The organism is Azospirillum halopraeferens DSM 3675, assembly GCF_000429625.1.
Classification (GTDB): Bacteria; Pseudomonadota; Alphaproteobacteria; order Azospirillales; family Azospirillaceae; genus Azospirillum; species Azospirillum halopraeferens.
The window spans coordinates 1-115,343 of sequence record NZ_AUCF01000006.1 but is presented as its reverse complement, the minus strand read 5'-3'; the positions used below and the strand labels follow the sequence as shown (position 1 = coordinate 115,343).

100 protein-coding genes, 2 tRNA genes and 1 pseudogene (1 of these 103 running past the window's edge) are annotated in these 115,343 nt (G+C 69.4%); 39 read left to right on the top strand and 64 right to left on the bottom strand.

Features of this window, described 5'->3' with window-relative positions:
• Positions 1-798, top strand: partial view of a bacteriohemerythrin gene (locus G472_RS36910; RefSeq protein ID WP_051340583.1) — the final stretch only. The gene continues 1,185 nt to the left of window position 1, outside the view; only the last 798 of its 1,983 coding nucleotides appear in the window; its start codon lies off the left edge, out of view; its stop codon occupies positions 796-798.
• 165 nt (positions 799-963) lie between these two features.
• On the opposite strand, the gene G472_RS36905 is transcribed toward G472_RS36910, so the two are convergent.
• Positions 964-5,022, bottom strand: a complete 4,059-nt coding sequence (locus G472_RS36905) for a calcium-binding protein (RefSeq protein WP_156927044.1) — start codon at positions 5,020-5,022, stop codon at positions 964-966.
• Positions 5,023-5,871: 849 nt separating this feature from the next.
• On the opposite strand from G472_RS36905, the gene G472_RS32015 reads away from it, so the two are divergent.
• A complete protein-coding gene (locus tag G472_RS32015) occupies positions 5,872-8,433 on the top strand; it encodes an EAL domain-containing protein (protein WP_051340616.1) in 2,562 nt (853 codons plus the stop codon).
• A gap of 8 nt (positions 8,434-8,441) precedes the next feature.
• The gene (locus G472_RS0108375; RefSeq protein ID WP_245593431.1) at positions 8,442-8,741 is read left to right on the top strand and encodes a DUF1488 family protein; all 300 of its coding nucleotides are present in this window, start codon (positions 8,442-8,444) and stop codon (positions 8,739-8,741) included.
• Between the two features lie 44 nt (positions 8,742-8,785).
• Here G472_RS0108375 and G472_RS0108370 read toward each other — a convergent pair.
• Both G472_RS0108370 and G472_RS0108365 read right to left on the bottom strand, forming a co-directional pair.
• A tRNA-Asp gene (locus G472_RS0108370) sits at positions 8,786-8,862 on the bottom strand.
• Positions 8,863-8,864: 2 nt separating this feature from the next.
• Positions 8,865-8,939: transfer RNA gene (locus G472_RS0108365), tRNA-Asn, on the bottom strand.
• 113 nt (positions 8,940-9,052) lie between these two features.
• On the opposite strand from G472_RS0108365, the gene G472_RS0108360 reads away from it, so the two are divergent.
• On the top strand, positions 9,053-10,405 hold the full coding sequence (locus G472_RS0108360) for an amidase (protein ID WP_035691629.1): 1,353 nt from the start codon (positions 9,053-9,055) through the stop codon (positions 10,403-10,405).
• Between the two features lie 18 nt (positions 10,406-10,423).
• Here G472_RS0108360 and G472_RS32010 read toward each other — a convergent pair whose 3' ends face one another.
• The 6 genes from G472_RS32010 to G472_RS0108330 form a co-directional block, all read right to left on the bottom strand.
• A complete protein-coding gene (locus G472_RS32010) occupies positions 10,424-11,782 on the bottom strand; it encodes a globin-coupled sensor protein (RefSeq protein WP_035691627.1) in 1,359 nt (452 codons plus the stop codon).
• Positions 11,783-11,937: 155 nt separating this feature from the next.
• Positions 11,938-12,354 (bottom strand): hypothetical protein, encoded by a 417-nt coding sequence (locus G472_RS0108350; RefSeq protein ID WP_029008015.1) that lies wholly within the window; start codon positions 12,352-12,354, stop codon positions 11,938-11,940.
• Between the two features lie 12 nt (positions 12,355-12,366).
• Positions 12,367-13,218, bottom strand: a complete 852-nt coding sequence (locus G472_RS0108345) for a TIGR02587 family membrane protein (RefSeq protein WP_029008014.1) — start codon at positions 13,216-13,218, stop codon at positions 12,367-12,369.
• Between the two features lie 70 nt (positions 13,219-13,288).
• Entirely contained in the window at positions 13,289-13,972 is a 684-nt protein-coding gene (locus G472_RS0108340) for an RluA family pseudouridine synthase (RefSeq protein ID WP_029008013.1), read from the bottom strand.
• 10 nt (positions 13,973-13,982) lie between these two features.
• Positions 13,983-14,141: a hypothetical protein gene (locus tag G472_RS38765; protein ID WP_156927043.1), complete on the bottom strand. Its 159-nt coding sequence runs from the start codon at positions 14,139-14,141 to the stop codon at positions 13,983-13,985.
• A gap of 74 nt (positions 14,142-14,215) precedes the next feature.
• Entirely contained in the window at positions 14,216-15,850 is a 1,635-nt protein-coding gene (locus G472_RS0108330; protein ID WP_029008012.1) for a fumarate hydratase, read from the bottom strand.
• A gap of 244 nt (positions 15,851-16,094) precedes the next feature.
• Here G472_RS0108330 and G472_RS39435 point away from each other — a divergent pair, with 244 nt between their 5' ends.
• On the top strand, positions 16,095-16,262 hold the full coding sequence (locus G472_RS39435) for a hypothetical protein (protein ID WP_169732793.1): 168 nt from the start codon (positions 16,095-16,097) through the stop codon (positions 16,260-16,262).
• A gap of 1 nt (position 16,263) precedes the next feature.
• Positions 16,264-17,295 (top strand): ferrochelatase, encoded by a 1,032-nt coding sequence (gene hemH, locus G472_RS0108320; RefSeq protein ID WP_029008011.1) that lies wholly within the window; start codon positions 16,264-16,266, stop codon positions 17,293-17,295.
• Here the strand turns inward: hemH and G472_RS32005 are convergent.
• From G472_RS32005 to G472_RS40525, 3 genes are all read right to left on the bottom strand, one after another.
• On the bottom strand, positions 17,255-17,674 hold the full coding sequence (locus G472_RS32005; protein ID WP_051340581.1) for a YbaN family protein: 420 nt from the start codon (positions 17,672-17,674) through the stop codon (positions 17,255-17,257). The genes hemH and G472_RS32005 overlap by 41 nt on opposite strands.
• 62 nt (positions 17,675-17,736) lie before the next feature.
• Positions 17,737-19,197: a catalase gene (locus G472_RS0108310; RefSeq protein ID WP_035691716.1), complete on the bottom strand. Its 1,461-nt coding sequence runs from the start codon at positions 19,195-19,197 to the stop codon at positions 17,737-17,739.
• A gap of 118 nt (positions 19,198-19,315) precedes the next feature.
• Positions 19,316-20,179, bottom strand: a complete 864-nt coding sequence (locus tag G472_RS40525; protein WP_029008009.1) for an SPOR domain-containing protein — start codon at positions 20,177-20,179, stop codon at positions 19,316-19,318.
• A gap of 201 nt (positions 20,180-20,380) precedes the next feature.
• Between G472_RS40525 and G472_RS0108300 the strand changes: the two genes are divergently transcribed.
• Both G472_RS0108300 and G472_RS0108295 read left to right on the top strand, forming a co-directional pair.
• Complete coding sequence (locus G472_RS0108300; protein ID WP_029008008.1) at positions 20,381-20,992, top strand: SRPBCC family protein; 612 nt, start codon at positions 20,381-20,383, stop codon at positions 20,990-20,992.
• A gap of 186 nt (positions 20,993-21,178) precedes the next feature.
• Complete coding sequence (locus G472_RS0108295; RefSeq protein WP_029008007.1) at positions 21,179-21,589, top strand: c-type cytochrome; 411 nt, start codon at positions 21,179-21,181, stop codon at positions 21,587-21,589.
• Between the two features lie 70 nt (positions 21,590-21,659).
• Here G472_RS0108295 and pepN read toward each other — a convergent pair whose 3' ends face one another.
• Positions 21,660-24,320 (bottom strand): aminopeptidase N, encoded by a 2,661-nt coding sequence (gene pepN / locus G472_RS0108290; RefSeq protein ID WP_029008006.1) that lies wholly within the window; start codon positions 24,318-24,320, stop codon positions 21,660-21,662.
• A gap of 130 nt (positions 24,321-24,450) precedes the next feature.
• On the bottom strand, positions 24,451-24,771 hold the full coding sequence (locus tag G472_RS0108285) for a hypothetical protein (RefSeq protein WP_029008005.1): 321 nt from the start codon (positions 24,769-24,771) through the stop codon (positions 24,451-24,453).
• Positions 24,772-25,047: 276 nt separating this feature from the next.
• Between G472_RS0108285 and G472_RS0108280 the strand changes: the two genes are divergently transcribed.
• Complete coding sequence (locus G472_RS0108280; RefSeq protein WP_029008004.1) at positions 25,048-25,674, top strand: MarC family protein; 627 nt, start codon at positions 25,048-25,050, stop codon at positions 25,672-25,674.
• A gap of 100 nt (positions 25,675-25,774) precedes the next feature.
• On the top strand, positions 25,775-26,992 hold the full coding sequence (locus tag G472_RS0108275; protein WP_029008003.1) for a diguanylate cyclase: 1,218 nt from the start codon (positions 25,775-25,777) through the stop codon (positions 26,990-26,992).
• A gap of 14 nt (positions 26,993-27,006) precedes the next feature.
• On the opposite strand, the gene G472_RS0108270 is transcribed toward G472_RS0108275, so the two are convergent.
• The 11 genes from G472_RS0108270 to G472_RS39730 form a co-directional block, all read right to left on the bottom strand.
• Positions 27,007-27,357, bottom strand: coding sequence for a HesB/IscA family protein (locus G472_RS0108270; RefSeq protein ID WP_029008002.1), 351 nt, complete (start codon positions 27,355-27,357; stop codon positions 27,007-27,009).
• Positions 27,358-27,378: 21 nt separating this feature from the next.
• A complete protein-coding gene (locus tag G472_RS0108265; RefSeq protein WP_029008001.1) occupies positions 27,379-27,762 on the bottom strand; it encodes an SUF system Fe-S cluster assembly protein in 384 nt (127 codons plus the stop codon).
• The gene (gene sufU / locus G472_RS0108260; RefSeq protein WP_029008000.1) at positions 27,759-28,229 is read right to left on the bottom strand and encodes a Fe-S cluster assembly sulfur transfer protein SufU; all 471 of its coding nucleotides are present in this window, start codon (positions 28,227-28,229) and stop codon (positions 27,759-27,761) included. The genes G472_RS0108265 and sufU overlap by 4 nt, the downstream gene beginning before the upstream one ends.
• The gene (locus G472_RS0108255; RefSeq protein ID WP_051340580.1) at positions 28,226-29,503 is read right to left on the bottom strand and encodes a cysteine desulfurase; all 1,278 of its coding nucleotides are present in this window, start codon (positions 29,501-29,503) and stop codon (positions 28,226-28,228) included. Before G472_RS0108255 ends, sufU begins: the two co-directional genes overlap by 4 nt.
• A complete protein-coding gene (sufD, locus tag G472_RS32000) occupies positions 29,500-30,864 on the bottom strand; it encodes a Fe-S cluster assembly protein SufD (protein WP_035691624.1) in 1,365 nt (454 codons plus the stop codon). Before sufD ends, G472_RS0108255 begins: the two co-directional genes overlap by 4 nt.
• A 3-nt stretch (positions 30,865-30,867) precedes the next feature.
• The gene (sufC, locus tag G472_RS0108245; protein ID WP_029007998.1) at positions 30,868-31,620 is read right to left on the bottom strand and encodes a Fe-S cluster assembly ATPase SufC; all 753 of its coding nucleotides are present in this window, start codon (positions 31,618-31,620) and stop codon (positions 30,868-30,870) included.
• Positions 31,621-31,669: 49 nt separating this feature from the next.
• The gene (gene sufB / locus G472_RS0108240) at positions 31,670-33,154 is read right to left on the bottom strand and encodes a Fe-S cluster assembly protein SufB (RefSeq protein WP_029007997.1); all 1,485 of its coding nucleotides are present in this window, start codon (positions 33,152-33,154) and stop codon (positions 31,670-31,672) included.
• Positions 33,155-33,215: 61 nt separating this feature from the next.
• On the bottom strand, positions 33,216-33,689 hold the full coding sequence (locus G472_RS31995) for an SUF system Fe-S cluster assembly regulator (RefSeq protein ID WP_035691621.1): 474 nt from the start codon (positions 33,687-33,689) through the stop codon (positions 33,216-33,218).
• A gap of 214 nt (positions 33,690-33,903) precedes the next feature.
• Entirely contained in the window at positions 33,904-34,638 is a 735-nt protein-coding gene (locus G472_RS31990) for a hypothetical protein (protein WP_051340579.1), read from the bottom strand.
• A 58-nt stretch (positions 34,639-34,696) separates the two neighbouring features.
• Positions 34,697-35,119, bottom strand: coding sequence for a phage holin family protein (locus G472_RS0108225; RefSeq protein ID WP_029007996.1), 423 nt, complete (start codon positions 35,117-35,119; stop codon positions 34,697-34,699).
• Entirely contained in the window at positions 35,116-35,835 is a 720-nt protein-coding gene (locus tag G472_RS39730; RefSeq protein WP_211100160.1) for a hypothetical protein, read from the bottom strand. Before G472_RS39730 ends, G472_RS0108225 begins: the two co-directional genes overlap by 4 nt.
• Positions 35,836-36,070: 235 nt before the next feature.
• Here G472_RS39730 and G472_RS0108215 point away from each other — a divergent pair, with 235 nt between their 5' ends.
• Both G472_RS0108215 and G472_RS0108210 read left to right on the top strand, forming a co-directional pair.
• Complete coding sequence (locus G472_RS0108215; RefSeq protein WP_156927042.1) at positions 36,071-37,108, top strand: hypothetical protein; 1,038 nt, start codon at positions 36,071-36,073, stop codon at positions 37,106-37,108.
• Positions 37,109-37,176: 68 nt separating this feature from the next.
• Positions 37,177-38,334, top strand: a complete 1,158-nt coding sequence (locus G472_RS0108210; RefSeq protein ID WP_029007994.1) for a hypothetical protein — start codon at positions 37,177-37,179, stop codon at positions 38,332-38,334.
• Here G472_RS0108210 and ychF read toward each other — a convergent pair.
• The 11 genes from ychF to rfaD form a co-directional block, all read right to left on the bottom strand.
• A complete protein-coding gene (ychF, locus tag G472_RS0108205; RefSeq protein WP_029007993.1) occupies positions 38,324-39,424 on the bottom strand; it encodes a redox-regulated ATPase YchF in 1,101 nt (366 codons plus the stop codon). The two genes, G472_RS0108210 and ychF, sit on opposite strands and share 11 nt — an antisense overlap.
• Before the next feature lie 102 nt (positions 39,425-39,526).
• The gene (locus G472_RS31980) at positions 39,527-40,666 is read right to left on the bottom strand and encodes a GGDEF domain-containing protein (protein ID WP_051340577.1); all 1,140 of its coding nucleotides are present in this window, start codon (positions 40,664-40,666) and stop codon (positions 39,527-39,529) included.
• 135 nt (positions 40,667-40,801) lie between these two features.
• Entirely contained in the window at positions 40,802-41,377 is a 576-nt protein-coding gene (gene pth, locus G472_RS0108195) for an aminoacyl-tRNA hydrolase (protein ID WP_029007992.1), read from the bottom strand.
• 170 nt (positions 41,378-41,547) lie between these two features.
• Positions 41,548-42,150: a 50S ribosomal protein L25/general stress protein Ctc gene (locus tag G472_RS0108190; RefSeq protein ID WP_029007991.1), complete on the bottom strand. Its 603-nt coding sequence runs from the start codon at positions 42,148-42,150 to the stop codon at positions 41,548-41,550.
• Between the two features lie 112 nt (positions 42,151-42,262).
• Complete coding sequence (locus G472_RS0108185; protein ID WP_029007990.1) at positions 42,263-43,198, bottom strand: ribose-phosphate pyrophosphokinase; 936 nt, start codon at positions 43,196-43,198, stop codon at positions 42,263-42,265.
• 180 nt (positions 43,199-43,378) lie between these two features.
• Positions 43,379-43,795, bottom strand: coding sequence for a bacteriohemerythrin (locus G472_RS0108180; protein ID WP_169732792.1), 417 nt, complete (start codon positions 43,793-43,795; stop codon positions 43,379-43,381).
• A gap of 120 nt (positions 43,796-43,915) precedes the next feature.
• On the bottom strand, positions 43,916-44,356 hold the full coding sequence (locus G472_RS31975) for an acyl-CoA thioesterase (protein ID WP_051340576.1): 441 nt from the start codon (positions 44,354-44,356) through the stop codon (positions 43,916-43,918).
• 3 nt (positions 44,357-44,359) lie between these two features.
• A complete protein-coding gene (pgeF, locus tag G472_RS0108170) occupies positions 44,360-45,127 on the bottom strand; it encodes a peptidoglycan editing factor PgeF (RefSeq protein WP_029007988.1) in 768 nt (255 codons plus the stop codon).
• A 22-nt stretch (positions 45,128-45,149) separates the two neighbouring features.
• On the bottom strand, positions 45,150-46,262 hold the full coding sequence (locus tag G472_RS0108165; RefSeq protein WP_029007987.1) for a class I SAM-dependent methyltransferase: 1,113 nt from the start codon (positions 46,260-46,262) through the stop codon (positions 45,150-45,152).
• Complete coding sequence (gene lgt, locus G472_RS0108160; protein ID WP_029007986.1) at positions 46,259-47,068, bottom strand: prolipoprotein diacylglyceryl transferase; 810 nt, start codon at positions 47,066-47,068, stop codon at positions 46,259-46,261. Before lgt ends, G472_RS0108165 begins: the two co-directional genes overlap by 4 nt.
• A gap of 10 nt (positions 47,069-47,078) precedes the next feature.
• Positions 47,079-48,065 (bottom strand): ADP-glyceromanno-heptose 6-epimerase, encoded by a 987-nt coding sequence (gene rfaD / locus G472_RS0108155; RefSeq protein WP_029007985.1) that lies wholly within the window; start codon positions 48,063-48,065, stop codon positions 47,079-47,081.
• 208 nt (positions 48,066-48,273) lie between these two features.
• On the opposite strand from rfaD, the gene G472_RS0108150 reads away from it, so the two are divergent.
• From G472_RS0108150 to G472_RS31970, 6 genes and pseudogenes are all read left to right on the top strand, one after another.
• Positions 48,274-48,618 carry an accessory factor UbiK family protein gene (locus tag G472_RS0108150; RefSeq protein ID WP_029007984.1) on the top strand — a complete coding sequence of 115 codons (345 nt, stop codon included), beginning with the start codon at positions 48,274-48,276 and terminating at the stop codon, positions 48,616-48,618.
• A gap of 231 nt (positions 48,619-48,849) precedes the next feature.
• The gene (locus tag G472_RS0108145; protein WP_029007983.1) at positions 48,850-49,353 is read left to right on the top strand and encodes a type III secretion system chaperone family protein; all 504 of its coding nucleotides are present in this window, start codon (positions 48,850-48,852) and stop codon (positions 49,351-49,353) included.
• A gap of 5 nt (positions 49,354-49,358) precedes the next feature.
• Positions 49,359-50,168 carry a pyrroline-5-carboxylate reductase gene (gene proC, locus G472_RS0108140; RefSeq protein WP_029007982.1) on the top strand — a complete coding sequence of 270 codons (810 nt, stop codon included), beginning with the start codon at positions 49,359-49,361 and terminating at the stop codon, positions 50,166-50,168.
• Positions 50,169-50,187: 19 nt separating this feature from the next.
• Entirely contained in the window at positions 50,188-50,670 is a 483-nt protein-coding gene (locus G472_RS0108135) for a YbaK/EbsC family protein (protein WP_029007981.1), read from the top strand.
• A 233-nt stretch (positions 50,671-50,903) separates the two neighbouring features.
• A complete protein-coding gene (locus tag G472_RS36895) occupies positions 50,904-51,221 on the top strand; it encodes a hypothetical protein (RefSeq protein WP_051340575.1) in 318 nt (105 codons plus the stop codon).
• 33 nt (positions 51,222-51,254) lie between these two features.
• A pseudogene (locus tag G472_RS31970) lies at positions 51,255-52,772 on the top strand (carboxylesterase family protein); the annotation flags it as partial.
• Positions 52,773-52,846: 74 nt separating this feature from the next.
• Here the strand turns inward: G472_RS31970 and glpX are convergent.
• The 3 genes from glpX to G472_RS0108115 form a co-directional block, all read right to left on the bottom strand.
• Positions 52,847-53,815, bottom strand: a complete 969-nt coding sequence (gene glpX, locus G472_RS0108125) for a class II fructose-bisphosphatase (protein WP_035691708.1) — start codon at positions 53,813-53,815, stop codon at positions 52,847-52,849.
• Positions 53,816-53,906: 91 nt separating this feature from the next.
• Positions 53,907-55,205, bottom strand: coding sequence for a homoserine dehydrogenase (locus G472_RS0108120; protein WP_029007979.1), 1,299 nt, complete (start codon positions 55,203-55,205; stop codon positions 53,907-53,909).
• A complete protein-coding gene (locus tag G472_RS0108115; RefSeq protein WP_029007978.1) occupies positions 55,202-56,479 on the bottom strand; it encodes an LL-diaminopimelate aminotransferase in 1,278 nt (425 codons plus the stop codon). Before G472_RS0108115 ends, G472_RS0108120 begins: the two co-directional genes overlap by 4 nt.
• 223 nt (positions 56,480-56,702) lie before the next feature.
• On the opposite strand from G472_RS0108115, the gene G472_RS0108110 reads away from it, so the two are divergent.
• Entirely contained in the window at positions 56,703-57,407 is a 705-nt protein-coding gene (locus G472_RS0108110) for an ABC transporter ATP-binding protein (protein WP_029007977.1), read from the top strand.
• Here G472_RS0108110 and G472_RS0108105 read toward each other — a convergent pair.
• The 7 genes from G472_RS0108105 to G472_RS0108075 form a co-directional block, all read right to left on the bottom strand.
• Positions 57,382-57,957 (bottom strand): hypothetical protein, encoded by a 576-nt coding sequence (locus G472_RS0108105; protein WP_029007976.1) that lies wholly within the window; start codon positions 57,955-57,957, stop codon positions 57,382-57,384. The genes G472_RS0108110 and G472_RS0108105 overlap by 26 nt on opposite strands.
• A 42-nt stretch (positions 57,958-57,999) precedes the next feature.
• Positions 58,000-58,488: a DUF6691 family protein gene (locus G472_RS31965; RefSeq protein WP_035691617.1), complete on the bottom strand. Its 489-nt coding sequence runs from the start codon at positions 58,486-58,488 to the stop codon at positions 58,000-58,002.
• 4 nt (positions 58,489-58,492) lie between these two features.
• Positions 58,493-58,948: a YeeE/YedE family protein gene (locus G472_RS0108095; protein WP_281173329.1), complete on the bottom strand. Its 456-nt coding sequence runs from the start codon at positions 58,946-58,948 to the stop codon at positions 58,493-58,495.
• A gap of 65 nt (positions 58,949-59,013) precedes the next feature.
• Complete coding sequence (locus G472_RS0108090) at positions 59,014-59,913, bottom strand: universal stress protein (protein ID WP_029007974.1); 900 nt, start codon at positions 59,911-59,913, stop codon at positions 59,014-59,016.
• Positions 59,910-62,450 carry a cation:proton antiporter gene (locus tag G472_RS31960; protein WP_084536523.1) on the bottom strand — a complete coding sequence of 847 codons (2,541 nt, stop codon included), beginning with the start codon at positions 62,448-62,450 and terminating at the stop codon, positions 59,910-59,912. The genes G472_RS0108090 and G472_RS31960 overlap by 4 nt, the downstream gene beginning before the upstream one ends.
• Before the next feature lie 8 nt (positions 62,451-62,458).
• The gene (secD, locus tag G472_RS31955) at positions 62,459-64,972 is read right to left on the bottom strand and encodes a protein translocase subunit SecD (RefSeq protein WP_035691616.1); all 2,514 of its coding nucleotides are present in this window, start codon (positions 64,970-64,972) and stop codon (positions 62,459-62,461) included.
• 134 nt (positions 64,973-65,106) lie between these two features.
• Complete coding sequence (locus G472_RS0108075; protein ID WP_156927040.1) at positions 65,107-65,469, bottom strand: hypothetical protein; 363 nt, start codon at positions 65,467-65,469, stop codon at positions 65,107-65,109.
• A 197-nt stretch (positions 65,470-65,666) separates the two neighbouring features.
• Here G472_RS0108075 and G472_RS0108070 point away from each other — a divergent pair, with 197 nt between their 5' ends.
• From G472_RS0108070 to G472_RS40070, 12 genes are all read left to right on the top strand, one after another.
• Positions 65,667-67,169, top strand: a complete 1,503-nt coding sequence (locus G472_RS0108070; protein WP_029007972.1) for a thymidine phosphorylase family protein — start codon at positions 65,667-65,669, stop codon at positions 67,167-67,169.
• A complete protein-coding gene (locus G472_RS0108065) occupies positions 67,166-68,053 on the top strand; it encodes a ribose-phosphate diphosphokinase (protein WP_029007971.1) in 888 nt (295 codons plus the stop codon). Before G472_RS0108070 ends, G472_RS0108065 begins: the two co-directional genes overlap by 4 nt.
• A complete protein-coding gene (locus G472_RS0108060; RefSeq protein ID WP_029007970.1) occupies positions 68,050-69,645 on the top strand; it encodes an MBL fold metallo-hydrolase in 1,596 nt (531 codons plus the stop codon). The genes G472_RS0108065 and G472_RS0108060 overlap by 4 nt, the downstream gene beginning before the upstream one ends.
• A gap of 90 nt (positions 69,646-69,735) precedes the next feature.
• Entirely contained in the window at positions 69,736-70,266 is a 531-nt protein-coding gene (locus G472_RS0108055) for a hypothetical protein (protein ID WP_051340573.1), read from the top strand.
• A gap of 234 nt (positions 70,267-70,500) precedes the next feature.
• Positions 70,501-71,520: an aspartate-semialdehyde dehydrogenase gene (locus tag G472_RS0108050; RefSeq protein ID WP_029007968.1), complete on the top strand. Its 1,020-nt coding sequence runs from the start codon at positions 70,501-70,503 to the stop codon at positions 71,518-71,520.
• A gap of 218 nt (positions 71,521-71,738) precedes the next feature.
• The gene (gene thrS / locus G472_RS31950; protein ID WP_051340572.1) at positions 71,739-72,929 is read left to right on the top strand and encodes a threonine--tRNA ligase; all 1,191 of its coding nucleotides are present in this window, start codon (positions 71,739-71,741) and stop codon (positions 72,927-72,929) included.
• 140 nt (positions 72,930-73,069) lie between these two features.
• Complete coding sequence (locus G472_RS0108035) at positions 73,070-74,677, top strand: peptide chain release factor 3 (RefSeq protein WP_029007967.1); 1,608 nt, start codon at positions 73,070-73,072, stop codon at positions 74,675-74,677.
• Positions 74,678-74,807: 130 nt separating this feature from the next.
• A complete protein-coding gene (locus G472_RS0108030) occupies positions 74,808-75,392 on the top strand; it encodes a hypothetical protein (protein WP_029007966.1) in 585 nt (194 codons plus the stop codon).
• A 125-nt stretch (positions 75,393-75,517) separates the two neighbouring features.
• Positions 75,518-77,089 (top strand): sensor histidine kinase, encoded by a 1,572-nt coding sequence (locus G472_RS0108025; RefSeq protein WP_029007965.1) that lies wholly within the window; start codon positions 75,518-75,520, stop codon positions 77,087-77,089.
• The gene (locus tag G472_RS0108020; RefSeq protein WP_029007964.1) at positions 77,082-77,468 is read left to right on the top strand and encodes a response regulator; all 387 of its coding nucleotides are present in this window, start codon (positions 77,082-77,084) and stop codon (positions 77,466-77,468) included. Before G472_RS0108025 ends, G472_RS0108020 begins: the two co-directional genes overlap by 8 nt.
• A 68-nt stretch (positions 77,469-77,536) precedes the next feature.
• Entirely contained in the window at positions 77,537-77,965 is a 429-nt protein-coding gene (locus tag G472_RS0108015; protein ID WP_029007963.1) for a nucleoside deaminase, read from the top strand.
• Positions 77,966-78,136: 171 nt separating this feature from the next.
• Positions 78,137-81,841 carry a GAF domain-containing protein gene (locus G472_RS40070; RefSeq protein ID WP_051340571.1) on the top strand — a complete coding sequence of 1,235 codons (3,705 nt, stop codon included), beginning with the start codon at positions 78,137-78,139 and terminating at the stop codon, positions 81,839-81,841.
• Here the strand turns inward: G472_RS40070 and G472_RS0108005 are convergent.
• The 3 genes from G472_RS0108005 to G472_RS0107995 all read right to left on the bottom strand — a co-directional run bounded on the left by G472_RS0108005 (position 81,748) and on the right by G472_RS0107995 (position 88,651).
• Positions 81,748-82,680 carry a transglutaminase family protein gene (locus tag G472_RS0108005; protein ID WP_029007962.1) on the bottom strand — a complete coding sequence of 311 codons (933 nt, stop codon included), beginning with the start codon at positions 82,678-82,680 and terminating at the stop codon, positions 81,748-81,750. The two genes, G472_RS40070 and G472_RS0108005, sit on opposite strands and share 94 nt — an antisense overlap.
• Complete coding sequence (locus tag G472_RS0108000; RefSeq protein ID WP_245593430.1) at positions 82,658-85,234, bottom strand: circularly permuted type 2 ATP-grasp protein; 2,577 nt, start codon at positions 85,232-85,234, stop codon at positions 82,658-82,660. The genes G472_RS0108005 and G472_RS0108000 overlap by 23 nt, the downstream gene beginning before the upstream one ends.
• Before the next feature lie 87 nt (positions 85,235-85,321).
• A complete protein-coding gene (locus G472_RS0107995) occupies positions 85,322-88,651 on the bottom strand; it encodes a transglutaminase family protein (RefSeq protein WP_029007960.1) in 3,330 nt (1,109 codons plus the stop codon).
• Between the two features lie 329 nt (positions 88,652-88,980).
• On the opposite strand from G472_RS0107995, the gene G472_RS0107990 reads away from it, so the two are divergent.
• From G472_RS0107990 to G472_RS0107975, 4 genes are all read left to right on the top strand, one after another.
• A complete protein-coding gene (locus G472_RS0107990; RefSeq protein WP_245593429.1) occupies positions 88,981-89,829 on the top strand; it encodes a hypothetical protein in 849 nt (282 codons plus the stop codon).
• A gap of 88 nt (positions 89,830-89,917) precedes the next feature.
• Entirely contained in the window at positions 89,918-91,045 is a 1,128-nt protein-coding gene (lptF, locus tag G472_RS0107985) for an LPS export ABC transporter permease LptF (RefSeq protein ID WP_029007958.1), read from the top strand.
• An 11-nt stretch (positions 91,046-91,056) separates the two neighbouring features.
• Positions 91,057-92,067 (top strand): glycosyltransferase family 9 protein, encoded by a 1,011-nt coding sequence (locus G472_RS0107980; RefSeq protein ID WP_029007957.1) that lies wholly within the window; start codon positions 91,057-91,059, stop codon positions 92,065-92,067.
• 137 nt (positions 92,068-92,204) lie between these two features.
• Complete coding sequence (locus tag G472_RS0107975; RefSeq protein WP_029007956.1) at positions 92,205-92,711, top strand: flagellar biosynthesis regulator FlaF; 507 nt, start codon at positions 92,205-92,207, stop codon at positions 92,709-92,711.
• A gap of 176 nt (positions 92,712-92,887) precedes the next feature.
• Here G472_RS0107975 and G472_RS0107970 read toward each other — a convergent pair whose 3' ends face one another.
• The 5 genes from G472_RS0107970 to G472_RS0107950 form a co-directional block, all read right to left on the bottom strand.
• Positions 92,888-93,577, bottom strand: coding sequence for a DUF305 domain-containing protein (locus G472_RS0107970; protein WP_245593428.1), 690 nt, complete (start codon positions 93,575-93,577; stop codon positions 92,888-92,890).
• 298 nt (positions 93,578-93,875) lie between these two features.
• Complete coding sequence (locus G472_RS0107965) at positions 93,876-95,918, bottom strand: hypothetical protein (RefSeq protein WP_029007954.1); 2,043 nt, start codon at positions 95,916-95,918, stop codon at positions 93,876-93,878.
• Positions 95,915-97,324, bottom strand: a complete 1,410-nt coding sequence (gene flgK, locus G472_RS0107960; protein WP_029007953.1) for a flagellar hook-associated protein FlgK — start codon at positions 97,322-97,324, stop codon at positions 95,915-95,917. Before flgK ends, G472_RS0107965 begins: the two co-directional genes overlap by 4 nt.
• A 77-nt stretch (positions 97,325-97,401) precedes the next feature.
• Positions 97,402-99,789 (bottom strand): flagellar hook-basal body complex protein, encoded by a 2,388-nt coding sequence (locus tag G472_RS0107955; protein WP_029007952.1) that lies wholly within the window; start codon positions 99,787-99,789, stop codon positions 97,402-97,404.
• Between the two features lie 161 nt (positions 99,790-99,950).
• Entirely contained in the window at positions 99,951-101,450 is a 1,500-nt protein-coding gene (locus G472_RS0107950) for a tetratricopeptide repeat protein (RefSeq protein ID WP_029007951.1), read from the bottom strand.
• 58 nt (positions 101,451-101,508) lie between these two features.
• On the opposite strand from G472_RS0107950, the gene G472_RS0107945 reads away from it, so the two are divergent.
• Positions 101,509-101,841 carry a DUF1491 family protein gene (locus tag G472_RS0107945; RefSeq protein ID WP_029007950.1) on the top strand — a complete coding sequence of 111 codons (333 nt, stop codon included), beginning with the start codon at positions 101,509-101,511 and terminating at the stop codon, positions 101,839-101,841.
• 79 nt (positions 101,842-101,920) lie between these two features.
• Here G472_RS0107945 and G472_RS36885 read toward each other — a convergent pair whose 3' ends face one another.
• On the bottom strand, positions 101,921-102,715 hold the full coding sequence (locus tag G472_RS36885) for a hypothetical protein (RefSeq protein ID WP_156927039.1): 795 nt from the start codon (positions 102,713-102,715) through the stop codon (positions 101,921-101,923).
• Positions 102,712-103,890: an OpgC family protein gene (locus G472_RS31935; protein ID WP_051340569.1), complete on the bottom strand. Its 1,179-nt coding sequence runs from the start codon at positions 103,888-103,890 to the stop codon at positions 102,712-102,714. The genes G472_RS36885 and G472_RS31935 overlap by 4 nt, the downstream gene beginning before the upstream one ends.
• Positions 103,891-104,111: 221 nt before the next feature.
• Between G472_RS31935 and mazG the strand changes: the two genes are divergently transcribed.
• The gene (gene mazG, locus G472_RS0107930) at positions 104,112-104,921 is read left to right on the top strand and encodes a nucleoside triphosphate pyrophosphohydrolase (protein ID WP_029007949.1); all 810 of its coding nucleotides are present in this window, start codon (positions 104,112-104,114) and stop codon (positions 104,919-104,921) included.
• A gap of 6 nt (positions 104,922-104,927) precedes the next feature.
• On the opposite strand, the gene G472_RS0107925 is transcribed toward mazG, so the two are convergent.
• From G472_RS0107925 to trkA, 8 genes are all read right to left on the bottom strand, one after another.
• Positions 104,928-105,740 carry an inositol monophosphatase family protein gene (locus tag G472_RS0107925; protein WP_029007948.1) on the bottom strand — a complete coding sequence of 271 codons (813 nt, stop codon included), beginning with the start codon at positions 105,738-105,740 and terminating at the stop codon, positions 104,928-104,930.
• Positions 105,737-106,285, bottom strand: coding sequence for a hypothetical protein (locus tag G472_RS39430; RefSeq protein ID WP_051340568.1), 549 nt, complete (start codon positions 106,283-106,285; stop codon positions 105,737-105,739). Before G472_RS39430 ends, G472_RS0107925 begins: the two co-directional genes overlap by 4 nt.
• Positions 106,286-106,414: 129 nt before the next feature.
• The gene (locus G472_RS0107915; protein ID WP_245593427.1) at positions 106,415-106,699 is read right to left on the bottom strand and encodes a hypothetical protein; all 285 of its coding nucleotides are present in this window, start codon (positions 106,697-106,699) and stop codon (positions 106,415-106,417) included.
• Between the two features lie 89 nt (positions 106,700-106,788).
• Positions 106,789-108,045 carry a GTPase HflX gene (hflX, locus tag G472_RS0107910; RefSeq protein WP_029007946.1) on the bottom strand — a complete coding sequence of 419 codons (1,257 nt, stop codon included), beginning with the start codon at positions 108,043-108,045 and terminating at the stop codon, positions 106,789-106,791.
• Between the two features lie 52 nt (positions 108,046-108,097).
• Positions 108,098-108,346 carry an RNA chaperone Hfq gene (hfq, locus tag G472_RS0107905; RefSeq protein ID WP_029007945.1) on the bottom strand — a complete coding sequence of 83 codons (249 nt, stop codon included), beginning with the start codon at positions 108,344-108,346 and terminating at the stop codon, positions 108,098-108,100.
• Between the two features lie 64 nt (positions 108,347-108,410).
• Positions 108,411-109,121: an HAD family hydrolase gene (locus tag G472_RS0107900; RefSeq protein ID WP_029007944.1), complete on the bottom strand. Its 711-nt coding sequence runs from the start codon at positions 109,119-109,121 to the stop codon at positions 108,411-108,413.
• Positions 109,118-109,981 (bottom strand): D-amino-acid transaminase, encoded by an 864-nt coding sequence (locus G472_RS0107895; protein WP_029007943.1) that lies wholly within the window; start codon positions 109,979-109,981, stop codon positions 109,118-109,120. Before G472_RS0107895 ends, G472_RS0107900 begins: the two co-directional genes overlap by 4 nt.
• A gap of 41 nt (positions 109,982-110,022) precedes the next feature.
• Complete coding sequence (gene trkA / locus G472_RS0107890) at positions 110,023-111,399, bottom strand: Trk system potassium transporter TrkA (RefSeq protein ID WP_029007942.1); 1,377 nt, start codon at positions 111,397-111,399, stop codon at positions 110,023-110,025.
• A 552-nt stretch (positions 111,400-111,951) separates the two neighbouring features.
• On the opposite strand from trkA, the gene G472_RS40065 reads away from it, so the two are divergent.
• Together G472_RS40065 and G472_RS36875 are read left to right on the top strand one after the other, a co-directional pair.
• Positions 111,952-113,601, top strand: coding sequence for a heparin lyase I family protein (locus G472_RS40065; RefSeq protein WP_051340566.1), 1,650 nt, complete (start codon positions 111,952-111,954; stop codon positions 113,599-113,601).
• Between the two features lie 386 nt (positions 113,602-113,987).
• Positions 113,988-115,343: heparin lyase I family protein (locus G472_RS36875; protein WP_051340565.1), on the top strand; the 1,356-nt coding region annotated here is incomplete at its 3' end.

The following is a 115,343-nucleotide window of genomic DNA, read 5'->3' as shown; positions in this document are numbered from 1 at the left end:
CAGACCAACCTGCTGGCGCTGAACGCGACCATCGAGGCGGCGCGGGCCGGCGAGGCCGGCAAGGGCTTCGCCGTGGTGGCGAACGAGGTGAAGAACCTGGCCAACCAGACCGGGAAGGCCACCGAGGACATCACCCGGCAGATCGCCGCGATTCAGCAGGTGGTGGCGGACGCGGTCGGCGCCATCGGCGGCATCGGCACCACCATCGGGCAGATCCACCGCATCGCCGGCACGGTGAGCGACGCCGTCGCCACCCAGAAGGCGGCCACCGGCGCCATTGCCGAGCGGGCGCAGGTGGCGGCGTCGGGCACCTCGCGCGTGCTGGACAGCATCGGCGTGGTGTCGTCCACCTCGCGCGAGGCCGGAAGCATGTCGGCGCAGGTGCTCAACGACGCAAACCAGGTGGCGGACGAGATCGAGCGGCTGCGCACCCGCCTGATCGAGACGCTGCGCAACTCCTCCGCCGGCGACCGGCGCGAACACCAGCGCGTGGCGGCCGGTCTCGCCACCGTCGTCGACGACCAGGGCCGCCGCGTCTCCACCCACCTGAAGGACGTTAGCATGGGCGGCGCCCTTCTCGAGGTGAAGCTGGACGTGCCGCGGGGCGAACGGCTCACCCTGACCCTGGAGAACGAGCCGGGGACCTTCCCCGGTGAGGTGGTGGCGGTCAGCCCCAAGGGAACGCACATCAAGTTCCTGCTGGACGCCGCGGCGCGGGCCCGCCTGCGCGGCCTGGTCGAACGGCTGGTCCGGGGCTCCGTCCATCAGGCCGCGTCGGGGCTGGGGGGATTGCACTAGATCGAAATAAAAGAGCAACATTCGTTTCAATCGGAACGCATGTTGCTCTAATGCGGCCGGAAAATGATTACTTCCATCATTTTCCGGCCGTGAAACCCGGCAGATCAATGCCTTGGCATTGATCGAGAGGGTGATCCTTGCACCTCCCCGCAGCGGCCGCGCTTTTCAGCTCGCAAGCACCAGGATGTCGGTGGCGCGGAGCGTGGTGACGTTCAGCGAGGCGATCAACACCGCCGCGCCGGCGCCGGAGCCGTCGGCGTCAAAGTACAGACCACCGGTGGACGTGTTGAAGATGAACAGGTCGTTGGCGTCCGCCGGGTTGTTCAGCGCGAAGTTCGATGCCGACAACGTACCCGGTGCCAGATTGCCGAAGTTCGTGCTGACCACCGCGATCTTGTCGACCCCCGCCTGGAAATCGACGATCACGTCGCCGCCTTCGGACGGGGCATTGAAGAGGAACACGTCCGCCCCTTCGCCGCCGGCCAGCGTGTCGTTGCCCAGGTTGCCGACGACGACATCATCGCCCTGGCCACCGAACACGACATCTTGACCCTGTCCGCCGAACATCGTGTCGTTTCCCTGCCCGCCGTACAAGGTGTCGTTGCCCAGGTTGCCGTACATCAGGTCGCCGCCGAGATTGCCGTAGATCCAGTCACCGTCCTGACCGCCAAAGATCGTGTCGGCTCCCTGGCCGCCAAAGATGGTGTCATCGCCCTGGTTGCCGTACAGCAGGTCGTTCTGCTGATTGCCGTACAAAACATCGTTGCCGATGCCGCCGGTGAGCGTGTCGAAGCCCTCGTCGCCCCACAACTCGTCGTCGCCGCCTTTGGACCCGACGAAATCGTTGCCGCCACCGCCGCGCAGCGTGTCGTCGTCCTCCCCCAACACCATGGTCTGGCCGGCGTCGTCGCCTACGGCGTACTGTGCGCCGGCGCCGCCGATAACGTTGACATCGCCGACCAGGGCCAGAAAGCCGATGTTGTCGACCTGGACCACGGCGCTGTCAGGCAGGTTGCGGACGTCCAGGATAACAGCTTCTTCGGAACCGCTTCCCGCGATGGCGAGCGGAGCACCCGCCGGAGGGAAACTCGGCGCCACCGGGGTTATGGTGCGAACCATGACGTTTGCGTAGGTTGGCAGCCTCGACATGTACGTGTTGATCGCCGAACCGATCCTGCCCTGTTCATTGACATTCGTGGTGAGCGAGAGCACCGACGACATCAGCGCGCCACGGGCACCCTCGGGCTGCAGCACCGTCTCCGGTCCCGTGGCACTCAGCCCCATGCCACCGGGTATGGCCGCGCGCAACGATGTCCCCGCGATCGGCACGTCGACCGGGTTTGCCGTATTGCCCGGCGTCTGACCGATCTGCACCGCGACCGTGGACAGCCCCCCGCCGCGGCTTGTGATCGTCTCCACCGGCACGCCGCCGATCATCTCGGTGGTCCTCTCGATCACGGGTGCCGTGACGATGATCGGCGGGGGAGGCGTATAGTGCGGAGTGGGGTCGAAGTCGATCACCAAGCCGCCGGTATCATCGTTGCGGATGGTGCCGCTTGCCGTCGCCGTGGTGATCGTTGCGCCCGAGGCGTTGGAGAGGGTGACGGTAAAGCCCTCGTCCGGTTCGACCGTGGCATCACCGGCAACGGCGACGGTGATCAGCTTGGAGGTCTCGCCGGCCGCGAAGGTCACGGTGCCCGAGGGCAGGGTGCCGCCGCCGAAGTCGCTGTCGGTGGCCGCATCCGTGCCGCTGCCCGTCACCGCGTACGCCACACTGCTCGCCCCCGTCGTGTCGCCGGAGCGGGTGACGGTGAAGGTGAAAGCGTTCGTGCCGCTGTTGCCTTCCGTCTTGTCGGCGTCAGTGGCGGCGATCGCCAGTGTGGCGCCGGTCTGGGCCGTGTCGTCATTGCGGATGGTGCCGCTTGCCGTCGCCGTGGTGATCGTTGCGCCCGAGGCGTTGGAGAGGGTGACGGTAAAGCCCTCGTCCGGTTCGACCGTGGCATCACCGGCAACGGCGACGGTGATCAGCTTGGAGGTCTCGCCGGCCGCGAAGGTCACGGTGCCCGAGGGCAGGGTGCCGCCGCCGAAGTCGCTGTCGGTGGCCGCATCCGTGCCGCTGCCCGTCACCGCGTACGCCACACTGCTCGCCCCCGTCGTGTCGCCGGAGCGGGTGACGGTGAAGGTGAAGGCGTTCGTGCCGCTGTTGCCTTCCGTCTTGTCGGCGTCGGTGGCGGCGATCGCCAGTGTGGCGCCGGTCTGGAAGTTCGACAGGAGAATGGGAGACCCGGCACCGAATCGGATGTACTCGACATCCGTGATGGTGTCCACGCCGTCGGTGCCGGTGACCCGATAAGCGCCGTTCGATTCTTGCGTGATGCTGTAGTCCGAGAGAGCGCCGTCGAAGCTGACCGTGTCCGTTCCCTCGCCTCCCGCCAGAGTATCGTTTCCTTGCCCACCCGACAGCAGATCGTTGCCGGTTCCACCGGACAGCAGGTCGTTGCCTTCTCCGCCGTCCAGCGTGTCGTTGCCGGTCCAGCCGAACAGCTGGTCGTCGCCGGCATCGCCGGTCAGCCCGTCATCGTCGGCGCCGCCGTCCAGGATGTCGTTGCCCGCACCGCCGAACAGCAGGTCCGCGCCCGCGTCGCCGGACAGGGTGTCGTCGCCCTCGCCGCCCACCAGCGTGTCGTTGCCGGTTCCACCGGACAGCAGGTCGTTGCCCTCTCCGCCGTCCAGCGTGTCGTTGCCGGTCCAGCCGAACAGCTGGTCGTCGCCGGCATCGCCGGTCAGCCCGTCATCGTCGGCGCCGCCGTCCAGGATGTCGTTGCCCGCACCGCCGAACAGCAGGTCCGCGCCCGCGTCGCCGGACAGGGTGTCGTCGCCCTCGCCGCCCACCAGCGTGTCGTTGCCGGTTCCACCGGACAGCAGGTCGTTGCCTTCTCCGCCGTCCAGCGTGTCGTTGCCGGTCCAGCCGAACAGCTGGTCGTCACCGGCATCACCGGTCAGCCCGTCATCATCGGTGCCGCCGTGCAGGATGTCGTTGCCCGCACCGCCGAACAGCAGGTCCGTGCCCGCGTCGCCGGACAGGGTGTCATCGCCCTCGCCGCCCACCAGCGTGTCGTTGCCGTCGTCGCCGAAGAGTTGATCGTCGCCTTCGTCTCCGAACAGCCGGTCGTTTCCGAACCAGCCGGCCAGCAGGTCGTTGTCGGTGCCACCGAAAAGGTCGTCATTGCCTTCCTGGCCGAACAGGTAATCGGCACCGGCCAAGCCGTACACCGTGTCATCACCGTTCAGGGCATAGATGACGTCGGAGCCGGTCGTCCCGAACAAAAGATCGCTGTCCGGGGTTGGTTGCAGCGAGATCCCCATGGTGGACACGAGAACCGGCGGGTCGTTCGCAAATTGGATGTACTCGACGTCCGTCAGAGTGTCCGCACCATCCGGTCCGTAGACCACGTAGTTGTTGCTGGAAATCCTGATAACGACGTACGACGTCCAGGGCCCATCGAATACGGCAAGATCAACGCCACTCCCGCCCAGAAGCGTATCGCTGCCGGACCCGCCATCCAGGGTGTCATCACCCTCACCGCCATCAAGCAGATCATTGTCGAATCCACCCCGGAGCAGGTCGTTGCCATCCCCGCCCAGAAGCGTATCGCTGGCAATGCCGCCATCCAGAACGTCATCGCCCGCACCACCGTCGAGCAGATCCTGGCCGGCACCGCCGTACAGGGTGTCGTTCCCCCCTCGACCCAACAGAAGATCGTGGCCTGTTCCACCCGTCCGGACATCATTGCCGGGGCCACCGAAAAAATCGGGCGTGAAAAAAACATCCCAATAACGAATCGTTTGCGGACCGACATACTGTTTGTCGGTCAGGAGAATACGGTATTCCTCCAGCGGATATGGCGGCAACGGGTGCTGCCACACCACTTTGAGAACTATGCCATCATCGTAGTATCCTGAAAAGAAAGCTGTGACATAGTCCAGAGAATTGGCCGCAGTTTCAAATATCGACAACTGCTCGCCCGGACTGAACACGCCGTCATTCGTCGCTCCGGATCGTTCAACTACCCGTTGCCCACCCTGCGCTGGGCTGTACAGATCATTGATGATGTACTGCCCGTTCCAAACATTGATCGTATAGGCGTACATTCCCGTAAATTCGGCGGGCATTAGCTGTTCTCCAAAAGATCGTTCCGGAAAATCGCCCTGATCGACCTGCACGTCCCGTTCTTCAGAGGCGCAGCATCCTGCGACGGTCGACCAGGGATCGGGTCAGAGTGAACGGAGCGTCTCTCCGCATCCCTTTTGCAGGGGTGGTGCCGGCCGGCTTCCCGGGAAGGAACGCCGGGGGCGACGGACTCCGCGCAGACGCCGCACAATTTCCGCATGCGCCCGTTTGCCGGGGATACGGTTGCCATGAGAGTTTCCGGCAAACTGACATGATAGCATGCCATTAGCCATGGCGATCATCGACCGTGTTCTTGGTGATTATTACTAATCAAAAGTAACAAAGCATCCGAACGCCGATCCATAAGTAAATTTCTACGAATTGTAACTATGCTTCCCGACTCCGGTATAACCTTGCACGCCTCAGCGTAAGCGCCCGGCTGAACGAACCCCCGGGTGTGGTGTCTGATCTGATACCGTCGGTAATTGATGGAAGTGATCAATTGCCGACCGTATGAGACGGATATTGTGCTATTGGATGGGCCGGTGCGGCCCGTTCGGGGGGAGGGCGCCGAAAGGAAAGGTACGGTGGAAAGTCACCGGAGAATCTGAGTCCATTCGCGAATCCGTGTGCTCGACGTCGCTTTCACCGACGACCGGTCCCGCCTGTGCATAGGACACGGCGCCCCTCCGGCCTGCGGTGCGCCATCGAAGGTCGGCTGCGCCCGAACCGAACCGCGATGCCATCAGGGCCCAAATCTCCGTCAGCCCGGACTCGGAGCCCTGTACGCCCGGCCGTCCGCAGCTTGACGCATACGTTCGGCCGGGCGTACGATTCCCTGCCGACCGAGGGTGCTTACGCCTGCCGTCCGGCATCCGGTGGCGGCGAGGGACCGCGTGATGATGCAATCGCTTCCAGCCGTTCCCGAGGCACCGGCCACCGCGCCGGCCCGCACGGTCGGCGCCATTGCCACTCTGGCCCTGTTATCCTGCGATCCGGACACGCCGGTGTGCGAGGCGGCGCGCACCATGGCCGAACAGCACCACAGTTCCATCATCGTGATCGAGAACGGCCGCGCGGTCGGCATCTGGACCGAACGGGATGCGTTGCGCATCGATTTCTCGCGCACGGAGAGTTTCGATCGGCCCATCCGCGACGTCATGACCAGCCCGGTGCGCAGCATCGCCGCGTCAGCGTCGGTCGGCGAAGCGGGGCTGCTGTTCCGCAACGAACGGGTCCGGCATCTGCTGGTGGTGGATGGGGAAGGCGCGCCCGTCGGCATGCTCAGCCAGACCGACGTGGTGGTGAACCACGGTGTGGAACAGTACCTGACTTTGCGCGACGTGCGCTCGGTCATGTCGGGGACGCCGGTCCTGCTGGAGCCGTGGCTGTCGTTCGAAGAGGCTGCGGCGCGCATGCGCGACGGCGGCGCGGAGGCGGCCATCGTCCTGGCCGGTGCGGGGACCGGAGCCGACTCCGACCGGGCCCCCGGTCCCGGCATGCTGACCGAGCGGGATCTGGTGCGCCTGGCGGGTCAGCGGCGGTCGGACGGCACCGTCGGCGCCGTGGCCAGCCGGCCGCTCGTCGCCGTTCCCGCGACCGCGCCGCTGCTGATGGCGCGCAACCTGTTTGCGGCGCACGGCATCCGCCACCTGGCGGTGACCGGGGAGGGCGGGGTCTTCGTCGGCCTGCTGTCGTTCTCCGACATTCTGGCGACGCTGCAGTACGAGTACATCAACCAGCTCAACGCGACGCTGCGCGAACGGGACGAGGCGCTGCTGAACTCGCGCCGGGACCTGACGCTCGCTCGCCAGGTGATCGAGGCGTCGGTGGAAGGCGTGATGATTGCCGACGCCGACGGGCGGATCGAATACGTCAACGCCGCCTTCACGCGTCTGACCGGCTACGCGCCGGCCGAGGTGCGCGGGCACAACCCGCGCTTCCTGCAATCGGGGCGCCACGGACCGGAGTTCTACGCCCAGATGTGGGCGGACCTGAAGGTCCGGGGGCACTGGCGCGGTGAGATCTGGAATCGCCGCAAGAACGGTGAGGTCTACGCCCAGTGGCTCAGCATCAACGCCATCCGCGACGACGGGACGGTGCGCTACGCCGCCATTTTTTCCGATATCACCGAGCGCAAACGCCATGAGGAGGAGGTGCGCAACCTCGCCTATTTCGACGCGCTGACCGGGCTGCCGAACCGCCGGCTGCTGCTCGACCGGCTGGGCATCGGCATCGCCGCGGCGCACCGGCACGGCACGGGGCTGGCGGTGATGTTCCTCGACCTGGATTTGTTCAAGCGCATCAACGACACGCTGGGCCACGACGCCGGCGACCGGGTGCTGGAGGAGACGGCGCGGCGCCTGTCCGCCTGCGTGGGCGAGGGGGATACGGTGTCGCGCATGGGGGGCGACGAGTTCGTCATCGTGCTCCCCGATCTCACCGACCCGGCCGACGCGGCCAAGCTGGCCGGACGGGCCATCGCCGCCATCCGCGAGCCCATTGACGTCGACGGCCGCCCGGTGTTCGTCACCACCAGCGTCGGCATTGCCGTCTATCCCGACGACGGCACCGACGCCGACACGCTGATCAAGCGGGCCGACGTGGCCATGTACCAGGCCAAGCAGATCGGCCGGAACTGCTTCCAGATCCATTCGCCGGCCCTGAACGCCCGCAGCCGCGAGATCCTGACGGTGGAGAACCGCCTGCGCCGGGCCATGGAGGACCGGGAGTTCTCGCTGGCCTACCAGGTCAAGGTGGACATGACCACGGGCCGCATGGCCGGGGCCGAAGCGCTGATCCGCTGGAACCACCCGGACGCCGGCGTCATCCTTCCCGGCGACTTCCTGCCGGCGGTGGAGCGCATGGGCATGATGCCGGAGCTGGGCGCCTGGGTGCTGCGCGAAGCCTGTCTTCAGAACCGCCGCTGGCAGGACCGCGGGCTGCCCGCCGTGCGCATGTCGGTCAACGTGTCCGCCTTCCAGATGGCGGTGGCGGATTGGCCGGACATGGTCGCCGCGGTGCTGGCCGACACCCGCCTGGCGCCTTGCTGGCTGGAGGTGGAACTGGGCGAGCAGGCATTGTCCGACCATCCGGAGCCGGTGGCCGCGGCCATCACCGCCCTGAATCGTCTGGGGGTGGCGATCGCCATCGACGATTTCGGTACCCGTCAGTCTTGCCTGGGCAGCCTGCGCACGCTGCCGGTGCACGCCCTGAAGATCGACCGCACCTTCATCGCCGGGCTGGAGGCCACGCCGCGCGACGCCGACCTGGTCCGCGCCATCATCGGCCTGTGCCACGCGCTGGGAATGCGGGCGATCGCCGAAGGCGTCGAGACGCCCGAACAGGTCGCACTCCTTCAGCAGGCCGGCTGTGACGAGATCCAGGGCTATCTGGTCAGCCGCGCCGTCTCCCCCGACGATCTGGAAAGCCTGTTCAACCGCGATCTGCTGCCGCGGGCCTGATGAAAAGGATGACCGACAGGATGCCGCTGTTCCGATTCCCCGACGACCCCGTGTGGAACGAGGAGGCCGATGCCGTGGAGTTCGCGGTGGAGGTGGGGGAGTATCAGGGCCGTGTGTTCGTGACGCGCCGGGCGCTGCACACGATGGCCGGGCACAGGCCCAGGCCGGAGGAGGCGGTGGAACTGGTCTGCATCAACCGGCCGGTGTTCGAACGGGCGGTGGAGATCCGGATCATCGACCGCAACCTGGATGCGGACGCCAACATCCGCCTGACGGCCCGCGATCTGCAACGGGCCGCCCCCGACTGATCGCCCCCGTCCGGGGGCGCCCCGGGGAGGGGGCGGAAGGAAAATGGCGCGAGTGACGGGACTTGAACCCGCGGCCTCCGGCGTGACAGGCCGGCGCTCTAACCAACTGAGCTACACCCGCGCTGGCTCCGGCGGTAGGATTCGAACCTACGACCAACGGATTAACAGTCCGCTGCGCTACCGCTGCGCCACGCCGGAAGAGGCGCGCTGTATAAGCCGGATCTCGGGGGGTGCGCAAGAGGAAAGTTTGCGGGCAGACGCGAAATCGCCGGTGTAGGATGGCCGCCCCTCACCTTCCGCCCGATGCACTCATGACCGCCGATCCCGCCCAGCCGATCGATACCCTGCTCGCCGCCCTGGACGCGGGCCGCACGACCGCCCGCGCTCTGGCCGACGCCGCTCTGGCCGCCATCGCGGCGGCGGGAGAGACGGAGCGTCCGGCGTTCACTGCGGTGCACACCGACACCGCCCCCCTGGAGGCGGACGCGCAGGACCTGTTGCGCCGTGCCGGGCGGCGGGGGCCGCTGTCGGGCATCCCCGTATCGGTGAAGGACCTGTTCGACGAGGCCGGGCGGGTGACGACGGCGGGGTCGCGCGTCCCGGCGGGCGAGCCACCGGCGGCGCGCGACGCCGCCGCGGTGGCGCGGCTGCGGGCCGCCGGCGCCGTGGTGGTGGGGCGCACGGCGATGACCGAGTTCGCCTTCTCCGGCCTGGGGCTCAACCCGCACACGGGGACACCGGGCAATCCCGCCGATCCCGCGCGCATTCCCGGCGGCTCGTCCTCCGGGGCGGCGGTGTCGGTGGCGGCGGGCATGGTGCCGCTGGCGCTGGGCACCGACACCGGCGGTTCGGTGCGCATCCCCGCGGCCCTGTGCGGGCTGGTCGGCTTCAAGCCGACGCAGGCCCGCGTGCCGCGGGACGGCACGGTGCCCCTGTCGCCGACGCTCGACACGGTGGGACCCCTGGCGCGCACGGTCGCGTGCTGCACCCTGGCCGACGCCGTGCTGGCGGGGGAGGCGGCGGAGGGGATGCCGGCGCCGGTCGCGCTGACCGGCCTGCGCCTCGCGGTGCCGCGCACCCTCGTGCTGGACGATCTGGAGCCGGCGGTGGCCGCCGCCTTCGATGCCGCCTGCCGCCGCCTCAGCCGCGCCGGTGCGCAGGTGAGCGAGGTCACGCTGGCCGAGTTGGGAGAGATCCCGGTGGTCAACGCCGCCGGCGGCTTTCCGGCGGCGGAAGCCTACGCCCGGCATCGCCGCCGGCTGGACGCGACGGGCGACCGCTACGATCCGCGCGTGCGCGGTCGCATCCTGCGCGGGGCCGGCCTGTCGGCAGCCGACTACATCGACCTGCTGCACGCCCGGGCAGACCTGATGCGGCGCGTCGATGCGGTTGCCCGCGCCTATGACGCGCTGCTGCTGCCCACGGTGCCCTGCGTCGCCCCGCGTTTCGCCGACATCGCCGATGACGACGCCTTCACCCGCTTGAACACGCTGGTGCTGCGCAATCCGTCGCTGGCCAACTTCCTCGACCGCTGTGCCATCACCCTGCCCATGCAGGCGCCGGGCGACCTGCCCTGCGGCCTGTCGCTGATGGGGGCGGCCGGCGACGACCGCCGCCTGCTGGCCATGGCAGCGGCGGCCGAACCGGTGGTCCGGCCCCGCTGATCCGGCCCAGCACCGCCGTCATGCGGTGTTGCGGATCCGCTCCAGAAAGGTGCGGACGTTGGTGCTCAGCGCGCCGGCGTGATGGTGCAGCGTGCGCGCGGACTCCAGGACATGATCGGCCAGACCGCCGGTCTCGGACGCTGCCGCATTCACCTGGCCGATGGTGCCCGTGACGCTTTGGGTGCCTTCCGCGGCCTGCTGGACGTTGCGGGCGATCTCCCGGGTCGCGGCCGCCTGCTGCTCGACGGCCGCCGCGATGGTGGTCGCAATCTCGTTGATGTGGTTGATCGTCGCGCCGACCCCCTTGATCGCGTCGGCGGAGCCGCGCGCCGCATCCTGCATGCCGGCGATCTGGCGGGCGATGTCCTCGGTGGCCTTGGCTGTCTGGTTGGCCAGGTTCTTGACCTCCGAGGCCACGACGGCGAATCCCTTGCCGGCTTCGCCGGCCCGCGCCGCCTCGATGGTGGCGTTCAGCGCCAGAAGGTTCGTCTGCCCGGCGATGGAGTTGATGAGCTGCACCACGTCGCCGATCTTCTGCGCCGCGTCGACGAGGCCGGAGACGGTGGTGTTGGTGCGCTCCGCTTCCGCCACTGCATCCCCGGCGATCTTCGCCGAACGGCTGACCTGCTGGCCGATTTCTCCGATGGATGCGGTCAGCTCCTCCGAGGCGGAGGCCACGGTCTGCACGTTGGCCGACGCCTGCCCGGCCGCCGTCGCCACCTCCATCGAGCGGTGGCGGGTCGCCGCGGCGAGGTCGGACATGCGCTGGGCGTTGCCCCGCATGGTGTCGGAGGCGGACACGGTGTCCTCGACGATGCCCTTCACGCTCGATTCGAAGCTGTCCGCAAAGCCGTTCAGCAGCGTCCGCTTGGCGTCGCGTTCAGCCTCGGCGTAGGTTTCCAGCAGGACCTCCAGATCCAGCCAGGTCACCTTCTCCAGCGCCCGGCGCAGGGCGGCCTTGTCGGCTTTGGCCCGTCCGCCGAACAAGGAAAAACCACCACCGTCGTCATCGAGGCCGAGCTCGCGGGCGATGCCGCCGCAGACCGTATGGTGGCAGATGGCGACGGCATAGCCGGGGACGCCATGTGCACAAAAGGCGCGGGCCAAACGCCGGGCCGACTCGATGAACCCGTCGTCGATGCGTCCGGCCACCACCCGCGTCCAGTGGGCGACGCGGACGGCGTGGACCTCCGGGTCGCGCAAAGCCGACTGGATCTCCGGCCACAACGCGAAGGCGGCGTGCAAGTCTTCCAGAAGGGCGGGCAGACGGTTTTCGGCGAAGGCACCGTTGGCGCGCAACGCCGCGAGGTCCCGCTCCGTGATGGCGAATGCGGCCAGGCGCTTGCGCTGGCTGTCGGCAGAATCGATAGCGGCCATGGCCTTCCGGCCCCCTTCGCGTTTCGTTATCGCAGTGGAGCACCGCGGTGGGCGATGCGATCGGATGTACGAAGGAGACTTTATCGCGGATTGGTCCAACTTTCATCATATCCATGTATGTAAATCCGGGCCTGACCGGGACTGTGGCGGCACGGTTACGGCGTACGGAAGCCGACCGTCCGCACGTCCAGTTCATGGGTGCGGGGATCACGGCGGAAGGTCAGGCTGACCGTCCGTTCGGAACCCGGCGGCACGAAGTCGATGGTGGCATCCCCGGTTTCCACCGGCTGTCCCCGGTGTGACAGCGTGCCTTCGACCTTCACTTCGGCGGCGGTGGTGCCGCCCATGTTCACGGTACGGATATCGATCCGGTAGCCGGTTCGGGTGTCCGCCACACGCTGGACGGATGCGACGATGTCCGGCGGTTCGTCGGGGACGAAGACCGCGAGGTAGAAGAGATAGCCGATCACGCCGGCGACAAGCAGGCAGCCCAGGCCCGCGACCGCCCATTCCAACCGGGAGATCGGGCCGGTGGCGGCGGTGATGCCGGGGCGGAGGGTCGGATCATCCATGGCCGTCGCCCGTCACAGGATCAGGCGGGCGGCGGCGGCGCCCATGGCGGACGGAAAGCCCAGCACCACCGTCGCCATCACCGCCGGTTCCGGCCCCATCCCGTCCAGTCGGCCGAACGACCACAGGGCGTAGAGGCTCATCGCCAGAGCCACGGCGTAGCCCGCCACGGTGTAGCGCAGGAACAGGCTCCACCACGGGCCGTCCGCCGGGCGGCGCGCCTCCTGGCCGCTGAACCGGACGGCGTAGACGAAGGCGTGCATCAGCACCAGCGACAACCCGGCCAGCGCCAGCGCCTGCCACTCGGCCATCTGGTAGGCGATCAGCACCATCTCTTCGGTCGGTGCGACGTTGAAGGCGAGAAACAGACTGCCCACGGCCATGATGAACAGCTCGCCGCGATAGCTGCTGATGCGGCGACGGGCCGGTGGGGCGTCGGTCGATTGGCCGAACTGGTTCTGCGCCAGCAAGGCGCCGAGTGCACCGGCCAGCGCCTGTAAGGCGACCTTGCCGACGATCTCCGCCAGGGCCATGTCGGGCCGGATGACGCCGAACAGCAGCAGGATCGTGCCGCCGGCCGCAAACCCCACGGCGTAGGCGACAAAGGCATCCACCAGGTCGTCGACCCAGCCGAAGGTTTCCTCGAAACCGATGTAATGGGACAGGCCGACCAGCATCGGCAACCCCAGCAGCAGCATCAGCGCCAGCCGCCCCTGGTCCATGGTGAACCCCAGCCACCACATCTCCATGGTCATGAACATGGGCAGGGAGAACAGGATGGCCCCGCCGAACGCGCGGGCCAGCCCGATGCGGAACAGGCGCCCCGGATCGGGGGAGGGCGGGGGGGTTCGGTCGGCGGTGGCCATGGGGCGTGTCATCCATCCCGGTCACGGTGGAGGATGAAACGCCGCCGGGCTCCCGGCGGTCCCGGGTGTCTTAAGAGGCGTCGCCCGTCCAGCCGCAGCGCCGCAGGGCCGCGTCCAGATGGGGCGGCACCGGCGCCACGGCCTCGACCGGCGGCTTGGAGGACTGCAGGGGCAGCATCAGCGCGCGGGCGTGCAGGTGCAACGGCAGCCCCGCCGGCCCGCCGTATTGCGGATCGCCCAGCAGCGGGCAGCCGAGATGGGCGGCATGGACACGGATCTGGTGGGTCCGCCCGGTGCGCGGGCGGCACTCCAGCCAGGTCCAGCCCTCGCCGCGGCCGAGCACGCGGTAGTCGGTGACGGCGCGCTGCCCCGCGGGGTCGATGACGATGCGCCAGCCGCCGCCGCGGTTGGCCACCTTGGCCAGCGGCGCCTCGACGCGCCCCTCCTCGTCGGGCGGCCCGCCCGCCACCACCGCCCAATAGGTCTTTTCGGCCAGGCCATCGGAGAACAGCTTGCCCAGCTTGCGCAACGCCTTGGGATGTCGGCCGAGCGCCAGGCAGCCCGATGTGTCGCGGTCCAGCCGGTGCGCCAGCCCCGGCGGTCGCGGCAGGCCGAAGCGCAGGGCGTCGAAGTACCGTTCCAGGTTCGGCCCGCCCCCCGGCCCGGCGTGCACCGGTAGCCCCGCGGGCTTGTCGAGGATCAGCACCAGCCCGTCGCGGTGCAGCACGCGGGCCTGGATCTCTTCCGGTGTCATGTGCGCTCGCTCAACCCCACGCTCGGGTGATCAACCGGTCGTCGGCCGGCGGCATGTCCACCCGTTCCGACAGGTTGCCGGTGCGTTCGCGGGCCCGGCGCACCGGATCCCCGTTCAGGGAATGGTTCACCGCGTGCCTGGGCGCACGCACCTCGCAACCGAAGGCCATGGCCGTTTCCGCGCCCGCATCCTGCGCAGGATATGCGCAGAATGCGGGCGCAAACAAGCGGCCGGACCGCCCCGTCAGCCCAGCTTCAATTCCTGGAAGAAGTCGTTCCCCTTGTCGTCGACGATGACGAAGGCGGGGAAGTCCTCCACCTCGATGCGCCAGATGGCTTCCATACCGAGTTCGGGATACTCGATGCACTCCACTTTCTTGATGCAGTCCTGCGCCAGGCGCGCGGCGGCGCCGCCGATGGACCCGAGATAGAAGCCGCCGTGTTTCTTGCAGGCTTCGGTGACCTCGCGCGAGCGGTTGCCCTTGGCCAGCATGACCATGGAGCCGCCGGCCGCCTGGAACTGGTCGACGAAGCTGTCCATGCGCCCGGCCGTCGTCGGGCCGAAGGAACCGGACGGCATGCCTTCCGGTGTCTTGGCCGGACCGGCGTAGTAGACCGGGTGATTCCTGAAATAGTCGGGCAGCCCCTCACCCGCATCCAGGCGCTGGCGCAGCTTGGCGTGGGCCAGGTCGCGGGCGACGATCAGCGGGCCGGTCAGGGAGACGCGGGTGCGGATCGGGTGCTGCGACAGGACGGCGCGGATCTCGTCCATCGGCCGGGTGAGGTCGATCTTAACCACCTCGCCGGAAAGCTGGCCGTCGTCGATCTCCGGCAGGTAGCGGGCGGGATCGGTTTCGAGCTGTTCCAGGAAGATGCCGTCGCGGGTGATCTTGCCCACCGCCTGGCGGTCGGCCGAGCAGGAGACGCCGATGCCGATGGGCAGCGACGCGCCGTGGCGCGGCAGGCGGATGACGCGCACGTCGTGGCAGAAGTACTTGCCGCCGAACTGCGCGCCGATGCCCATGTGCTGGGTCATCTTGTGGATCTCCGCCTCCATGGCGAGATCGCGGAAGGCGTGCGCGTCCTCCCCGCCCTCGGTGGGCAGGGCGTCGAGGTAGCGGGCGGAGGCCAGCTTCACCGTCTTCAGGTTCTGCTCGGCGCTCAGGCCGCCGATGACCACGGCAAGGTGGTAGGGCGGGCAGGCGGCGGTGCCGAGGTAGCGGATCTTGTCCTCGAGGAACTTCAGCAGCCGGTCCGGGGCCAGCACCGACGGGGTGGCCTGGTGCAGGAAGGTCTTGTTGGCCGAACCGCCGCCCTTGGCCATGAACAGGAACTTGTAGGCGTCTTCGCCCTCGGCGTAGATGTCCACCTGCGCCGGCAGGTTGGTGCGCGTGTTGCGCTCCTCGTACATCGAGATCGGGGCGAGCTGGCTGTAGCGAAGGTTGCGCTTGAGATAGGCGTCCTTGACCCCTTCGCCCAGCGCCGCCTCGTCACCGCCCCTGGTCCACACCCGACGGCCCTTCTTGCCCATGATGATGGCGGTGCCGGTGTCCTGGCACATGGGCAGCGTGCCGCCGGCCGCGATGTTGGCGTTCTTCAGCAGATCCAGTGCCACGAAGCGGTCGTTGGCCGACGCCTCGGGATCGTCGAGGATGGCGCGGAGCTGGCGCAGGTGGCCCGGACGCAGCAGGTGGTTGATGTCGGCGAACGCCGCCTCGGCCAGCAGGCGCAGCCCTTCCGGCTCGACCTTCAGGATTTCGTCGCCCTCGAACGTGACGACGGACACGTGATCGGAGGTCAGCTTGCGGTAGGGCGTGTCGTCCTTACCGAGGGGAAAGAGGGTGGGCGTTCCCCGGGACGGGCTCGAATCGTCGGGCATGGATGGCTTCCTTCGTGTTTGCGTCCGCGGTCCTCGTTCGCCCCACGGCGGGGGGCGTTGCGGCCCCGTTATACACCGCCCGCCGCCGGGAACAACGGTCCGCGCGGGTTCCCGCCAAGCTGCCGCCCATGGAGGGGCGCGGATCGGGAGTGCCTATCACTGTGATCGGGTGTATCGATTTTGTCTCTGGATCCGAACGGGCTATATCCTCGTACCAAACCATCGGGATCGGACGGAGGCTGGCATGAGCAGATCGGTGCGGAGCTTGTTGAGCGCGCTGGAGCAGCACGGCGTGCGAGTGCTGGAGGGGGGGCGGTTGCAGGTCACCGGCGACGTGCCGCCGGCGCTGCTGCTGCGCGCCCACGGCAACCGGCGCGCCCTCGGGGCGGCGGTGGGACAGCGGCGCGCCTGAGATGGTCCCCGCCAAGCCCGCCGGGCACCCGGCCGTTCCGCCCCGCCGCATCGGGGTCCTGCTCATCAACCTCGGCACGCCGGACGCCACCGACTATTGGTCGATGCGCCGCTACCTGAAGGAATTCCTGTCGGACCCCCGGGTGATCGAGGTGCCGAAGGCCGTGTGGTGGCCGGTGCTGAACGGCATCATCCTGACCTTCCGCCCATCCAGGAGCGGCCACGCCTACCGCAGCATCTGGAACACCGAACGCAATGAAAGCCCGCTGGCCACCATCACCCGCGCCCAGGCGCAGGCGGTGGCCGCCGCGCTGGACGCCCGCCACGGCGGCCGGGTGGTGACGGATTGGGCCATGCGCTACGGCCGGCCCGCCATCGGGCCGGTGATCGACCGGCTGAAGGCCGAGGGCTGCGACCGCATCCTGCTGTTCCCGCTCTATCCCCAATACTCCGCCACCACCACGGCCACCGCCAACGACCAGGCGTTCCGTCATTTGATGACGCTGCGCTGGCAGCCGGCCGTGCGCACGGTGCCCGCCTACCACGATGATCCCGGCTACATCGACGCGCTGGCCCGCTCCGTCGAACGGCACCTGGAGACGCTGGATTTCAGACCCGACGTGCTGCTGGCGAGCTTCCACGGCCTGCCGCAGGCGTATCTGGACCGCGGCGACCCCTACCATTGCTTCTGCGTCAAGACGGCGCGTCTGCTGGCGGAGAGGCTGGGCTGGCCGGACGGCACGGTGCGCCACAGCTTCCAGTCCCGCTTCGGCAAGGCGGAATGGCTGAAGCCCTACACCGACCGCACGGTGGAGGAGCTGGCGCGGGCCGGCAAGACCAAGCTCGCCATCATCGCCCCCGGCTTCGCCGCCGATTGCGTCGAGACGCTGGAAGAAATCCAGAGCGAGGTGAAGGACGCCTTCATGGCCGCGGGCGGGGAACGGTTCACCTACGTCCCCTGCCTGAACGACCACCCCGACCACGTGGATTTTCTCACCGGCGTGGTAGAGCGGGAGCTGGGGGGCTGGCTGTAGCGCCGGCCCGAACCGCGGCGGGCGCCGGCTCCGGCCGGGTGGCCACGCAGAGCGCCGACAGGATCAGGACGGCCCAGCCGGACGCCGCCGCCGCGGGCAGGGCCGGAGCAACGGGCATCAGGAGAACGGCCCCCAGCCCCATGCCGCCCAGGGACGCCAGCTTGGCCGGGCGGGTCATGGCGCCATGCTCCAGGAACAGGCGGATGCCCGGTCCGAAGCGCGGGTGCTCCAGGATGCGGGCCGCCCGCGGGTCGCCCGCCCTGACCAGGCACAGCACGGCGAGAATCCAGAAGATCGTGGTGGGCAGCACCGGCACCACGATGCCGATGGCGCCCACGGCGAACAGGGCGGCGCCGGCGGCTTTCAGCAGGACGGGCATGGACGTCTCCGTACGAGGTCGGCGCCCCTTCCACCGCGGGAAGGGGCGCCGGGTTGCCGGGCTTACTCGGACAGGATCAGCGTCGGGGCGCCGCTTCCCGCCGCGGCGCGGGCGGCACGGACGCCGGCGCCGTAGTCGGGGTGCACCCGGTCGAACAGGGCGAGCTGCCGCTCGGCGATGTGGTCGGGTATGCCCTGCATCGCCGCGGCGATGTTGGCGAACAGCCGCTGCTTCTGGCCGTCATCGAACAGGTTGAACAGGGCGCGGGGCTGGCTGAAGTCGTCGTTGCCCTCGCGGTGGTCGTAGCGGTCGGCATCGGCCGCGATGCGCAGCGGCGGCTCCTTCACCGACGGGTCCTGGGACGGGCCGCCGAAGCTGTTGGGCTCGTAGTAGGCATCGGGGTTGCCGGTGTCGTTGCGGAAGAAGCGCATCGCCCCGTCCTTGTGGTAGTGGTGCACCGGGCAGCGCGGCGTGTTGACCGGCAGCGCCTCATAATGGGTGCCGAGCCGGTAGCGGTGAGCGTCGGCATAGGAGAAGATGCGGGCCTGGAGCATCTTGTCCGGGCTGAAGCCGATGCCGGGCACGGTGTTGGACGGACTGAAGGCCGCCTGCTCGATCTCAGCGAAATAATTGTCCGGATTGCGATTCAGTTCCACCACGCCGACCTCGATGAGGGGGTAGTCGCCGTGCGGCCACACCTTGGTCAGGTCGAAGGGGTTGTAGGGGGTCTTCTCGGCGTCCAGTTCGGGCATGACCTGGACGAAGAGGGTCCACTGCGGATAATCGCCGCGCTCGATGGCGCCGAACAGGTCCTCCTGGTAGCTTTCGCGGCTGTTGCCGATGACCACCGCGGATTCGGCGTTGGTCATGGTCCGGTGGCCCTGGCGGGTCTTGAAGTGGAACTTGACCCAGAACCGTTCGCCGTCAGCGTTCCAGAAGCTGTAGGTATGGCTGCCGTAGCCGTTCATGAAGCGCGGGCTGACGGGGATGCCACGGTCGCTGAACAGCGTGGTGATCTGGTGCAGGCTTTCCGGCGACAGGCTCCAGAAATCCCACATGGCGGTCGGCGAGCGCAGGTTGGTGCGCGGGTGCCGCTTCTGGGTGTGGATGAAGTCCGGGAACTTCAGCGGGTCGCGGATGAAGAACACCGGTGTGTTGTTGCCGACCAGGTCCCAGTTGCCCTCCTCGGTGTAGAACTTCACCGCGAAGCCGCGCACGTCGCGTTCGGCATCGGCGGCACCCATCTCCCCGGCGACGGTGGAGAAGCGGATGAGCAGGTCGGTCTTCTTGCCGATGCCGTCGAACAGCCGGGCGCGGGTGTAGGGGGTGACGTCATTGGTGACCGTCAGGGTGCCGAATGCCCCCCAGCCCTTGGCATGGACCACCCGCTCCGGAATGCGCTCCCGGTTCTGGTGAGCAAGCTTTTCGATGAGCTGCCAGTCCTGCAACAGCACCGGACCCCGCGGGCCCGCGGTGAGGGAGTTCTGGTTGTCGGCGACGGGGGCGCCGCCGGTGGTGGTCATGCGGTGGGTCACGGCGTTTCTCCTCTTCTGCGATGGTTTGGGATCGTCTGAAGGGAAAGCTAGACCATAAACGATGTTCGATAAAATCGATTGTACGTATTGTAGCGATCGTTCTTTCCTATCGACGATCGGTGTCGGAGCCGCGGGCGATGCAGCCGGTGCCGCCGGCTGTGACGTGGCCGCAGAAGGTGCGGGCGTCGTCGCGGCCGGCGAAACCGCTGACGATCACCCGCCAGGCGGTGCGTCCGTCGCTCAACTGCGCCTGGCGGACGGTCAGAGTCCGGCCCTCCATCAGCGGTGGCGGAATCAGGCCGCGCAGGCGTCTCACCTCGGACTGCGCCGCCTCCTCGCTGAACAGCGTGGCGAGCTGGGCATAAGCCGGCGACGGAAGATCGGTCGGGGCCGGCGCCGCGGGTGATTCCGGCTCCGGCCCCGGAGCCGGTGGAGTCACGGGAGCAACCGGGGTCTCCTCCGGCGGGGCTGCCGGTTCCGGAACAGGGGGCGGCGGAGCCACGGTCACCGCTTCCGGCTGCGGTTCGGGCTCCCCGGCGGCTTCGGCGGGGGCCGGCGGCATGTCCAGAGCCAGGCGGAGCTGGCGCACCGCCTCCTCCAGCGGCCCGAACGCGGCGGGATCGGCCCGAGCCAACAGGGCGCGGGCGCGCTCGGGGTCGGCGCGAACGCCGATGCCCTCGGCGTGGATGCGCGCGGCGGCGTAGATGCCGGCGGGATGGCCGCTGTCGGCGGCCCGTTCCAGCCAGGCGGCGGCGGCGACGGGATCCACCTCGATACGGCCGCCGCGCAGGTACAGCACGCCCAGCAGGGCTTCGGCCTGGCCGGGACCGGCGTTCTCCACCATGAGGCCGAGCGCCTCGCGGGCCAGCCGGTCGCGGTCGGTGGGCGGCGCTTCCGCGGCTCCGGCGGCGGCGGTCAACGCCGCGGCCATCATCATGGTGGACACAATGGTCGGCAGTCCCCGGATCATGCGGCAGTCCCCTTTAGGTGCTCGTCCCCCTGTGGTGCAGTATGCCAGCTTGAACGGGACAGGGCGACCCGCGTCGCGGGTCCGATTCCGGCAGGCCACCGGCCGATGGGTTGGCCGGCGCCGACCTTCGGCCTATTTTCGGACCGGACCCGCGACGCTACGGTTGCGCAGCAAAAAGAGACCGGAAGGGGAGAGCACGACATGGAAATGACCGGGCAGTACCGCATCGCCGCGCCGCGCGAGCGCGTCTGGGAGGCGCTGAACGATCCCGAGGTGCTGCGTCGCTGCATCCCCGGATGCGAGGAGATCGATAAGCGGTCGGACACGGAGTACACGGCCCGCGTCCAGGCGAAGGTGGGCCCGGTGAGCGCCCGCTTTTCCGGTAAGGTCACCCTGTCCGACCTCGACCCGCCGAACGGCTGCACCATGACCGGGGAGGGCACCGGCGGCGCTGCCGGCTTCGCCAGGGGCAGCGCCCGGGTGCGGCTGGCCGAAGAGGGCGACGCGACGGTCCTGTCCTACACGGCCGACGCCAAGGTGGGCGGCAAATTGGCGCAGGTGGGGTCCCGCCTCATCCAATCGGCGTCGCGCAAGATGGCCGACGACTTCTTCGCCCGCTTCGCCGAGGTGGTCGGGGACGGGGCTCCGGCGGCGGATCCGGCCGGTTCGGAGGTGGTTGCCGGTCGTGCGGAGCCGCCGCCGGAGCTTCCGGTGCCCGTACCGGCCGCGAGCGGGGCGATCGCCACCTACCTGCCCTGGGGCGTGGCCGGGATCGGGGTGCTGCTGCTGTTCCTGCTGTGGCTTGCCGCGTAGCGGACCCCCGGATGATTTCGCCTTCGGCGGGTGTTTGTCCCCATGTTCACAGGGGTTGGCCTTTTGTCGAATCCGTGTATGCTGCCGGCCAAGTGCCGGTATCCCGGCACCGGTCGAACACCAGGACAAACCCGACATCCAAATGCCGGCCTGCGGCCGGTGCATAAGCAAAGGGAAACACCATCAATGAACAAGACGCTGTTGATCGGCACCACGCTCGCTCTTGGCCTCGGCCTCGCTTCGACCGGCGCCATGGCGGGTGATGCCGCCACCGGCAAGGAGGTCTTCAAGGAGTGCCTGGCCTGCCACACCGTTGAAGCGGGCAAGAACAAGGTGGGCCCGACGCTGCACGGCGTCGTCGGCCGTAAGGCCGGCGCCGTCGACGGGTTCCGCTACTCCAAGCCGATGCAGGAGAAGGCGTCCGGCGGCTTCACCTGGACGCCGGAGAACCTGACCGCCTATCTGCTGGCCCCGAAGGAGGTCGTCCCCGGCGGCACCATGGCCTATGCCGGCCTGTCCAAGTCGCCGAAGTGGAAGAGCGCGCCCGAAGAGGCGGCCGCCAACCTGATCGCCTACATGGAAGAGCAGAGCAAGTAACGTCTGCGCCCGTCACTGCGACGGAATGCGGGCCGGAGGATCATTCCTCCGGCCCGTTTTGCTTGAGCGGCTACCCGAGGCTCTTGCTTGCCACCTCATAGACGTCCGGCGACAGGCCGGACTGCGCGACGATGCGCCGCAACTGCGCCCGCATGAGGTCCTGCCGGCCGGTGTCGAACCGCCGCAGGCGCGAAAACGGACCCATCAGCCGCGCTGCGACCTGCGGGTTGATCGGGTCGATGCGCAGAACCTGGTCGGCCAGGAAGGCGTAGCCGGCACCGTCGGCAGCGTGGAAACGCACGGGGTTGCCGCCGGCGAAGGCGCCGATCAGCGCATAGACCTTGTTGGGATTGCGGATCTCGAAGGCGGGATGGGCCAGCAGGCGGGTCACGTCAGCCAGGGCGTCGGCGCGTTTGGACGTGGCCCGGACCATGAACCACTTGTCCATCACCAGCGGCTCGTCCTTCCAGCGGTCATGGAACGCGCCAAGCGCCGCCTCGCGCTCCGGCGTGTCGGTGTCGGCCAGGAACTGCAGGGCGGCGATCGCGTCGGTCATGGCGTGGGCGCCGTGGAACTGGCCAACGCACAACCCCAGCGCCTCGTCGTCCCCGAGGGCCATGAGGTAGGCGAGGCTGAGATTCTTCAGCGCCCGCCGGCCGATGGCGGCGGCGTCCACCGCGAAGGGTTCATTGCCGGCGTTGGCGCGGTAGGTGGCCAGCCAGCGCGGGCGCAGCGCCGTCGCAAGGGCCCGCCGCGCCGCCTCGCGTGCCTCGTGGATGGCCACGGGGTCGACCACCTCCATCTGGGTGGCCAGATACGCCTCGCCGGGCAGCACCAATGCCTGTGCGGCGAAGGCCGGATCGGCGGCGGCATCTTCCAGCAGCGCCTCCATGGCCCGGACATAGGCGTCCGGCAGCGTGCCATTGCCGCCCCCGGCGATCATCCCCAGCAGGATGCGCGTGCCCAGCGTCTGGCCGGCCTCCCACCGGTTGAAGGCGTCGCTGTCATGGGCCATCAGGAAGGCGAGGTCGGCGTCCGACAGGTCGGTCTTCAGCCGCACCGGAGCGGAGAATCCCCGCAGCAGCGACGGCACCGGCCGGGCCGGCACGTCCACGAACTCGAACACCTCTTCGGCGCGGCGGATCTCCAGCACCCGGCCGGTGCCGGCTGCCGCGTCCTCGCCCGCCAGGCGCAGCGGCAGGTCCCGCCCGTCGGGGCCGGTCAGGCCCATGGCCAGCGGGATGTGCATGGGCTGCTTGGCCGGCTGGCCGGGCGTCGGCGGCACCGACTGGCGCACGGTCAACCGGTAGGTCCGCGCCGCGGCGTCATAGGCGCCGGCCACGTCCAGCACCGGCGTCCCCGCCTGACGGTACCACAGGGAGAACTGCGCGAGGTCGACACCGCTGGCATCGGCCATGGCGGCGACGAAGTCGTCGCAGGTCACGGCCTGGCCGTCGTGCCGGGCGAAGTAGAGATCCATCCCCTTGCGGAACCGCTCCCGGCCCAGCAGGGTGTGGATCATGCGGATGACCTCGGCCCCCTTGTCGTACACGGTGGGTGTGTAGAAGTTGTTGATTTCCACATAGGAATCCGGGCGGACGGGGTGCGCCATGGCGCTGGCGTCCTCGGGGAACTGGACGGTGCGCAGGCGCTGCACCTCGGCGATGCGCTTGACCGGGCGAGAGTGCATATCCGCGCTGAACTCCTGGTCGCGGAACACCGTCAGCCCTTCCTTCAGAGAGAGCTGGAACCAATCGCGGCAGGTGACCCGGTTTCCGGTCCAGTTGTGGAAATACTCGTGCGCCACCACGGCTTCGATATTGAGGAAATCCTGATCGGTGGCGGTTTCCGGCTTGGCAAGGACATACTTTGTGTTGAAGACGTTCAGCGACTTGTTTTCCATTGCCCCCATGTTGAAGTCGCTCACGGCGACGATGTTGAAGATGTCCAGATCGTACTCCAGACCGAACACCTCCTCGTCCCACGCCATGGACCTCTTCAGCGAGGCCATGGCATGGTCGACCTTGTCCTCGTTGCCGGGCTCGACATAGATGCGCAGGGCGACGTCGCGGCCGGAGCGGGTGCGGAACCGATCCTCGACACAGCGCAGGTTGCCGGCCACCAGGGCGAACAGATAGCAGGGTTTGGGAAACGGATCCTCCCAGCGGGCCCAGTGCCGCCCGTCGGGGCAATCGCCGCTGTCCACGGGGTTGCCGTTGGACAGCAGCACGGGATACCGCGCCTTGTCCGCTTCGATCCGCGTGGAGTAGCGGGCCATCACGTCGGGCCGGTCCGGGAAGTAGGTGATCTTTCGGAACCCTTCCGCCTCGCACTGGGTGCAGTAATTGCCCGACGAGGTGTAGAGCCCCTCCAGCGCCGTGTTCTCCTGCGGCTTGATGCGGACCACCGTCTCCAGGGTGAAGGCGTCCGGCACATGGGGAATGGTCAGCCGGTCGGCGTCGACGGTGTAGCAGTCGGGCGTCAGCGCCCGGCCGTCGAGCGCCACCGACACCAGTTCCAGCCGCTGGCCGTCAAGCACCAGGGGCGGATGCTCCACCGTGTCCGCCGCGTCCTGTGCCTCTGCACAGGCGGGATTACGCCGCACCGTCAGGGTGGCCCGCACCGTGGTGACATCGTCGCGCAGATCGAAGCGCAGATCGACCGTTTCGATCAGGTGGGCGGGCGGGCGGTAATCCTTGAGCAGGATGGCTCCGGGGGTGCCTTTGTCCATGGCTGGCGTCTCTGGTCGTCGGTCGGAAGGCTTCCCCCGGACGGGGGAACGCGGGCGTGTCCCGGTAAGGTGTGTCCCGCCCGCCACCGTTCAACCCGGACCTTCGCCCGACCGGCCACCACCGCCGGCATCAGCCCGCCAGGGTCAGCACCAGCAGGCTGATCGAGGACACCGCGAGCGCGCCGAGCGAGCGCCGGCCGACGCGCACCGCCGCCTCCGTGTTACCCTGTTCATCCAGGCGCAGGGCCATGATGTTGGAGAAGATGGCGCCGAACAGCGTCATGATGTGGACCAGCGACAGCGCACCGTAGAGCGGCATGCCGAGGATCAGGGCGATCAGCGCCAGCACACCGCCCTGGGCCATGGCGCTGCGCGCAATGGGCTCCCAGTGCTCGCGGGCAACCAGCGTCTCAAATCCACCGGGTGGGCTGCGATCGATGTCCATGCTCATACTGGGTCCTCCGTTGCAGGGCCGGATTCCGGCGATGCCGGTGCAGGGCAACGCCGGCGCCCGGACCGGGGCGCAAACGCGAGAGTCCGACGAGGCAGCCCCCGGGCTGCCGGAAGGGGCCCGGACCCTGCCTCATAGGTGGGGTGCCGTCCCGTTCCGGCCAAGATCCGGCTGGCGGATGGCGGCGCTGCGGCGACGCTTCCGCTTTCCGGTTGACGGGGACGGGCATCGGCGCTCCCTTGATGGACAAGAACGGCAAAGGGCGGAGGGCGTTCCGTGGATTCGCTCGTCAGTGCGTTGGTGGTGTTCTTCGTGGTGATCGATCCGGTGGGTCTGGTGCCGATATTCTTAGGCCTGACGCAGGGGTTCGACGCCCGGCGCAAGCGGATGATCGCCTTGCGGGGAACCGTCATCAGCCTGGCGATCATCGTCTTCTTTGCCTATCTCGGCCGCACCGTCCTCGATGCGCTGGGGATCGACATGGCGGCGTTCCGCATCGCCGGCGGTGCCCTGCTGTTCTGGATCGCCTTCGAAATGCTGTTCGAGCGGCGCAACGACCGCAAGGAGCGGACGGCCGACGACGCCCGCACCGACGAGGAGGCGCACGATCTGGCCGTCTTCCCGCTGGCCATCCCGCTGATCGCCGGTCCGGGCGCTATAACTTCGGTCATGCTGCTGATGGACCGTTACGGCGGGGAGGCCGGCGGGCAGGCGATCGTGCTGGGGGCGGCGGCACTGGTGATCGCCGCCACCGCCGCCGTTCTCGCCGGCGCCGACGCGGTGGGCCGGCTGCTCGGCCGCACGGTGATCCACACGGTCAGCCGCATCCTGGGAATCGTCCTGGCGGCTCTGGCGACGCAGACGGTGATGTCCGGCATCACCGCGATCTATCCGCCGGGGTGAGGAAGGGGAGGGCACGGCGCTTTCCAAACGCCCATTGCTCGGCTAACGTCCCGCAGAAACATACGATCTTATGCGGACCGGCGAGGGGAATGATCGGCCGATGATGGATGATCCGGCGTCTCTTTTTTCTCTGCCCCTCGACCCGCGCACCATCGCCCTCGTGATCGCCGTCAGTTCGCTGAGCATTGCGATGGCCGTCCTGTTCTCGGCGCGCACTTATCGGCCGCCGACCTCCCGTTCCATGATGGCGTTCGGCATCGGCAAGCTGCTGGGGGCGGCCGGGTTCACGCTGATCACCCTGCGCGGCTATGCCCATCCGGCCCTCTCGGTGGTCCTCGGCAACGGGTTGGCCATGGCCGCGTTCTGCCTGAACCTGACGGCGGTGCGCATCCTCCAGGGGCGCTCGGCGGCCTATGGTTTCGCCGCCGCGATGACGGGAATCATGGCCGCATCCTCGGCCTTCTTCACGATGGCGGCACCGAGTCTGCAAGGGTTGCGGCTGGCCACCAGTGCCGTCAGTTTGATCGTCTGCGCCGTGCTGGGCTACGAACTGCTGGTGCGATACCGCGGGCCCGGGCGGGCGCACCGGCTGGCCGGCGCCATCGTCCTGCTGATGGGCTCGATCCTCGTGCTGCGGTTCGGCGACGCGCTGATCACGGACACCTCGCCGGCCATTGTCCTGTCGTCCGGCGCAGCGGAAAAGGTGTTTCTGCTGGGCGCGTATCTCGCCATCACCGTGGCGAGCCTGAACTTCATCCTGATGTACAACGACGCCTTCAACGAGGAACTGCGCCGGCTGGCCCGGGTCGACCCGTTGACCGGCGTCGCCAACCGCCGCTCCCTGTTCGAGCGTGCCGACGAGGAGGTGCGCCGCGCCGACCGCTTCGGCCATGCCCTGACGGTGCTGGTCCTCGACATCGACCACTTCAAGCGCATCAACGACGGCTGGGGCCACGGCATCGGCGACCGGGCGCTGGAGGCGGTGGCTGCCTGCTGTCGCGATGGCGTGCGGGACGTCGACACGGTCGCGCGCCTGGGCGGCGAGGAGTTCGTCATCCTGCTGCCGCAAACCACCGCGGCGGCGGGACGCGCGGTCGCCGAACGCCTGCGCGCCGCGGTCGACACGCTCGCCGTGGCTGCGCAACCCCCGCTGCGCCTGACCGCCAGCATCGGTGTGGCCGAACGGGTAGCGCAGGAGGGGTTCGATTCCGTCCTCAGCCGTGCCGACGCCGCCCTCTACGCGGCAAAAGCCGCCGGCCGGGACCGGGTCGCGACGGCGGAGACGGCGGCGTCGAGTGCGGACCTGAGCGTCGCCTAGGTCCGCCGGCCGCATCACACGTGGAAGCTCTCACCGCAGCCGCAGCGGCCCTTTTCGTTGGGGTTGCGGAACTTGAAGCCGGTTTCGAACTTGTCGTCCACGTAGTCCATCTCGCTGCCGATCAGGAACATGACGGCGTCGGGGGCGATCATGACGGTGACGCCCTTGTCCTCCACCACCTCGTCGAATGGCAGCTTCTCCTTGGCGTACTGGATGTCGTAGCTGAGGCCGGAGCAGCCGCGGGCCTTGACGCCGATGCGCAGGCCGATCATGTCGTCCGGCGCCTTCGCCATCAACGCCTTCACGCGCGTCACCGCCGCGTCGGTCAGGGTGATCGCCTTCGGCAGGGCCTTCGTTGCAGCCATGGGTGTCCTCGCTCCGAACGGTCAGAACATATCGAGTTGGATCTTGGCGACGTCGGACATCATGTCGGGCCGCCAGGGCGGTTCCCACACCAGCTCGACCTTGCACTCCTCCACGCCCTCGACACAGGAAATGGCGCGCTGGACCTGCTCGGGCAACTCCCCGGCCACCGGGCACATGGGGCTGGTCAGCGTCATGTCCACCGCCACCGCGCCGCCGTCGTTCACGTCGATGCGGTAGATGAGGCCGAGCTCCCAGATGTCCACGGGGATCTCGGGGTCGTAGCAGGTCTTCACCGCGGCGACGATGTCGTCCATAAGCTGCTGCTTGGGATCGACCGCCGCGTCTTCGGGCCGGCTGTTCGCGATCGCGTCGTGGGGCATCGCGGTCTCCATGGTCTCGCTCATTCGCTGGACGCCTTCGCCTCGCCGGCGATGGCGGCGTTCATCGCATGCCACGCCAGGGTGGCGCATTTGACCCGCACCGGGAACTGGCGCACGCCCGACAGCACCATCAGCTTCTCCATGGTGTCCTCGTCGACGGGGCCATGGTCGTGGTGATGCTCCTCGTCCTTGGTGCACAGGTCGTGGAAGGTGTGGAAGAGGGTGCGGGCCTCGTCCTGCGTCTTCCCGCGCACCAGCTCGGTCATCATCGAGGCGCTGGCGGTGGAGATGGCGCAGCCGCGCCCCTCGAAGGCGCAGTCCTCCACGAGACCGGCGTCGTTCACCGTCAGATAGACGGTGAACTTGTCGCCGCACATGGGGTTCTCGCCCCGCGCCTCGCGGTTGGCATCCGCCGGGTGGCGCAGGTTGCGCGGGTTCTTGCCGTGGTCCAGGATCACTTCCTGGTAGAGTTCACGCAGCTCGTCCATCATGCCCCGAAGAACTCCTTGACCGCCCGGACGGAATCGACAAGGGCGTCGACCTCGGCGCGGGTGTTGTAGAGGGCGAAGGAGGCCCGCGCGGTGGACCCGATCCCGAACCGGTCCATCAGCGGCTCCGCGCAATGCTGACCGACGCGCACGGCGACGCCGTACTGGTCGACCACGGTGCCGAGGTCGTGGGGATGCACGCCCTCCACCGTGAAGGAGATGATGGCGGCCTTGCCCGGCGCGGTGCCGATGATGCGCAGCCCGTCGATCTGCGAAAGCTGCTGCGTGGCGTAGTTCAGCAGGTCGTGCTCGTGCAGCGCGATGGCGTCGCGCCCCAGCGCCTCCACATAGTCGATGGCAGCCCCCAGCCCGATGCCCTCGACGATGGGCGGGGTGCCCGCCTCGAAGCGCATGGGCGGCTCCTTGAAGGTGGTGCCGCTGAAGCTGACGGACTGGATCATGTCGCCGCCGCCGCGGTAGGGCGGCATCCTCTTCAGGTGCTCGTACTTGGCGTAGAGCACGCCGAGTCCCGTCGGACCGTAAAGCTTGTGGGCGGTGAAGACGTAGAAGTCCACGTCCAGGTCCTGCACGTCGACCCGGCCGTGCACCACCGCCTGACTGCCGTCCAGCAGCACGGGGATGCCGCGCTCGCGGGCCAGGCGCACGATCTGCCGGGCCGGCGTGACGGTGCCCAGCACGTTGGAGCAATGGGTCATCGCCACCAGCTTCGTGCGCGGACCCAGCAGGGCGGCGTAGGCGTCCATGTCGAGCACGCCGTCGTCGTCCACCGGCACCACCTTGAGGACGATGCCCTTCTCGGCCTGCAGAAGCTGCCAGGGGACTATGTTGGCGTGGTGCTCCATGATCGACAGCACCACCTCATCGCCCGCCTCCAGGAAGGCGCGGCCGTAGGTGGCGGCGACCAGGTTGATGGCGTCGGTGGCGTTGCCGGTGAACACGATGGTGTCGCGCGACGGTGCGTTCAGGAAGGCCGCAACCTTGTCGCGCACGCCTTCGAAGGCGTCGGTGGCGCGCTGGGACAGCACATGCACGCCACGGTGGATGTTGGCGTAATCCTCCTCCATGAAGCGCACCATGGCGTCGATCACCTGGCGCGGCTTCTGGGCGCTGGCCCCGCTGTCGAGATAGACCAGCGGCCGGCCCGGCTTGCCCTTGCGCTCGTGCACGACGCGGGAGAGCACCGGAAAGTCGGCGCGCACCCGCTCCACGTCATAGGGCGGTGCCTCGGCGGCGATGGCCGGGGAGAGGCGGTTCATCGCGCACCTCCCCGGCGGGCGGCGAGCCAGCCGGTCGCGATGGCGGCGAAGGCGTCGCGCACCGGTTCCTCCGGGATCTCGTCGATGGCCTCGGCCAGGAAGGAGGCGATCAGCAGGCCGCGCGCCTCCTCCTTCGGAATCCCGCGGGAGCGCAGGTAGAACAGCGCCTCGTCGTCCAGCTCGCCGGCGGTGGCGCCGTGGCTGCACTTCACGTCGTCGGCGTAGATCTCCAGCTCCGGCTTGGAGTCGATCTCCGCCGTGTCGGACAGCAGCAGGGCGCGGTTGAGCTGGTGCCCGTCCGTCTTCTGAGCGCCGGGGCGGACAATGATCTTGCCCTGGAACACGGCCCGCGCCCGCTCGTCGATGGCGCCCTTGTAGACCTCGCGGCTGGTGCCGTAGGGCCGGGCGTGGTCGATCAGCGTGGTGGTATCGCAGTGCTGTTCGCCGGTCACCAGATAGGCGCCGCTGACGTGGCAGGACGCGCCGGTGCCGTCCAGCACGGCGTGCACCTCGTTGCGCGACAGCCGGGCGCCCGACGTCAGGATGAAGTTGTCGTAGCAGGCGTCCCGGCAGACCGTCGCCGCGGCGTGGGAGACGTGGAAGGCGTCCGTCTGCTCCCGCTGAACCTTGTAGTGGCGCAGGGTCGCCCCCTCGCCGACGAACACCTCCGCCGTATGGTTGGCGAAGGTCGGGGCGCCGCCCGGTCCGACATGGTGTTCGATCACCACCGCCTTGCTCAGCGGATCGGCGACGATCAGGGTGCGCGGGTGGAACACGGTGGCGCGGCCGTCGGCGGCGGCCGACACGAACACCAGCTCGATCGGGTCATCCAGCACGACGCCGCGCGGAATGTGCAGCACCGGCCCGTCGGCCAGGACGGCGGTGTTGAGGGCCACCAGGGGGTGTTCGTCGGCGTTGGCCAGCCGGCCCAGCCGCTCGCCCACGAAGTCGGCGTGTGACGACAGCGCGTCGGCCAGACCGGTCAGCACGACACCGTCCGGCAGCCCGTCGGTGGAGGACAGGTCGGCGCGCAGCCGGCCGTTGACGAAGACCAGCCGCGGTCCCGTCTGCCCGGCCGGGCGCACGGTCGGCAGCACGTCGATGTGGGTGCCGGCCGCGGCCGCGGCGGTCGCCGGTTCGAAGGCGACCTTCTCCAGCGGGCGCAGGCTGGTGTACTTCCAGGCTTCCTGGCGCACGGTGGGGACGCCCAGGGCGGCGAAGCGCTCCCGCCCATCCCGGCGCAGTTCGCGCACCCGGGAAAGCGCCGCCCCCGGCAGCTCGCCCTTCAGGCGGTCGATCTGGTCCAGATAGGGGCGTGCGGCGGCGGTGTCGCCGGTGGGGGTGGAATGGGTCGTCGCCATGGCTCAGGCCGCCTCCTCCACGCCGAAGTCCTTATACCCCTTCTGCTCCAGTTCCAGCGCCAGCTCCTTGCCGCCGGAGCGCTGGATGCGGCCGTGCGCCAGCACGTGCACATGGTCGGGCACGATGTAGTTCAGCAGGCGCTGGTAATGGGTGATCACCAGCATCGACCGCTCCGGCGAGCGCAGGGCGTTGACGCCGTCCGCGACGATCTTCAGGGCGTCGATGTCGAGGCCGCTGTCGGTCTCGTCCAGGATGGCGAACTTCGGCTCCAGCACCGCCATCTGAAGGGTTTCGTTGCGCTTCTTCTCACCGCCCGAGAAGCCGACGTTGACCGCGCGCTTCAGCATCTCGTCGGTCATGTTCAGCGACCGGGTCTTCTCGCGCACCAGCTTCAGGAACTGCATGGCGTCCAGGTCGCCCTCGCCGCGGTGCTTGCGCATGGCGTTCAGCGCCGACTTGAGGAACGTCATGTTGGCGACGCCGGGGATCTCCACCGGGTACTGGAAGGCCAGGAACAGACCGGCGGCGGCGCGCTCCTCCGGCTCCATGGCCAGCAGGTCCTCGCCGTAGAAGCTGACCGATCCCTTGGTCACCTCATAGCCGTCGCGTCCGGCGAGCACGTAGGACAGGGTGCTCTTGCCCGACCCGTTGGGCCCCATGATGGCGTGCACCTCGCCGGGACCGATGGTGAGGTCGATGCCCTTGAGGATCTCCTTGCCGTCCACGGTGGCGTGCAGGTTCCTGATCTCAATCATTCTCATTGTTCCTTGGACTTGTGCCTGCCAGCGATTTGTGAGACGGAGGTCAGCCGACGCTGCCTTCCAGGCTGATGCCGACGAGCTTCTGGGCCTCCACGGCGAATTCCATGGGCAGCTCCTTCAGCACTTCCTTGCAGAAGCCGTTGACGATCAGTGATACCGCGTCCTCTTCCGACAGGCCGCGCTGGCGGCAGTAGAAAAGCTGGTCCTCGCTGATCTTGGCCGTGGTCGCCTCGTGTTCGACGCGGGCGCTGCGGTTGCGGCTCTCGATGTAGGGCACGGTGTGGGCGCCGCACTGGTCGCCGATCAGCAGGCTGTCGCACTGGGTGTGGTTGCGCGCGCCCTCGGCGCGGGGCAGGATCTTCACCAGTCCGCGGTAGGTCTGCTGCGCCCGGCCGGCCGAGATGCCCTTGGACACGATGGTCGATCGGGTATTCTTCCCGATGTGGATCATCTTGGTGCCGGTGTCCGCCTGCTGGCGGTTGTTGGTGATGGCGACCGAATAGAACTCGCCCACCGAGTTGTCGCCCTGCAGGATGCAGCTCGGGTACTTCCAGGTGATGGCCGAGCCGGTCTCCACCTGCGTCCACGAGATCTTGGAGTTGACACCGCGGCAGGCGCCGCGCTTGGTCACGAAGTTGTAGATGCCGCCGACACCGTTGGCATCGCCGGGATACCAGTTCTGCACGGTGGAGTACTTGATGGTGGCGTTGTCCAGCGCCACCAGCTCGACCACCGCGGCGTGAAGCTGGTTCTCGTCGCGCTGGGGCGCGGTGCAGCCCTCCAGGTACGAGACGTAGCTGCCCTCGTCGGCGATGATCAGCGTGCGCTCGAACTGGCCGGTGTTGGCCTGGTTGATGCGGAAGTAGGTCGACAGCTCCATCGGGCAGCGGACGCCCTTGGGGATGTAGACGAACGAGCCGTCGGTAAAGGCCGCCGAGTTCAGCGTCGCGAAGAAGTTGTCCGTGTAGGGAACGACCGAGCCAAGGTACTTCTGCACCAGCTCCGGACACTTGTGGACGGCCTCGGAGATGGCGCAGAAGATGATGCCCATCTCCTCCAGCTTGGCCTTGTAGGTGGTCGCCACCGACACGCTGTCGAACACCGCGTCCACCGCGATGGCCGGGGCCTGGCCCTCGGTACCCTCGACACCGGCCAGGATCGCCTGCTCCTTCAGCGGAATGCCCAGCTTCTCATAGGTCCGCAGCAGCTCGGGATCCACCTCGTCCAGGGACTTCGGCTTGTTCTTCAGCTTGGGCGCCGCGTAGTAATAGGCGTCCTGATAGTCGATGGGACCATAGTCCAGCTTCGGCCAATGCGGCTCCTGCATGGTCTTCCACGCCTCGAAGGCGCGCAGGCGCCATTGCAGCAGCCACTCCGGCTCCTCCTTCTTGGCGGAGATGAAGCGGATGATGTCTTCGTTCAGGCCCTTGGGCGCCGTTTCCGCGTCGATGTCGGTGGTGAAGCCGTACTTGTACTTCTGCTCGGCAAGGGCGCGGACCTGCTCGACGGTCTCGTGCGTGGCGGCCATGGTCTGTCGTGCTCCTAAACGTGTCAGCTCGGCGGAGGGGTGCCCGGTGCGTGCGGGCCGGTCACCCCGGGCGGGCCGCGGCGGCGGCCGTGCGACGGGGCGGCGGCGGTTCGCCGGGCGGCGGCGACCAGGCCGGCGTCATCATGTCGGCGAGCGTCACCTGTTCCAGCGCGGTGCGGATGGCGCCGTTGATCTTTTCCCAGTTGCCGCGCATGGGGCACAGGCTCTCGACGCCGCACTGGTCGTCGGCGCCCTCGACGCAGGCGGTCAGCGCGATGGGGCCGTCCAGCGCCGTGACGATGTCGGCGATGGTGATCTCCCCCGCCGGACGCGCCAGCGCATAGCCGCCCGACGCCCCGCGGTGGGATGTCATCAGCCCGGCCGGAGCCAGCGTCTTCATCAGCTTGGCGACGGTGGGCGCCGGCACGCCGGTGCGGTCGGCCAGGTGCGGCACGGTGTGGACCGCGCCCCTGGTGCGCGCCATCTCGCTCATCACCACGATGGCGTAGTCGGTCAGCTTGCTCAGACGGATCATCGCCGCTTTCCAAACCGGGGTTCAATCCGGACCAATCCGGTACGGATTAGGTGGTCAAGCCCGGCGGAAAGTCAAGCGAAAGCATCGGGTATTGGGCCGCCGGCATTCTAGACCGGAACAGTACGGATTGGGTAGCGGCGATATGTCGCGCCGTCCCCAACGGAAACGGCCCCGCGCGCGCGCGGGGCCGTTGGTCCGGAACGGGCGCGGCGCGTCAGGACGGCTTCTTCGCCTCTTCCCTGGCCGCGTTCTTGGTGTCGGCCACGGCATCGCGGGCGGCTTCCCGGACGTCCGCCACGGCTTCCTTGACGTCGTCGCGCGCGGTCTCCACCGCCGCCTTGGCGGCGCGGGTGCCGCGGTCGATGGCGTCCTGCGCGAAGTGGCGGGCCTGGTCATAGACCTCGTCGGCGTAATCGCCGACCCAGCGGTTCTCGTAACGGGTGGACGGGATGCTGGCTCCCAGCGCCGCACCCAGCGCCACACCCATCACGCCGGCGACCAGCGGGTGGTCGTCGACCATGTCCCAGAAGCCGCCGGCCATGGAGCGGGCGCGGCCCGCCGCCTCGTGGCCGTATTCGCCCATGCGGTCACCCATGCCGTGGGCGGCATCGGCGCCGCCGGTGCCGCCGGCCATGCCGCGCGCCCGGTTCATGGTGTCGCCGGCGCGGTCCCCGGCCTGACGCAGGGTGTCCCCGGCCCGTTCGTAGGCATGCTCGGCGGCACCGTAGACGCTGTCGCGGGCATGGCGGACGGTGGAGCCGGCACGACGCACCATGTCGCTGTGGGCGATGCGGCGGTCATAGCCGGACCCCGTGAGGGCCAGCCAGCCGATGCCGAGGCCGATCATCGCCAGGGGGATCGGGTTGGAGCGCATGGTGTCGGCCCACCCGCCGCGGTGATCGTCCACGTCGTAGGAGCCGGGATAATAGGTGGTCTTGGTCGAACGCATGATGATGGTCTCCGTACTGATGTGCGCGGGTCCGTTGCGGCCGGCGGGAGGCCGGGCGTTACCGGCTGAGCTGCGATTGGGCCCAGCGCTTGTCGTCCTGCAGCGTGCGGATCGTCCGTTCGGGCTGGAGATTCTCCGGCTTCAGGCGCTTGCGCCCGGACAGCATGAAGATCACACCGACCAGCACCACGACGCCGCCGACGATCAGCGCGGCCAGCCAGGGCGCCACCACGGCCGACAGGGCAATGGTCGCCGAGGCCAGCAGGTACAGGAACCCGGCAAAGGCGATCATCCCGCCGGCCGCCAGGAGCACCACGCCGCCGGCCGCGGCTCCCACCTTCTGCGACACCTCGGTCTTGGCGAGCGCCACCTCGGCGCGAACGAGGTTGGACGTCTCGCGCGCCAGGTCGGTGAAGAGCCCGGCCACCGAACGATCGGCGCGCGGGTTCCGGTCGTAGTTGCGATCCTCGGCGTAGCTCATGGCATCGTCCCCTGGGGCTTGGCACCCGCCGCCGGCGTGGCGCCGAGGGTTTCGTCGGGAACGCCCGCCTTGGGCGCCGGCCCGGCGGCCGCCGTTCCGGGAGTGGTCCCGGCGTAGGCGCGGGAACCCACGTCCGGTGCGGCACCGGAGCCGCGCGAGGTGTCGCCGCGGTAGCCCGAACCGGAACCGGCCCCCGCCCCGGCCGGGGCATAGGTGCCGTAGGCGCCCGCGCCGGACGCGCTCCGGCGCATCGACCCGCCCTCGTAACCGCGGCGGTCGCCGGAACTCTTGACGAAGCGGGCGAACAGGAAGCCCACCGCGAAGGCGGCGCCGATGAAGACCTCGGGCTGACGGCGGGCATAGCCCTCCACCATGCCGACCAGGTCGTCGACGCTCGACTCGCGCAGGGTGTCGGCCACCCGCTCGACCCGCTCGGCGGCGTGGTCGACGTAGCGGGCCGCCGCACCCTGGTTCTCGTCGTTGAGCTGGTTCGCGGCCTGGTGCAGCGCGTGCGCCACGCCGCCGAGCTGGTCGGCGGCGCGGTGGGACTGCTGCTCGAACAGGCTGCGGATGCGCTCGCGGGCGGTGCCGGCCATGTGCTGGCCCTGCTCCATCGCCCGGCGGCGCACCCGATCCGCTTCATGCTCCACCCGGTCCATCGTCTCTCGGGCCTTCCGTTCGGCCCCGCCGGTGTCGGACGTGTCGCGCCTAGCCATGCTGCTCCTCCTCACGGACTTTTCGTAGCGGTGGGGCGAGGACACGCCGCTCCGCGCCTCCACGCGAAAACTCGTTGCGTTAACACGGAGCCGGGGAGGGGGTTCCGGAGCATGCCTGTCCGAAAGGCAAGGGCATACGGGGTGGCCGCTCCGTTCCGTAGTGCGGTGGCCTAAACGAAATCTTCAGCGAATCCGGAGAGCATGATAAAACCTGTCCGGGTGGGCGGAGGGCGGCATGAGCGGAATCTTCTCTTTGCCGGGCGAAATGCAGGCGAGCGTCTATCGCCTCCGGCTGGCGTCGAAGTACGACGACGGGTTGAACGGACCTAAGACCGTGCAGCAGCAGCTTGCCGACAAGCAGTGGAACGCCGCCCTGCCGTTCCGCATGGCGCCGAAGGACGTGCGCAACGCCAACGCCGCCATGGGCGCCATGGAAGAGGCCAAGCGGATCGCCAATCCCAAGGCGCATGCCGAACAGCGCCTCGCCGAGGTGGAGCGACGGCTGGAGGAGTTGCGGGCGGAAATGCGTCTGGCCGCCGCCCGTGGCGACCGGGAAAAGGTCATGGATCTGGCCCGCGAGGCCGCCCAGCTCGCCCGCGAGGCCGGGCGTGCCGCCAAGGCGTATGCCAGCGGCGTGTCGGCCGCCGCGTCCATGGGGAAGGGCGCCACCGGGAGCGGCGTCCACGGGATCAGCGTCGTCGAGACGGTGCGGGAGACGTCGGTCACGACCCTCACCATCGCGTCGGTGGAAACGTCGGTGGAGGTGCGCATCGGCTCCGGCGCCGCGGCGGCTCCGGCCGCTTCCGCCGCCCCCGTCCCCGAGGAACCGCCCCACGGCGAGACCGCGGCGATGGCGCAGGCGCTTGCCGGCGTGATGCCGGGCCTGCCGCCGCCACCCGCCGGGTCCTCCGCCGGGGACCTGATGGGACGGATGATCGGCGACAACGACCTGAAGCTGGCCCGTTACAAGGAGGCCGACGCCTTCGGCCGCCGCGTCGAGGCGGTGCTGGGCCATGTCCGCAACGCGCTGACCGACGCCAAAGCCGCCAACGAGTCGGATCTCGACGAAAGCCGGCGCCGGCAGCGGCGCAAGCAGCTCGACGACTACGACAAAGTCGTCGCCGACGCGCAGGAGGAGGTCAACGTCCTGCGCGGCGCCGCCCTGGAGGGCGGGCTGACGGCCGGTGATCTCATCGCCGCCCTGCCGGCGGCGGGCGGAAACGCTTCCGTTGCGGCGCCCGTAGTCCTGCCGTCGATCAACCTCACGGTGTGACGGCAGGACTACGGGCTGGCCGGTGAACGGTGCAGACCGGCGGGGTGTGCAGCCAGCGGAGAGCGGCGATGGGACGAATCGGTGTCGAGCGCCACGCGATCGCGATCGCCGATCGGTTGGGCGACCTCGACCAGGCGGGGATCCGCCATATCCTGCGGTTGGCCGGCCCGCATCTGCCGCAGCCGCTGCCGGAAACCGGCCCTTACAGCGTCACCGTCCTTGCCGGCCAGCCGCCGCTGACGGCGCGCGAGCGCCTGGCCCGCGTGCTGGAGCCGGCCGTGCGGACCGTCTTCCTGCCGGCGCTGCGCGAACGCATCGTCGCCGGGGTGGAGCGGCGGGAGGCGGAGCCGGGAGCCCCGAGCGCGCTCGCCTGCGCCGAAGCGTTCCGGGCGCTCGACGATCTGCTGTGCACGCCCGGCATCAACCACGCGGTGCGGGCGGAGCGGTTCGCCGTCGCCAGGGCGATCCTGGCGCAGGCACGGACCTGCACGGCCGATGTCACCGTGCTGCTGGAACAGGGCGACTATCCCGACCTGGCCACCCTGTCGGCCGATCTGCTGCGGCTGGAGGGGCTGCGCTGGATGGCGGAGGTTCTGGGCGACCGGCCGGCGCAGGACGCCATCCGGCAGTTGTCGCGGCGGCTCGCCCGCGTGACGCTGACCCGCGCCACCGCCACCATGCAGGTGTTCCTCCGACAGCGCGACCTGATGTCCCTGTTCGACAACGCCGGCGTGGTGTCGCAGGTGGACAACCTGATCGTCGTGACGCTGCGGGTGCTGGACTCTCTGGTGGCGGGAGAGGAGGAGCCGACCGCCTTCGTCATGACTGCCGACGAAAAGGCCCTGGACGAGTTCCTGCGCACGCTGGGCGGGCTGGGGGAGGCGTTGATCCAGATGCTGGGCGCCGCCGCCGGCCGGCCGGGCCGTGAGCGCTTCTTTCCCAGTCTGGTCCGGCAGCTCGAATGCGTCTGCCGAATCGCCGCCCACCTGGACCACGGGGCAAGGCCGCAGTTGCTCGACGATGTGGAACGGACGCTGCGCACGCGGATGACCCGGCTGTCGGTCGACCTGGCGGACCGTCTGAACGCGCCGACGGAGCCCGAGCGCGACCTGCTGCTGTCCCAGGCGGGAGACCTGTGCGCCGCCTTCGACCGCCTCGGCCTGAAAGCCGAGGCGGGCACCCTGGTGATCCGCGTGCGCGCCGTGCGGGATGCGATCAGACGTTGAAGCGGAAGTGGAAGATGTCGCCGTCGTGGACGACGTACTCCTTGCCTTCCTGGCGCATCTTGCCGGCGTCCTTTGCCCCCTGCTCGCCACCGAGCGTGACGTAGCTGTCATAGTCGATCGTCTCGGCGCGGATGAAGCCGCGCTCGAAGTCGGTGTGGATGACGCCCGCCGCCTGCGGCGCCGTGGACCCCTTGGTCAGCGTCCAGGCGCGCGCCTCCTTGGGCCCCACGGTGAAGAAGGTGATGAGGCCGAGCAGGCCGTAACCGGCGCGGATCAGCTTGTTCAGACCGGTTTCCTCAAGCCCCATGGACTCCAGGAACTCCGTCTTCTCCGCCGGATCGGTGAGCTGGGCGACCTCCGCCTCGATGGCGGCGGAGATCACAACGCACGCAGCACCTTCCGCCGCCGCCTTGGCGGCCACCAGTTCGGAGAAGCGGTTGCCGGTGGCGGCCGACGCCTCCTCCACGTTGCAGACATAGAGGACGGGCTTGGCCGTCAGCAGCATGAACTGCCGGAACAGCGGCTCCTCCTCGGCCGATACGGGAACGACGCGAGCCGGCTTGCCGTCCTGCAGCACCTTGAGGGCGCGCTCCATCAGCTCCGCACGCACCTTGGCGTCCTTGTCGCCGCCCTTGGCCTTCTTCTGCAGGTTGGTGAGCTGGCGTTCCAGGCTCTCCATGTCCGCCAGCATCAACTCGGTCTCGACCACCTCGGCGTCGCGCAGGGGGTCGACGCCGCCCTCCACGTGGGTGACGTCATCGTCCACGAAGCAGCGCAGCACATGGATGATGGCGTCCACCTCGCGGATGTTGCCGAGGAACTGGTTGCCCAGCCCTTCACCCTTCGAGGCGCCGCGGATCAGCCCGGCGATGTCGACGAACTCCAACTGCGTCGGGATGATCTTCTGGCTTTTGGCGATGGCCGCCAACCGCTCCAGCCGCGGGTCGGGCACGCCGACCCGGCCGACGTTCGGCTCCTTGGTGCAGAAGGGGAAGTTCGCCGCCTCCGCCGCCTGGGTGGCGGTCAGGGCGTTGAACAGGGTCGATTTGCCGACGTTGGGCAGGCCGACGATGCCGCAATTGAAACCCATGGGAAAGATCTTCGATTCGTCTAGGTCCGGACGGGGCGTGTTATCCTATGTGCGCCGCCAAAGCGCAAATGGGAAGTGCCCGGCGCGCCGCATCCCCGGCCGTCATCCTGCCGTTTCCACCGCCGCGTCGCCGATGCACACGCGGTTCCGTCCGGCCTTCTTGGCGGCGTAGAGCCGGCGGTCGGCGATCGAGAACAGGGTGCGGAACTGGCTGGCCTCGTCCGTCACCTCCGCCGCGCCGATGCTGACGGTCAGCACGAGGGGCGTGCCGCCCGGCAGCACCAGCGGCGTCGCCTCCACCAGCCGGCGCAGCTTTTCCGCCACCAGCCGGGCCTGCGGCAGGGCCGCGTCGGACAGGGCCAGCGCGAACTCCTCACCCCCCAGGCGGCCGACCACGTCGTTGCGCCGGGTGTGGGCCTTCAGCAGGTTGGCGAGATGGCGGATCGCCGCGTCACCCGTGTCATGGCCGTATTCGTCGTTGATGCGCTTGAAATGGTCGACGTCCAGGATCAGCAGGCTGATGGGAGTGCGGGTGCGCTGGGCCCGCGCCAGTTCGGCGTCGAACCGGTCCTGGAAACCGCGGCGGTTCAGGGCGCCGGTCAGCGGGTCGGTGTTGGCCGCCTGTTCCAGGTGGCGGAAGACGTCGGAGCGGCTCAGCTCGTAATAGAAGACCAGCACCGTGGTCACCAGCGACGCACCGGCCGCGCTGGTCACGGAAACCCAGTTGAACCCCTGCGGCCCGCCCATCATCACGGAATGGATCAGCCCGGCGAACAGCACGGTGTAGAAGGCCCCGGTGACGTACAGCCCGCGCCGCACGCCCAGCAGGAATCCGGGAATGGCCGGGAACAGGGGCACCCACACCAGCACCGAGTCGATGGCCCTGCCGGTGAACACGATCACGAGCATGGTGATGGCGACGATCAGCGACGCGGCCAGCATCGGGCGGTCGATGCGCCCGGTCCGGCGCATCGCTGCCAGCGCGCCCAGCAGCCCGGCTGCCGCCGCGGCCTCGCACACCGCGTGCACCAGATAGCCGGTGATGAACAGGTCGAAGGGAACGAACGCGGCGTTGATGAGGATACCGCCGACGAGGATGGCCTCGGCCAGCGCGTAGCGCCGGCGCAGCACCGGGTTTCCGGAGCGGTAGCGGCCGCGGTCCCCGGCGGAATCGGTCCACGCCGTTACCCGGCGGTGCACCCGTTCGGCCAATCTGCGTTCGACCTCGTTGAGGCGCTTCAACGGTGGCGGTCCCCGATGACGAACCGGCTGCCGGCGGGCGGTCCGGTCGGTGCTGTCCCCATGTGGGAAAGGCAGTATGGTAGCCCGGTAACTGAACGGCGCAATCAGGCTTTTCGGCAGCCCGTCCCGGCAGGATTACCTGGCCGGTCCGGTGGCCAGCGCCACCTTGTTCATGAAGTTTTCCGGTTGACCCTGCACCAGCAGCGGGAACGCGTCGGCACAGGCGTCCAGCAGCGGGTCGAGCCAGACCTTGTCCGCCTTGGCGAAGTCGTGCAGCACGTAGCCGGACACCAGGTTCTTGTCGCCGGGATGGCCGATGCCGAGTCGCACCCGGTGATAGTCCTTGCCGATGTGGCCGTCGATGGAGCGCAGCCCGTTGTGGCCGCCGTGGCCGCCGCCCTTCTTCATCCGCATCTTGCCGGGGGGCAGGTCCAGCTCGTCATGGAAGACGATCACCTGTTCGGGCTTCAGCTTGAAGAATTGCAGGGCGGCACCGACCGACTGGCCGGACAGGTTCATGTAGGTCAACGGTTCCAGCGCCAGGATCTTGTCGCCGGCCACCGTGCCCTCGGCGGTCTGCCCCTGGAAGCGGCGCTTCCACGGGCCGAAGCCGTGGCGCCGGGCGATCTCCTCCACCGCCATGAAGCCGATGTTGTGGCGGTGGCGGGCGTAATCCGCGCCGGGGTTCCCCAGTCCGACGAGCAGCAGCATCCATTCCTCCTTGCGTGCACGGGACAGATACCGTCCGCTCCGATGCCGGGGCAACCGCCTTGGCTGCGGCCCTCCGGAATCGAAACGGCACCGGCCTCGGGGAGAGGCCGGTGCCGCCGGATCGTCCGCGGTTGCGGGCGAAGAGACCGGCGTCCTTCGGACGCCGCGGATCAGCCCTCGGCCGCCTCCGCCGCTTCGGACTTCAGGCCCGACGGGGCGGCGATGGTCGCCACCGTGAAGTCGCGGTCCGTGATGGCCGGGCGCACGCCCTCGGGCAGGGTCACGGAGGAGATGTGGATGGAGTCGTTCACGTCGAAGCCGGCGCAGGAGATGGTGATGTGCTCCGGGATGTTGTCGGCGGCACAGGTCACCTCGACCTCGTGGCGCACGATGTTCAGCACGCCGCCGCGCTTCAGGCCCGGCGACTGGTCCTGATCGACGAACTCGCACGGCACCATGACGGAGATCGTGGTGTCCTTGGAGACGCGCAGGAAATCCACGTGCAGGGGCACGTCGGTGACCGGGTGGAACTGCACGTCGCGCGGCAGGACGCGCTCGGTCGCACCGTCGACGGTGACGTCGAACAGGTGCGTGAAGAAGCCCGGCTGGTGCAGGATCTTGTTGAAGGCGAGGGCTTCCAGCGAGATCATCACCGGGGCCTGCTTGCCGCCGTAGATCACGGCGGGAACGCGTCCGTCGCGGCGGGCCTGACGGGCGGTCCCCTTGCCGGCCCGGGCACGCGACTCGGCGGAGAGCGCGATCACTTGGGTCATGGTCAACTCCTGAATCGAAAGGCGCCAGCCTCCAGGGGTGCTGGCGCTCGTGAGGTGGGCGTGTGTACGCCCGCGCGTGCCGCGCGTCAAGGGGCCGGAACGGCCCCGGACGTCACGAGAACAGGCTGGAGACCGACCGCTCCTCGCTGATACGCATGATCGCCTCGGCGATGAGGGGAGCGATGGTCAACTGGCGGATGTTGCGCGACACGCGCACCGCCTCGGTCGCCTGGATGCTGTCGGTGCTGACCAGCGTCTCGATGGGCGCCACCGCGATGCGGGCGACGGCGCCGCCGGACAGCACGCCGTGGGTGACGTAGGCGCTGACCGACTTGGCCCCCGCGTCCATCAGGGCGACCGCAGCGTTGCACAGGGTGCCGCCGGAATCCACGATATCATCCACCAGGATGCAGCGGGTGCCGACCACGTCGCCAATGATGTTCATCACCTCCGACACGCCGGCGCGCTCGCGCCGCTTATCGATGATGGCGAGGTCGGCGTCCAGGCGCTTGGCCAGCGACCGGGCGCGCACCACGCCGCCCACGTCGGGCGACACGATGGTGATCTCGTCACCCTTGCCCAGCGTCTCCTTGATGTCCTTCTCGAACACCGGGGCGGCCATCAGGTTGTCCAGGGGGATGTCGAAGAAGCCCTGGATCTGGCCGGCGTGCAGATCCATGGTCAGCACGCGGTTGGCGCCGGCCATGGTGATCAGGTTGGCCACCAGCTTGGCCGAGATCGGCGTGCGCGGGCCGGTCTTGCGGTCCTGCCGGGCGTAGCCGTAGTAGGGGATGACCGCCGTGATGCGCCGGGCCGAACCGCGCTTGAGCGCATCAATGGTGACCAGCAGTTCCATCAGGTTGTCGTTTGCCGGAAACGACGTCGACTGGATCACGAACACGTCCTCGCCGCGGACGTTCTCCAGGATTTCGACGAACACCTCCATGTCCGAGAAGCGGCGGATGCTGGCCTTGGTCAGCGGCACGCCGAGACAGGTGGAGATGGCCTCGGCCAGCGGACGGTTGCTGTTGCCGGCAAGCACCTTCATCGCGGTCGGCTCTCTTTGGATAGGGAAACGGGTATCGGGCCCGGCGGATGGTGCCGCCGACGCCCCCTGAAATCGCGGCGGACGATAACAAAGGCCTCCGGTCCTGTAAACGTTCTATGACGCCCCGTTGATCGGGGCGCTTGCCGCCGGAGGGCGCGAACGCGGCTACCGCCGCGTTCCTCAGGCGCGCACCGGACGTAGGACGTATTTCTTCAATTTGAGATCGTCTCTGGCCAGGTGGTCGAGGAACCAAAATTGCAGAACTTCGTCGGCCTTGCCCTTGAGGTAGCCGTATTGAAAAGGAGAATCCCGCTGCTCGATCTGTTGGATGATGTCGTCGAGCATGGCCAGCAGGCGCCGGTGCTGGTCCGCATGCTCCCGCGCTTCGGGATAGCGGACGGCACGGTGGACCGCTTCCTCCCGCGCGAAATGACGCTTCGAGGCGATGCGCAGGGCATAAAGATAGGACAGCGCCGGATCGCGCTCCTCGTCCAGCGGCGGCGCGGCGACGAAGCGGCGAATCAGTTCATGCTGTTCCCGGTGGTCGGCATCGAGCCCGCCGTGGTCGATGCACATCTTCTCATGCCATCCGATCATCGCGACGTCCTCCCCGCCGGCACCATTCGCCGCCATTTGCGACGTATTGTAACCGAATCGTGCGGGGAGCCGGCAACGGATATTTGCTTACACGAACGAAACAAACGTGCCCGGCTCGGCTCAGGCGGACGCGGCGCGGTAGGCTTCGGCGCGGGTGCGGATCGTGTCGGGGATCGGGACGGCGCGGCCGGCCTTCAGGTCGGTCAGGCAGGACACCAGACGCCCTTCGAAATAGCGCCGGCCGCCGTCGTCGTCGCCGACGATGCGGAAGGTGAGGCTGGAGCGGCCGATGCGTTCCAGCTCCACGGTCACGCCGATGCGCAGGTCGGGGCCCATGGGGCGCCGGTAGTCGCAGGAGGTGTGCACCGTCGGCGCGCCGTGCCGGCCGTCGCGGATCAGCGCCATCCAGGCGATTCCGGCGACGTCGCGGAACCAGACCTCCACCGCCTCCGCCATGTAGTCGAACACGCGCGGGGTATACAGGATGCCCGCCGGGTCGCAATCGCCCCACCGCACCGTTCGCGGCAGGACCAGGGGGCCGGGCAGGGAGGTCGTTTCCACCGTTCACTCCTGAATCAGGATGGCCGACAGGCCGCGACCGTAGTCGGTCTCGCCACGCAGGCAGGCGCGGCGGTAACTGAAGAAGCGGTCTTCCTCGGCCACCGTATCGTTGGGGCAGCGTTGCACCAGCTCCACCCCGGCGTCGGCGAGCCGCTGCGCCGCATAGCCGCCGAGGTCGAACAGGAAATGGCCGGGCCGGCGCGCCGGGGCGAAGAAGTCGCGGTTGCGCGCGGCGATCTCCAGGAAGGGCGCCGGGAACTCCGGTCCGACCTCGTACGATCGCTGGGCAATGCAGGGGCCGATGGCGGCAACAATGGCGGTGCGGCGCGCGCCCAGCTCCACCATGCGCTCCACCGTCGCCTCCAGAACGCCGCCGATGGCCCCTTTCCAGCCCGCGTGGGCGGCGCCGACCACGCCGGCCTTCTCGTCCGCCAGCAGCACGGGGGCGCAATCGGCGGAGAGGACACCCAGCACGATCCCCGGCGTGCGCGTGACCATGGCGTCGGCCCGCGGCCCCGCGCCGGGCGCCCATGGGGCATCGACCACGATGCAGTCGGGGCTGTGCACCTGATAGCAGGTGACCAGGCTGTCCGCCGGACGGTCCAGCCGCGCGGCGGCGCGCGCCCGGTTCTCCGCCACCGCGGCCGGCGCGTCGCCGGAGCCGAGGCCGCAGTTGAGGGAGGCGTAGATCCCCGTCGACACCCCGCCGGAACGCGTGAAGAAGGCGTGGCGGATGCCGTTGACGTCGTTGAGCGCGCCGAGCGTGATCACGGATGAGCGGTCCCGGTAGGTCTCAACCCTCGAACCCCGCCGGCGCCCCGAGACCGGGGGCGGCAAGGCACAGGGCCTTGAACAAGGTGCCCATTTGATTGGCCCCGATCAAGCGCTCAAGGGCCGTGTCGAGCGCCGTCGCCTGCGTGCGCGTGGCGCCCCGGCGCAGCACGTCGGTCCGCTGGACGATACCGAGGCGGGTCAGCAGGATGCCCTGGGGCACCGGCCCGAAGACGTCAGCGCCGCCCTCGCGGGCCGCCGCCGCCAGGGCGGTGAAGTCCACGTGGGCGGTGAGGTCGGCGTCGCCGGGCGACTCCAGCACCGGCGCGTAGGCGTGGCGGCGCACCGCCTGGAGCGTGTCGCCCACCGCCGGACCGGCGTACCCGTAGTCGATCACCAGCGCCGCGCCGCCCTGCGCCGCCAGCCGGGCACCGAGGGTGCGGGCGATGGCCAGGGAGGCCGGCGACACCTCAACCACACTGCCCGGCGGGGCATCCCGCAGGGCCGGCGGCACCAGGGACGCGCCGGCGCTGCCGAATGCCTCCAGCACGAATCGCAGGCGCGGCTCGGCCCCGTCCGGCGTCTCCTCCCGGTCGACCAGCCGCTCGAACCAGCCGTGGGGCGTTCTCTGGATCTGGCGGACGGGCAGGGCGTCGAAGAACTCGTTGGCCACCATCAGGGCCGGCCCGTCGGGAACCTCGTCGAGGCTGTCGTGCCAGGTGACGTCGAGGTCGGCCAGGGTGGCGCGCTGGCGGGCGCGCAGGGCCGGGCTGGTCTCCACCAGGTGGATGCGGATCGCCTGCCGGAAGACCGGCAGCACCGACGCGGCGCGCACCGCGTCGGCCATCAGGGTGCCGCGGCCCGGCCCCAGCTCGACCAGCCGGACCAGGGGCGGGGCGCCCAGGCGCTGCCAGGTGTCGGCACACCACAGGCCGATCAGCTCCCCGAACGCCTGGCTGATTTCCGGCGCGGTGGTGAAGTCGCCCCCCGCCCCCAGGGGATCCTGCTTCATGTAATAGCCCAGGCGCGGGTGCCCCAGCGCCTCCGCCATGTAGGCGGCCACCGTGATCGGCCCTTCCACGGCGATGCGGCGGGCCAGCGCGGCCGTCAAGGTGTCGGCGGCGGGGGCGGTCACGCGTCCACCGCCCGGCGCGCCCGCACTGCCAGCCACAGTCCGAACAGCACCATGGGGATGGAGAGAAGCTGCCCCATGGTTGCCCCGCCCCATAGAAATCCGAGCTGGGCGTCGGGCTCCCGGAAGAACTCCGCTATGATGCGGGACAGGCCGTAGCCGATGAAGAACACGCCGGCCAGCAGACCCGGCCGGGCCCGCACGTCCGGCCGGCGGGCCAGCAGCGCCAGCACCACGAACAGCACCAGCCCTTCCAGCACGGCCTCGTAGAGCTGGCTGGGATGGCGGGGGACCTGCAGGGGATCGCGGGGGAACACGAACGCCCACGCCAGGTCCGGCGCGGCGCGGCCGTACAGTTCGCCGTTGATGAAGTTGGCGACGCGCCCGAAGAACAGGCCGATGGGAGCGGCCGTGGCGATAAGGTCGCCCATGGCGAACGGCGACAGGCCGCGGCGGAGCGCGAACAGCAGGATCGCCGCCACCACGCCCAGCAAGCCGCCGTGGAACGACATGCCGCCGTGCCATACCATCAGCGCTTCCAGCGGGTTTTCGACGTAATAGGGCAGGTTGTAGAACAGCACGTATCCCAGCCGGCCGCCGAGAATGACGCCGATCACCGCCCAGGTCAGGAAGTCGTCCACGTCCTCCGGAGTCGGACGGCCGGGGCCGGGGGCGCTGCGGGCCAGGTACAGGCAGTAGCGCCAGCCGAGCACGAAGCCGGCCAGATAGGCCAGCGCGTACCAGCGGATGGCGATCGGGCCGATCTCGACGGCGACGGGATCGATGGCGGGGAAGGCGAGGGTGAGCATGGGGCTCCCGTCAGCGGTACGGGTCGGGCCGGGCGAGGAAGTCGCGGACGTAGCGCCGCACCCCCTCCTCCAGCCCGGTGAAGGGGGCGGTGAAGCCGGCGGCGCGCAGGCGGCCCATCTCGGCTTGGGTATAGTACTGGTACTTCGCCTGCAACTCCGCGGGCATGTCGATGTAGTCGATCCGCGGTTCCAGATCCATGGCGGCGAAGGTGGCCAGGGCCAGGTCGCGGAAGCTGCGCGCCCGGCCGGTGCCCAGGTTGAACAGGCCGCAGACGCCGGGATTGTCCATCAGCCACAGCATGGCGGCGACGCAGTCGTCGACGTGCACGAAGTCGCGGAGCTGGCCGCCGTCCTCCACGCCGGGCCGGTGCGACCGGAACAGCCGGGCCGGCCGGCCGGATGCCAGTTGCGGGTGGAGCTTGGCCACCACGCTCATCATGTCGCCCTTGTGCCCCTCGTTGGGGCCGTAGACGTTGAAGAACTTCAGGCCGGCCCACTGGGGCGGCGCCGGCTCGCCGTCCAGCACGGCGCGGGCGACGCGGCGGTCGAACAGGTGCTTTGACCAGCCATAGGCGTTGAGCGGACGCAGGCGGGCCAGCGCCTCCACCGACCCGTCATCGTCGAATCCGGCCGAGCCGTCGCCGTAGGTGGCGGCCGACGAGGCGTAGATCAGACGCGCCCCGCGCCAGGCGCACCAGCGCCACAGTTCCATGGACAGGGCCACGTTGTTGGCGACGATCTTGTCCACGTCGCGCTCGGTGGTGGCGGAGATGGCACCCAGGTGGAAGATCAGGTCGATCTCGGCCGCGTGCTGGTCGAGGAAGGCCAGCAGGTCTTCCGGGCGGACCAGCGCCTTCACCTCCCGCTTGGCGAGGTTGCGCCACTTGTCACCGTCGCGGAACCGGTCGGCGACCGCCACGTCGACGATGCCGCGGTCCGCCAGTCCGGCGACCAGGTTCGAGCCGATGAAGCCGGCGCCGCCGGTGACCACGATCATGATGCGCTGCGTCTCCCGCCCGCCGAGGGTCCGCGGCCCTTATAGGCCGTGGCCGGAGGCACCGCAACGCTTCGCGGGCATTTCCGGTTCGTCGGCGGGCGTTCCATCGGGAGCGACCGGGCCGGATCACCTGTTCTTCGTGCAGGGCCGTTGATAACGCCACTTCGGGCGCCCATAATGGCGCTCTTCACACAGCGGAATCCAATCCATGCAGGTTGACAACAAGCTTCTCGACGACCTGGCCCGGGTGGCCGGCGGTGCGCTGGGCGCGCTTTCCGGGTTGCGCGAGGAGGCCGAGGCGCAGATGCGCCAGCAGTTCGAACGCATCCTGTCGCGCATGGACGTCGTCTCGCGCGAGGAGTTCGACGCCGTCCGGGCCGTGGCCGCCAGGGCCCGGGAGGAGCAGGAGGCGCTGGCCGACCGGGTGACCGCGCTGGAGGCGACGGTCGCCACGCTGCTGGCCGAACACCAGCTCGCCCATGAGGACACGGCGCCGCGCCGGCGGGCCCACACCGGCGCCCCGAAGGCGCCCGAGGGCGGCACCGCGCCCTGACGGCGCGCGGTCGCCGGAGGGCTTGCGCCTGTCCGAACATCATCACGGATCATTCATGACGGTGCGGCGGAAAGCTGTTGCGCCCGCACCTGTCCTTTGGCAGGTTGCTTTTGGTAGTAGCTCTCGGGTGGCAGGACACGACATCTCGGGGCAAAGGCCCGTCGGGCGGCGTGTTCCAGGGATTCCGGGGGACGGAGCCGCGCGCCGCGCCTTCAAAGGAGGACGCTGACCATGTCGGCACTAGCCGTCGAAACCCCCGCCGCCATCCACAACCCGCTCGACGTCGTTGAAGAGATCGTGACGGCCAACGAATGGCCGTTCGACCGTACCAATGACGATGAGATGATCGTGGAGATCGGCGGGCGGTGGTGCGATTACCGGCTCTATTTCGTCTGGCAGCCCGACGTCAGCGCCATGCAGTTCTCCTGCCAGTTCGACATGAAGGTGCAGTCGGCGCGGCGCCAGGCGGTGCACGACCTGCTGGCGGAGGTAAACGCGCGCCTGTGGCTCGGCCATTTCGACGTCTGCACCGAGGAACACACGCCGATGTTCCGCCAGACCACCCTGCTGCGCGGGTCGCGCGGGGCGACGGTGGAGCAGCTTGAAGACCTCGTGGAGATCGCTTTGTCGGAGTGCGAGCGGTTCTACCCTGCCTTCCAGTTCGTGATCTGGGGCGGCAAATCGGCGGCTGACGCGGTGACCGCCGCCATCCTCGATACCCAGGGTGAGGCGTGAGCGGCATGGCGGCCTCCTCCCTGCTGCTGGTCGGCTGCGGCAAGATGGGCGGCGCCATGCTGGACGGCTGGCTGCGCGCCGGGATCGCCGGCCGGATCGTGGTGGTGGAACCGGGCGGCCTGCCCCCCGGCATCGCCGACCCGGCCGTCAGGGCCGTTGCCGACGCCACATCCGTCCCGGCGGACCTGGCGCCCGATGTCGTCATCTTCGCGGTCAAGCCGCAGGTGATGGATGCGGTGGTGCCGTCCTACGCCGGGCTGGTGCGGCCGGACACCGTCTTCCTGTCCATCGCCGCCGGCCGTCCCATCGCGTACTTCGAAACGCACCTGGGCGCCGGTGCGGCGGTGGTGCGCTCGATGCCCAACACTCCCGCCGCCATCGGCCGCGGCATCACGGTCGCCTGCGCCAACGCCCGTGTCACCCCCGCCCGGGCGGACCTGTGCGAACGCCTGCTGCGCGCGGTGGGCGACGTCGCCTGGATCGACGACGAGGCGCTGATGGACGCCGTCACCGCCGTTTCGGGCAGCGGCCCGGCCTATGTGTTCCTGCTGGTGGAGGCCCTGGCCCGCGCGGGCGAGGATGCCGGGCTGCCGGCCGATCTGGCGCAACGCCTGGCGCGCGCCACCGTGTCCGGGTCCGGGGAACTGCTGCGCCAGTCCACCGCCCCGGCGTCCCAGCTCCGCGAGGCGGTGACCAGCCCCGGCGGCACCACCAGGGCCGCCCTTGACGTTCTGATGGCCGACGACGGCCTGGGCATGCTCCTCACCCGCGCCGTGGCCGCTGCCGCCCGGCGTTCCAGGGAACTGGCGCAATAACCTCTCCGGAGACCCCGTGGTGGCCGACCTCAGTCCTTCCGCCCGCCGCGTTCAGGACATCCTTGATGGTGTCGGGCTCGGCCACACGGTGATTGAGCACGCCCGGAGCACCCGCACCTCGCAGGAGGCGGCGGACGCGGTGGGCTGCACGGTGGGCCAGATCGCCAAGTCCCTGATCTTCCGCGCCCGGACCTCCGGTGCGCCCGTTCTCGTCATCGCCAGCGGCGCCAATCGGGTGGACGAGAAGGCGGTGGCCGCCCTGATCGGCGAGACGATTGAACGGGCCGATCCGGAGTTCGTGCGCACCAGGACCGGCTTCGCCATCGGCGGCGTGCCACCGCTCGGCCATACCGAACCGCCACTGGTCCTGATCGACGAGGATCTGCTGGCGCTCGACACCATCTGGGCCGCCGCCGGCACGCCCAACGCGGTGTTCCGCCTGACCCCGGATCAGCTCGTCAGCATGACCGGCGGCCGGCCGGCCGCGGTGAAGAAGGCATGATGGCGCAGCCCTTGTGAGGAGGGTGCCGGTCCGGGCGCTCCGGTCCGTTGCGCGCATTGTCGCAATTCGAAACAAATCGACGTTAGACAAGGTTTGTGTGCGTCCCTTTCATGGAATCGCCCAAGTGGACAACCGCACGTGACGGCATCGCCGCACGGGTGGCGCCGTGTTCCGTCCGGGATGGGCATTCTGCACGCCATGGGGGCACCACCCCCGCCGATGAGGGACGCACCATGCAGTTCCGGACCCCGACTCTCACCGCCGCCGCCGGATTGGTTGCGGCGTTCGTATTGACCGGCGGGGCATTCCCCGCGTCGGCTGCCACCGGCCCCGCTCCCGTGAACCCGCCGCCGGCCTGCGCGACGGCGACCGACACCACGGTCAACGTCGGCGGCACGACGGTGTGTGGCCTCAGCACGACGGTCGGCACCACCGTCATCAACAGTTATCAGGGTATTCCCTACGCGACCGCCGGCCGCTGGCAGGCGCCGACGGTGGCGGCGGTGCCGGCCAATTACAGGGCGACCCAGCCCATGTGGCTGTGCCCGTAGGCCGACTCCCCCAACACGCCGACCTCCTACCAGAGTGAAAACTGCCTCTACCTGAACATTTCCGCGCCGGCCGCCACCATCAACAGGTCCGGGGCCCTGCCGGTGATGGTGTTCATCCATGGCGGCGCCTTCATCCTGGGGGGCGGCTCGCTCCCCGTTTACGACGGGGCGGCTCTGGCCGCCAGGGACGTGGTCGTCGTCACGCTGAACTACCGGCTCGGCGCGTTCGGCTTCCTGTACGAGGACGCCTTCGGCGTCACCGGCAACTTCGGCCTGCTCGACCAGCAGGCGGCCCTGCAATGGGTGCAGGCCAACATCGCCGCCTTCGGCGGCGATCCCGGCCGGGTGACGGTGTTCGGCGAGAGCGCCGGTGCCATGTCCGTGGGCTTCCATCTCTTCTCCATGCCGTCCAGCGACGGCCTGTTCCGTGCGGCCATCATGGAGAGCAACCCGATGGGCGTGGTGTACCGCGACACCGCGCGCGCCCGGACGGACGGGGCCAACTTCTTCGACCGCTTCTGCGACGCCAAGATTCCACGGTGCTGGCTGGCCGATCCAAAGGGGGCGAAGGACTGGCTGCAGAAGAAGAACCTGACCACGGCCCAGATCATGGCCGCCCAGGACAGCTTCGACGGCGGCGGCAACGCCCTGAAACGCATCATCTCCGGTGGCTTCGTCGAGGCGCTGCCGTGGACGCCGGTCATCGACAACGCCGTCGTCCGGGGGCAGCCGTCGGCCGGCTATGCCGGCGCCATGACGCCGAAGCCGTTCATGTTCGGCGTGAACCTGAACGAGGGGCAGACCTTCGCCGGCCTCGCCTACTTCAGCGCCGCCAAGGATCTGACGTCCACCACCTACGGCCTGCTCCTCGACAGCATGTTCGGCACGTCGACCGCATCGACCATCACCGGCTTCACGCCGCCCATCGCCACCGACGAGCCCTACAGCGCCTCATGGCAGGCCGACCACAACACGAAGGCGATCCCGTCCTATTACAACGGCAACGGCGCCGCCGTGGCGCTGGGCAGCCTGATCAACGACATGGCCTTCCGGTGCGCCAACCTGTTCACCGCCAACACGGCCTACGGCCGCCAGGGACAATCGGCCGACACCCCGATCTTCGGCTATCTCTTCACACCCACGCCGATCGTGGATCTCTACCGACTGGCCGGCGGCGACCCGCTGCCGACCTGCGCCCCGGCCGCGCAGACGGCTACCGGCGACATCCCGAATGTCTGTCACGGCAATGAGTTGCCGTACGTCTTTAACACCTTGACGAAGGTCGGCGTGACATCGCCGTCGGCGGCGGATGCGGCGCTGGCCGACGCCATGGGGATCGCCTGGGCCGCCTTCGCGACCAACCCCGCAACCGCCCCGGCCGCAGGCTGGAGCCCCTACACGGCGGACTGGTCGGCAGCCGGTGCCACCCTCCACCAGTGGACCACCACGCCGCCGACCCCCACGCTCGGCACCGGCCCGGTTCCGGTCCACAGCCTGGACACGCTGTCCAACTGCAGCCTGCTGTGGCAGCACGTCACCCCGAAGAACTGAAGACCCCGCAATGCAACGGGGCGCGCGAATGATCCCCGCGCGCCCCGTCGGCGATCCGCTCCCGTGCGGGAGGGTTACTGCCCGTTGCCCGGCAGCGTCTTGCGCTTCAGGTTGTGATGCGCCTCGACATAGCGCACGGTGCCCGACTTGGAGCGCATGATCACCGAATGGGTGATGGCACCGCCGGGGAAGCGGCGGACGCCGCGCAGCATGGCGCCGTCGGTGACGCCCGTTGCCGCGAACATGACGTTGCCCCTGGCCAGTTCGTGCAGCGAGTACTTCTTGTTCAGGTCCTTGATGCCCCAGCGGGCGGCGCGGGCCTTTTCCTCGTCGTTGCGGAACAGCAGGCGGCCCTGGAACTGGCCGCCGATGCAGCGCAGCGCCGCCGCCGCCAGCACGCCTTCCGGTGCGCCGCCGGATCCCACGTACATGTCCACCGCGGCACCGATCTGACTGGTGGCGATGACGCCGGAGACGTCACCGTCGGAGATCAGCATGATGCGCGCGCCGGCCTCGCGCACGCGGGCGATCAGCTCGGCGTGGCGCGGTCGGTCGAGGATGCAGACCAGCAGCTCCTCCACCTCGGTGCCCTTCGCCAGGGCCAGGTTCTTCAGGTTCTCGGCCGGCGTGGCATCCAGGTCGACCACGCCTTCCGGCAGACCGCCGCCGACGGCGATCTTGTCCATGTAGACGTCGGGGGCATTGAGGAAGCCGCCTTCCTCGGCCATGGCCACCACGGCCAGGGCGTTGGGGCCGCCCTTGGCGGTGATGGTGGTGCCCTCCAGCGGGTCGAGGGCGATGTCCACCTTCGGGCCGGAGCCGGCGCCGACCTTCTCGCCGATGTACAGCATCGGCGCCTCGTCGCGCTCGCCCTCGCCGATCACGACGGTGCCGTCGATGGTCAGCGTGTTGAGCGCCTGGCGCATGGCGTCGACGGCGGCCTGGTCGGCCAGCTTCTCATCGCCGCGCCCCATCAGCAGGGAGGCGGACAGGGCCGCCGCCTCGGTGACGCGCACCGCCTCGAGCGCCAGGTTGCGATCCATACCGGACAGATCGACATGCACTTCCATCTTGATCTTCCCCCCGATGCACTCGGTGTTCGTGTTGCCGGAATTCCAGGACGTCGTCGGACGCTCAGAACGGCTCGATGCGGATCATGCGCGGCGGCTCCAGCACCGCCGGCTGGGCGGCGATGGCGGCCAGCGCGCGCTGCATGGCGGCTTCCACCGTCTCGTGCGTGGTCAGCACCACCGGCACCGCCTCGCCGGGCGTGGTGGCCCGGCCGCGCTGCAGGAAGCTTTCCATCGACACCTCGTGGTCGCGCATCGCCGCGGCGATGTCGGCGATCACGCCGGGCCGGTCGGCCACGGACAGGCGGACGTAATAGGCACCGCGCCGCGCCTCCATGGGCGACGGCTCCGGCCGCGCCAGGTGCGCCGCCGGGGTGCCGAAGGTGGGAGCACTGCAGCCGCGGGCGATGTCGATGAGATCGGCGACCACTGCCGACGCCGTCGGACCGGCACCGGCGCCGCGGCCCACCAGCCACACGCGGTCGGCAAAGTCGGTCTGCGCCACAACGGCGTTGAACACCCCGTCCACCGCCGCGATGGGCGCCTCGCGCGGCACCATGCAGGGGTGCACGCGCTGCTCCACGCCGCGCTCGGTCAGGCGGGCGATGCCCAGCAGCTTGATGCGGTAGCCCAGTTCCTCGGCGAACGCCAGGTCGGTGGCGGCGATGTGGCGGATGCCCTCCACATGCACGCTGCGGAAATCGACGGCGCAGCCAAAGGCGACGGAGGTGAGGATGGCCAGCTTGTGGGCGGCGTCGATGCCGTCGATGTCGAAGCTCGGGTCCGCCTCGGCGTAGCCGAGCTGCTGCGCCTCCGCCAGCACGTCCGCGAACTCGCGGCCGGTGGTGCGCATCTCCGTCAGGATGTAGTTGCAGGTGCCGTTGAGGATGCCGTGCACCTCGCTGGCGCGGTTGGCCGCCAGCCCGTCGCGCAGGCCCTTGATGATGGGAATGCCGCCGGCCACCGCCGCCTCGAAGGCGAGCGTGAGGCCACGCTCTTCGGCGGCCAGCGCCAGGGCGGTGCCGTGGTGGGCGATCAGCGCTTTGTTGGCGGTGACCACGTGGCGGCCGCGAGCGATGGCGGTCTCCACCGCGGCCCTGGCCGGACCGTCAGAACCGCCGATCAGTTCGACCACCACGTCGGCGTCGGCCTCGGCGGCCATCGCGACGGGATCGCCGAACCACTGCACGGCCGACAGGTCGACACCGCGATCCCGGGAGCGGTCGCGGGCGCTGACCGCGGTCACGGTGATGCGGCGCCCGCAACGCTGCTCGATCAGGTCGGCCTGCCGGGACAGCAGGGCCAGGGTGCCGGCTCCGACCGTGCCGAGGCCGGCAACGGCGATCTTCAGAGGCTCCTTCACGACGCTTTCGCCTTCATCGGTTCCAACAGGGCGGCCCGCGCCTCCGGATCCCGGCTCGCCGCGGCGCCGGCCGCGTTGGAGCGGAAGAAATCCTTGATGTTGCGGCAGGCCTGGCGGATGCGGTGGACGTTCTCCACCAGTCCGAGACGCACGTGCCCGTCACCGTACTCGCCGAAGCCGATGCCGGGGGCGCAGGCCACGTTGGCCTCCTGCAACAGCAGCTTGGAGAATTCCAGGGAGCCCATGTGCGCGAACTCCGGCGGGATGGGCGCCCAGGCGAACATGGAGGCCGGCGGGCTCGGCACCTTCCAGCCGGCGGCGGCCAGCCCCTCGATCAGCACGTCGCGGCGCTGCTTGTAGACCTGACGGATCTGGTCGACGCAGTCCTGCGGGCCGTTCAGCGCGGCCGCGGCCGCCACCTGGATGGGCGTGAACGCCCCGTAGTCCAGGTACGACTTGATGCGCGCCAGCGAGTGGATCAGCCGCCGGTTGCCGGTGGCGAAGCCGATGCGCCAGCCGGCCATGGAATAGGTCTTCGACATCGAGGTGAACTCGACGGCGATCTCCTTCGCCTCGGGGATCTCCAGGATCGACGGCGGCGGCGGGCCGTCGAAATAGATCTCCGCGTAGGCGAGGTCGGACAGGATGTAGACGCCGTGGCGCAGGCAGAACTCGACGATCGGGCGGTAGAAGTCGAGACCGACCACCTGCGCCGTCGGGTTGGACGGGTAGTTCAGCACCAGCGCCAGCGGCTTGGGCACGGAATGGCGCACCGCGCGCTCCAGCCCGTCCATGAACTGGCCGACGTCCGGCGTCCCGCCGTCGGCCCCGACCGCCAGATGGCGGATGGACGCACCGGCCAGGATAAAGCCGAAGGGATGGATCGGATAGCTGGGGTTCGGCACCAGGATGGTGTCGCCGGGGCTGGTGATCGCGTTGGCGAGGTTGGCGAGCCCTTCCTTGGAGCCGATGGTGACGATGCACTCGGTCTCCGGGTCGATGTCGACGTTGAAGCGCCGCTTGTAATAGGCGGCGTGGGCCCGCCGCAGTCCGGGAATGCCGCGGGAATTGGAATAACGGTGCGTCTTCGGGTTGCGGACCGTCTCCACCAGCTTGTCGACGATGTGCTGGGGGGTCGGCTGGTCCGGATTGCCCATGCCGAGGTCGATGATGTCCTCGCCAGCCGCGCGGGCTCGCGCCTTCATGGCGTTCACTTCGGCGAAGACGTAGGGCGGCAGACGCTTGATGCGGTGGAACTCGGACTGATCGCTCATGAACGCTCCGAAGCCTGACCGGCCGCGACGAGGTGTGCAAAGGCCAGCGAACCGGGACCCTTTACTTACCGCCCCCTCCCGGAAGAAGCGAGGCAAATTTCGCACGCCTGCACGCCCGGATTTGCATTCGTTCGCCCTGTGCGCCGCCGCCTCGAAGGGGTTAACAACGACGGCGGACCGCTCTACAGTGGCGCCCCGTCCACCGACCCCGGCGCGCCCGACGATGCTCTCCGTGACCGACCTCGACCTGTTCTACGGCGACGCCCGGGCGCTCGACGGGGTGTCGCTCGCCGTGGAGGAGGGCTCCACCACCGCCATCGTCGGCGCCAACGGTGCGGGCAAGACCTCGCTGATCCGTGCCATCGCCGGCATCCTCCGGCCCGCCGCCGGCTCCATCCGCTTCCGGGGGCGCGAGATTGCCGGCCTGCCCAGCCATGTGGTGTGCGATCTCGGCATCGGGCAGGTGGCCGAGGGACGGCAGATCTTCCCGTCGCTGAGCGTGCGCGAGAATCTGGAGATGGGGGCGGTCATCCCCCGCGCCCGGGCCGACGCCGGGCGCAGCCTGGCGCGCGTGCTGTCCCTGTTCCCGCGCCTGGAGGAGCGGCTGGGCCAGGCCGCCGGCACCCTGTCGGGAGGCGAGCAGCAGATGCTGGCCATCGGCCGCTGCCTGATGGGCCGGCCCGAGCTGATCATGTTCGACGAACCGTCGCTGGGCCTCGCCCCGGCGCTGGTGCAGGAGCTGTTCCGGACCATCCGGACGCTCGCCGCGGAGGGGATGACCATCATCCTGGTGGAGCAGAACGTCGCCGCCTCGCTGAAGCTGGCCGGCCGTGCCTATGTGCTGGAGAACGGCCGCATCGTGCTGTCGGGCACCGGCGCCGCCCTGCTGGACGACCCGGCCGTCAAGCAGGCGTATCTGGGGCTGTAGCGCCGCCGCCCAGGGCGACGCCGAGGCGCCGCGCCTCCAGCATGAAGGCGCGGGTCATCTGGACGATGTCGGTGCGCCAGTAGAGCTGTTCCAGGGGGTCGTCCAGGAAGTCCGGGGGAAGGGAGGCGTAGCAGTAGGTCTCCACCACCCGGCGGTCGCGCCGCCAGGGGTCCAGACCGTCGCGCCAGCCGATCATCCAGCCCGCGTGACCGGCCCCGATGGCCCAGCGTTCGAAATGGGAGGCCAGGGTCTGCCCGTCGACCGGCCCGGCGGCGGGCACCTGGTACAGGGCGACGAAGCGGCGGACGTTGAGCTGCAGGCTCATGACCAGCGCCTCGTCGAAGGCGCGCACCCGGTAGATGCAGTCCGACGTGCCGGGGACGTGGCTGAAGGTGACGTCGGCCCGGCACAGGTCGGCGATGCCGGCCGCGGCCGGGGCGTCGGCCAGGGGCGGTGAGTCGATGTCGACGGCGCGCAGGGCCGCCACCATCTCCTCGGTGAGGAAGGCGCTGATGCGCCGTTGCGCCTCCTCGATGCTCATGCGGGTCATGGGTCACCTCCGGCCCCGATAACGGGGACAGGGGCGGAAGGTTCAATCGCCGGCGCCGGCGTGCGCGACGGTGCCGGCGTTTGGCCCGGTCCGGGTGCGCGGCCGGCGGCCGACGGTGAAGCTGTGCAGCAGCATGCCCGCGACCATGGCGGGAAGGAAGACCGCCGCCACCGCCGGGACGACCCCCGCGTTGACCAGCGCCGGGCCGGGGCACAGGCCGACCAGTCCCCAGCCCAGGCCGAACAGGACGGCACCCCCGACCAGCGGCGCGTCGATGCCACCGGCCGCCGGCTCCCGGATGGGGTCGCCGTCGAGCAGGGTTCCCCGGCCGGCCGCGGTGCGCCGGCGCGCCACCCGCACGGCAACGGCCGTCACCGCCAGAGCACCGCCCATGACGAAGGCGAGGCTGGGGTCCCACGCGCCGAAGACGTCGAGGAAACCCAGAACCTTGGCCGGGTCGACCATGCGCGCCACGATCAGGCCGACGCCGAAGACCAGGCCGGACACGAAGGCGGTGAGGACGGCGGGCATGGACTCACGCTCCCAACAGGTGGCGGACGACGAAGACAGTGGCGGCGGCGGTGGCCATGAAGGTGACCGTGGCGACCAGCGAGCGGCGCGACAGCCGCGCCAACCCGCACACCCCGTGACCGCTGGTGCAACCGGACCCCAGGCGGGATCCGAAGCCCACCAGCAGCCCGCCCGCCACCAGCAGAACCGGTGATGCCTCCACCGCCACCGCGGGCAGCGTGCCACCGGCCGCGGCATAGGCCAGCGGCGCGGCGACCAGCCCGGCGAGGAAGGCGATCCGCCACGCCGTGTCGCCGCGCCCGGCGGTGAAGGTGCTGCCGAGGATGCCGCTGATGCCGGCGACGCGCCCGTTGACCAGCAGCAGCAGCGCCGCGGACAGACCGATCAGCAACCCGCCCGCCAGCGCGGACCAGGGGGTGAAGCTTTCCATAAGCATCCATCGCCATTGCGATTTATCAATGGTGTCTAAATTAGGGTATGCCCATGGATTTGCAACGGGGGTGCTCGCATATGCGAAGCGCGTGGTCAGGGCATGCCGCTGACCGCGTCGCCGCCGGGCAAGGCGGTGGAGCCGTCCAGCGGCACGGCCAGGACGTCGCAGGGCAGGTCGCGCAGGGCCTGCTCGGCAAAGCTGCCCAGCAGCAGACGCTCCACCGCGCCCTTGGCGTGGGTGCGCGTGCCGACCACCGCCAGGTCGGCGCCGAAGGTGGCGGCCGTATCGAGCAGCCGCGGCACCGGCGCGCTCCATTCCACGACCGGCAGATATTCGCCCGCCCGCAAACCGGCTTCGCCGGCGATGGCGTCGATGAGTTGGCGGCAGCGTTCCTCCACCGCGTGGCGGTGTCGCTCCACCTCGGCGCTGCCCACCTCGGCCAGCTTAAGCTGGAGCGTGACCGTATCGTCGATGACGTGCAGCAGGTACAGGGTCTGCCCCCGCGCCATGCGGTGGGCCAGGCGCACCGCTTCGGCCGCCTCCGCCGTCAGGTCGACGGCGGTCAGCGTGCAGACGTAGTCGGCGGGATCGGCGCTCTTCGCCACCAGGACGGGCCGCGCGGTGCTGCGCACCACCCGCTCCACCGTGGTGCCGGTGAACACGTCCTTGATCAGGTTGCGGCGGTGCGCGCCCAGCACGATCAGCGACGCATCCTCGGCATCGGCGGTGTCGACGATGGCCCGGAAATCCAGGCCGCCGACCGCCCGCACCGCCACCGCCACCCCGTCGGCCCCCGGAAGGCCGGCGACGAATCCGTCGAGGAACTCCTGCGCCCGGGCGCGTTCCGCTTCGAACAGCCGGGCGGGAAGCTCGTCGTCCACCACGTGCAGCACGGTCAGCGACGCGCCGAAGCGCCGGGCGAGCAGCATGGCCCTGGCGACGGCCGTTTCGCTGCGGCGGGACAGGTCGGTGGCGGCGACGATGTGCTTCATCCCTTCGAACTCCCCTTCATCATGTCCGGGATGTCCGGCGGCACCGGAGCCGGGTCATCTTCGTTCATTTGATGGCGGGCGCGCACCACCGATTCGAAACGGGCGCGCAGGGTCGGGTGGATGCGCAGGAAGCGGCGGAAGTCGGCGGCGCGCAGGATCAGCAGCCGGCAATAGCTGAGCGCGGTGACGTCGGCGTTGCGCCGGCGTCCACTGAGCAGCGCCATCTCGCCGAAGAAGTCGCCGCTGCCGAGGCGGACCTTGCGATCCGGCAAAACGACTTCCACCGCCCCGGAGGAGATGAAGTACACGCTGTCGCCGGGATCCCCGCGGCGGATGATCCGCTCGCCGGGCACGGCGAAGCGGCCGGCGAACAGCCGACCGATCAGCGTCAGGCTCTCCTCGTCCAACTCGCGGAACATCTCGAACCGCCGCATCAGGTCGCGGGTGTCCAGGCCGAGGTCGAGCTGCGGCCGCTCCTTCAGCGCCTCCTGCACCGCGTCCACGTCGTGCAGCAAGCTGCTGTACAGCTCCTGGCCGATCAGCCGCTCGTCGAACAGGGCGCGATACTCCATCCGCTCCCGCCGCAGCGCCGTCTGCTGGAGGAACCGCCGCTCCAGGGCCTCGGCGTAGTCCGGGTACTGGAGGCGCAGGGCGTCCAGCGCCTTGTTGGTGGCGTCGATGCGGCTGCCGACGATGTCTTTCAGCAGATCGGCGATGCGGCGGCCGAGAAGGGGCACCAGCTTGCGTTCGGCGAAGGTTTCGAGCTGGCGCAACACCAGCGCCGACACCAGCAGCATCTCGAACCGGTCCGCCAGTTGCCCCATCAGGGGCCGGTCCCAGCGCAGGCGGCGGTGCAACTGGTGGGCGAAGCGGAAGGTGGGGCGGAAGTCGATCAGGGCGCGGGCGGCACGCTGGTACTCCAGCCGGCCACCCTGCCGCGCCCCTTCGGCCAGGCGGCCGATGCGCACCAGCAGCAGTTCCGCGATGCGGGGCGACACCGTGCGCTGGCGCTGGTGGTCCAGCACCAGCTCGGCCTCGCGGGTGGCCAGCGCCACCAGCCCGATGTTCACCCGGTCGCGGTCGGCGATGGCCGGCTCCTCCTCGGAGCGGGCCATCACCTCGGCGATGCGGGCCTCGTAGGTGCGGGTGGCGGCCCGCTGCACGGTGGGCGCGATCTCGTGCTCCCGCGCCGTGTCCTTCACCGCGTCCATCACGTTGCCCAGCGACAGGGCCAGCACCTGCCGGCGCAGGGCCAGATCGACGGCCGACAGCCGGTCGAGGCCCAGCAGCCGGATCAGAGGCCGCAGGGTCAGGCCTTTGACGAACAGGGTGAACAGCACGTAGCCGGTGGCGAGCACCGCCACGAACGCCTTGATGTCCTCGGGCAGGACGACGTTCTCGGTGACCGACAGGGCGAGCGCCAGGGTGACGGCGCCGCGCAGGCCGCCCCACAGGATGACCACCTTGTAAGGCGTGCTGACCGCCTGCGACAGGCCGACCGTGGTGAGCAAAGGCAGCAGGCCGAACAGCACCGCCGCCCGCGCCGCCAGCGTCGCCGCCACCAGCACCAGCAGCAGGCCCAGGTCGAACAGGGTGATGTCCACCATCAGCCGGGGCACCAGGATCGCCGCCAGGACGAACACCAGCGATCCCGCCCAGAAGGCGATCTGCTCCCACATCTCCTGAAGGAAGTTCCAGGTGTCCGGGGCGATGCGCCGCCGTCCCAGGGCGCTCATCACCAGCCCGGCGGTCACTGCCGCCACCACGCCGGAGACGCCCAGGTACTGGTCGCTGAGGATGTAGGCGACGTAGGGCAGGGCCACCGTCAGCGTCACCTGAGCGGTGCGCAGGTCGCGCATCAGGGGCATCGCCGCCAGGACCAGGCGGGCCGCCGCGACGCCCACCGCCGCCCCTCCCGCGAAGGCGTAGAGGAAGAACCAGACGGCGGCCCCGATGTCCGGCTCGGCCCCGGACACCAGCAGGTTCAGCAGGATGCCGAAGATGGCGATGGCCGCGGCGTCGTTGAGCAGGCTTTCCCCCTCCACCAGCCGCGACAGGCGGCCGGGTGCGCCGAGGTCGCGGAAGATGGCGACCACGGCGCTGGGATCGGTGGTGGCGACGATGGCCCCCAGCATCAGGCAGACCACCACCGGCATGCCCGACACCGGCGCCAGCGCCGCCCCCACCACGACGGTCGCCACCACCACGGCGACCACCGCCATCAGCAGGATCGGTGCCGTGTCCTCGATCATGCGGTTCACGTCGAGGGTGAACGCGGCCTGGAACAGCAGCACCGGCAGGAAGATGTAGATGAACACCGCCGAACTCAGCGGCAGGTGCAGGATCATCTCCGCCGCGTAGTTGAAGGCGTCGGTGAGCGAGGTGTAGAGCAGGAACGTCGACAGCGCCCCGATCGCCACCCCCACCATCGCCAGCACGACGTTGTGCGGCAGCTTGGCGCGGACGGCCACGGGCTGTACCAGCCCGACCACGGTCAGCAGGGCGGCGATGGCCAGGAGGATGGCGGGAAGCGTCATCGCGGGGATCATTCCGAGGGGTGCCGTCCTGCCGGAAGGGTTGCGGGAATCGGGAAGCCGGCGGGCCGGCCGGCGGCGCGCCGGTTGCGCCAGTCGCCCAGGAACAGCAGGATCGGTGCCGCGATGAACACCGACGAGCTTGCCGCCACCAGGATACCGAAGACCATGGGAACGGCAAAGCTCTCCACCGCCCCGCCGCCCCACACCGCCATGGGCAGCATGGCGAGGAACGCGGTGACCGAGGTGTAGAGGCTGCGCCCCAGCGTCTGGTTGATGCTGAGGTCGATCAGCTCCCGGAACGGCATGGCCTTGTAGAGCCGCATGTTCTCCCGCATGCGATCATAGACCACCACCTTGTCGTTGACGCTGTAGCCGATCAGCGTCAGCAGCGCGGCGATGGCCGTCAGGTTGAAATCGATGCCGGTCAGGGCGAAGAAGCCGACGGTCTTCGTCACGTCCAGCACCAGGGTGGCGATGGCCCCGACGGCGAAGGGCCATTCGAAGCGCCACCAGATGTAGGCGAGCATGGCCAGGCTGGCCAGCACCACCGCCAGCACGCCGGACTCTGCCAGCTCCGCGCTGACCTTGGGTCCGACCACCTCGGTCCGCACGACGGAGGCGGCGGGGTTCGCCTCGGCGATGGCGTCGCGCATGCGCTCCACGGCGCGGGTCTGTGCCGCCTCGCCGCCGGGCTGGCGTTCCATGCGCACCAGCACGCCGCGGCCACCGTCGACCGCCTGGAGAGCCGCCTCGCCGAGGCCGAGCGCGCCCAGCCGCTCGCGCAGGGCGCCGATGTCCGCATGGCCGGGGGTCGCGACCTCCATCTGGATGCCACCCCTGAAGTCGACGCCGTAGTTCGGACCGGGGTGGAGGAACAGCGCCACCGACGCCGCCGACAGCAGCAGCGACAGGCCGATCCCGAGGAACCGCGCGCGCATGAACCGGATGGCCGTGCCGTCGGGGAACAGGCGGACCAGCGGCTCGATGCGCAGGGTCTTCAGGCGCCGGCGGCGGACGATCTCCGTCATAATGATGCGCACCACCGACACGGCGGTGAACATGGAAATGGCGATTCCCAACGCCATGGTGACCGCGAAGCCGCGCACCGGCCCGGTGCCGAACTGGAACAGCAGGGCGGTGGCGATCAGCGCCGTAAGGTTGGAATCGACGATGGTCGCGTAAGCCCGGTCGAACCCGGCGCCCAGCGCCGACAGCGCGCCGCGGCCCTTGCGCGTCTCCTCGCGGATGCGCTCGTTGATCAGCACGTTGGCGTCGACCGCCAGGCCGATGCCCAGGATGATGCCGGCGATGCCCGGCAAGGTGAGCGTGGCCCCCAGCAGCCCCAGCGCCCCGAAGGTGAGGGCCACGTTGAGCCCGAGCGCCAGATTGGCGACCATCCCCCACCAGCCGTACAGCAGCACCATGAAGCCGAAGACCAGGGCGAAGCCGACGAGGCCGGTGGTGACGCCCATGGCGATGGCGTCGCCGCCCAGGTCGGGGCCGACCGTGCGTTCCTCGATCACGGTCAGCGGGGCCGGCAGGGCGCCGGCGCGCAGCAGCGCCGACAGCACCGCCGTGTCGGCGACCGTGAAGGCGCCGCTGATGCGGCCGGAGCCGCCGGTGATCGGCTCGCGGATCACCGGGGCGCTCAGCACCTTGCCGTCCAGCACGATGGCGAAGGGTCGGCCGACATTTTCCCGGGTGATATCGGCGAAGCGCCGGCTGCCGGGTCCGTCGAAGCGGAAGGTGACGATGGGCTCGTGGGTCTGCGGGTCGAACGCGGCGCGCGCGTCCACCAGATGGTCGCCGTCCAGCGCCACCCGCCGCTCCACCGGGTAGGTGGCGCGGCCGTCGCGGTCGGGCAGCACGACGACCCCTGGACCGGAGGGCGAGCGGGCGAGGAGGTGGAAGCCCATCTTCGCCGTGCTGCCCAGCAGTTCGCGCAGGTGCGAGGGATCCTGCACGCCCGGCAACTGCACCAGGATGCGGTCGGATCCGACGCGCTGGATGGTGGGCTCGGCGACGCCGACCTGGTCGATGCGCCGGCGGACGATCTCCAGGCTTTGCGCGACCGCGGCGTCGACACGCTCGCGCACCCCCGCCTCGGTCAGGGTGAGGACGAGGCGTCCGGGTGCGGGACGCGCCGCTTCGATCTCCCGCGGCGGCAGCAGCGGACGGATGGCGGACAGGGCGGCCGCCCCGTCGGCGCCGGGGCCGAGGTCGATGACGACGGTGTTGCCCTCGGTCCCGGCCGAGCGGACGGCGATGCCGGCCTCCCGCAGGGCGGCGCGGGCGTCGGTGGCCAGCGTCCCGACCCGTTCGGCCACCAGGGCGGCGGCGTCCACCTCCAGCACGAGGTGGGAGCCACCCTTCAGGTCGAGGCCGAGGGTGACGGGATGGGCCGGCAGCCAGGAGGGCAGGGCGGCAAGCTGCCGGGGAGACAGCAGGTTGGGCAGGGCGGCGAGAATGCCGACCAGGAGGATGACGGCATAGGTCACAAGCCGCCAGCGTGGCGTGCGCATGGGATGCTCCGCGCGGGCGCCCGTCCGCCGGCCCGGCCGCGTTGCGGCGGATCCGGCGGGACGGAGCGCGCATCAGGGGAGGCGCCGGATCGGCGCCGTGTCGGCCGGCCCGCGGGGATGCCCGCGGGCGCTGATCACGCCGCCGGGGGTGCCCGCGCGTCGAAGCCTCTGCGCAGCGCGGCGGCGCGGCTCCCCGGGTCCGCCGGCGGCGCGGCGGCGCGGCGGAGGCCGCCCGGCAGGGCGGGAACGACCGCGGCGTGCGCCACCGGCGTATCCGCCCCGGCATCGCTGTCGCGACGGGGACCGGTATCCCGCTCGCCCGCCCAGACCGGGCGGAGCGCGTCACCGGCGGCGATCCATGCCTGGCCGGCCGTCCGGGTCCGTTCGGACCCGAGATCCCGCCCGTCGCCGGCGTGCGGACCGCCATGGCCCGCCGGTCCCCCGTGCAGCACCATAAGCGATGCGACGACCCACAACAGGACGCCGAACCGTCGCATCAGCGAACCGGCTGGTGGGATCGGGGGGTGTTGCAAAGGGGGGAGGGTCCTGCCGGCGGTTTGCGGAAGGCCCAACCATCCCGCCTGCGGCCGGCGGTGTCAAGGCGGCCCTGCCCATTTGTCCCACCACCCTTGCTTGACCCCCGCGCGTCGGCTGGGCCAAGCTTGGTACCCCTTCCGGCGCCCGAGCCCGCATCATGCTGACCCTCCGCCATCTCGCCATCGACACGTTGCGCGAGAACGTCGCCTACCTCAGCCGGCGCTGCACCCTATACCGGGTGGAGGACTTCCTCGGCCTCGGCCGGGTGGAGGTGCGCGGGCAGGGGCGGTCGGTCCTGGCGGTGCTGAACCTGGTGGAGGACCCCGCCATCCTGGGACCGGACGAGGTGGGGCTGTCCATGGCGGCGTCGCGCCATCTCGGCCTGCCCGACGGTGCGGCGGTGGAGGTGGAGCATCCGACTCCGCCGGCCAGCTTCGACCTGGTGCGGGCCAAGGCCGCCGGGGCGACCCTGACGCCGGAAGAACTGGCGGCGGTCATCCGCGACGTCGCCGGGCAGCGCTATTCCAAGATCGAGATCGCCGCCTTCCTCATCGCCTGCGCCGCCTTCATGACCACGGAGGAGGTGCTGGGCCTGACCCGGGCCATGGTCGACGTCGGCAGCCGCCTCACCTGGGACCGCGCCCCCATCGTCGACAAGCACTGCATCGGCGGCATTCCCGGCAACCGCACCTCGATGATCGTGGTGCCCATCGTCGCCGCCCACGGGCTGCCCATCCCCAAGACCTCGTCGCGCGCCATCACCTCGCCGGCCGGCACCGCCGACACCATGGAGGTGCTGGCCAACGTCGACGTGTCCGTCGAGCGCATGCAGTCCCTGGTGCGCGAGGTCAAGGGCTGCCTGGTGTGGGGCGGCCACGTCAACCTGTCGCCGGCCGACGACGTCCTGATCTCGGTGGAGCGGCCCCTGTCGGTGGACACCCGCGAACAGCTCGTCGCGTCCATCCTGTCGAAGAAGCTGGCAGCGGGTTCCACCCATCTGGTGGTCGACATCCCCGTGGGGCCGACCGCCAAGGTGCGGTCGGTCAACGAGGCGGTGCGGCTGCGCAAGCTGTTCGAGTATGTGGGCGACCAGCTCGGCCTGGCGCTGGACGTGGCGATCACCGACGGCTCTCAGCCCGTCGGGCACGGCATCGGCCCGGTGCTGGAGGCGCGCGATGTGATGGCGGTGCTGCGCGGCGCGGCGGGTGCGCCGGCAGACCTGCGGGAACGGGCGCTGCTCCTGGCCGGCCGCATCCTCGAGTTCGACCCGGCGGTGCGCGGCGGCGCCGGCCGCGAGCGCGCGGCGGAGCTGCTGGCGAGCGGTGCCGCGCTGGCCACCATGGAGCGGATCATCGAGGGGCAGGGGCCGCCGCCGGGGCGGCCGGTCCTCGGCACCCTGGTGCACGAGGTGACGGCGCCCGGGGACGGGGTGGTCAGCGCCATCGACTGCTACCGCATCGCCCGGGTGGCGCGGCTGGCGGGCGCGCCGCTGGACAAGGGCGCCGGCATCGACCTGCTGCGCAAGGTCGGGGAGCCCGTGCGCAAGGGAGAGCCCGTGTACCGCATCCACGCCAACACGGGCGCCGATTTCGCCTTCGCCCGCGCCTATGCCGAGGAGGACGGCGGCGTGCGCGTCAACGGAAAGGAGGCCGTGGCATGACCCGCTACACCGGCGTCTACGCATTCCCGGAAACCGGGGCCGCCGCCCGCCGCCTGGCGGCGGCGCTGGGCCTGCCCTGCCACATGGCGGAGTTGCACCGCTTCCCCGACGGCGAGAGCCTCGTACGCCTGCCCGAGCCGGTGGAGCGGGCCGTCCTCTACCGCTCCCTCGACCGGCCCAACGACAAGCTGGTGGAGCTGATGCTGGCCGCCTCGGTGCTGCGCCGGCAAGGGGCGGCGGAGCTGTGCCTGGTCGCCCCCTACATGGCCTACATGCGCCAGGACGCGGTGTTCCGCCCCGGCGAGCCGGTCAGCCAGGCGGTGGTGGGGGCATGGCTGGCGCAGCAGTTCGACCGCGTCGTCTGCGTGGAGCCGCATCTGCACCGCACCGGCCAGCTTGCCGAAGTGTTCCCCGGCCGCACCGCCGATGCCCTGTCGGCCGCCCCGGTGGTGGCCGCCGGCCTGCGGGCGGCCGGCCTGCCCGCCGATACGGTGATCCTCGGCCCCGATGAGGAGTCGGCTCCGCTGATCGCCGGGGTGGCCGGGGCGCTGGGCCTTGCCCGGGCGGTGGGGCGCAAGGAGCGCCGCGGCGACCGCGACGTCACGGTGGCCCTGCCCGCCGATGCCCCGGCGCTCGCCGGCCGGCCGGTGGTGATCGTCGACGACGTCATCAGTTCCGGCGAAACGATCCTGTCCTGCGCCGCCGCGGCGCGCGGCGCCGGAGCCGCGGCGGTGCGCGCGGTCGGCGTGCACGCCCTGTTCGGGCCCGAAGCGGCGGAGCGCTTCGCCGCGGCGGGCATTCCCGTGCTGTCCTGCGACGGCGTCCCCCATCCCACCAACGCGCTGGGCCTTGCCCCGCTGCTTGCGGAGATCCTGCGGCGATGACCCTGTCCCTGACCTTCCACGGCGCCGCCGGCACGGTGACCGGCTCCTGCTTCCGTCTCGACACGCCGGCCGGGGCGCTGCTGGTGGACTGCGGCCTGTTCCAGGGCACCAAGTCCGTGCGGGAGCTGAACTACCGCGCCTTTCCCTTCGATCCGGCGGACATCCGGGCGGTGCTGCTGACGCACGCCCACATCGACCATTCCGGGCTGGTGCCCAAGCTGGCGCGCCAGGGCTTCCGCGGGCGGGTGTACGCCACCCCCGGCACGGCCGACCTGCTGACGTACATGCTGCCCGACAGCGGCTACATCCAGGAGACCGAGGTCGACCGGCTGAATCGCCGCAACCGCCAGCGCGGCCGCCCGGCGGTGCAGCCCATCTACACCCGCGACGATGCCGAACGCTCGCTCAAGCGCCTGGAGCAGGCCCCGTACGACCGCTGGATCCGGGTGCTGCCCGGCGTGCGCGCCCGCTTCTGGCAGGCCGGCCACATCCTGGGCTCCGCCTCCGTGGAGGTGGAGGTCGAGGCGGCGGACGGCGATGCGCCGGTGCGGGTGCTGTTCTCCGGCGACATCGGCCCCGGCGGCAAGGACTTCCACGCGGACGCGGCGGGGCCGGAACGGCCGGACTGGCTGGTCCTGGAGACCACCTACGGCGACCGCGCCCGCACCGAGGTCGAGCCCGAGGCGCGCCGCGCCCTGCTGGCGGGCGAGGTGAAGGCCGCCCTGAAGCGCGGCGGCAACCTGCTGATCCCCTCCTTCGCCGTGGAGCGCACGCAGGAGCTGCTCTACGATTTCGGCCTGCTGTTCGACACCGGTGCCCTGCCGCCGGTGGACATCTTCCTGGACTCGCCCCTCGCCGATGCGGTCACCGACGTCTTCGAGCGGCACCTGGCGGGGCTGGAGGGCGATCCGTTCCGCCGCCCCAACCTGCACCGCGTCCGCTCCGCGGCGGAGAGCCAGAAGCTGAACGCCCTGGCCGGCGGCGCCATCATCATGGCGGCCAGCGGCATGTGCGACGCCGGGCGCATCCGCCACCATCTGAAGGCCAACCTGTGGCGGCCGGAGGCCACGGTCCTCCTGGTCGGCTACCAGGCGCCGGGCACGCTGGGGCGCATGCTCCGGCAGGGCGTGCCGCGGGTGCGCATCCACGGCGAAGAAATCGAGGTGCGCGCCGCCGTGCGCACCCTGGACGTCTACTCCGGCCACGCCGACCGCGACGGCCTTCTGGAATGGGTGGAGGCCCGCCACGGCGCGGCGCGCGGCGTGTTCCTGGTGCACGGCGAGCCCGGGGCGCGTGAGGCCATCCGCCAGGCCCTGCTGGCCGGCGGCCGGGACGGGGCGCTGATCCATACCCCGGACCTGGACGAGACGGTGGACCTGTCCGGGGCGCGGGCACGCACTGTGCCGGCGGTGCGGCCGGCCGCACCCCGCGTCGCCCCCGCGGCGGTGGCCGCGGACTGGCACAACACCTACGCCGAAACCCTGCTGGCGCTGGGCGAGGCGCTGCGGTCCGCACCCGACGACGCGGCGCGGACGCGCCTGTTGGCGCAGGTGCGCGACGCCATGTCACGGCCGGGTGGCACTGCCGGCTGAGATATGTGTAAGATTTGTTGGCGCGCAGGATAACTGCGCCTCCGCACGGCGGCGTGCCGGGAGTGCGCGGGAAAGGGCAGGGGACACCCGATGGCGACAGCGAAACCGCCGGATCCGCGGGAAGCGGACATCGTCAAGCAGATGGCGCGCAAGCTGGTGGGTGACATCGTCGAGTTGCGGCGCCTGCGCGACGCCGGGCCGCCGGCAACCTTTCCGCGCTTCCGGGAAATCCGCAACAAGCATCACGAGATCCAGGGACTGATCGTGTCGATCGCCGACCGCCTGCCCCTGGCCGGCGACCTCGTCCCCGCGAACTTCGCGCAATGGCTGGTGCGCCAGAAGCTGAACGAGCTGGCCCTGTTCACCGACGTCAGCCACGGCTTCATCAGCGATCCGCCGCTGGCGCTCACCCAGTCGCTCGGTGCCTTCGACGTGCTGCAATCGGAACGCCAGGCCTTCACCGAGGTGCTCGGCTATTTCGACCAGATGCTCATGGAAGCGGGCATCGACGACAAGACCGCCGACGAGCTGGACGCCACCCGCACCAAGATCGAGGAGATTCTGGGCATGGTGGAAACCCTGCTGGAACACAGCCCGAAGGTGCTGCAGGAGTTCGATTGACGGACCCGTCGCGATGGGATAAGAGAACGCACCATGAAGTCGATGTTCGCCACCACGACCACCACCACCAAAACGACTCGCTGCGGCGGGCCGTCGGCTGGTGTCGTGCGCTGATCGAAGGCACGCTTCACCCACCACGAGGGCCCCGCCGGTTTCGGACGGGGCCCTTGTCGTATCGGGGCTCCGGTCCGCCGCCCGGTCCGGGCACGCCACCAAGGACGGAGTAGTTCCAGCATGTCTGCCGCCAGTTCCCCCGCCCCCCGCAAGGTCGCCATCGTCGGTGCCACCGGCGCCGTCGGGCGCGAGATGATCGACGTCCTGCACAAGCGCAACTTCCCGGTGGGCGAGCTGCGCCTGCTGGCGTCCGGCCGCAGCGCCGGCAAGGTGTTCGACACCCCCTACGGGGCGATCACCCTGCAGGAGTTCTCGGTCGACAAGGTGGCGGACTGCGACGTCGTGCTGCTCGCCGTGTCCGGCGATTTCGCCAAGGAACACGCCCCGGCTATCGCCGCCGCCGGGCCGCTGGTGATCGACAACTCCTCCGCCTTCCGCTACGACCCGGAGATCCCGCTGATCGTGCCGGAGATCAACGCCCACGCCTTTGCCGGCGGCGGCCGCCTGATCGCCAACCCCAACTGCACCACCGCCATCGCCGTGGTCGCCCTGGGGCCGCTGCACAAGGCGTTCGGCCTGAAGCGTGTCATCGTCTCCACCTACCAGGCCACCAGCGGCGCCGGTGCCGAGGGCATGGCCGAGCTGGAGGAGCAGACCCGCAACCAGCTCGACGGCAAGCCGGTCACCAACGCCGTCTTCCGCCACCCCATCCCCTTCAACCTGATCCCCCAGATCGACGCCTTCCAGGAGAACGGCTACACCAAGGAAGAGATGAAGGTTACCTGGGAGACCCGGAAGATCCTCGGCCTGCCGGACCTGCCGGTGAGCTGCACCGCCGTGCGCATCCCCACCTACCGCGCCCATTCCGAGGCCATCACCGTCGAGACGATCGAGCCGGTGACCCCCGATGCGGCGCGGCGCGTGCTGGCCGATGCGCCCGGCGTCAAGGTTGCCGACGTGCCGGCGGACGGCGTGTACCCCATGCCGCTGACCGCCACCGGCCAGTTCGACGTGGAGGTCGGCCGCATCCGCACCAACCTGGTGTTCGGCGACCATGGCCTTGACCTGTTCGTCTGCGGCGACCAGCTCCTCAAGGGCGCCGCCCTCAACGCCGTGCAAATCGCCGAACTGTCGCTCTGAGGCCGCCCGTGAACCGCATCGCCGCCTTCGCCCCCGCCGCCGTCCCGACGACGGCCACGACGACCCGCTCCGGCGGGCCGCCGGGCGACGGTGCGCGCATGCGGTAAGCGCGTCCCATCGATCCAAAGGCCCCGCCGGACCCACCGGACGGGGCCTTTGCCATTCCAGGGCCTCCGTCCGCCGGTCATGCCGCGCCACCCCATCCACGGAGACCCGAAATGGACCACAACGACCACCGCGCCATCGCCAACCGCCTCGACCTCTTCCACCAGCAGGAGGAAGGACCGGGCGTCGTCTTCTGGCACCCGCGCGGCGCCATCCTCTACCGCCTGATCGAAGCGGACATCCGCCGGCGCATGCGCCGCGCCGGCTTTGCCGAGGTGATCACCCCCCAGCTCCTCTCCCGCTCCCTGTGGGAACGCAGCGGGCACTGGGACAAGTTCGGCGATGCGATGTTCGCCTTCACCGACGGGGAGCGGAGCCTGGCGCTGAAGCCGATGAGCTGCCCCGGCCACATCCAGATCTTCAACAAGCGGGTGCGGTCCTTCCGCGACCTGCCGGTGCGCTATTGCGAGTTCGGCGTTTGTCACCGCTACGAACCGTCGGGCGCGCTCCAGGGCCTGATGCGCACCCGCGCCTTCACCCAGGACGACGCCCACATCTTCTGCGCCGAGGAGCAGGTCGAGGAGGAGGTCGCGCGGTTCTGCCGGCTGCTGAACGCCACCTATGCCGACTACGGCTTCGACGACGTGCGCGTCGGCTTCTCCACCCGGCCCGCGGTGCGCGCCGGTTCCGACGCGCTGTGGGACCGGGCCGAGGCGATGCTCGCGGCGGCTGCGCAGGCTGCCGGGCTGGACGTGCGCGTGCAGCCGGGGGAGGGGGCGTTCTACGGGCCGAAGCTGGAGTTCGTGCTGCGCGACCGCCAGGGCCGCGACTGGCAGTGCGGCACCATCCAGCTCGACATGGTCCTGCCGGAGCGGCTGGATGTCGCCTACACCGATGCGGCCAACCGGCGGGTGCGGCCGGTGATGATCCACCACGCCGTGCTCGGCAGTCTGGAACGCTTCATCGGCATGCTGCTGGAGCATCACAACGGTCGCCTGCCGCTGTGGCTGGCGCCCGACCAGGTCGTCGTCGCGTCGGTCGGCGAGGCTCAGGCGGACTACGCCCGCACCGTCGTCGCGGCGCTCGACGATGCAGGGCTCCGGGCTGTCCTCGACGACCGGCCGGAACGGCTGTCGCGCAAGGCAGCCGAGGCCCGCGAGGCCGGCATCCCCGTCCTGCTGGCGGTCGGAGCGCGGGAGGCGGCGGCCGGGACCGTGGCCCTGCGGCGGTTGCCCTCGGACGGCGCCATGGTGATGCCCGTCGCCGAGGCGGTCGAACGGTTGCGACCGGAAGCGGTCCGCTGAACGGGGGCCGTCCGGCCGTCGCGTTGTGCTGGAATCGCGGCCGCCGCATTGCTATGTAGGGGGCGGCATGGCGCGCGCGGTGGCCGGACGGTCGCCGCGCGTGTTCTGTTGAGATCATCACGCACATCGAGGGATCAGGCATGTCCGGACTTCAGGATGCCGTTTCCCGGCGCCGGACCTTTGCCATCATCGCGCACCCGGACGCCGGAAAGACCACACTGACCGAGAAGCTGCTGCTGTTCGGCGGTGCCATCCAGTTGGCCGGCGCCGTCAAGGCGCGGGGCGAACAGCGCCGCGCGCGCTCGGACTGGATGAAGGTGGAGCGTGAACGCGGCATCTCCGTGACCGCGTCGGTGATGACGTTCGACTACGACGGCCGCACCTTCAACCTGCTGGACACGCCGGGCCACGAGGATTTCTCGGAGGACACCTACCGCACGCTCACCGCCGTAGACAGCGCGGTCATGGTGATCGACGGCGCCAAGGGCATCGAGAGCCAGACCCGAAAGCTGTTCGAGGTGTGCCGCCTGCGCGACGTGCCCATCGTGACCTTCGTCAACAAGATGGACCGCGAGGCTCGCGATCCCTTCGAGCTGATCTCGGAGATCGAGCAGGACCTGCAGCTCGACGTTACACCGGCGAGCTGGCCCATCGGCATGGGCCGCGACTTCCTGGGCTGCTACGACCTGATCCGCGACCAGCTCATCCTGATGGACCGCACGCAGGGCGACGTCCTGTCCGAAGGCATCGAATGCCACGGCCTGGACGATCCCAAGCTGGACGAACTGCTGCCCGCCCACGCCGTCGCCCGGCTGCGCGAGGAGGTGGAGATGGCCCGCGGCCTGATGCCGGAGTTCGACCTGGACTCCTACCGTGCCGGCCACATGACGCCGATCTACTTCGGCTCCGCCATTAACAACTTCGGCGTGCGTGAGCTGCTGCGCGGCCTGGCCGAGAAGGCGCCGCCGCCGCGCCCGCAGCCGGCCGAGCCGCGCACGGTGCAGCCGGACGAGGAGAAGGTTACCGGCTTCGTGTTCAAGGTCCAGGCCAACATGGACCCCAACCACCGCGACCGCATCGCCTTCGTGCGCCTGTGCTCCGGCAAGTTCCGCCGGGGTGCCAAGCTGAAGCACATGCGTTCGGGCAAGACGCTGGCGGTCAACAACGCCGTCCTCTTCCTGGCCCGCGACCGCGAACTGGCGGAGGAGGCCTGGCCCGGCGACATCATCGGCATTCCCAACCACGGCAGTCTGCGCATCGGCGACACGCTGACCGAGGGGGAGGACCTGCGCTTCACCGGCGTACCCAGCTTCGCGCCGGAACTGCTGCAGCGCGTGCGCCTGGACGACCCCATGCGGGTCAAGCACCTGCGCAAGGCGCTGGAGCACTTCGCCGAAGAGGGTGCCAGCCAGGTGTTCAAGCCGTTGAGCGGCGCCGACTGGGTGGTCGGCGTGGTCGGCCAGCTCCAGTTCGAGGTGCTGGCCGCCCGCATCGAGGCGGAGTACGGCCTCTCCGCCCGTTTCGAGGGGGCCGGCGTCGACGCCGCGCGCTGGATCGAGACGGACGACCGCGCCCAGCTCGAGAAGTTCATGGACCTCAACCGCTCGGCCATGGCCGAGGACCACGACGGGGCCCTGGTCTTCCTGGCCCGCAACGCCTGGCACCTCAACCGGGCACAGGAGGATTATCCGGCCCTGCGCTTCCTGAAGACGCGGGAGCAGAACCGGAAGGTGCAGACCGCGGCTTGAGGCGCCACTTGCGATTTCCGGAGCACCGCCCCGATCTCGCTTTATCGTGAACAGATGGAATGGTTGGATTCCCCATGCCGCCGGCATGGAACGGTGCCGGCGGCGCATCCGGTGAAGGGGGAAGACAGCCATGGCCATCGTCATCAATCCGCGCGGCACCGCGGGCTCCGGCAAGACTACGTTCGCGCGGCGCATTCTCGCGGCCTACGGCTGGCCGGAGGGGACGGGGGTCGAGACGCTCTACCTCCGGGGGCGGGAGCGCCCGATCGCCTATCGGCTGCCCCACCCCCGCGGCGGCCGGCCCCTCGTGGTGCTGGGGGAATACCGGGGCGTGCGCGGCGGTTGCGACACCATCGGCCAGCGCGACGGCGGCCTGGCGGAAGCCTTTCGCCTGTCGGCAGACCTCACCGCCGGCGGCCACGACGTCCTGCTGGAGGGGCTGCTGCTGAGCGCGGAGTACGAGCTGTCGGCAGACTTCGCCCGCCACCATCCCCTTCACGTCTTCCGCCTGGATGTTTCGATCGAGCGCAGCGCCCGGGCCCTGGCCACCCGCCGGCGCGCCGGGCGTGGCAGCCTGCCGGCCCTGACCCGCAAGGTGACGGCGGAGCACGCGGCGGTGAGCGCGGCGTGCGCCCGTCTGGACGGCGTGGCCATGGTGGAATCGCTGCCCTTCGAGGTTGCGCTGAAAAAGGCCCGTTCATTGCTCAGAGTGTGATGTTTTCAATCTGTTGGCGGCTTTCCCGCCCGGCCTCCGCCCCGTTGGCGAATGGCCGATTGACAACCCACCGTCCGTGGAAGAGCGTGACACGTATAGCGGAACGGGACGGTGGGAGAGGGCGAATGCTGGCGGGGGTCGCGTCTTGGTTCGACAGCAGCGCCTATATGCCGCATGGCGTGTGCCTGCTCTGGCGCCCCGATCTCCTGGCGCTGCACGTCGGCGCCGATGCGCTGACGGGGCTTGCCTACTATTCGATCCCCGTTGCCCTGGTCTATTTCGTGTGGCGCCGCCGCGACGTTGCGTTCAGTTGGGTGTTCTGGCTGTTCGCTGCCTTCATCCTGGCTTGCGGGACCACCCATTTCTTCGGCATCTGGACGCTGTGGAACCCCGATTACGCCCTGGAGGGGGTGGTCAAGGCCGTGACGGCGGCGGTGTCCGTGCTGACCGCCGCCGCCCTGTGGCTGCTGATGCCCCGCGCCCTCGCCCTCCCCAGCCCGCGCCAGCTCGCCATCACCAACGCCGCGCTTCAGCGGGAGATTGCCGAGCGGCGTGCGGCGGAGGAGCGCTACACCGGCTTCTTCAACAACCTGGCCGAGGGACTGTTCGTGGTGACCGTCCGGCCGGACGGCCGGTTCGCCCTGGACACGCTGAACCCCGTCCATGCCCGCGCCACCGGCCTCGATCCGGCCCGCATCTGTGGCCGCCTGGTGGAGGATGTGCTGCCGCCCGCCACGGCCACGGCTGTCGTGGAGCGCTACACCGCCTGCGTCGCCGCCGGCGGGCCGATCGACTACGAGGAGGTGCTGGATCTGCCGGTCGGCCGCCGGGTGTGGCACACCGTGCTGGTTCCCGTCCGGGACGTCTCTGGGCGTGTCGTGCAGCTTCTCGGCAGCGCCCGTGACATCACCGAGCGCAAGCGCCTGCAAGAGGAGCTCGAGCAGGCTTCGAAGCTGGCGACGCTGGGGACGCTCGCCGCCGGCATGGCGCACGAGATGAGCCAGCCCCTCAACATCATCCGTATCTGGGCCGAGAACGCACTCTCCCGTCTGCGGGAAGGGACGCTGGACGCCGCGCGCACCGAAAAGGTGCTGACGCTGGCGGCCGAACAGACCGAGCGCATGGGCCGCATCATCGACCACATGCGCACCTTCGCCCGCCGGGATCGCGGCGGGGCCGAGCCGTTCGATCCCGCGCCGTGCGTCCGCTCGGCCGTGGACCTGGTGCGCAACCAATACGCCCTGGAGGGCATCGCCGTCTCCACCGGGCCGGACGGCGGGGAGCCCGGGGGACCGGTCCTCGTGCTCGGACGGCCGCTCCAACTCGAACAGGTCGTGCTGAACCTGTTGTCCAACGCCTACGACGCCATTCGGGAACAGGGCCGCGGCGGGCGCATCGCTGTGGAGGTGGACGCCGACGCTGCGGCGGACCATGTCAGGATTACAGTCAGCGACACCGGGGGTGGCATACCGGAGTCAAATTTGCCGCGGATTTTCGACCCCTTCTTCACCACCAAGGAGGTCGGGAAGGGAACCGGCCTCGGCCTGTCCATCGGCTTTGGGATCGTCGACGCCATGGGCGGCCGGATCGAGGCGCAGAACCTCGAACATGGGGACGGGCAGCGCGGCGTGCGCTTCACCATCACCCTGCCGGTCGTGCGGCCGGCCGGAAGCAAGGCGGAGGTTGCCCATGGCTGAAACCGTCCATGTCCTGGTCGCCGAGGACGAACCGCTCGCCGCCATGGCGATCGAGGACTTTCTGTCGCGCAAGGGATACCGGGTGACACTGGCCGTCGACGGGCTCGACGCCATGGAACGCCTGCAGGCCGACCCGGCCGACCTGGTGATCACCGATCTGCGGATGCCGCGCATGGACGGGCACGCCCTGATCCGCGAGCTGCGGCGCCGGGACCCCGGCCTGCCGCTGGTGGTCATGACCGGCTTCCTGTCCCTGGACGGGAACGCCGACGATATCACGGGCGACGCCTGGAAGCCGCTGGAAGTGCTGCGCAAGCCGGTGAGCCCGCAGATGATCCTCGATACGCTGGAACGCCTGCTGGCCCGGCACGCGCTGTGAGCAGCGCGCCGACGGTCCGGACGTCCGGCGAATGCCCGGCGCACGAGCGGGCGATGCACGAGGCATGCATGCGCCTGGCGATCGGCGAGGCGGTGCGGAACCCCGCCTTTCCCTTCGGCGCCGTGATCGTCCGGACGGCGGACGGGGCCGTGCTCGCCAGGGGCGTCAACACAGGGGCACAGCATCCCCTGTGGCATGGCGAGGTGGTGGCCATGAACGACTACGTCGCCCGCCACGGCAACCGGGGCTGGGAGGCGGTGACGCTCTACACCACCGGGGAGCCCTGCCCCATGTGCATGGGCGCCCTGGTGTGGGCCGGCGTGCGGCGGGTGGTGTGGGGCACCTCGATCGCCGCCATCCGCGACAGCGGCATCGACCAGATCACCCTCGGCGCCGCCGAACTCGCCGCCCGGGCCCCGTTCCACCGGGTCGACCTGCTGCTGGGCGGCGTTCTCGCCCACGAGACCGACGCGCTGTTCGCCGGCCGGCCCCGGTAGCCCGCACCGCCGCCCAACCAAGGTCTTACGCCCAAAGAGCGCGGGCGTCCGGGTTGTACCGGTGCCCGGACGCTCCGTATGATCGCCGCCTTAAGCAGTGCCGACGATGCAGAGGGCGGCGGCACCGCGATCCCGCCGGCAGGCGAACGAGAAGGGACGGGGCGGCGGCCCATGACCATTGAGTCCATCCCGCGGTCCGGCATCGACGTTCTGGCCGGCGGCGGCGCCATGGGCGCGCGCATGCGCGCCCATGATTGGTCCGCGACACCGCTCGGCCGGCCCGCGACCTGGCCGCGCAGCCTGCAAACGGTCGTCAGCCTGATGCTCGCCTCACGCCAGGCCATGTTCGTGGCATGGGGTCCGGAACTGTCGTTCCTCTACAACGACGCCTACGAGCCGATCTTCGGCGCCCGGCGTCCGGAGCCGGGGCAGCCGTTCCGCGTGGTGTGGAGCGACATCTGGGATCACATTCGGCCGCTGGTGGAGCGCACCCTCGCCGGCGAGGCCTCCTGGCACGAAGACCTGCTGATCCCCATGGAACGGCAGGGCTATCGGGAAGACGCCTGGTTCACCTTCTCCTACACGCCGATCACCGGTGACGACGGTCGAATCGCCGGCATCTTCTGCGCCGCTTTCGAAACCACGCGCACCGTGCAGAGCCGGCGCCGCACCGCCTTCCATCTCGATTTCGAAGCGCGACTGCGCCACCTCTCGGATCCACGCGATGTCATCGCCGCTGCCGAGGAGGCGCTGGGCCGGCACCTGGGAGCGAGCCGGGTCGGCTACGGCGTGGTCGACGGGCGGGCGCGCCATTTCACCACCACGCGCAACTGGACCGACGGGACGGTGCGACCGCAGGTGGGGACCCACGACCTGGAAGCGTTCGGCACCGCGGTGGTGGCGACCCTGCGGCGCGGTGACACCCTGGTCATCCACGATGCCGCCACCGACCCGCGCACCGATGGACCGGAGCCTCGGGCCGCCTTCGCCGCGCTGGAAACGGCATCGCTGATCACCGCCAGCCTGGTCAAGGGCGGGCGGATGGTGGCCGCCCTCTACGTTCACGACCGCCGGCCGCGGCGCTGGACCGCCGACGAGGTTGCCCTGGTGGAGGAGGTGGCCGAGCGCACCTGGTCGGCCGTGGAGCGCGCCGACGCCCAATCCTCCCTGCGCCGCGCCTATGAGGCGCTGGAGGCGGAGCGCCGCGCCGTGGAAGCCGCCAACGCCCGCCTTGCCGCAGAAGGCGACCGGCTGCGGGACCTGTTCCGGCAGGCGCCGGGATTCATGTGCGTGCTGCGCGGACCCGACCACGTCTTCGAACTGGCCAACGCCGCCTATTTCCGCCTGGTCGGCCGGCGCGACATCGTGGGCAAGCCGGTCCGCCGGGCGCTGCCGGAGGTGGCCGGGCAGGGCTTCTTCGAACTCCTCGACCGCGTCTATCAATCCGGCGAGCCCTTCGTCGGCCATGCCGTGCCGGTCCGCATCGACCGCCGCACGGGGGGGCCGCCGCAGGAGCGGTTCGTGACCTTCGTCTACCAGCCGATCTTCGACGGGGCCGGCCGCGTCACCGGCATCTTTTGCGAAGGCAGCGACGTCACCGAAGCGCGACTCGCCGAAGACGCGCTGCGCACCAGCGAGGAGCGCCTGCGTGTCGCCCAGAACGCTGCGGGGATCGGCACCTTCGAGCTGCGGGCGGACGGAACGCTCGCGGTCTCGGAGGAATTTTGCCGGCTCTGGGGGGTGGCGCCGCGGCCACTGGTCCCCCTGGACGAACTGGCCGCCCACATTCATCCCGAGGATCGGCCGCGGCTGAACACCCTGCAGCCCGGCGCTCCGCCGGCCGAAGGGCCGGGCTATGCCGAGTACCGCATTATCCGTCCCGACACCGGCGAGGTGCGCTGGATGGCGCGGCGCGGTGAGACCATGCCGCCCGGCGAGGGGCGGCCGGTGCGCGTGGTGGGCGCCTGCTACGACATCACCGACCGCAAGCGGGTGGAAGAGGAACTGCGCCGCCGCTCCCACGACCTGGAGGTGATCAACCGCACGGGTATCGCCGTGGCCGCCGAACTGGACATGGAACGCCTGGTGCAACTCGTAACCGACGGCGGCGTGGCGGTGACCGGAGCCGAGTTCGGTGCCTTCTTTTACAACGTGGTCGGCGACGACGGGGAACGTTACATGCTGTACGCCCTGTCGGGGGCACCGCAGGAGGCGTTCATCGGCTTCCCCATGCCGCGCAACACCGCCGTATTCACCCCGACCTTCGCCGGCGACGGTATCGTGCGATCCGACGACATCACCCGCGACCCGCGCTACGGGCTCGACGCGCCGCACCACGGCATGCCCGCCGGGCACCTGCCGGTGCGCAGCTACCTCGCCGTACCGGTGACATCGCGGTCGGGTGAAGTGCTGGGCGGCCTGTTCTTCGGCCATTCGCAGCCCGGCGTGTTCACCGATCGCTCCGAAGAGAGCCTCGCCGGCCTGGCGGCCCAGGCGGCGGTCGCCATGGACAACGTGCGCCTGTTCCGCGCCGCCCAATCCGAGATCCTCCAGCGCCGGACGGCGGAGGAGCAGTTGCGGCAGCTCAACGAGCAGCTCGAGGAACGCGTCACCGCGGAGATCGCGGTGCGCCGGCAGGCGGAAGACCACCTGCGCCAGGCTCAGAAGCTGGAAGCGGTCGGGCAGCTCACCGGCGGCGTCGCCCACGACTTCAACAACCTCCTCCAGGCGCTGAGCGGTTGCCTGACCATGATCGGCCGCCGCTCGCAGGAAGCCGGCGTGCGCCCGCTCCTGGAGGCGGGGCAGCAGGCGGTGGACCGCGGCGCGAAGCTGGTGCAGCAGTTGATGGCCTTCGCCCGGCGCGAGAGCCTGCGGCCCGAGCCGATCGACCTGCGCGACCGCGTGCTCGCCCTGTCGGCGCTGCTTGAGCGCGCCCTGCGCGCCGACATCGGACTGGAGACCCGCTTCAGCCCCGGCCTGTGGCCGATCCTGGTTGACCCGACCCAGTTCGAGCTGGCGCTCATCAACCTGGCGGTCAACGCTCGCGACGCCATGCCCGGCGGCGGTCACCTGACCGTCGAGGCACGCAACCTCACACTGGGCCCCGGAGACCCCACCGGGATGGAAGGGGAGTTCGTCCGCTTCTCGGTGACCGACACGGGAACGGGAATGCCGGAGAACGTGCGCACCAAGGCCTTCGATCCCTTCTTCACCACCAAGGAGGTTGGCAAGGGATCGGGTCTCGGCCTCGCCCAGGTGTACGGAATGGCCCGCCAGGCCGGCGGCACCGCCTGGATCGAGAGCGCTCCCGGCCGGGGCACCACGGTGGTCCTGCTGCTGCGCCGCTCCGCCGACCGGCCGGCCGCCGGTCCGAACAGTCCACCCGCCGCGGCCGTGGAGCGGACGGCGGGACGGATGCTGCTGGTGGAGGACGATCCCGTGGTGGCGTCCACCGTGGCGGCGGCCCTGGAGGACGCGGGCTGGACCGTCGTCCGGGTGACGACAGCCGACGACGCCCTGCCGCTGCTGTCCGGTGACGAGCCGATCGACCTGCTGTTCTCCGACGTCGTGATGCCCGGCCGGCTCAGCGGGATCGATCTTGCCCGCGAGGCGCGCGCGCTGCGCCCCGGCCTCCCCGTGGTTCTGACGACCGGCTACAGCGAGGGCGTGGCCGAAGCGCCCGGCGTGCGCGTGCTGGGCAAGCCCTATCGGATCGACGACCTGACGACGGTGCTCCGCGAGGCGCTGGCGCCCCCCGGGTCCGGGCACGAGGACGCCGCCGGTCAGCCGTCCAGCGGCTCCACATCCACTTGCACCGTCAATCCGTGGCCGGCGCCGCCGACCAGCACGCCGCGCATCGGGCTGACGTCGTCGTAATCGCGACCGCGGGCGATGGTGATGAAGTCGCGGTCGACGATCCGGTCGTTGGTCGGGCAGAGGTCGAGCCAGTCCCCGCCGCCGCACCACACGGAAACCCAGGCGTGGCTGGCGTCGGCGCCGATCAGCCGCGGCTGGCCGGGCGGCGGGACGGTGCGCAGGTAGCCGCTGACGTAGCGCGCGGGCAGGCCCTGCGAACGAAGGCAGCCGATCATCACATGGGCGAAGTCCTGACAGACGCCGCGGCGCGTCGCCATCACCTCCGCCAGCGGGGTGGCGACGGTGGTCGCCGTGGGGTCGAAGGTGAAGTCGGTGTGGACGCGCCGCATCAGATCGCACGCGGCGGACGCCACCGGCCGGCCCGGCGTGAACGAGGGGGCGGCAAAGGCCGCCAGTTCGGGCGAAGCGCGCACCAGCGCGCTGTCGAAGGCGTACTGTGCGATCGCCGCGGCGTCGTCGGGGCCGGGCAGGCGGGACAGGGATTGGCGCAGCGTGTCCCAAGGCGGCGTGGCCTCGGTGTCGGGCAGCGGGGCGTCCGCCACCTCGACCACATGTTCGGCGCAGATGGCGAAGCGCCGGTGCGGTTCCTGAATCGCGACGTAGGTCACCGGGTTGCCGAAATAATCGATGCGGTCGGTGCGCACCGACGCCGGGGGGTCGATGGTCAGACCGCCGCTGCGGCACCGCTGGCGGGGGTGCGGCCGCGGCGCCAGGTGGATCAGGTGATGGGACAGCGGCACCGCCTCGCCGTAGTCGTAGGCGGTGACGTGGCGGACGCGGTAGACGGCCGGTGCGGCGGTCTGCGGCGCGGCGGCTTCAGGCGGGTCGGGCGAAGGCATGGCTGAAATAGGCGTGCGCCAGGAGGTTGGAGAGTTCGGGCAGATTGAGCGACAGCCAATCCAGCGTGTTGTGCAGGGACGGCGGCTCCAGCGCGCCCGGCTCCGCCACCATGGCGCGGGCGTCGCCGACGATGCGCGCGGCAACCGCCATGGGATTTTCGGTCTGTCCTTCGGGCATGCGGGGAAGGCGCGCCAGGTGGCGTTCCAGGACAGCGAGCTGGAAGGCCAGGCCGCGCGGGTTCGTTTCGTCGGCCAGCAGCAGGGCGAGCACGGGGCCCGGCCGCATGGCCGCGAAATGCCGCTCCCGATAGGACATGAAGCTCTCCGCCAGCTCCAGCAGCACGTCGAGGGCGGCCGCGAGGTCCGCCCGGTCCATGCGGCCGCTGTCGGCGACGTGGACGCCGCGCACCAGCGCCACCCCGTGCAGGGCCCGCTCCACGCGGCGGCCGATGTCGAGGAACCGCCAGCCCGGCCCGCGGGTCATGCTCTCCTGCTCCAGCCCGGACAGGGCGGCCAGGCTGGTTACCAGATCGTCCAGGCGCAGCAGCAGGGCCGCCGCGTCGATCCGCCCCCGCGGCCCCGGGCTCTGCCGGTCGATCTGGGTGATGACCCGCCACATGTCGATGGACAGCCGGTCGCGCACCGAATAGGCGGAGCGGTGCAGGCGCTGGATGTCGGCGCGCAGGCTGTTGGGATGATTGCCGTCGAACACCGCCGCCTGCAGGGCCGCCCGCAACGCGGGGCCGCCGCCGCCGTCGCCCACCACCGTCAGTTCCCACGGAATCTTGCCCAGCCAGGCCATGAGCTTCAGCAGCACCCGCAGCTCCTCCGTCGCGCCGGGCTGGCCGCCGTCGGTGATGCGGGTGTAGACGCCGCGCAGCAGGCGCAGCGCGCCCTCCGACCGTTCGGCGTAGCGGCCCAGCCAGAACAGGCTGTCGGCGACGCGGCTGGGCAGGTCGCCGGTGAAGGCGCGCCCCTCCTGCGCCCGCACCTCCGCCACCGCGGCGCGGGCCAGCGCGCTGCCACCGCCGACGGGACGGGGAGCCAGCACCCAGGTGTCCTTGCTGCCGCTGCCCTGTTGCATGGAGACGATCAGGCGCCCCGGCGCGTCCGACACCCGGGTCAGGCCGCCGGGCATGGCGCGGTAGCCGCCGTCGGCGTCGGCGCACAGGAAGACGCGCAGCACCAGCGGCCGCGGCTGCAGGCGGTCGCCCTGCCATACGGGCACGGTGGACAGGCTCGGCCGCTCATGGGCCGCGTAGGCCCAGGGCGTCGCGGCGACCCGCCCGGCCAGGTCGGCCCGGGCAGCCTCGGACAGGCCGGCGCCTTCCATGGGCGCAAAGGGCAGGGACGGCGAGGCGGGCACCACCATCAGCCGACCGAGGTTGGCCAGGATGCGGCCGCGTCCGTCCGGCGTTGCCGCCCACCAGGTGGGAAGCTGCGGCATCGCCAGCGTCTCGCCGAGCAGGGCGCCGGCGATGGCCGGCAGGCAGGCGCGGAAGGACAGGGATTCCAGGACGCCGCTGCCCAGGGCGTTGGCGATGGCCACCCGGCCGGCGCGCGCCGCCTCCACCAGCCCGGCGACGCCCAGCGAACTGTCGGCCCGCAGTTCCAGCGGGTCGGCGTATTCCCCGTCGAGGCGACGCAGGATCACGTCCACCGGCTCCAGCCCCGACAGGGTCTTCAGGTACACCTGGCGATCGCGCACCGTCAGGTCCGCCCCTTCCACCAGGGTGATCCCGAGCTGGCGGGCGAGGTACACGTGTTCGAAATAGGTCTCGTTGTAGGGGCCGGGGGTGAGCAGGACCAGCCGCGGCTGGTCGGACCAGGGCGCCAGCCCCAGCAGCATCTCCTTGAAGGCGCCGAAGAAGGGGGTGAGGCGCTCCACCCGGCAATAGCGCAGGCTGTCCGGCAGGACGCGCGCCAGCACCGTGCGGTTCTCCAGCGCATAGCCGCTGCCGCTGGGCGCCTGGGTGCGGTCCGACAGCACCCACCACGTCCCGTCGGGGGCACGGGCCAGGTCGGCGGCGTAGAAATGCAGATGGATGCCGCGGGGCGGAACGATGCCGTGCACGGCGCGCCGGAACCCCGGGTCGGCATAGATGGCCGCCGGCGGCACGACGCCCTCGCGCAGCAGCCGCTGCGGCCCGTACAGGTCGGCCAGCGCCGCGTTCAGCACGCGGGCGCGCTGGACCAGTCCGGCCTCGATGACCTGCCACTCCTCCGGCGCGATCAGCAACGGCATCATGTCGAGCGGCCACGGCCGCTCCATGCCCTGGGGATCGCCGTAGATGTTGTAGGTGACACCGTTCTGGTGCAGCAGCCGCCGGGCTTCCTCCCACCGCTCCGCCATGGTGGCGGGGTCGAGGGGGCCCAGCGTGCTCATGAACGCCTGCCAGTGCGGGCGCAGGCGGCCGGCGCCGGTGACCATCTCGTCGTAGACCGGACCGGTGCCGTAGCCGAAAGCGTCGCCTTCGCCGAAGAGGGAGCCCTGCGCCGGCAGCGCCGCCGCGGGATCGTGTGATGTGGACAGGACGTCGGAAAAGGGGCGCACGTAAAAAGCGATCCGGTCGTTGGTTCGGCCGACCGAGTGTGACCGCCGTTCCCCGCCGACGCAAGGGCGGCGGCGGGGACGGGACGATTACCGCCGCAGGTCCAGCGTCATGGGGAACTGCGGGTTGCGCTCGTCGGCGGGCGCCTCCATGGGGCCGGGGGTGTGGCCGAAGGGGAAGAAGCGGGCCAGCCGCCGGCCCTCCGCCTCGTTGGCGTTGACCGGGAAGGTCTCGTAGTTGCGCCCGCCGGGGTGCATCACGTGGTAGGTGCAGCCGCCCAGCGACCGGCCCGTCCAGGTGTCGACGATGTCGAAGACCAGCGGCGTGTGCACCGGGATGGTGGGGTGCAGGCACGACGGCGGCTGCCAGGCACGGTACCGCACGCCCGCCACGAATTCCCCCTCCACGCCGGTCGGCACCAGGGGCACCTTGCGGCCCTTGCAGGCGATGGCGTAGCGCTGGTCCACCAGTCCCTGCACCTTGACCTGCACCCGCTCCACCGAGCTGTCGACGTAGCGCACGGTGCCGCCGCCGCCCGGCTCCTCGCCCAGCACGTGCCAGGGCTCCAGCGCCATGCGCAACTCCAGCTCGATGCCGCGCTGGATGACGTGGCCGTAGACGGGGAAGCGGAAGGCCAGGTGCGGGGCGAACCACGAATCCTCGAAGGCGAAGCCGTGGGCCCGCAGGTCGTCCAGCACGTCGGACAGGTCGGCGGCCAGGAAGTGGGGCAGCATCCAGCGGTCGTGCAGCTCCGTTCCCCAGCGCACCAGGCGACCGCGGTAGGGGTCCTTCCAGCACCGGGCCACCAGGGCGCGCATGAGAAGCTGCTGGGTCAGACTCATCTGCGCGTGCGGCGGCATCTCGAAGGCGCGGAACTCCAGCAGACCCAGGCGCCCGGCGGAGCTGTCCGGGGAGTACATCTTGTCGATGCAGAACTCCGCCCGGTGGGTGTTGCCGGTGATGTCCACCAGCAGATGGCGCAGCACCCGGTCGACCAGCCAGGGCGGGCAGTCACCCCGTGCCGCCGCCTCGTCGATCTGGCGGAAGGCGATCTCCAGCTCGTACAGCGAATCGTCGCGCGCCTCGTCGACCCGCGGTGCCTGGCTGGTCGGGCCGATGAACAGGCCGGAGAAGACGTAGGACAGGGACGGGTGGTTCTGCCAGTAGGTGATCAGGCTGCGCAGCAGATCGGGGCGGCGCAGGAAGGGGCTGTCGGCCGCGCTGGCCCCGCCCATCACCACATGGTTGCCGCCGCCGGTGCCGGTGTGGCGGCCGTCCAGCATGAACTTCTCGGTGCCCAGCCGCGCCTGGCGCGCCTCCTCGTACAGGGCTTCGGTGTTGCGCACCAGCTCGTCCCAGGAGTGGGAGGGGTGGATGTTCACCTCGATCACGCCGGGGTCGGGGGTGACCGCCAGCGAATTGAGGCGCGGGTCCTTCGGCGGCGGATAGCCCTCGATGACCACGGGCATGTCCAGTTCCAGGGCCGTCGCTTCGATCTCCGCGATCATGGCGACGAAGTCCTCCAGCATGTTCATGGGCGGCAGGAAGACGTAGAGCCGGCCGTTGCGCGCCTCGACGGTCAGCGCGGTGCGCACCACCCACCAGGCGGACTTGCCGTGCTCCGGCATCTCGGTGCGCACCTCGGCCATGGCCCGGCGCACGTAATGCTCCCGCGGGCCCGTTCCGGGCTCGGCGGCGGGGCGCTGGCGCAGGGGCACCGGGTTGGGCGGCAGGGGCGGGCACTGGTCGAAGGGGTCGGGGTCCCAACTGTAGGGATAGTCCTCCGGCGCCGTCCACGGCAGGGAGCCGAGCGGCAGGCGGAACCCGACGGGGCTGTCGCCGGGCATCAGAAGCAGGCGCTCCTGGCGCAGCGGCCAGACGCTGGACAGCCACACCGGCCCCTGCTGCGTCACGCGCCGGTTGATCGGCAGCGCGAAGCCCACCGGTTCGTTCAGGCCGCGGGTAAAGACCTTGGCCAGCCGCGCCCGTTCCTCCTTGTCCTCCAGCTTGCTGTCCAGCGGGTCGACGTTGACCGGCAGCAGCGCCTCGCGGCGCAGGAAGTGCCAGGGGTCCTCGTAAGCGGCCAGCACCAGGGACGGGTCGATGCCCAGCCGGCGGGCCAGGGTGACCAGGAAGGTCCCGGCCTCCGCCGTGCCGAAACCGTAGTCCTTGTCCTCCCGCGCCAGCAGGTCGGCGTTGGCCCACAGGGCCTCGCCGTCGCGCCGCCAGTGGACCGCCAGCGCCCAGCGCGGCAGGGATTCGCCCGGATACCACTTCCCCTGACCAAAGTGCAGCAGCCCGCCCGGTGCGAAGCGGCGCATCAGCCGGTGCACCAGATCACCGGCCAGCCGCCGCTTGTTCGGGCCGACCGCGGTGGTGTTCCATTCCGCCCCGTCCATATCGTCGATGGAGACGAAGGTGGGCTCGCCCCCCATGGTCAGGCGAACGTCGCCCGCCTGCAGCTCCGCATCGATGGCGTGGCCCAGCGCCTCGATGGTCGACCACTGGCGCTCGGTATAGGGTTTGGTGACGCGCGGTGCCTCGCGGATGCGGGTCACCGACATGGAATGACCGAACTCCACCTCGCACTCGTCCACCAGGCCGCTGATGGGGGCGGCGGAGGTGGCGTCGGGGGTGCAGGCCAGAGGGATGTGGCCCTCGCCGGCCAGCAGGCCCGACGTGGGATCGAGCCCGACCCAGCCGGCGCCCGGCAGGAACACCTCGGTCCAGGCGTGCAGGTCGGTGAAGTCGGCCTCCGGCCCGGAGGGGCCGTCCAGCGCCTTCTGGTCGGCGGTCAACTGGATCAGGTAACCCGACACGAAACGGGCCGCCAACCCCAGGTGACGCAGGATCTGCACCAGCAGCCACGCCGAATCGCGGCAGGAGCCGGTGCGCTTGTCCAGCGTGTCCTCGCAGGTCTGGATGCCCGGCTCCAGGCGGATGACGTAGCCGATGTGCTGTTGCAGCAGCCGGTTGATCTCCACCAGGAAATCGATGGTATGCACCGGTGTGCGGGGGACGGCGGCGAGATAGGAGGCCAGCAGCGGGCCCGCGTCCTCGGTCTCCAGGTAGGGCCGCAGTTCCCGGCTCAGCCAATCCTCGTATGTGAAAGGCCAGGTGGTCGCCTTTTCCTCGAGAAAGAAGTCGAACGGGTTGATGGAGGCGATCTCTGCGACCAGATCGACCTCGATGGTCAGCTCCCGCGTCTTCTCCGGAAAGACGAAGCGTGCCTGGTAGTTCGACTGCGGGTCCTGCTGCCAGTTGAGGAAATGGTCGCGCGGTGTGACGCGCAGGGAATAGGAGAGGATCGGCGTCCGGCAATGAGGTGCAGGGCGCAAGCGGACGACCTGCGGTCCCAGAGAGATCAGGCGGTCGTAGCGGTAGGTGGTCTTGTGATTGAGTGCGACGTGGATCGCCATGCTTGCCCGTCCCTCGCGTGCCAGTCCCCCGCCGGCCGGGAGGCTTCCGCCGTTGACGGTAACACTTTCACGGAGGGTGGGGCAGGGGGCTGATGCTGCGGTGCGCAAAAGCGTGGCCGTCCGGCAACGCCCGCCGGCCCGGCGTCGTCGCGCGGCACAAGCGGGGTGGCGGGCGATGGTTATCAGGGTTAACGATTCCTGTGCATCCCGTCCGCTCTCCGGCGGTATGCTCCCCATATCCGGAACTACACGCGAAGCCCGGGAGGCGCGCTCGTCCGATGGTGGTGTCCTCAACCGCGACGCCCAAGGCATCCGCCGGAGGCGACCGCATGCGCGGCGTGGTGCAAGGCAAGTACTTCAATCTCACGCCGCTGCCGCCGCCTCCGGACGTGCTGGGCAACCCCCTGGTCGTGCCCGATCTGCCGACCCGCAAGCTGCCCCGCGAAAACTGGCGCAGCCGCCTGGGGCGTGTTCTCTCGCGCCTCCATCTCGGCAGCCAGTCGGCGGTCATGCGCCAGCGCTGGAAGCTGCAGGACGCCATCGCATCCGCCGTGGCCTCGGTGTCCGCGTCGGCGGCCATGGGAACGGCCCGCGGCGCGGGCGGGCGATCGTCCGTTCCCGTGGTCATCGTCCGCCATCCCTATCACCTGCGCCACATCTTCGACCTGCTGCCGCAGATCCCCGATGCCCTCGCGCCCGAGCGGCGCTTTCTGGAGTTGCTGGCCAGCCGCATTCTCCGCAAGTATGGCGAGCACATGAGTCTCGTCAAAGGCAGTCCGTTCTCGTTCGAGCACGAATCCAAAGAATACTTCTATGCCGGCTTCCGCCTCGAACGCCATATGAAGAACATATCGTCGCCCGATGAACATTTCAGCGCCACACAGAATATCTACAACGCCTATTTCCACGGACGCAATTACTATTGTTTTGCGCTGCTGCGGCGCGAGAAGCTGAATCCGGACAACAAACTGTTCATGCTGTATGCGCGCGCCTGTTATTTCATGGCCCGCATCGACTGGAGCGGTCAGCTCCAGGACAAGCCGGTGCCGCGGCTGCTGCCGAAGCGGGATGAGCTGATGTTCTACCTTCAGCGGGACAAGACGGTGTTGCAGCGCTACCGCTCCGACCCCGACTACCAGCGCCAGGTGAAGAGCGTGCTGGAGGCCTTTCCCGATTGACCGGCACTCCCGCCCGGCGTATTCCCCTTGACCGGCGGGGCGCGGGTCATCAGCTTCACGCCCGGACATCCGCGCAGCGGCCAGGGCGATGAAGCGTCTCGAACGGTACCTCTTTCGCAACCTTCTGGTGGCGACCCTCTACTCGACGGCCGGTCTGACCATCACCATCTGGCTCAGCCAGTCGCTGCGCCTGATCGAGATCGTTGTCGAGGCCGGCGCGCCGTTGCGCCTGTTCCTGTGGCTGCTGCTGCTGACGGTGCCGACCTTCCTCGGCATCGTCCTGCCGATCGCGCTGGTCGGGGCCATCCTGTTCACCTACAACCGCATGACCCAGGACAGCGAGCTGGTGGTGATGCGCGCCGCCGGCGTCGGCCCGATCGGGCTGGCCAAGCCGGCCCTGATGCTGGCCGGCGGCGTGATGGCACTGGTCTACGCGCTCAACCTGTGGATCACGCCCGCCGCTCATCGGGAACTGGTGCGCATGGAATACACGGTGCGCACCGACTATTCGCAGCTTTTGCTGCGCGAGGGCGTGTTCAACGAGGTGGGCGACCGGCTCAGCGTCTACATGCGCGAGCGCGACGGCGAGGGAAACCTGCACGGCGTGCTGATCCATGATTCCCGCGACCCCGAACGCCCGATCACCGTCATCGGAACCCGCGCCGTGATGGTGCAGGCGGAGGCCGGTGCGCGCATCGTCGTCTACGAAGGCAACCGCCAGGAGATGGAGCGGGCGACCGGGAAGCTGTCGCAACTCTTCTTCGACCGCTACGCCGTCGACCTGAAGGTGCTGACCGACGACGCGCACGAGCGTTTCCCCGACGTGCGGGAGCGGACGACGGCGGAACTGCTCGATCCTCCGCCGGATGCGCTGCGCAACGAGCGGGCGCTGGGCCAGATACGCGCCGAACTGCATCACCGCGTGGTCAGCCCGTTCCTGGCGATGGCCTTCACCATGATGGCCATGGCCTGCCTGCTGTCGGGAGAATTCAACCGGCGCGGCCAGTCCGGGCGGGTGGCTCTGGCCGTCCTGATGGTGGTGCTGCTGCAATCGGCGGCTCTGGCGCTCAACAGCCTTGCCGCCCGCATGCCGGCGTTCGTCCCCGCCATGTACCTGGTGCCGCTGATGGCGATGCTGCCGGCCCTGTGGGTGCTGGCGCGGGGGCGCCGCGGGATCGCGCGGCGGCTTCTCCCCGCCCCCGGCCCCGCCCGCTAGGACGGCCGGCCATGCGCATCCTGTTCATCACGTCGAACCGCATCGGCGACGCCGTCCTGTCCACCGGCGTGCTCGGCCATCTGGTGGAAGCCCATCCCGATGCCCGTTTCACCATCGCCTGCGGTCCCCTCGCCGCACCGCTGTTCCGCGCGGTGCCGCGGCTCGACCGCCTGATTCCGCTGGCCAAGCGGCGGTACGCCGCCCATTGGCTGTCCCTGTGGAGACGCTGCGTCGGGGTTCATTGGGACCTGGTGGTCGATCTGCGCAACTCGGCGGTGTCCCGCCTGCTGTGGAGCCGGCGCACCCTCACCCATGCGCGCAGCCGCGGCACGCTCCACAAGGTCGCGGAGATCGGCGCGGTGCTCGGCCTGGATCCGCCACCCGCCCCGCGCCTGTGGTTCGATGCGCCGGCGCTGGCCGCCGCCGACCGGCTGCTGCCGCCCGCCGGGCCGCTGCTGGCCATCGGCCCGACCGCCAACTGGACCGGCAAGGAATGGCCCGCCGAGCGGTTCGCCGAACTGGCCCGCCGGCTGATCGCGCCGTCGGGGCTGCTGCCCGGTGCGCGCGTCGCCGTCTTCGCCGCGGGGTCGGAGGTGGAGCGCGCCCGCCCCGTGATCGCGGCGCTGGGACCGGCGGCCGTCGACCTGACCGGGCGCACCGACCCGCTGACAGCCGCCGCCTGCATCGCCCGGGCGTCGCTGTACGTGGGCAACGACTCCGGACTGATGCACATCGCCGCCGCCGCCGGCACACCGACGCTGGGGCTGTTCGGCCCCGGCTTTCCCGAGGTGTACGGTCCCCGCGGCCGCAGCGCGCGCGCCGTCACCGGGACGGTTCCGCGCGACGAGCTGTTGCGCCGGGCCGCCGACGGCGGGGCGGCGGGTCTGATGGACGGCATCTCCGTCGACGCGGTGGAAAGCGCTGCCGCCGCCCTGTGGCAGGCGATGGACGATCGTTCGAACCCTTGTGACGAAAACGGATCAAATATCCTGCAATCAATCGAAAACGTGCCCTTGCGTTGACATCCGGGTACGGATCCCTGAAAATCCGGGGCGCTACGGTCGGCGAACGGCAGGACATGGGTCCGGGGACGAGAGTCCGTTGCCGTGACACGTGCCAGGATCAGCCGTGATCGCCCGAACCGGCTTGAGGGTAAGGAATGAAGCCGACTCCGAAGTACACCAGCCGCCCGACATCGGACGATCCCCGCGACGTCGAGGCGTGGGCGCTCGCCGAGGCTGCGCGGCGCCTGATCGACGCCGGCCGGGCCCCCAGCAACGGTGAAGCCCTTCAGGCCGCGCTTCAGTTGAACCAGCGCCTGTGGACCATTTTCCAGGCTTCGATCAGCGAGGACGACTGCCCGCTGCCGCAGGATCTGCGCACCAACATCGCGGCCCTGTCGCTGATGGTGGATCGCGAGACCATGGCGCGCCTTGCCGACCTGGACGCCACGAAGCTCGACCGCCTCATCGAGATCAACCGGTCGGTTTCCAGCGGTTTGTCGCAGAAAGTCGAAGGGACGGCACCCCGGGCGGCCACGACGACCCAGGCCGCTCCGGCCGCTGCCGCACCGCAACCGGCCCCCGTTGCGCCGCGGCCGGTGCCGCAGCAGCATCACGCGGCCCAGGAGGGTGCCCAGCCGCAACCTCTGCGCATCTCGATCTGACGGTCGGCTCCGAACCCGCGAAGAAGAAGGGCGCGCCGGTCGGCCGGCCCCCGCACAAAGGCGTTGCAGGCCCCATGGCCTGCAACGCTGCTCAAGGTGTCGTCCCTTCTCCTTGGAATCCGGGCGAGATCGGCTTGCCCATCGGAAGCCGACACGGTCCGCTCGGTTCCATGGTTCTATTGAACCGCTTCTCGTATCCGCTGCTCCATATCGGGTGTGACCTGTGCCGGTCGGGCGGGCAGGGGCTGATTCCCGCGCTTGCCATTGTTACCGATGTCGTCAATGAGCAGCTTCATCTCAGCGATCTCCCTGACCTGTGATTCGATGATTTGGTCCGCAAGCTGGCGCACGCGCGGGTCGCTGATGCCGGCGTTGCTTGCGTTATTGATGGCGATGGAGTGGTGCGGGATCATCGACTTCATGAAGTTGACATCGTCGATCAGGCTCTGACTGCGGTTCACGTAGAGGAGTGAAACTCCGACCAGCACGGCTCCGGCCAATACGACGATTTTAATGGCTATACCTCTGTACATTGACCACATGAATCCGAGCATCACGATCGTCATGACACACCCCATAACGAGCGAGGAGACCAGCCGGTTTACGCTGAACAGAGCGTGATCGAATGAATAAACAAGCTGATACATCAAAAAGAACATGATGAACGTTGAGGTTGCGATCATTGCCGCAAACCGACCCCATCCCATTGTCATCATGTTTCCATGGTGATCTCGCTCGTGTGACATGGTGGCTTCCTCTAACCCAATCCGCCCAATGACGGGGAACAAAAGCCCCATCATTTTTGTTCCCGCGCAGCTTTCCATGGTCGTGACATGCCACTCCACGAACTCTGCGGGAGCGAGCATGATAGACATCGTCGGGTCGTAGGGCGCGTCGCCGTGCCAAACGCGTCGCGCGCCCGGCGCGTTGGCGAGACGGGCGCTCCGGGAGCCGCGGACGGCCCCGGACCGGCATGAAGAAGCGGTCGATGGTGAACAGATGGGCCCGACGGGCCGGGACGCCGACGCCGTAGCCGTTCCGGTCGGTGAGCAATACGACCGTCTTCTCCGGCACGGCCATCGTCGGGAATGGATGCCGTCGTGGACGTCGGCGCGCCTTCCTTCGTCCCGGGATGCTGTGTTGGGGGAACCCTCCGCCCCCCTCCTATGCGATGTAGTTCAGCAGCGACAGTTGCTGGGTCTTAGCGGCGACTGTGTAGGCCGCTTCCAGTGAGTTCATCTTGGAACTGAGGCGTGCCGCCACCTGCGTCGGATCGATGCCTTCAATGGCGGCGATCTGGTCGACGACGCCGTTCATCTGACCCTTGTGCATGTCCTTCTTCTGATCGAGGGTCGCCAGATCCGACGCCACCTTGGCGTGAACGGAGCGGACCGAATCCATGGCCTGGCCCATCAGTTCGCGGGACTTGTTGATGTAGGTTTCGTACTGGCCGGGGTTCGATGCCGCCACGCGCGCCATGCGGAACGCCTGGATCAGGGTCTGGAACGCCGGGTCGGTGCTGACCACGCCGTACTCGATGCCGTAGCCATCATCGACCGACACCCGTGATTTGTCCCAGGCTTTGGAGTTGGTGCCGCTGTTGAAGTATTCCGCGTCGTAGAACGGCAGTCGGGGATTGCCGACATAGGGCACGTCGGTGATGGGGTCGGCCTCGACCGGCAGTTTGGCGACCGACACCGTGTTCTGCAGCGACCCGTTCACCACCCTGGCGGAGGACGAGAACAGCAGCGTGCGGTTGGGATGGTCGGGCGACAGGTTGTCGTTGCTGGTCAGCGTGATGATGCCGTTCGCCTGGCTCATGCTGACGGGCGGCACCGGCGTCGTCGTGGCAAAGCGGGCGGCAAGCTGGCCGGCCACCGCGGTCACGTTGGTAATGCCGGCTTCGTAGTCCTGCTGACTCACCGTGTAGCGGACCGTGTACTCCTGGTAGGCCGGCAGATTGCGCGGCACGTCCGGGTTCATGTTGTAGTATTTCTGATTGTAGGGGTCGTCCTTGTCGCCGACCGTCACCGTGAACTCGAAGGTGTCGCCGATGTCGACGCCGGCCCCGGTCAGGGTGAAGCGGTCCACCTGCGGCAGAGTGGTGGACGGAAGCTGGATGGTGGTCGGCTCCGACGCCGCGTTCTCCACTGTCTGGGAGTTGACGACGCGTGCGTCGAGGTTGAACGGCTTGCCCTGGTCCTTGGCGATGAAAGTGATGATGCCGTTGTGCATCGACACCAGCACCGGCAGGGGCGGATCCTCGGCCAGCATCTGGTTGGCCAGCGTGCCGGCGATGAAGCTGATCGACTTGGGATCGCCCGCCTGCACCTGGTGGCTGTAGATCTTGCCGTTCAGCGTGATCTCGAAGTAGTCCTCCTCCTGCACCGACGCGCCGTTGAAGGTGATCTTGCTGTGCTGCTTGCCGGCCATCAGGTCGGTCACCGGCTCTGTGGCGAAGCGCGAGCCTGAGAACAGGAAGCGGTCGCCGAAACGCTCGTTCATCAACTGCTGAAGGTCGCGCATGGCGCCCTCGACCCGTTCCAGCGTCTGATTCGCCTGGGGCCAGGACACGGTGAAGCTGCTGGAGCCGGCGGCGGTGAGCTGATCGAACGTCAGGTTCAGAACCGCACCCTCGCCCGGCCCGCCGGCGATGGTGAAGTTGTAGCCGTCGCCGTCGGTGGGGGGAACGCGGTTCAGGTTGATGGTGCGGACCGAGCGACCGCCCAGACCGTCGGTGACGGTCACGTCGAAGCTGCCGTTGCCGCCCGTCGCCGAGGGGGCCGCCGTCACCGTGTAGCGGGCGTTCTGGGTGAAGGTCGACCGGTCCACGTTGACCCGCGTCTGCATCCCCGAGGGATTGTCGTTGTAGGGGGAGGTGAGGCTGACCGGGCCGGGGTTGAACGGCATCAGGTTGCTGCTCTGCCAGTCCGACGCCATCTTGCCGAGCTGCGTCAGCACCAGGTCCGTCGCCTTCAGGCGCGGCAGCGCGGTGTCGATGTTCTGGACGTAGTTTTCGCGCTTCACCAGCTCGGCGCGCAGGTCGAGCAGCTTCTGCGTCTCCGCCCCGTACGGCTTCAGATCGACGGACTTCTTGCCCGTGGTCAACTGCCGCGACAGATCGTCGACGTTGGTCTGGGCCGTGCTCAGCGTGCGAACCAGGCCCAGATACTTGGCATAATTGCCAACCTGCGTGATCGTGCTCATCCGACGATGCGCTCCAACGCGTCAAACATGCTGTTCGTCACTTGCATGACGCGTGCCGAAGCGGCGTAGCTGGTCTGAAGCTGCTGGAGCATCGCGATCTCCTCGTCGATGTTCACGCCGGTCAGGCTGTGATAGCGCTCCTGGATCAACTCCTTCGCCCCCTTGTCGAAGTTGAAGGTGTCGTTCACCGACTTCGCCGTCGACATCAACATGCCGGTAATGTTGCTGGCCATACCGGCATAGGTGGCGTCCTCAACCCTCAGTCCGTCGGCAGTCAGGCTGCGGCCGGACGCGTTGATGGCGGTGACGACATCGCGAATGGCGGAGTTCTTGATCTTGGCTTCGTTGTTGAGAATCTTGTCGTTGACCCGCAGCGTAAAGCGATCGTTGCCGACGAAGAACTTGATGTCCTGTTCGCCTTCGACCAACGGACGGGCTTTGTCATAGGCGTCGGCGAAGCTGGTGGGCTCACCTGGCTTGGTCGGGGCCACGAACGCCCGGGCGTAGGTATCGAGCTGGGAGCGCAGCTTGCGGATGATCTCGGACGACGGATCGGCGCTCACGGGCTGCGGCGGATCGCTCTGGGAGCCGTCGCGCACCATGTTGTAGAGGGCGCCGATCTTGCCCTCCTTCATCTGCTCGGAAACGTCCTGGACGCTGTTGCCGATCTGTAGGACGATCCTGCCGCCGTCAAAGGCAATATTTGCCGGGGCGGCGTCGACCAGGGCCAGACCGGACGGCGTGAACAGGGCGACGCGCCCGTCGGGACGGTCTACCGTGCGCACGCCCACCAGTTCGCTGATCTGGCGGATCAGGCCATCGCGCTTGTCGGCAACTTCGTTGGCGGCGTTGCCGTAGCTGCGCAGCGACACGATCTCCTTGTTGACCTTGTCCACCTCCGACAGCAGCCGGTTCAGCTCCTTCATCGAGGTGGAAAGGTCGTTGCGCAACTCGCGGTCCAGCGCTTCCACCCCCTCCGCCACGCGCCGGATCTCGGTGGCGAAGGTGTTGGCGGACTGGACGAGCTGGTAGGAGGCGACCTCGTTCTCGGGCGTGGTTTCCAGGGTGCGCCAGGCCGCCGAGAACTCGCTGGCGTACTTGTTCAGCAGCGGCTCGCCGCCGGTCGTGCGCATGAGATCGCCGAGTTTGGTCATGTAGGTGTTGCGGGCCGCCGAACTGCCCTCGCGGGCGATCAGCGTCTCCAACTGCGCCTTCATGCCGTTGTCCATCTCGCGACGGTACTCGGCCGTGACCACGAACCCGCTCTTGTCGACCATCTGCTGCAGCGTATGCCGCGTGCGGTTGGGGTCGTCGGCGCGGGCGACGTTGTCCGAGACCAGCTTCACACTGGCCTGGACCGTGCGCAGACCGGCGGTCGCGCTGTTCAGGGCAGAGAAGAGGGACATGGGTCAGGGACCTTTCGTCGGGAGGGGTCGGTTGGCCGCCCGGCGGCGTCGAAGCGCCGCCGGAGCCGTCAGGCGGATCAGCGCTTGAGGCTGAGCACTTCCTGGAGCATCTCGTCCGAGGTCGTGACGATCTTGGTGTTGGCGGAGTAGGTCCGCTGCGTCACGATCAGCTTGGTGAACTCGTCGGCGATGTCGACGTTCGACCCCTCGATGGAGTTGGCGATCACCGCTCCGGCGCCGTTGGTCTGCGGATCATTGAAGTTCGGCTTGCCGGCGTCCTGCGTCTCGATGAACACGCCGCCCGCGTCGCGCTGCAGGGCGTTGGGGTTGTTGAAGGTGACGATGGGCACCCTCCCGATCACCTTGCTGCGTCCGTTGTCGTAGTTCACGACCACGTTGCCGTTGTCGCCGAACACCACGTCCTTGAACTGCCCGCGCGGGGCACCGTCCTGGACGAACTGGGTGACGTTGATCTCCTCACCGGCGTACTGGGTGAGGCCGCCCGGTCTCTGGAACTGACCCATGTTGAGCTTGATCGTCTGCGGTCCGAAGCCGTAGTTGACCACGAAGGTCACCATGGCATCGGTCCCGGCCGACTGGGTGGCGGCGCTGACCGCGGTGCCGGTGCCGACCAGCGCGGTGCTCAACCCGGTCAGCGTGCCCACCGTTTCCGGTGTGGTGCCGAAGGTCAGGCCGATGTGCGCCGGTGTCTGGCCGGTGACCGCGGTCTGCTGCAACGAGAACTGGTCGGCGGCGTCGCCGTCCGGCGTCTTGGAGATGATGGTGATGACGCCGCCCTGAGCCGTCGCGGTCACCGGCAGCGATGTGTTGGAGTTGATCTTGTTGGCCAGCGCCGCCGTGATGTCCTCCATCGTCATTTCCTTGCCGGTGGTCGAGTAGGTCACCGGCGTGCCGTTGATGGAGAGGGAGTACAGTGTGCCGATGTCGCCCGGCGTGCCGGTCAGGGTGACCGTGCGCTGCTGGCGCACCCCGGCCACGTTGGCGATCGAGAAGGCGCCGGTCAGCGTGTTCGCCGCCGAGGAGGAATTGGATACGCCGGCCGACGAGGTGGCGTCGAACGAACCGCCCGCGACGTTGTCCTGGATCGTCAGCACGCCACCGGCGGAACTGGCGGTGACGTTCAGGCCCGTGGCCGCGTTGATGCGGTTCGCCAGTTCCTGCACCACGCCTGTGATGTTGGCATAGGTTGAGTAGGTCTGCGCCGTCACGGTGACCGCCACCGTGGTGTCCTGACCGTTGTTGCGCACCCGGATGCGGAACACGTCGCCGATGTCGATCTGCGACTGCGGGAAGCTGTACTTCTGGATTTCGCCGGCCGTCGTGGTCGCGGCGGTGGTCGTCGGGCCGGTCACCGTGTTGTTGGTCGGCGATACGCTGGTGATCTCCTGACTGACCTTGAAGGGGGTGCCGGCGTTGCGCGCCACCAGGCGGATGACGTTGCCGTCCACCAGCGTCGCCATCACCGGTGCGGCGGGCGAGGCGGAGTTGATCTGGTTGGCCAGCGCACCGGCCACACCGGTGTAGGTGCCGAGCTGGGCGACGTTGTCCGCCGTCACACGGACGCTGTAGGTGGTTCCGTCCACCGCCACGCTGTAGGTCTCGCCGACGCGGATGTTGGCCTGACCGTTGGAGGTCTGGCCGAACACGGTCACCGTGTTGACCTGCGACACCGGTGTCACGCCGGCGATGTTCTGGCCGAAGGTGACGGTGGCGGGATAGCCGGCGAAGGTGCCATCCACGGGCTTGGCGCTGGAGCCCGGCGCATCGACGGCCAGACGCCAGTCGTTGGCTCCCTGTTGGCGCCAGTTCAGGTTGATGGTCCGCGGGTTGCCCTGGGTGTCGTAGATCTGGATCGATGACGTCGGGATGGGCATGCCGGGAGCGGGCGTGGCCGGCAGGTTGGCGGACAGGTCGATCTCGGCCGTCGGCGTCGGGCGGTCGGTCAGGGTGTTGACCTGGATCGGCCGGATCTGGTCCTTGCGCAGCTCGCCGCTCAGCTCGTCGACCATCCAGCCGTTGAGCGCGAAGCCGGCGCTGTTCACCAGGTACCGGCTCTTGTCCAGTTCGAAGTCGCCCATGCGCGTGTAGTACGTGGCCCCGGCGCTGACCGTACCCGTCTGTGTCTGCACCGCGTTGCCGCCGCTGGCTGCGGTCGACAGCTTGGTGACGCTGAAGAAGCCCTGGCCCTGGATAGCGATGTTGGTCGGGCTCTGCACCTGCGTCAGGTTGCCCTGGATGTTGTTCATGAACACGGGCTTGGCGGTCACGCCGCCGGGGGAGTGAAGGCGCTGGCTGGATTGCAGGACCAGCGTCTCGAACGCCGTGTTGACCCGCTTGTACCCGGTCGTGGACGCGTTCGCGATGTTGTCCGAGATGTGGCCGAGCGCACGCGACTGCGCGTTCAGGCCGAGGACGGCGGTTGTCATCGAACCGAAGATGCTCATGGCCGCGGATCTCCAGGCAAAAGGGCAAAATCCATCTGCCCGCTATCAAGCAAGCCGGATGCCAAGCGGTCGATCTTCTGCAAGTTATTGTTTTTTCGGGATCTTCGATCGGCGGCCGGGGCAGCGCGATACGAACTTGCCGGTCACCGGGAAGTTTTGGCCTAGTGGCCGTCGTTCGGCCGGGCGGGGGAGGGCGCCCTTTCCTGCCGGGCGGCCAGCGCCCGCAGCACCGCTGCGACGGTGGCCGTCACACCCGCCCGATCGCCGGCGCGCGCCTGGCGGAACAGGCGCAGGGTGGGGTACCAGGGGCTGTCGGAGCGGTCGAGCAGCCAGCGCCAGTCCGGCACCCGGGGGAGCAGCAGCCAGGCCGGCCGGCCCAGCGCGCCGGCCAGATGGACGACGGCGGTGTCGACCGTGATCAGCAGGTCGAGGGTCTCCAGGATGGCCGCCGTGTCGGCGAAGTCCCGCACCCCGTCGATCGGGTCGAGGATCGGCCCGCCCGGCGGGCGGGGCAGGGCGGGGAGATCCGCCCGCGCCGCGCCGGTCTGCAGGCTGACGAAGCGCACGCCCGGCACCGCCAGCAGCGGTGCCAGAGCCGTGGCGGGCAGGGACCGGTTGCGGTCGTTGCGGTGGCACGGGTTTCCGGCCCACACCAGACCGACCCGCAGATCGCGCCCGTTGCCGCACCGCTCGTCCAGCCAGGCCCGCCAGCGCGCCACATCGGCGGCGTCGGCCCGCAGGTAGGGGACGGTGACGGGAATGGTCTCCGGCGTGGTGCCGAAGGCGAGCGGCAGGCTCATCAGCGGGCAGTGCCGGTCGTGGGGCGGCGGCGCGCCGTCGTCGGCACGGGGGACCACCCGGATCTCCGGGCCGAGGCTGCGCATCAGGCGCACCAGCAACGGCTGAACCTCCAGCACGACGCGGCCGCCGCGCGCCGCGGCCAGCGGGGCGTAGCGGGCGAACTGGATGGCGTCGCCGAACCCCTGCTCGCCGTGCAGCAGCAGGGTGGTGTCGGGGGGCAGCGCGTCGCCCGACCAGGGCGGGGAGGGCAGGCGACGCCACCGCCACTCGAACTCCGGCCAGCCCCCTGTGAAATCCCCCTGTACCAACCGGGTCACCGCCAGCGCCAGGTGGGCGGCGGCATCGTCCGGCCGGCGCGCCAGCGCTGCCGCCAGGCAGACTTCGGCGTCACGGAAGGCGCGCAGATCGCGCAGGACGGTTCCCAGATTGACCAGGGTGTCGGGATCGCCGGGGTGCAGCCGATGGGCCCGCCACAGCCAGCGGAAGGCGTCTTCGGCCCGGTCAAGGGTGTGCAGCGCCGCTCCATAGTGGGCCGCCACCTCCGCGTGGGCGGGGTCGAGGGGCAGGGCAGGGCGCAGCACCGCCACCGCCTGCTCCGGCCGGTTCGCGGCCCTCAGGGCGCCGCCGAGGTGGCCGCGCACCGCCGCCGAATCCGGCAGCAGGCGCAGCGCCCTGCCCAGCCGCACCGCCGCCTCCGCCGCCCGGCCCCGCTGCGCCTCGGCCACTCCCAGCAGATCGAGCGCCTGCGCCATGGCCGGCTCCAGCGCCAGGACCGTCCGGTACAGCCGCTCCGCCGCGTCGAGGCGGCCGGCCATATGATGGTTGACGGCGGTGTCGAGAACGTCCAGGAGTGACGGCATCCGCCTTCCATACACGCGGCCGCCCGCCGTGGCGAGAGGAACCCGCCGGAGGACTCCCTTGGACGACCGTCTGCCCACCAACCTCTGGGTGATGGGCCACATCCGCGCCGCCGACGCGCAGGGCGTCACCATGATGGTGCTGCGCAAGGGCGACCCGACGCGGGGTACCCTGATCCTGAAGCTGAACCGCCTGGACGGCACCTTCGCCGTTCTCGTCCAGGTGCGCAGCGACGACCGCCTGGTGTGGTCCCGCGCCACCGGCCCCGACTGGGTCGACGAGGCCACCGCCGATGCCTACATCGCCAAACAGGTCAAATACGACCCCGACCTCTGGATCGTCGAGGTCGAGGACCGCCGGGGCCGCCACTGGTTCGACGGAGCGGTGATGTGACGGCCCGCCCTGCTCCGGGCACGCGCTTATTTTCCATAATCATGCTTATCTGATTTTTATCCAGGCCGACGAGCGGGGATCAGGGCGCCACGGTGGCGTCCGCGGTGACCAGGGTTGCGATGGTCCCGGCGAGAAGCCGGCCGATGCAGCCGTGCACGAACTCGAAGGACTTGCGCTTCTCCGATTCGGAGTCGGCGCCGAAATCGACACGCCCGGCCTCCACCCAGTACCGCATGATGTCGTGGCGCGGAAAGTGGACCGCCGCGGAGTTCTGCGATGCCCAGCGCACATGGGCGACGTAGGGCGTGAAATCGATGAGCTGCGCCGTCTGCATGCTGTACTGCATATCCACGAGGATGACGTCCGCCCCCATGCGGTGGATGGCCCCGACGCCCTCGGCCAGGGCGGTGCCGAAGGCCAGGGGGTCGAGATTGCGCACGGCCTCGACCGTGCCCGTCTGCCAGACGACCAGGGCCGGCCGGCGCGCGCTCACCAGCGTCAGCATCGGCGCCACCATGCCGGACGCGGTGTGGCCCGGCAGGTTCAGCACCTCCCCTTCGACGCTCACGCCCGGCAACCGGCGGACCAGTTCATCCCGCAGGCGGGCGGGATAAAGCGCCTCCGTCCGTTGGGGAGGCTGCCTGGAGGTGGTGACCACCAGCAGCCCCAGCGGCTGCCCGGACGCGATCCGCTCGCGGGCGTGCACCAGGTCCCCGTCGGCGGCCAGCACCCGCTCCGGGACAGCGCAGGCGTCATCGGGGGGTTCCGCCCCCCGCACCTGCCCTGCCCCGCCGAACGCCGCCGCGGCGACGATGCCGGCGATGGCGGCGGATGCGACGGTGGTGCGTGGCGTCGGGACGGCTCCTCTCCTCATACCTCCGACTTCCTGGCGGCGACCGGCAGCGCCCGGTGCGCGCGCTCGGCAGACTGGTACCACGTCATCACGCGGGCCAGCACCACCATCGCGCCAATCCCAACTGTTGTCACTATAAACTGTGCGGATAGCGAACCATCGATGTGGAGCAGCACCGTCTGCGCCGCAAAGGACAAGAGCACCCCCACGCAGAAGACATGCAGGGCCTGGCGCCCGCAGGCCAGAACGGGGGCGGCCAGCGGCCCCGCCAGCCACGGACTCCCGGCCGGTACCAGCCGCACCGTGACGTACGCCAGGGCCAGGAAATGCAGCAGGCGCAGCGGATCCAGGTCGGTCTTGCTGATCGGGTACAGGAGTTCCGCCAGCCACTGTGGCACCAGCGAATCCAGATAGGCGATGCGCCACGACAGGGTGAGGAACAAACCGATGGCCAGCCAGGCCACCGCGGCCGTCATCACCGCGCCGTTCTGCCGGGTGACGAAGGCGCGCAGATCCGGCAGACGGTGCAGCACGGCGCCCAGAATAAACAGGAACTGCCACGCGAAGGGGTTGAAGAACCATACGCCGCCTTCGGGATAGGTCGCGAGGTTCCAGCCCAAGCGCGGAGCCGCCAGATAGAGCGCGGCGGAGGCGGCGAGCACCGCCAGCGGCCGCCGCCGCAACGCCGGCAGGATCAGCGGGAACGCCAGCAACAGCACGATGTAGAGCGGCAGCACGTCCAGGTTCGCCGGGCGGAACTTCAGCACCAGCGCCTGCGTCAGCGCCTGCACCGGATCCGCGAAGTAGGCGGCGATGCCCATCTCCTCACTGAACAGCGGGTTGTCGAACACCCGCGCGGTGTAGGCGATCTGGGCGGTGAAGGCGAAGAACAGCAGGATGTAGGTGACGTACAGCGTCCAGCAGCGGCGCAGCACCTGCGCCGCCGCCACCCGGAATCCCGCCCGTTCGTGAACCCGCCCGTACACCAGGGCGGCGGTGTAGCCGGAGATGAAGACGAAGATCTCCGTGGCGTCGCTCAGCCCGAAGTTGCGTGGCGTCAGCCAGGCGAGCTGATTGGCCGGGATGTGGTTGACGAAGATGAACCACAGCGCCAGGCCGCGGAAGAAATCGAGGCGCAGGTCGCGGCCATCGGCCGCCCCCGCACCGGCGGGGAGGAACACTCGTCCGTCGCTCATCGTCATCCCGTTCGGGTCATCGCCGGCCCCGCCCGCGTTGCCCCGTCCGGGGCGGAGCGTCGCTTCGGCGCCTGTCTATGTGGGGTATAGCGCGGCCATGGCAATACCGCACCACCGCACCGCGGCATGCCGGTCAGCCCCGGCCCTTCCCGGGGTGGCCACCCTCGTTTAAGGTCGGGGCAGACCGCCGGCCCTACGGCCGCCGCAACGCCGCGAGTGACATGGCCAGCAACATCGAGCGTCTGATTGCCATCATGGCCCGCCTGCGCGATCCGGAGCGCGGGTGCCCGTGGGACCTGGAGCAGACCTACCGCACCATCGCCCCGCACACCATTGAGGAAGCCTACGAGGTCGCCGACGCGATCGAGCAGGACGACAAGGCGGCCCTGAAGGAGGAGCTGGGCGACCTGCTGTTCCAGGTCGTCTACTACACCCAGTTCTCCCGTGAAGAGGGGCTGTTCGATTTCGACGACGTGGCGGGCGCCATCGCCGACAAGATGATCCGGCGCCATCCCCACGTGTTCGGTGCCGACGAGGTCCGCACCGCCGAGCACCAGACGTCGCGCTGGGAGGATCACAAGGCGGCGGAACGCGCGGCCAAGGCCGCCGACGAAGGCCGTGCCCCGTCGGCGCTCGACGGAGTCATCGCCGGCCTCCCCGCCCTCACCCGCGCGCTGAAGCTGCAACGGCGCGCCGCCCGCGTCGGTTTCGACTGGACCGAGCCGCGCGACATCCTCGACAAGATCGAGGAGGAGGTGCGCGAATTGCGCGCCGAGATGGACGGCGGAGCCGCCCGGGAGCGCATCGCCGATGAATTGGGCGACCTGCTGTTCGCCCTGGTCAATCTGGCCCGCCGCCTGGACGTGGATCCCGAAGGGGCGCTGCGCGGCACCAACGCCAAGTTCGACCGGCGGTTCCGCCGCATCGAGGCGCTGCTGGCCGAAGACGGTCGCACGCCCGAGGACGCGACGCTCGACGAGATGGAGGAGAAGTGGCGCCGGGCCAAGAGCGAGGAGCCGGGCCGCACCTGACCGGGCTCACCCGAACAGGTGGTCCCGCAGGCGCGTCCAGCTCTGCGCGTCGGGGGCCATGAGCAGGCTGCCGCCGAACCGGGTGGGCGCATAGGGCGTGCCGTCGGCCAGCGCCGCGTACCCGCCGGCCTCGGCGTGCAGCAGCACGCCCGCGGCGTGGTCCCACGGCATCAGCCGATGGTAGGCGGTGCAGTGGTAGGAGCCGTCCAGCAGGCGCAGATACTCGTGGGCTGCGCTGGCCAGACACGACGTCCGGCCAATGGCTTGCACCCTGTCCTTCAGACGCCGGCTGAGCGAGTCGTCGCAGAACCGGGTGGAGATCGCGCCGATCATGGAGCCGACGTCCGCCGGCGGCGCCACGCTCAGCCGGCGCCCTTCCATCCAGGCGCCCTGCCCGCGCACGCCCATGGCGGTGCGCCGGCCCAGCGGATCGTGGATCCAGCCGGCCAGCGTCTCGCCGCCCTGCACGTAGGCGACGATCACCGCAAAGGCCGGGCGGCCGGAGGCGAAGTTCAGGGTTCCGTCCACCGGATCGATCACCCACACGGGATCGTCGCCGAACAGCCGGTCGAGCACGCCGCGGTCAGCCGCCACGGCCTCCTCCCCGACCACCACGCTGCCGGGCACCAGGGCCGACAGACGGCGGGTCAGCGACCGTTCGGCGGCTTCGTCGGCAACGGTGACCAGATCGTCCTGCCGGGACTTCTGCCGCACCTGATCGGCGGTGAGCTGGCGGAAATAGGGCAGGATGTCGGCTTCGGCGACTTCGCGCAGGATGGCGTCGACGCGGTCGGGTTCGGGAAGTGCGGGCGTGGTCACGGTCGGGGGACTGCCTTGTTCGCGTTCGGAGAGGCGGACGGATTCAGCTTCATCAGCGCATTGCCGTCGGCCGGCGGTTCGGGCAACAGGATCTTGCCGTCCAGCCCGGCATCCCGGATCGCCCGCACCAGGGCGTCGTAGGTGGCCCGATCGGCGGCGGGATCCGGTGCCGGCGGCGTGCCGCCGGTCAGGCCGCCCGGTTCCGCGGGCTGGCGCGGCGTGCCGGGTGCGGGTGGTGCCGCAGCCGCCGGTGGCGGGGGTGGCGGCGGAGGTGGCGGCGGCTCCCAGAGGCGGAAGCAATCGGTGAAGGTCGGCTCCCGGCACGCCCCCAGCAGGTCGCGCGCATCGGGGGCCAGCACCACCGGCGTGGGCGGGGCGACCGGCAAACGCGGCGGCGGCGGTGGCAGGGGAGCCTCGGGCGGCGGCAGGTCCGCGTCGGGATCGCCCGCGAATCCGCCCGGCACCTGGCCGAACGCCGCCATGGCGCCCGTCAGAAGGGTGCCGGACACCAGAAGGACGGGGAAGACGACGCGGAGGGAGCGCACGGACGGACAAGCCTGGCTTCGGCGGGACAACGGCGGCGGACGGGCGGCATTATGGCCGTCCCCCCCGCCGGTCGCCACTGACAAATCCCGGACGTTGCAGCAGACAATTCCCGGACGGACGGCCCGAGATTATTCCGCCGGCTGTTCGAGCCAGGCGCTCATCTCACGGCGGATGGCCACGATCTTGCCGACCTCGACGGGATCGTTCTCCTGCCGCTCCGCCGCCGACACCATGGCCAGCAGGCTGGCGCGACCGCGACGATCCTTCGACAGCTCACGAAGGCGCAGCAGTGCCGCCCCCGGCGACAGCCGCTCGTGCCGGGCGACCAGGGTGACCTGATCGGCAAGGAACGCGGTGATGGAAAAATGCGTCGGATCGGTCTGCAATCGCATGCCCACGACGTCCTCCTGCATCTGCCAACACCCGATGGAAGCATCGTAAGCCATCCAACGGCAGAAGCGTAGGACGCGGAGCGCGGCATTCCGCCGCGCTCCTGCCGTCATCAGCCGAGAAAGCGCTTCTCGAAGCGGGCGAGGTCCGCAGGATCCAGCGCGACCCGCAGGCGGGCCAGATCGTCGTCGTCGTGACGCTCCAGCACCTCGCCCCGCTCATAGAGCCAGGCGAGCGCCGCGCCGTCGCGGATATCGACAGACAACTCAACCACTTGCCGTCCGACGTTCATGCGCCGGTCGAGAAGAGAGTCGAGGGCGTCGATGCCCTCCCCGGTGATCGCGGAGATGGCGACGCGGCCATCGTCGCGCCGGGTCTGGGCGATCACCGCGGCGCGGTCCTCCGGGTCCAGGCGGTCGATCTTGTTCAGCACCTCGACCACCCGGTCGTCCCCGGCGGCGTCGATGCCGATCTCCTGCAGGACCGTCTCCACGTCGCGGCGCTGGGCTTCGCTGTCGGGGTGGGAGACGTCGCGGACGTGCAGGATGACGTCCGCCGCGTCCACCTCTTCCAGTGTGGCGTGGAACGCCGCCACCAGCCCGTGCGGCAGGTCCGAGATGAACCCCACCGTGTCGGACAGGATCACCTTGCGCCCGGAGGGCAGCGTCACCTGCCGCATGGTGGGATCCAGCGTGGCGAACAGCAGATCCTTCGCGAACACCGAGGCGTTGGCCAAGCGGTTGAACAGGGTCGACTTGCCGGCGTTGGTGTAGCCCACCAGCGCCACCACCGGATAGGGCACCTTGGCGCGCGCCTTGCGGTGCAGGCCGCGGGTGCGCCGCACCTCCTCCAGCTCCTTGCGGATCTTCACGATGCGGTCGCCGATCAGGCGCCGGTCGATCTCGAGCTGCGATTCGCCGGGGCCGCCCAGGAAGCCGAAGCCGCCGCGCTGACGCTCCAGGTGGGTCCACGACCGCACGAGGCGGGAGCGCTGGTAGGTCAGTGCCGCCAGTTCGACCTGAAGCTGACCCTCGCGGGTGCGCGCCCGCGCCCCGAAGATCTCCAGGATCAGGCCGGTGCGGTCGATGACCTTGACCTTGACCCCTTTTTCCAGATTGCGCTGCTGCACCGGCGACAGGCCGTGGTCGAGAATCAGCAGGGTGGCCCCGGATTCCTCCGCCACCTTGGCCAGATGCTCGACGGTGCCCGAGCCCAGCAGAGTCGAGGGATGGGGACGGTTCAGGCGCACGCATTCGGCGTGCACCACCTCCAGGTCGATGGCGAGAGCGAGACCGATGGCCTCTTCCAGGCACGCCCCCGGTTCGCGCCGGATACCGTCGCCGGTGTCGCGCAGAACGGGGTGCACCACGATGGCGCGACCGGAGCCGTGCGGCGTCCGGTCATCGCCGTTGGCGGGAGAATCAGTCGCTCTCACCTTCCTTGGGCGGCTCGAAGAGTTGGATGGGATGGGCCGGCATCACGGTCGAAATCGCGTGCTTATAGACCAGTTGGGAATGCGCATCGCGCCGCAGCAGGACGGAAAAGTTGTCGAACCAGGTGATAATGCCCTGCAGCTTGACGCCGTTCACCAAGAAGACGGTTACGGGAGTCTTGTTTTTGCGGACATGATTAAGAAACACGTCCTGGACGTTCTGGCTTTTCTCTGACATATTATTAGGCCCCCTTCTTCGATGTTCTTGGGGCTCCTTCTCAGAGCCCGCTCCCTGCGCCGCACTATTCCCCAGCGTTCAAGCGTTTCGCCGGATGCTCGGGTGATATGGTATCACCAATCCTTCGGACCAAGCCACACAGTGCATCGCACGTCGCGTGCCGGTGCGCCGGGGGAAAACGGGTGAAGCCCTCACCCTCCGCCGTGCCGACCAGCACCGGCACCAGGCCGGCCGCGTGCGCGCACTCCATGTCGATGTCCGCGTCGCCGACGAACCACACTTCCGCGCCCGGCGCAATACCCGCCGGTTCCAGCGCCATGTGAACCGGCGCGCAGTGTGGCTTGTCCTGCACAGCGTCCTGGGCCCCGACCAGGCGGCCGAAATAGGGCGTCCAGCCCAGCGCCTCCGCCTCGGCGCGCAGGAACCGCCCGTTCTTGTTGGACACCACCGCCTGGTAGATCCCGAGACCGGCGAGCAGGCGCAACAGCGCCTCAGCTCCCGGCAGGGGCTCCAGGTGGTCCAGATGATGGGCGGCGAAATGGGCGTAGAAGACGTCCCGCGCGTCGGTCCAGCGGTCGCCGAACAGGCGCGGGAAGCTGTCGCGCAGGGATTGCTTGATCCGCACCCGCGCCTCGGCCTCGCTCCACGGCTCCTGCCCGAAGGTGACCAGGGTGTGGTTGAGCGCGGCGCGCACCGTCCCCCAGTTGTCGACCAGCGTGTTGTCCCAATCGTAGAGGACGGCGCGCGGCAGGCGCTCCGGCAGGCCGGCGGTCATGCCGACCTCCGCGCCGCGTCGGCCAGATAGGCGGCCCGCAGGGTGGTGGCGACCGGGCCGGGCCGTCCGTCGCCCACCGTCCGGCCGTCGATGCGGGTCACCGGCAGCGCGAAGGTGCCGGCCGAGGACAGGAATGCCTCCCGCGCGCCGTAGGCCTCCTCCACCGTGAAGGGCCGTTCCTCCACGGGGATGCCGCCCTCGCGCGCCAGCCGCAGGAGGGAGAGCCGGGTCACGCCGTTGAGGATGCGCATGCCCGGCTCGCGGGTCACCAGCACCCCCTGCCCCGTCACGATCCAGGCGTTGGAGGAGCATCCCTCCGTCACCGTCCAGTCCGGGTCGATCATCCACGCCTCGAAGGCGCCGGCGTCGGCCGCGCGCTGCTTGCCCAGCACCTGGGGCAACAGCGCCACCGACTTGATGTCGCGCCGCCCCCAGCGGATATCGGGGATGGTGATGACGCTCACCCCCTGCTCCACCTGCTCCGGCGTGGCAAAACGCTGCACCGACCGGGTGGTCATCACCAGCGTCGGCGGCGTGCCGGCGGGGGGAAAGCGGAAGTCGCGCGGCGCGACGCCGCGGGTCACCTGCATATAGACCGATCCGTTGCGCAGCCCGTTGCGGCGCACCAGTTCGCCCATCACGAACACCAGGACGCGGTTCGATGCCGGAGCCGGCAGGCGCAGCTCCGCCAGGCTGCGGTGCAGCCGGGCGAGATGCCCTTCCAGGTCGGCGAATCGGCCGTCCAGCACGGTGACCACCTCGTACACCCCGTCGGCGAACTGGAACCCGCGGTCCTCCACATGGACCGCCGCCAGCGCATGGGGCACGTAGCGGCCGTTGACGTAAGCCCATCGAGCCATGTCATCTCATTGATTTGCGGCGCCAACGAATAGAAGGGAAATCAAAAGAATTCAAGCCGTACGGCGAACATCTTCTCGACCTTCTTCACCTGTCCGACGGCCGCCAGGATGATCACCCGGTCCTTGGCCTTGATGACGGTGGACGGACGGGGAATGATCACATCGTCGCCGCGCACGATGGCCCCGACGATGACGCCGGACGGCAGCTTGACGTCCTTGAGCGGCGTGTTGATGACGGCCGAGGTTTCCAGCGCCTCGGCCTCGATGATCTCGGCAAAGCCCTCGCGCAGGGAATGGACCGAGCGGATGCGGCCGCGCCGCACGTGCTGGAGGATGGTCGACACGGTGATGGCGCGCGGGCTGACGATGGCGTCGATGCCCAGCGGCGTCACCAGGGCCGAATAGGTGGTCTTGTTGATCAGCGTGATGGCTCGCTGGCAGCCGTAGCGCTTGGCCAGCAGGGACGCCAGGATGTTGCCTTCGTCGTCGTTGGTGACGGCGACCACCGTTTCGGTGGCGCGGACGTTGGCCTCCTCCAGGATCTCCGGGTCGAGGGCGTCGCCGTGCAGCACCATGGTGCGGGTCAGGCGCTGCGCCACGTACTGGGCGCGCACCCGGTTCACCTCGATGATGCGGGCGGACACCTGGGGATGCTTGTCCTCGATCTCCTCTGCCAGACACAGGCCGATGTTGCCGCCGCCCAGGATGATGATGCGCCGCGCTTCGCCCTCCTCGTGGCCGAAGGCGGCCATGGCGCGGCCGAGATGGCGGGTGTCGCAGACGAAATAGACCTCGTCGCCGGGCAGCATCTGGTCGTCGCCGCCGGGGATGATCGGCCGGTCGTTGCGCACGATCGCCACCACCTCAATGTTGAGGTCGGGGAACAGGCCGGTGAGCTGGCGCAACGGGGTGTTCAGGATCGGGCAATTGTCGGTGCACAGCACCCCGATCACCCGCACCTTGCCGTCGGCCAGGGGGATCATGTCGAAGGCGCCGGGCACGTGCAGGCGCCGGGCGATGGCCCGCGCCACCTCGATCTCGGGGGAGATGATGACGTCGATGGGCAGGTGGTCGCGCGAGAACAGGTCGGCCCAGATCGGCTGGAGATAGGATTGGTTGCGCACGCGCGCGATCTTGGTGGGCACGTTGAACAGGGAATGCGCCACCTGGCAGGCGACCATGTTGACCTCGTCGGCCTGGGTGACCGCGATGATCATGTCGGAGTCCGTCGCCCCCGCGGATTCCAGAACATCTGGGTGGGAGGCATAGCCGACCATCGCCTGCACGTCGAGCGTGTCGCCGATCCGTTGGATCAGTTCCGCCGACTGGTCGATGACCGTGACGTGGTTGCCTTCCGACGCCAGGTAACGCGCGATGTTGGAGCCGACCTGGCCGGCCCCGCAAACGATGACTTTCATGGTCCCGCATCCGGGTGTGCCTTGGCCCAAGCCCCCCGGCACGGCCGGCGAAGCCCGTGGACGTTACCACCAAGCGCATGGTCCGCCAACGCGGGAAAGCGGGCGGGACGGGTTGGCGGCCCGGGGGACGGACGGACTGGAGGTACCGGCTCGGCGCAACATCTGCGCGAGGGGGCTTTCGCAAGCCCCGGCGCCCCGCCGGCCGGGGATCCCGCCGTTCCTTCCCCGCCCGTTCGGCGGGGAAGGACCTCCGGCCCCGGCCGGAACTCATAGTTTTTTCCGCAACTATGTCCGACCTTCGCCACAACTGCCTGGCGTAAGGTCCCTCCACCAAACGGAGCTGGTCGGGACCGGCATCGAACGAGCAACCCCTTAAGGAGGGAAGGTTCGGTGCCGTCCGTTGGCCGGAGACGGTGACGGTGCGCCACCCGCATGAGAAGGGGTGCGCATCGGCGCCGCCCGCGCCCCTCCGCCCGTGCCGATCGGCGCGGCCGGAGGAGGTCCCGACCCGAAGGCTCAACTCCGTGCCCGGAAACACTGGAGATGCCCGTAATGTCCAACACCGGTCTTCTGTTCAACGCCAACTTCAACAGTGGCTCCGACATCACCTCGATGGGGTTCAAGTACTCCGGCAACCCCTCGTCCATCGTCAACATCGGCGGTGAGCGCGCGGTGAAGCTGACGCTCGACCACTATGGCTCGAACACTCACAAGCACCGGACCGAGATCCAGCCGAACAAGCTCCCCGGCGGGGATTTCAGCAGCGGCATGTTCGCCAAGATGGGCGGCGAGTTCTGGTACGGCGTGCGCACCTACATGCCCGACAGCTGGAACGAACCGGACCGCTCCGTCTCCATCATCACCCAGTGGCACGCGCGCCCGGATGCCGGCAACCCGCCGGTGGCGCTGCAGACCCGGATGGTGAACGGCAAGGAGCATTACAACCTCATCATCCGCTCCGATCCCACCAGCAACGGCACCAAGGGCTTCAAGAACATCGACCAGTTCGATCTGGGCCCCATCAGCGGCGACATCAACAAGTGGACGGACTGGGTGTGGCGCATCAAGTGGGCGCCGGACGGCAAGGGCTTCCTGCAACTGTACAAGGACGGCAAGCTGGTCGTCGACTTCAAGGGCGGCACCTGCTACGTCGACTCCGCCGGCCCGTACCTGAAGGTCGGCCTGTACAAGTTCGAGTGGAACAACGCCAAAGACACCGGTGCCGACAGCCGCACCATCTATGTGGACGACGTCCGCATCGCGGACGCCACCGGCGGCTATGCCACCGTTGCGTCGCCGTCGAGCACGGCCGGACAGAAGGCGCCGCCGTCCGCCGGGACGGACACCAAGGCGCCCTCCTCCCCGACCGCTCCGGTCGTCGGCGGTGACACCGACGGCACGGCCGGCGGCGGTGGCGGTGGCGGTGGCGGAAGCAGCGACGGCGCCAAGGGTGCCGACGCCAACGTCATCCACGGAACCGACGGCGCCGATCGCCTGAACGGGACGGCGGGTGCCGACGTCGTCAGCGGTGGCGCGGGCGACGACGTGCTCAGCGGTGGCGGCGGTGCCGACATCCTGTACGGGAACGAAGGCAACGACGTCCTGTACGGCAACAAGGGCAACGACATCCTGTACGGCGGCCAGGGCGACGACACCGTCTACGGCGGTCAGGATCACGATCAACTGCACGGCAACCAGGGCAACGACGTCCTGTACGGCAACCTCGGCAACGACGTCCTCTTCGGCAACCAGGGTGACGATGTGCTGTTCGGCGGCCAGGGCGACGACGTCCTCTTCGGCGGCCAGGGCAACGACGCCCTGTACGGCGGCGAGGGGGACGACGTTCTGGTGGGCGGCCTCGGCTTCGACACCATGACCGGCGGCGGCGGGCGCGATACGTTCGTCATCGAGTCCTTCACCGACAGCATGGTCCGGGTGACCGACTTCAATCCCGGGGAGGACCGGCTGGATCTGGCGCCGCTGGGCGCATCCTTCCGGGCGGCGACCGGCCAGGAATTGACGGCGGAGTATCTGGCGTTCGTGCAGGCCGGTGCCGCGACGGAGATCCGGCTCGACCTGGACGGGGCGGGTCCCCTGGCGGCGCAGACCGTCGCGATCCTGGACAATGTGATGGCAAGCAGCCTTCAGTTCGGCGAAACGGTATTCCTGGAACCCCAGGCGACGTTCGATCACATCGGGTAACCGCGCAGCCGGGTTCGGCATTCGCGCGCAGGGACAGGGGGGCGGCGCTGCAGGGATGCGGCGCCGCCCCCCTTGCCGTGTCCGGCGCGGGCGCCATCAGGGTATAGCCCTTCCCCGCAGGACCGACCGCCGGCATATGCGTAAAGTTTTACGCAAATATGTCCAACATTCGCCACAAGTGGGTGTCGTATGGTTCCTCTCGCAAACGGAGCTGGTCGAGGCCGGCATCGGGCGTAGTCCCAAGTGGAGGGGAAGCCCGGCGCCGTCCGTTGGTCAGGGAACGCAGCGATGCGCCCCTGAATCCCTCCGACGCCGATCAGGCGCGGAGGCCGGTGGTCTCGACCCCAAGGCTCTCTCCATGCCCGGAAACACTGGAGATGCCCGTAATGTCCAACACCGGTCTTCTGTTCAACGCCAACTTCAACTCCGGCTCCGACATCACGTCGATGGGGTTCAAGTACTCCGGCAACCCCTCGTCCATCGTCAATATCGCCGGCCAGCGCGCCGTGGAGCTGAAGCTCGACCACTACGGCTCGAACACTCACAAGCACCGGACCGAGATCCAGCCCAACAAGCTGCCCTCGCCCGACTTCAGCAGCGGCATGTTCGCCAAGATGGGCGGAGAGTTCTGGTACGGCGTGCGCACCTACATGCCCGAGAGCTGGAACGAACTGGATCGCTCCGTCTCCATCATCACGCAGTGGCACGCGCGCCCGGATGCCGGCAACCCGCCGGTGGCGCTGCAGACCCGGCTGGTGAACGGCAAGGAGCATTTCAACCTCATCATCCGTTCGGACCCCACCAGCGACGGCACCAAAGGCTTCAAGAACATCGACCAGTTCGATCTCGGGCCCATCTACAACGACATCGGCAAATGGACCGATTGGGTCTGGCGCATCAAGTGGTCGCCGAACGGCGACGGCTTCCTGCAGCTGTACAAGGACGGCAAGCTGGTCGTCGACTTCAAGGGCGGCACCTGCTACGTCGACACTGCCGGCCCGTACCTGAAGGTCGGCCTGTACAAGTTTTCGTGGAGCAGCAGCACGGACACCGGTGCCGACAGCCGCACCATCTATGTGGACGACGTCCGCGTCGCCGATTCCACGGGCAGCTACGCCACGGTGGTCTCCCCCAACGCCGCTTCGGCACCGCAGGCCCCGCAGGTTCCCGGTTTCATCACCGGCACCGCCGGTGATGACAAGCTGAGCGGCACCGCGGGTCCGGACACCATCGACGGCGGTGCGGGCGACGACTTTCTCGACCTGACCAACGAGAAATCCGGCTGGAACATCGACCTGGCCACCGGCCGGGCGGACGGCGGCGGCACCAACGTCGATCGCCTGATCAGCATCGAGAACGTCATCGGCTCCAACTTCGCCGACGTACTGATGGGTGACGCCGGGGGCAACAAGCTGCGCGGCCTCCAGGGCGACGACGTCATCGACGGCCGGGCCGGAGACGACACGCTGGCCGGCGGTGCCGGGTCCGACACCATCTACGGCGGCCAGGGCCACGACCTGATCTACGGCGGCCTCGACAACGACGTGCTCTACGGCGGGGCCGGCAACGACACGCTCTACGGTGACGAGGGCAACGACACCATCTTCGCCGGCCTCGGTGAGGACGTCATCGTCACCGGCAGCGGCGCCGACCGCATCATGGTGGAAGGGCTGGGCATGGGCACCGACCGGGTGCTCGACTTCGCGCCCGGCGAGGACGTCATCGACCTCACCATCCTGCAC

Bases quoted from the DNA above. Each gene is read 5' to 3' on its own strand.
- G472_RS32015 (WP_051340616.1), top strand. From the start codon at position 5,872: ATGCAATCGCTTCCAGCCGTTCCCGAGGCACCGGCCACCGCGCCGGCC.
- G472_RS0108375 (WP_245593431.1), top strand. From the start codon at position 8,442: ATGACCGACAGGATGCCGCTGTTCCGATTCCCCGACGACCCCGTGTGG.
- G472_RS0108360 (WP_035691629.1), top strand. From the start codon at position 9,053: ATGACCGCCGATCCCGCCCAGCCGATCGATACCCTGCTCGCCGCCCTG.
- G472_RS32010 (WP_035691627.1), bottom strand. From the start codon at position 11,782: ATGGCCGCTATCGATTCTGCCGACAGCCAGCGCAAGCGCCTGGCCGCA.
- G472_RS0108350 (WP_029008015.1), bottom strand. From the start codon at position 12,354: ATGGATGATCCGACCCTCCGCCCCGGCATCACCGCCGCCACCGGCCCG.
- G472_RS0108345 (WP_029008014.1), bottom strand. From the start codon at position 13,218: ATGGCCACCGCCGACCGAACCCCCCCGCCCTCCCCCGATCCGGGGCGC.
- G472_RS0108340 (WP_029008013.1), bottom strand. From the start codon at position 13,972: ATGACACCGGAAGAGATCCAGGCCCGCGTGCTGCACCGCGACGGGCTG.
- G472_RS38765 (WP_156927043.1), bottom strand. From the start codon at position 14,141: ATGGCCTTCGGTTGCGAGGTGCGTGCGCCCAGGCACGCGGTGAACCAT.
- G472_RS0108330 (WP_029008012.1), bottom strand. From the start codon at position 15,850: ATGCCCGACGATTCGAGCCCGTCCCGGGGAACGCCCACCCTCTTTCCC.
- G472_RS39435 (WP_169732793.1), top strand. From the start codon at position 16,095: ATGAGCAGATCGGTGCGGAGCTTGTTGAGCGCGCTGGAGCAGCACGGC.
- hemH (WP_029008011.1), top strand. From the start codon at position 16,264: ATGGTCCCCGCCAAGCCCGCCGGGCACCCGGCCGTTCCGCCCCGCCGC.
- G472_RS32005 (WP_051340581.1), bottom strand. From the start codon at position 17,674: ATGCCCGTCCTGCTGAAAGCCGCCGGCGCCGCCCTGTTCGCCGTGGGC.
- G472_RS0108310 (WP_035691716.1), bottom strand. From the start codon at position 19,197: ATGACCACCACCGGCGGCGCCCCCGTCGCCGACAACCAGAACTCCCTC.
- G472_RS40525 (WP_029008009.1), bottom strand. From the start codon at position 20,179: ATGATCCGGGGACTGCCGACCATTGTGTCCACCATGATGATGGCCGCG.
- G472_RS0108300 (WP_029008008.1), top strand. From the start codon at position 20,381: ATGGAAATGACCGGGCAGTACCGCATCGCCGCGCCGCGCGAGCGCGTC.
- G472_RS0108295 (WP_029008007.1), top strand. From the start codon at position 21,179: ATGAACAAGACGCTGTTGATCGGCACCACGCTCGCTCTTGGCCTCGGC.
- pepN (WP_029008006.1), bottom strand. From the start codon at position 24,320: ATGGACAAAGGCACCCCCGGAGCCATCCTGCTCAAGGATTACCGCCCG.
- G472_RS0108285 (WP_029008005.1), bottom strand. From the start codon at position 24,771: ATGAGCATGGACATCGATCGCAGCCCACCCGGTGGATTTGAGACGCTG.
- G472_RS0108275 (WP_029008003.1), top strand. From the start codon at position 25,775: ATGATGGATGATCCGGCGTCTCTTTTTTCTCTGCCCCTCGACCCGCGC.
- G472_RS0108270 (WP_029008002.1), bottom strand. From the start codon at position 27,357: ATGGCTGCAACGAAGGCCCTGCCGAAGGCGATCACCCTGACCGACGCG.
- G472_RS0108265 (WP_029008001.1), bottom strand. From the start codon at position 27,762: ATGAGCGAGACCATGGAGACCGCGATGCCCCACGACGCGATCGCGAAC.
- sufU (WP_029008000.1), bottom strand. From the start codon at position 28,229: ATGATGGACGAGCTGCGTGAACTCTACCAGGAAGTGATCCTGGACCAC.
- G472_RS0108255 (WP_051340580.1), bottom strand. From the start codon at position 29,503: ATGAACCGCCTCTCCCCGGCCATCGCCGCCGAGGCACCGCCCTATGAC.
- sufD (WP_035691624.1), bottom strand. From the start codon at position 30,864: ATGGCGACGACCCATTCCACCCCCACCGGCGACACCGCCGCCGCACGC.
- sufC (WP_029007998.1), bottom strand. From the start codon at position 31,620: ATGATTGAGATCAGGAACCTGCACGCCACCGTGGACGGCAAGGAGATC.
- sufB (WP_029007997.1), bottom strand. From the start codon at position 33,154: ATGGCCGCCACGCACGAGACCGTCGAGCAGGTCCGCGCCCTTGCCGAG.
- G472_RS31995 (WP_035691621.1), bottom strand. From the start codon at position 33,689: ATGATCCGTCTGAGCAAGCTGACCGACTACGCCATCGTGGTGATGAGC.
- G472_RS31990 (WP_051340579.1), bottom strand. From the start codon at position 34,638: ATGCGTTCGACCAAGACCACCTATTATCCCGGCTCCTACGACGTGGAC.
- G472_RS0108225 (WP_029007996.1), bottom strand. From the start codon at position 35,119: ATGAGCTACGCCGAGGATCGCAACTACGACCGGAACCCGCGCGCCGAT.
- G472_RS39730 (WP_211100160.1), bottom strand. From the start codon at position 35,835: ATGGCTAGGCGCGACACGTCCGACACCGGCGGGGCCGAACGGAAGGCC.
- G472_RS0108215 (WP_156927042.1), top strand. From the start codon at position 36,071: ATGAGCGGAATCTTCTCTTTGCCGGGCGAAATGCAGGCGAGCGTCTAT.
- G472_RS0108210 (WP_029007994.1), top strand. From the start codon at position 37,177: ATGGGACGAATCGGTGTCGAGCGCCACGCGATCGCGATCGCCGATCGG.
- ychF (WP_029007993.1), bottom strand. From the start codon at position 39,424: ATGGGTTTCAATTGCGGCATCGTCGGCCTGCCCAACGTCGGCAAATCG.
- pth (WP_029007992.1), bottom strand. From the start codon at position 41,377: ATGCTGCTGCTCGTCGGACTGGGGAACCCCGGCGCGGATTACGCCCGC.
- G472_RS0108190 (WP_029007991.1), bottom strand. From the start codon at position 42,150: ATGACCCAAGTGATCGCGCTCTCCGCCGAGTCGCGTGCCCGGGCCGGC.
- G472_RS0108185 (WP_029007990.1), bottom strand. From the start codon at position 43,198: ATGAAGGTGCTTGCCGGCAACAGCAACCGTCCGCTGGCCGAGGCCATC.
- G472_RS0108180 (WP_169732792.1), bottom strand. From the start codon at position 43,795: ATGATCGGATGGCATGAGAAGATGTGCATCGACCACGGCGGGCTCGAT.
- lgt (WP_029007986.1), bottom strand. From the start codon at position 47,068: ATGCTCACCCTCGCCTTCCCCGCCATCGATCCCGTCGCCGTCGAGATC.
- rfaD (WP_029007985.1), bottom strand. From the start codon at position 48,065: ATGATCGTGGTCACCGGCGGCGCCGGCTTCATCGGCTCGAACCTGGTC.
- G472_RS0108150 (WP_029007984.1), top strand. From the start codon at position 48,274: ATGCAGGTTGACAACAAGCTTCTCGACGACCTGGCCCGGGTGGCCGGC.
- G472_RS0108145 (WP_029007983.1), top strand. From the start codon at position 48,850: ATGTCGGCACTAGCCGTCGAAACCCCCGCCGCCATCCACAACCCGCTC.
- proC (WP_029007982.1), top strand. From the start codon at position 49,359: ATGGCGGCCTCCTCCCTGCTGCTGGTCGGCTGCGGCAAGATGGGCGGC.
- G472_RS36895 (WP_051340575.1), top strand. From the start codon at position 50,904: ATGCAGTTCCGGACCCCGACTCTCACCGCCGCCGCCGGATTGGTTGCG.
- glpX (WP_035691708.1), bottom strand. From the start codon at position 53,815: ATGGATCGCAACCTGGCGCTCGAGGCGGTGCGCGTCACCGAGGCGGCG.
- G472_RS0108115 (WP_029007978.1), bottom strand. From the start codon at position 56,479: ATGAGCGATCAGTCCGAGTTCCACCGCATCAAGCGTCTGCCGCCCTAC.
- G472_RS0108110 (WP_029007977.1), top strand. From the start codon at position 56,703: ATGCTCTCCGTGACCGACCTCGACCTGTTCTACGGCGACGCCCGGGCG.
- G472_RS0108105 (WP_029007976.1), bottom strand. From the start codon at position 57,957: ATGACCCGCATGAGCATCGAGGAGGCGCAACGGCGCATCAGCGCCTTC.
- G472_RS31965 (WP_035691617.1), bottom strand. From the start codon at position 58,488: ATGCCCGCCGTCCTCACCGCCTTCGTGTCCGGCCTGGTCTTCGGCGTC.
- G472_RS0108090 (WP_029007974.1), bottom strand. From the start codon at position 59,913: ATGAAGCACATCGTCGCCGCCACCGACCTGTCCCGCCGCAGCGAAACG.
- G472_RS31960 (WP_084536523.1), bottom strand. From the start codon at position 62,450: ATGACGCTTCCCGCCATCCTCCTGGCCATCGCCGCCCTGCTGACCGTG.
- secD (WP_035691616.1), bottom strand. From the start codon at position 64,972: ATGCGCACGCCACGCTGGCGGCTTGTGACCTATGCCGTCATCCTCCTG.
- G472_RS0108075 (WP_156927040.1), bottom strand. From the start codon at position 65,469: ATGCGACGGTTCGGCGTCCTGTTGTGGGTCGTCGCATCGCTTATGGTG.
- G472_RS0108070 (WP_029007972.1), top strand. From the start codon at position 65,667: ATGCTGACCCTCCGCCATCTCGCCATCGACACGTTGCGCGAGAACGTC.
- G472_RS0108065 (WP_029007971.1), top strand. From the start codon at position 67,166: ATGACCCGCTACACCGGCGTCTACGCATTCCCGGAAACCGGGGCCGCC.
- G472_RS0108060 (WP_029007970.1), top strand. From the start codon at position 68,050: ATGACCCTGTCCCTGACCTTCCACGGCGCCGCCGGCACGGTGACCGGC.
- G472_RS0108055 (WP_051340573.1), top strand. From the start codon at position 69,736: ATGGCGACAGCGAAACCGCCGGATCCGCGGGAAGCGGACATCGTCAAG.
- G472_RS0108050 (WP_029007968.1), top strand. From the start codon at position 70,501: ATGTCTGCCGCCAGTTCCCCCGCCCCCCGCAAGGTCGCCATCGTCGGT.
- thrS (WP_051340572.1), top strand. From the start codon at position 71,739: ATGGACCACAACGACCACCGCGCCATCGCCAACCGCCTCGACCTCTTC.
- G472_RS0108035 (WP_029007967.1), top strand. From the start codon at position 73,070: ATGTCCGGACTTCAGGATGCCGTTTCCCGGCGCCGGACCTTTGCCATC.
- G472_RS0108030 (WP_029007966.1), top strand. From the start codon at position 74,808: ATGGCCATCGTCATCAATCCGCGCGGCACCGCGGGCTCCGGCAAGACT.
- G472_RS0108025 (WP_029007965.1), top strand. From the start codon at position 75,518: ATGCTGGCGGGGGTCGCGTCTTGGTTCGACAGCAGCGCCTATATGCCG.
- G472_RS0108020 (WP_029007964.1), top strand. From the start codon at position 77,082: ATGGCTGAAACCGTCCATGTCCTGGTCGCCGAGGACGAACCGCTCGCC.
- G472_RS0108015 (WP_029007963.1), top strand. From the start codon at position 77,537: ATGCGCCTGGCGATCGGCGAGGCGGTGCGGAACCCCGCCTTTCCCTTC.
- G472_RS40070 (WP_051340571.1), top strand. From the start codon at position 78,137: ATGACCATTGAGTCCATCCCGCGGTCCGGCATCGACGTTCTGGCCGGC.
- G472_RS0108005 (WP_029007962.1), bottom strand. From the start codon at position 82,680: ATGCCTTCGCCCGACCCGCCTGAAGCCGCCGCGCCGCAGACCGCCGCA.
- G472_RS0107995 (WP_029007960.1), bottom strand. From the start codon at position 88,651: ATGGCGATCCACGTCGCACTCAATCACAAGACCACCTACCGCTACGAC.
- G472_RS0107990 (WP_245593429.1), top strand. From the start codon at position 88,981: ATGCGCGGCGTGGTGCAAGGCAAGTACTTCAATCTCACGCCGCTGCCG.
- lptF (WP_029007958.1), top strand. From the start codon at position 89,918: ATGAAGCGTCTCGAACGGTACCTCTTTCGCAACCTTCTGGTGGCGACC.
- G472_RS0107980 (WP_029007957.1), top strand. From the start codon at position 91,057: ATGCGCATCCTGTTCATCACGTCGAACCGCATCGGCGACGCCGTCCTG.
- G472_RS0107975 (WP_029007956.1), top strand. From the start codon at position 92,205: ATGAAGCCGACTCCGAAGTACACCAGCCGCCCGACATCGGACGATCCC.
- G472_RS0107970 (WP_245593428.1), bottom strand. From the start codon at position 93,577: ATGCTCGCTCCCGCAGAGTTCGTGGAGTGGCATGTCACGACCATGGAA.
- G472_RS0107965 (WP_029007954.1), bottom strand. From the start codon at position 95,918: ATGAGCACGATCACGCAGGTTGGCAATTATGCCAAGTATCTGGGCCTG.
- flgK (WP_029007953.1), bottom strand. From the start codon at position 97,324: ATGTCCCTCTTCTCTGCCCTGAACAGCGCGACCGCCGGTCTGCGCACG.
- G472_RS0107955 (WP_029007952.1), bottom strand. From the start codon at position 99,789: ATGAGCATCTTCGGTTCGATGACAACCGCCGTCCTCGGCCTGAACGCG.
- G472_RS0107950 (WP_029007951.1), bottom strand. From the start codon at position 101,450: ATGCCGTCACTCCTGGACGTTCTCGACACCGCCGTCAACCATCATATG.
- G472_RS36885 (WP_156927039.1), bottom strand. From the start codon at position 102,715: ATGAGGAGAGGAGCCGTCCCGACGCCACGCACCACCGTCGCATCCGCC.
- G472_RS31935 (WP_051340569.1), bottom strand. From the start codon at position 103,890: ATGAGCGACGGACGAGTGTTCCTCCCCGCCGGTGCGGGGGCGGCCGAT.
- mazG (WP_029007949.1), top strand. From the start codon at position 104,112: ATGGCCAGCAACATCGAGCGTCTGATTGCCATCATGGCCCGCCTGCGC.
- G472_RS0107915 (WP_245593427.1), bottom strand. From the start codon at position 106,699: ATGCAGGAGGACGTCGTGGGCATGCGATTGCAGACCGATCCGACGCAT.
- hfq (WP_029007945.1), bottom strand. From the start codon at position 108,346: ATGTCAGAGAAAAGCCAGAACGTCCAGGACGTGTTTCTTAATCATGTC.
- G472_RS0107900 (WP_029007944.1), bottom strand. From the start codon at position 109,121: ATGACCGCCGGCCTGCCGGAGCGCCTGCCGCGCGCCGTCCTCTACGAT.
- G472_RS0107895 (WP_029007943.1), bottom strand. From the start codon at position 109,981: ATGGCTCGATGGGCTTACGTCAACGGCCGCTACGTGCCCCATGCGCTG.
- trkA (WP_029007942.1), bottom strand. From the start codon at position 111,399: ATGAAAGTCATCGTTTGCGGGGCCGGCCAGGTCGGCTCCAACATCGCG.
- G472_RS40065 (WP_051340566.1), top strand. From the start codon at position 111,952: ATGTCCAACACCGGTCTTCTGTTCAACGCCAACTTCAACAGTGGCTCC.